General features: G+C 37.5%; 103 protein-coding genes, 1 other RNA gene, 2 pseudogenes and 1 riboswitch (2 of these 107 running past the window's edge). Of the genes and pseudogenes, 64 read left to right on the top strand and 42 right to left on the bottom strand.

What is annotated here, in order from left to right; all coding sequences use genetic code 11:
- A protein-coding gene (locus tag J3U71_RS03850) for a DNA internalization-related competence protein ComEC/Rec2 (RefSeq protein WP_267392704.1) crosses the window boundary here: on the top strand, positions 1-834 show its final stretch. 1,449 nt of this gene lie to the left of the window's left edge; only the last 834 of its 2,283 coding nucleotides appear in the window; its start codon lies beyond the left edge, outside the window; the stop codon is at positions 832-834.
- A 146-nt stretch (positions 835-980) separates the two neighbouring features.
- Positions 981-1,967, top strand: coding sequence for a DNA polymerase III subunit delta (gene holA / locus J3U71_RS03855; protein WP_267392703.1), 987 nt, complete (start codon positions 981-983; stop codon positions 1,965-1,967).
- A gap of 53 nt (positions 1,968-2,020) precedes the next feature.
- On the opposite strand, the gene rpsT is transcribed toward holA, so the two are convergent.
- A complete protein-coding gene (gene rpsT, locus J3U71_RS03860) occupies positions 2,021-2,272 on the bottom strand; it encodes a 30S ribosomal protein S20 (protein WP_103751560.1) in 252 nt (83 codons plus the stop codon).
- Between the two features lie 199 nt (positions 2,273-2,471).
- On the opposite strand from rpsT, the gene rpsO reads away from it, so the two are divergent.
- From rpsO to yihA, 7 genes are all read left to right on the top strand, one after another.
- Positions 2,472-2,741 (top strand): 30S ribosomal protein S15, encoded by a 270-nt coding sequence (gene rpsO / locus J3U71_RS03865; protein ID WP_046306781.1) that lies wholly within the window; start codon positions 2,472-2,474, stop codon positions 2,739-2,741.
- Between the two features lie 162 nt (positions 2,742-2,903).
- On the top strand, positions 2,904-4,685 hold the full coding sequence (locus tag J3U71_RS03870) for a ribonuclease J (RefSeq protein WP_220235383.1): 1,782 nt from the start codon (positions 2,904-2,906) through the stop codon (positions 4,683-4,685).
- Between the two features lie 2 nt (positions 4,686-4,687).
- Entirely contained in the window at positions 4,688-5,521 is an 834-nt protein-coding gene (locus J3U71_RS03875) for a tetratricopeptide repeat protein (RefSeq protein WP_267392702.1), read from the top strand.
- Between the two features lie 184 nt (positions 5,522-5,705).
- Positions 5,706-6,896 carry an elongation factor Tu gene (gene tuf / locus J3U71_RS03880; RefSeq protein WP_220269602.1) on the top strand — a complete coding sequence of 397 codons (1,191 nt, stop codon included), beginning with the start codon at positions 5,706-5,708 and terminating at the stop codon, positions 6,894-6,896.
- Between the two features lie 141 nt (positions 6,897-7,037).
- On the top strand, positions 7,038-8,360 hold the full coding sequence (gene tig, locus J3U71_RS03885; protein ID WP_267392701.1) for a trigger factor: 1,323 nt from the start codon (positions 7,038-7,040) through the stop codon (positions 8,358-8,360).
- A gap of 126 nt (positions 8,361-8,486) precedes the next feature.
- Positions 8,487-9,755 (top strand): ATP-dependent Clp protease ATP-binding subunit ClpX, encoded by a 1,269-nt coding sequence (gene clpX / locus J3U71_RS03890; RefSeq protein WP_267392700.1) that lies wholly within the window; start codon positions 8,487-8,489, stop codon positions 9,753-9,755.
- Positions 9,745-10,329, top strand: coding sequence for a ribosome biogenesis GTP-binding protein YihA/YsxC (gene yihA, locus J3U71_RS03895; RefSeq protein ID WP_103751566.1), 585 nt, complete (start codon positions 9,745-9,747; stop codon positions 10,327-10,329). The genes clpX and yihA overlap by 11 nt, the downstream gene beginning before the upstream one ends.
- 34 nt (positions 10,330-10,363) lie before the next feature.
- Here yihA and J3U71_RS03900 read toward each other — a convergent pair whose 3' ends face one another.
- Positions 10,364-10,483 carry an SPJ_0845 family protein gene (locus tag J3U71_RS03900; RefSeq protein WP_267392699.1) on the bottom strand — a complete coding sequence of 40 codons (120 nt, stop codon included), beginning with the start codon at positions 10,481-10,483 and terminating at the stop codon, positions 10,364-10,366.
- A gap of 181 nt (positions 10,484-10,664) precedes the next feature.
- On the opposite strand from J3U71_RS03900, the gene uvrC reads away from it, so the two are divergent.
- From uvrC to J3U71_RS03940, 8 genes are all read left to right on the top strand, one after another.
- On the top strand, positions 10,665-12,467 hold the full coding sequence (gene uvrC / locus J3U71_RS03905) for an excinuclease ABC subunit UvrC (protein ID WP_267392698.1): 1,803 nt from the start codon (positions 10,665-10,667) through the stop codon (positions 12,465-12,467).
- Positions 12,468-12,543: 76 nt separating this feature from the next.
- The gene (obgE, locus tag J3U71_RS03910; RefSeq protein ID WP_267392697.1) at positions 12,544-13,848 is read left to right on the top strand and encodes a GTPase ObgE; all 1,305 of its coding nucleotides are present in this window, start codon (positions 12,544-12,546) and stop codon (positions 13,846-13,848) included.
- 23 nt (positions 13,849-13,871) lie between these two features.
- Complete coding sequence (locus J3U71_RS03915; RefSeq protein ID WP_267392696.1) at positions 13,872-15,791, top strand: acyltransferase family protein; 1,920 nt, start codon at positions 13,872-13,874, stop codon at positions 15,789-15,791.
- Between the two features lie 12 nt (positions 15,792-15,803).
- Complete coding sequence (gene rnz / locus J3U71_RS03920; RefSeq protein WP_103751570.1) at positions 15,804-16,742, top strand: ribonuclease Z; 939 nt, start codon at positions 15,804-15,806, stop codon at positions 16,740-16,742.
- On the top strand, positions 16,739-17,533 hold the full coding sequence (locus tag J3U71_RS03925; RefSeq protein WP_103751571.1) for an SDR family NAD(P)-dependent oxidoreductase: 795 nt from the start codon (positions 16,739-16,741) through the stop codon (positions 17,531-17,533). Before rnz ends, J3U71_RS03925 begins: the two co-directional genes overlap by 4 nt.
- 9 nt (positions 17,534-17,542) lie before the next feature.
- Positions 17,543-17,764, top strand: a complete 222-nt coding sequence (locus tag J3U71_RS03930) for a lipopolysaccharide assembly protein LapA domain-containing protein (protein ID WP_267392695.1) — start codon at positions 17,543-17,545, stop codon at positions 17,762-17,764.
- A gap of 113 nt (positions 17,765-17,877) precedes the next feature.
- Positions 17,878-18,069 (top strand): 50S ribosomal protein L32, encoded by a 192-nt coding sequence (gene rpmF, locus J3U71_RS03935; protein ID WP_046306801.1) that lies wholly within the window; start codon positions 17,878-17,880, stop codon positions 18,067-18,069.
- A 73-nt stretch (positions 18,070-18,142) separates the two neighbouring features.
- Positions 18,143-19,690 carry a bifunctional metallophosphatase/5'-nucleotidase gene (locus J3U71_RS03940; RefSeq protein WP_267392694.1) on the top strand — a complete coding sequence of 516 codons (1,548 nt, stop codon included), beginning with the start codon at positions 18,143-18,145 and terminating at the stop codon, positions 19,688-19,690.
- A 49-nt stretch (positions 19,691-19,739) separates the two neighbouring features.
- On the opposite strand, the gene J3U71_RS03945 is transcribed toward J3U71_RS03940, so the two are convergent.
- Positions 19,740-19,946, bottom strand: a complete 207-nt coding sequence (locus J3U71_RS03945) for a DUF2929 family protein (RefSeq protein ID WP_103751574.1) — start codon at positions 19,944-19,946, stop codon at positions 19,740-19,742.
- Between the two features lie 105 nt (positions 19,947-20,051).
- Between J3U71_RS03945 and J3U71_RS03950 the strand changes: the two genes are divergently transcribed.
- From J3U71_RS03950 to J3U71_RS04035, 18 genes and pseudogenes are all read left to right on the top strand, one after another.
- The gene (locus tag J3U71_RS03950; RefSeq protein ID WP_267392693.1) at positions 20,052-23,177 is read left to right on the top strand and encodes a DNA polymerase III subunit alpha; all 3,126 of its coding nucleotides are present in this window, start codon (positions 20,052-20,054) and stop codon (positions 23,175-23,177) included.
- A gap of 165 nt (positions 23,178-23,342) precedes the next feature.
- Positions 23,343-24,302: a 6-phosphofructokinase gene (gene pfkA, locus J3U71_RS03955; protein ID WP_267392692.1), complete on the top strand. Its 960-nt coding sequence runs from the start codon at positions 23,343-23,345 to the stop codon at positions 24,300-24,302.
- Positions 24,303-24,332: 30 nt separating this feature from the next.
- Positions 24,333-26,102, top strand: coding sequence for a pyruvate kinase (gene pyk, locus J3U71_RS03960; protein WP_267392691.1), 1,770 nt, complete (start codon positions 24,333-24,335; stop codon positions 26,100-26,102).
- Between the two features lie 185 nt (positions 26,103-26,287).
- A complete protein-coding gene (locus J3U71_RS03965) occupies positions 26,288-27,175 on the top strand; it encodes a S1 RNA-binding domain-containing protein (RefSeq protein ID WP_267392690.1) in 888 nt (295 codons plus the stop codon).
- The gene (xerD, locus tag J3U71_RS03970) at positions 27,168-28,067 is read left to right on the top strand and encodes a site-specific tyrosine recombinase XerD (RefSeq protein ID WP_267392689.1); all 900 of its coding nucleotides are present in this window, start codon (positions 27,168-27,170) and stop codon (positions 28,065-28,067) included. The genes J3U71_RS03965 and xerD overlap by 8 nt, the downstream gene beginning before the upstream one ends.
- Positions 28,068-28,075: 8 nt before the next feature.
- Positions 28,076-28,426 (top strand): reductase, encoded by a 351-nt coding sequence (locus J3U71_RS03975; protein ID WP_103751580.1) that lies wholly within the window; start codon positions 28,076-28,078, stop codon positions 28,424-28,426.
- A 4-nt stretch (positions 28,427-28,430) separates the two neighbouring features.
- The gene (locus J3U71_RS03980; RefSeq protein WP_220269611.1) at positions 28,431-29,168 is read left to right on the top strand and encodes a segregation and condensation protein A; all 738 of its coding nucleotides are present in this window, start codon (positions 28,431-28,433) and stop codon (positions 29,166-29,168) included.
- The gene (gene scpB, locus J3U71_RS03985) at positions 29,158-29,769 is read left to right on the top strand and encodes an SMC-Scp complex subunit ScpB (protein ID WP_267392688.1); all 612 of its coding nucleotides are present in this window, start codon (positions 29,158-29,160) and stop codon (positions 29,767-29,769) included. Before J3U71_RS03980 ends, scpB begins: the two co-directional genes overlap by 11 nt.
- A complete protein-coding gene (locus tag J3U71_RS03990) occupies positions 29,766-30,485 on the top strand; it encodes a pseudouridine synthase (RefSeq protein ID WP_103751583.1) in 720 nt (239 codons plus the stop codon). Before scpB ends, J3U71_RS03990 begins: the two co-directional genes overlap by 4 nt.
- Before the next feature lie 26 nt (positions 30,486-30,511).
- A riboswitch (FMN riboswitch) is annotated at positions 30,512-30,626 on the top strand.
- A gap of 92 nt (positions 30,627-30,718) precedes the next feature.
- Positions 30,719-31,402, top strand: a complete 684-nt coding sequence (locus J3U71_RS03995; protein WP_220221112.1) for an ECF transporter S component — start codon at positions 30,719-30,721, stop codon at positions 31,400-31,402.
- A gap of 388 nt (positions 31,403-31,790) precedes the next feature.
- Positions 31,791-32,639 (top strand): annotated as a pseudogene (locus tag J3U71_RS04000) (NAD(P)H-binding protein).
- 12 nt (positions 32,640-32,651) lie between these two features.
- Positions 32,652-33,104, top strand: a pseudogene (locus tag J3U71_RS04005) (Rrf2 family transcriptional regulator).
- Between the two features lie 99 nt (positions 33,105-33,203).
- The gene (locus tag J3U71_RS04010; protein ID WP_267392687.1) at positions 33,204-33,683 is read left to right on the top strand and encodes a LysM peptidoglycan-binding domain-containing protein; all 480 of its coding nucleotides are present in this window, start codon (positions 33,204-33,206) and stop codon (positions 33,681-33,683) included.
- Between the two features lie 42 nt (positions 33,684-33,725).
- Positions 33,726-34,400 (top strand): (d)CMP kinase, encoded by a 675-nt coding sequence (gene cmk / locus J3U71_RS04015; RefSeq protein ID WP_220269615.1) that lies wholly within the window; start codon positions 33,726-33,728, stop codon positions 34,398-34,400.
- Positions 34,401-34,472: 72 nt separating this feature from the next.
- Positions 34,473-35,678 (top strand): 30S ribosomal protein S1, encoded by a 1,206-nt coding sequence (gene rpsA, locus J3U71_RS04020; protein WP_103751587.1) that lies wholly within the window; start codon positions 34,473-34,475, stop codon positions 35,676-35,678.
- Positions 35,679-35,742: 64 nt separating this feature from the next.
- The gene (gene der, locus J3U71_RS04025) at positions 35,743-37,053 is read left to right on the top strand and encodes a ribosome biogenesis GTPase Der (RefSeq protein WP_220221117.1); all 1,311 of its coding nucleotides are present in this window, start codon (positions 35,743-35,745) and stop codon (positions 37,051-37,053) included.
- 183 nt (positions 37,054-37,236) lie between these two features.
- Positions 37,237-37,512 carry an HU family DNA-binding protein gene (locus J3U71_RS04030; protein ID WP_220269617.1) on the top strand — a complete coding sequence of 92 codons (276 nt, stop codon included), beginning with the start codon at positions 37,237-37,239 and terminating at the stop codon, positions 37,510-37,512.
- Positions 37,513-37,617: 105 nt separating this feature from the next.
- Positions 37,618-38,874 carry a tetratricopeptide repeat protein gene (locus tag J3U71_RS04035; RefSeq protein WP_267392686.1) on the top strand — a complete coding sequence of 419 codons (1,257 nt, stop codon included), beginning with the start codon at positions 37,618-37,620 and terminating at the stop codon, positions 38,872-38,874.
- Positions 38,875-38,912: 38 nt separating this feature from the next.
- Here the strand turns inward: J3U71_RS04035 and J3U71_RS04040 are convergent, their stop codons facing one another.
- Positions 38,913-39,800, bottom strand: a complete 888-nt coding sequence (locus tag J3U71_RS04040) for a YitT family protein (RefSeq protein WP_267392685.1) — start codon at positions 39,798-39,800, stop codon at positions 38,913-38,915.
- 90 nt (positions 39,801-39,890) lie between these two features.
- Between J3U71_RS04040 and J3U71_RS04045 the strand changes: the two genes are divergently transcribed.
- Positions 39,891-41,090 (top strand): CCA tRNA nucleotidyltransferase, encoded by a 1,200-nt coding sequence (locus J3U71_RS04045; protein ID WP_267392684.1) that lies wholly within the window; start codon positions 39,891-39,893, stop codon positions 41,088-41,090.
- Here the strand turns inward: J3U71_RS04045 and trhA are convergent.
- Complete coding sequence (gene trhA, locus J3U71_RS04050; RefSeq protein ID WP_267392683.1) at positions 41,087-41,752, bottom strand: PAQR family membrane homeostasis protein TrhA; 666 nt, start codon at positions 41,750-41,752, stop codon at positions 41,087-41,089. The genes J3U71_RS04045 and trhA overlap by 4 nt on opposite strands.
- A gap of 110 nt (positions 41,753-41,862) precedes the next feature.
- On the opposite strand from trhA, the gene J3U71_RS04055 reads away from it, so the two are divergent.
- The 11 genes from J3U71_RS04055 (at position 41,863) to J3U71_RS04105 (ending at position 52,856) form a co-directional block, all read left to right on the top strand.
- On the top strand, positions 41,863-42,723 hold the full coding sequence (locus tag J3U71_RS04055) for a DegV family protein (RefSeq protein ID WP_267392682.1): 861 nt from the start codon (positions 41,863-41,865) through the stop codon (positions 42,721-42,723).
- Between the two features lie 4 nt (positions 42,724-42,727).
- Positions 42,728-42,958, top strand: coding sequence for a YozE family protein (locus tag J3U71_RS04060; RefSeq protein ID WP_103751595.1), 231 nt, complete (start codon positions 42,728-42,730; stop codon positions 42,956-42,958).
- Between the two features lie 47 nt (positions 42,959-43,005).
- The gene (ylqF, locus tag J3U71_RS04065; RefSeq protein ID WP_220221121.1) at positions 43,006-43,845 is read left to right on the top strand and encodes a ribosome biogenesis GTPase YlqF; all 840 of its coding nucleotides are present in this window, start codon (positions 43,006-43,008) and stop codon (positions 43,843-43,845) included.
- The gene (locus tag J3U71_RS04070) at positions 43,842-44,597 is read left to right on the top strand and encodes a ribonuclease HII (RefSeq protein ID WP_220269623.1); all 756 of its coding nucleotides are present in this window, start codon (positions 43,842-43,844) and stop codon (positions 44,595-44,597) included. Before ylqF ends, J3U71_RS04070 begins: the two co-directional genes overlap by 4 nt.
- 46 nt (positions 44,598-44,643) lie before the next feature.
- Positions 44,644-45,474: a DNA-processing protein DprA gene (dprA, locus tag J3U71_RS04075; RefSeq protein ID WP_220269624.1), complete on the top strand. Its 831-nt coding sequence runs from the start codon at positions 44,644-44,646 to the stop codon at positions 45,472-45,474.
- Between the two features lie 83 nt (positions 45,475-45,557).
- Positions 45,558-47,663 carry a type I DNA topoisomerase gene (gene topA / locus J3U71_RS04080; protein WP_267392681.1) on the top strand — a complete coding sequence of 702 codons (2,106 nt, stop codon included), beginning with the start codon at positions 45,558-45,560 and terminating at the stop codon, positions 47,661-47,663.
- Between the two features lie 90 nt (positions 47,664-47,753).
- Entirely contained in the window at positions 47,754-49,070 is a 1,317-nt protein-coding gene (trmFO, locus tag J3U71_RS04085; protein WP_267392680.1) for a methylenetetrahydrofolate--tRNA-(uracil(54)-C(5))-methyltransferase (FADH(2)-oxidizing) TrmFO, read from the top strand.
- Between the two features lie 2 nt (positions 49,071-49,072).
- Positions 49,073-49,999: a tyrosine recombinase XerC gene (xerC, locus tag J3U71_RS04090; protein WP_267392679.1), complete on the top strand. Its 927-nt coding sequence runs from the start codon at positions 49,073-49,075 to the stop codon at positions 49,997-49,999.
- A complete protein-coding gene (gene hslV / locus J3U71_RS04095; protein ID WP_103751602.1) occupies positions 49,999-50,523 on the top strand; it encodes an HslVU peptidase proteolytic subunit in 525 nt (174 codons plus the stop codon). Before xerC ends, hslV begins: the two co-directional genes overlap by 1 nt.
- An 18-nt stretch (positions 50,524-50,541) precedes the next feature.
- Positions 50,542-51,951, top strand: a complete 1,410-nt coding sequence (gene hslU / locus J3U71_RS04100; protein WP_267392678.1) for an ATP-dependent protease ATPase subunit HslU — start codon at positions 50,542-50,544, stop codon at positions 51,949-51,951.
- A 17-nt stretch (positions 51,952-51,968) separates the two neighbouring features.
- A complete protein-coding gene (locus tag J3U71_RS04105) occupies positions 51,969-52,856 on the top strand; it encodes an aldose 1-epimerase family protein (protein WP_220269629.1) in 888 nt (295 codons plus the stop codon).
- Positions 52,857-53,170: 314 nt separating this feature from the next.
- Here J3U71_RS04105 and plsY read toward each other — a convergent pair whose 3' ends face one another.
- Positions 53,171-53,806, bottom strand: a complete 636-nt coding sequence (plsY, locus tag J3U71_RS04110) for a glycerol-3-phosphate 1-O-acyltransferase PlsY (RefSeq protein ID WP_103751605.1) — start codon at positions 53,804-53,806, stop codon at positions 53,171-53,173.
- A 96-nt stretch (positions 53,807-53,902) separates the two neighbouring features.
- On the opposite strand from plsY, the gene parE reads away from it, so the two are divergent.
- The 4 genes from parE (at position 53,903) to J3U71_RS04130 (ending at position 60,396) form a co-directional block, all read left to right on the top strand.
- Complete coding sequence (gene parE, locus J3U71_RS04115) at positions 53,903-55,861, top strand: DNA topoisomerase IV subunit B (protein WP_220233032.1); 1,959 nt, start codon at positions 53,903-53,905, stop codon at positions 55,859-55,861.
- A gap of 15 nt (positions 55,862-55,876) precedes the next feature.
- Positions 55,877-58,330, top strand: a complete 2,454-nt coding sequence (parC, locus tag J3U71_RS04120; protein WP_267392677.1) for a DNA topoisomerase IV subunit A — start codon at positions 55,877-55,879, stop codon at positions 58,328-58,330.
- Between the two features lie 139 nt (positions 58,331-58,469).
- Entirely contained in the window at positions 58,470-59,405 is a 936-nt protein-coding gene (locus J3U71_RS04125) for a LysR family transcriptional regulator (RefSeq protein WP_220269633.1), read from the top strand.
- Between the two features lie 61 nt (positions 59,406-59,466).
- Positions 59,467-60,396: a manganese-dependent inorganic pyrophosphatase gene (locus J3U71_RS04130; protein ID WP_267392676.1), complete on the top strand. Its 930-nt coding sequence runs from the start codon at positions 59,467-59,469 to the stop codon at positions 60,394-60,396.
- 64 nt (positions 60,397-60,460) lie between these two features.
- On the opposite strand, the gene J3U71_RS04135 is transcribed toward J3U71_RS04130, so the two are convergent.
- Positions 60,461-60,820, bottom strand: coding sequence for a helix-turn-helix domain-containing protein (locus J3U71_RS04135; protein ID WP_103751610.1), 360 nt, complete (start codon positions 60,818-60,820; stop codon positions 60,461-60,463).
- Between the two features lie 1,681 nt (positions 60,821-62,501).
- Between J3U71_RS04135 and xerS the strand changes: the two genes are divergently transcribed.
- Positions 62,502-63,575 (top strand): tyrosine recombinase XerS, encoded by a 1,074-nt coding sequence (gene xerS / locus J3U71_RS04140; RefSeq protein ID WP_267392675.1) that lies wholly within the window; start codon positions 62,502-62,504, stop codon positions 63,573-63,575.
- A 53-nt stretch (positions 63,576-63,628) separates the two neighbouring features.
- Here xerS and J3U71_RS04145 read toward each other — a convergent pair whose 3' ends face one another.
- The 3 genes from J3U71_RS04145 to J3U71_RS04155 all read right to left on the bottom strand — a co-directional run bounded on the left by J3U71_RS04145 (position 63,629) and on the right by J3U71_RS04155 (position 65,701).
- Positions 63,629-64,264 (bottom strand): NUDIX hydrolase, encoded by a 636-nt coding sequence (locus J3U71_RS04145; protein ID WP_267392674.1) that lies wholly within the window; start codon positions 64,262-64,264, stop codon positions 63,629-63,631.
- A gap of 75 nt (positions 64,265-64,339) precedes the next feature.
- Positions 64,340-65,215 carry a DegV family protein gene (locus J3U71_RS04150; RefSeq protein WP_220233036.1) on the bottom strand — a complete coding sequence of 292 codons (876 nt, stop codon included), beginning with the start codon at positions 65,213-65,215 and terminating at the stop codon, positions 64,340-64,342.
- 72 nt (positions 65,216-65,287) lie between these two features.
- Positions 65,288-65,701, bottom strand: a complete 414-nt coding sequence (locus J3U71_RS04155) for a MarR family winged helix-turn-helix transcriptional regulator (RefSeq protein ID WP_267392673.1) — start codon at positions 65,699-65,701, stop codon at positions 65,288-65,290.
- A 369-nt stretch (positions 65,702-66,070) separates the two neighbouring features.
- Between J3U71_RS04155 and J3U71_RS04160 the strand changes: the two genes are divergently transcribed.
- Complete coding sequence (locus J3U71_RS04160) at positions 66,071-67,759, top strand: Rqc2 family fibronectin-binding protein (RefSeq protein WP_267392672.1); 1,689 nt, start codon at positions 66,071-66,073, stop codon at positions 67,757-67,759.
- 51 nt (positions 67,760-67,810) lie between these two features.
- On the opposite strand, the gene J3U71_RS04165 is transcribed toward J3U71_RS04160, so the two are convergent.
- The 11 genes from J3U71_RS04165 to J3U71_RS04215 all read right to left on the bottom strand — a co-directional run bounded on the left by J3U71_RS04165 (position 67,811) and on the right by J3U71_RS04215 (position 79,580).
- Positions 67,811-70,987 carry a carbamoyl phosphate synthase large subunit gene (locus J3U71_RS04165; RefSeq protein ID WP_267392671.1) on the bottom strand — a complete coding sequence of 1,059 codons (3,177 nt, stop codon included), beginning with the start codon at positions 70,985-70,987 and terminating at the stop codon, positions 67,811-67,813.
- Between the two features lie 2 nt (positions 70,988-70,989).
- Positions 70,990-72,045, bottom strand: coding sequence for a carbamoyl phosphate synthase small subunit (locus J3U71_RS04170; protein WP_267392670.1), 1,056 nt, complete (start codon positions 72,043-72,045; stop codon positions 70,990-70,992).
- 4 nt (positions 72,046-72,049) lie between these two features.
- Complete coding sequence (locus J3U71_RS04175) at positions 72,050-72,958, bottom strand: RluA family pseudouridine synthase (protein WP_220269640.1); 909 nt, start codon at positions 72,956-72,958, stop codon at positions 72,050-72,052.
- The gene (gene lspA / locus J3U71_RS04180) at positions 72,951-73,415 is read right to left on the bottom strand and encodes a signal peptidase II (protein WP_103751619.1); all 465 of its coding nucleotides are present in this window, start codon (positions 73,413-73,415) and stop codon (positions 72,951-72,953) included. The genes J3U71_RS04175 and lspA overlap by 8 nt, the downstream gene beginning before the upstream one ends.
- A gap of 8 nt (positions 73,416-73,423) precedes the next feature.
- The gene (locus tag J3U71_RS04185) at positions 73,424-75,100 is read right to left on the bottom strand and encodes a formate--tetrahydrofolate ligase (RefSeq protein WP_267392669.1); all 1,677 of its coding nucleotides are present in this window, start codon (positions 75,098-75,100) and stop codon (positions 73,424-73,426) included.
- A 213-nt stretch (positions 75,101-75,313) separates the two neighbouring features.
- Positions 75,314-75,652 (bottom strand): acyltransferase, encoded by a 339-nt coding sequence (locus tag J3U71_RS04190; RefSeq protein WP_220269643.1) that lies wholly within the window; start codon positions 75,650-75,652, stop codon positions 75,314-75,316.
- A gap of 13 nt (positions 75,653-75,665) precedes the next feature.
- Positions 75,666-76,895 carry a metallophosphoesterase family protein gene (locus J3U71_RS04195; RefSeq protein ID WP_267392668.1) on the bottom strand — a complete coding sequence of 410 codons (1,230 nt, stop codon included), beginning with the start codon at positions 76,893-76,895 and terminating at the stop codon, positions 75,666-75,668.
- Positions 76,892-78,016, bottom strand: coding sequence for a THUMP domain-containing class I SAM-dependent RNA methyltransferase (locus tag J3U71_RS04200; RefSeq protein WP_220221141.1), 1,125 nt, complete (start codon positions 78,014-78,016; stop codon positions 76,892-76,894). The genes J3U71_RS04195 and J3U71_RS04200 overlap by 4 nt, the downstream gene beginning before the upstream one ends.
- A 68-nt stretch (positions 78,017-78,084) precedes the next feature.
- Positions 78,085-78,454, bottom strand: an RNA gene (gene rnpB, locus J3U71_RS04205) — RNase P RNA component class B.
- 26 nt (positions 78,455-78,480) lie between these two features.
- Positions 78,481-78,915: a DivIVA domain-containing protein gene (locus tag J3U71_RS04210; RefSeq protein ID WP_103751624.1), complete on the bottom strand. Its 435-nt coding sequence runs from the start codon at positions 78,913-78,915 to the stop codon at positions 78,481-78,483.
- Positions 78,916-79,010: 95 nt separating this feature from the next.
- Complete coding sequence (locus J3U71_RS04215) at positions 79,011-79,580, bottom strand: DUF1273 domain-containing protein (protein WP_220221142.1); 570 nt, start codon at positions 79,578-79,580, stop codon at positions 79,011-79,013.
- 69 nt (positions 79,581-79,649) lie between these two features.
- Here J3U71_RS04215 and recU point away from each other — a divergent pair, with 69 nt between their 5' ends.
- Both recU and J3U71_RS04225 read left to right on the top strand, forming a co-directional pair.
- A complete protein-coding gene (gene recU / locus J3U71_RS04220) occupies positions 79,650-80,282 on the top strand; it encodes a Holliday junction resolvase RecU (RefSeq protein ID WP_220221143.1) in 633 nt (210 codons plus the stop codon).
- Positions 80,272-82,617, top strand: coding sequence for a transglycosylase domain-containing protein (locus tag J3U71_RS04225; protein ID WP_267392667.1), 2,346 nt, complete (start codon positions 80,272-80,274; stop codon positions 82,615-82,617). The genes recU and J3U71_RS04225 overlap by 11 nt, the downstream gene beginning before the upstream one ends.
- Positions 82,618-82,675: 58 nt before the next feature.
- Here J3U71_RS04225 and nth read toward each other — a convergent pair whose 3' ends face one another.
- The 7 genes from nth to J3U71_RS04260 all read right to left on the bottom strand — a co-directional run bounded on the left by nth (position 82,676) and on the right by J3U71_RS04260 (position 95,767).
- Positions 82,676-83,302, bottom strand: coding sequence for an endonuclease III (nth, locus tag J3U71_RS04230; RefSeq protein ID WP_103751627.1), 627 nt, complete (start codon positions 83,300-83,302; stop codon positions 82,676-82,678).
- On the bottom strand, positions 83,303-83,944 hold the full coding sequence (locus tag J3U71_RS04235) for a DnaD domain protein (RefSeq protein WP_267392666.1): 642 nt from the start codon (positions 83,942-83,944) through the stop codon (positions 83,303-83,305).
- A 77-nt stretch (positions 83,945-84,021) separates the two neighbouring features.
- Positions 84,022-85,320: an asparagine--tRNA ligase gene (asnS, locus tag J3U71_RS04240; protein ID WP_220221146.1), complete on the bottom strand. Its 1,299-nt coding sequence runs from the start codon at positions 85,318-85,320 to the stop codon at positions 84,022-84,024.
- Between the two features lie 66 nt (positions 85,321-85,386).
- On the bottom strand, positions 85,387-85,872 hold the full coding sequence (locus tag J3U71_RS04245) for a hypothetical protein (RefSeq protein WP_267392665.1): 486 nt from the start codon (positions 85,870-85,872) through the stop codon (positions 85,387-85,389).
- Positions 85,862-88,651 carry a helicase C-terminal domain-containing protein gene (locus J3U71_RS04250; RefSeq protein WP_267392664.1) on the bottom strand — a complete coding sequence of 930 codons (2,790 nt, stop codon included), beginning with the start codon at positions 88,649-88,651 and terminating at the stop codon, positions 85,862-85,864. Before J3U71_RS04250 ends, J3U71_RS04245 begins: the two co-directional genes overlap by 11 nt.
- Before the next feature lie 22 nt (positions 88,652-88,673).
- Entirely contained in the window at positions 88,674-92,291 is a 3,618-nt protein-coding gene (gene addA, locus J3U71_RS04255) for a helicase-exonuclease AddAB subunit AddA (RefSeq protein WP_267392663.1), read from the bottom strand.
- A 2-nt stretch (positions 92,292-92,293) separates the two neighbouring features.
- Positions 92,294-95,767, bottom strand: coding sequence for a PD-(D/E)XK nuclease family protein (locus J3U71_RS04260; protein ID WP_267392662.1), 3,474 nt, complete (start codon positions 95,765-95,767; stop codon positions 92,294-92,296).
- 78 nt (positions 95,768-95,845) lie between these two features.
- Between J3U71_RS04260 and mvk the strand changes: the two genes are divergently transcribed.
- Genes mvk through fni form a run of 4 tightly spaced genes read left to right on the top strand, consistent with a single transcriptional unit; the run spans position 95,846 to position 99,869 of the window.
- Complete coding sequence (gene mvk / locus J3U71_RS04265; protein ID WP_267392661.1) at positions 95,846-96,754, top strand: mevalonate kinase; 909 nt, start codon at positions 95,846-95,848, stop codon at positions 96,752-96,754.
- Positions 96,754-97,713 (top strand): diphosphomevalonate decarboxylase, encoded by a 960-nt coding sequence (mvaD, locus tag J3U71_RS04270; protein WP_267392660.1) that lies wholly within the window; start codon positions 96,754-96,756, stop codon positions 97,711-97,713. Before mvk ends, mvaD begins: the two co-directional genes overlap by 1 nt.
- A 36-nt stretch (positions 97,714-97,749) precedes the next feature.
- On the top strand, positions 97,750-98,832 hold the full coding sequence (locus J3U71_RS04275; protein WP_267392659.1) for a phosphomevalonate kinase: 1,083 nt from the start codon (positions 97,750-97,752) through the stop codon (positions 98,830-98,832).
- A 17-nt stretch (positions 98,833-98,849) separates the two neighbouring features.
- Positions 98,850-99,869: a type 2 isopentenyl-diphosphate Delta-isomerase gene (gene fni, locus J3U71_RS04280; RefSeq protein WP_267392658.1), complete on the top strand. Its 1,020-nt coding sequence runs from the start codon at positions 98,850-98,852 to the stop codon at positions 99,867-99,869.
- A gap of 120 nt (positions 99,870-99,989) precedes the next feature.
- Here the strand turns inward: fni and J3U71_RS04285 are convergent, their stop codons facing one another.
- Genes J3U71_RS04285 through J3U71_RS04300 form a run of 4 tightly spaced genes read right to left on the bottom strand, consistent with a single transcriptional unit; the run spans position 99,990 to position 103,887 of the window.
- A complete protein-coding gene (locus tag J3U71_RS04285; protein WP_267392657.1) occupies positions 99,990-100,781 on the bottom strand; it encodes a Cof-type HAD-IIB family hydrolase in 792 nt (263 codons plus the stop codon).
- Between the two features lie 8 nt (positions 100,782-100,789).
- Positions 100,790-102,187, bottom strand: a complete 1,398-nt coding sequence (locus J3U71_RS04290; RefSeq protein WP_267392656.1) for an RsmB/NOP family class I SAM-dependent RNA methyltransferase — start codon at positions 102,185-102,187, stop codon at positions 100,790-100,792.
- Complete coding sequence (locus J3U71_RS04295; RefSeq protein ID WP_267392655.1) at positions 102,180-103,145, bottom strand: ABC transporter permease; 966 nt, start codon at positions 103,143-103,145, stop codon at positions 102,180-102,182. The genes J3U71_RS04290 and J3U71_RS04295 overlap by 8 nt, the downstream gene beginning before the upstream one ends.
- Positions 103,135-103,887, bottom strand: a complete 753-nt coding sequence (locus tag J3U71_RS04300) for an SAM-dependent methyltransferase (RefSeq protein ID WP_220267982.1) — start codon at positions 103,885-103,887, stop codon at positions 103,135-103,137. Before J3U71_RS04300 ends, J3U71_RS04295 begins: the two co-directional genes overlap by 11 nt.
- Before the next feature lie 83 nt (positions 103,888-103,970).
- On the opposite strand from J3U71_RS04300, the gene lepB (J3U71_RS04305) reads away from it, so the two are divergent.
- The 3 genes from lepB (J3U71_RS04305) to J3U71_RS04315 all read left to right on the top strand — a co-directional run bounded on the left by lepB (J3U71_RS04305) (position 103,971) and on the right by J3U71_RS04315 (position 105,393).
- Positions 103,971-104,540 carry a signal peptidase I gene (lepB, locus tag J3U71_RS04305; RefSeq protein WP_267392654.1) on the top strand — a complete coding sequence of 190 codons (570 nt, stop codon included), beginning with the start codon at positions 103,971-103,973 and terminating at the stop codon, positions 104,538-104,540.
- A gap of 21 nt (positions 104,541-104,561) precedes the next feature.
- Positions 104,562-105,140 carry a signal peptidase I gene (gene lepB / locus J3U71_RS04310; protein WP_267392653.1) on the top strand — a complete coding sequence of 193 codons (579 nt, stop codon included), beginning with the start codon at positions 104,562-104,564 and terminating at the stop codon, positions 105,138-105,140.
- Between the two features lie 61 nt (positions 105,141-105,201).
- Entirely contained in the window at positions 105,202-105,393 is a 192-nt protein-coding gene (locus tag J3U71_RS04315) for an LBP_cg2779 family protein (protein WP_103751643.1), read from the top strand.
- 85 nt (positions 105,394-105,478) lie between these two features.
- Here the strand turns inward: J3U71_RS04315 and J3U71_RS04320 are convergent, their stop codons facing one another.
- From J3U71_RS04320 to J3U71_RS04360, 9 genes are all read right to left on the bottom strand, one after another.
- Positions 105,479-106,306 (bottom strand): hypothetical protein, encoded by an 828-nt coding sequence (locus J3U71_RS04320; RefSeq protein ID WP_267392652.1) that lies wholly within the window; start codon positions 106,304-106,306, stop codon positions 105,479-105,481.
- Positions 106,306-107,010, bottom strand: a complete 705-nt coding sequence (locus J3U71_RS04325; protein ID WP_220267986.1) for an ATP-binding cassette domain-containing protein — start codon at positions 107,008-107,010, stop codon at positions 106,306-106,308. The genes J3U71_RS04320 and J3U71_RS04325 overlap by 1 nt, the downstream gene beginning before the upstream one ends.
- A 336-nt stretch (positions 107,011-107,346) precedes the next feature.
- Positions 107,347-108,186 (bottom strand): hypothetical protein, encoded by an 840-nt coding sequence (locus tag J3U71_RS04330; protein ID WP_220267987.1) that lies wholly within the window; start codon positions 108,184-108,186, stop codon positions 107,347-107,349.
- Complete coding sequence (locus tag J3U71_RS04335) at positions 108,187-108,891, bottom strand: ATP-binding cassette domain-containing protein (protein WP_267392651.1); 705 nt, start codon at positions 108,889-108,891, stop codon at positions 108,187-108,189.
- A gap of 3 nt (positions 108,892-108,894) precedes the next feature.
- Positions 108,895-109,290, bottom strand: a complete 396-nt coding sequence (locus J3U71_RS04340; protein WP_220267989.1) for a GntR family transcriptional regulator — start codon at positions 109,288-109,290, stop codon at positions 108,895-108,897.
- Between the two features lie 2 nt (positions 109,291-109,292).
- Positions 109,293-109,655 carry a GntR family transcriptional regulator gene (locus tag J3U71_RS04345; protein WP_103751649.1) on the bottom strand — a complete coding sequence of 121 codons (363 nt, stop codon included), beginning with the start codon at positions 109,653-109,655 and terminating at the stop codon, positions 109,293-109,295.
- Positions 109,656-110,054: 399 nt separating this feature from the next.
- A complete protein-coding gene (pepT, locus tag J3U71_RS04350; RefSeq protein ID WP_220267990.1) occupies positions 110,055-111,299 on the bottom strand; it encodes a peptidase T in 1,245 nt (414 codons plus the stop codon).
- An 11-nt stretch (positions 111,300-111,310) separates the two neighbouring features.
- The gene (locus J3U71_RS04355) at positions 111,311-112,108 is read right to left on the bottom strand and encodes a Nif3-like dinuclear metal center hexameric protein (RefSeq protein ID WP_267392650.1); all 798 of its coding nucleotides are present in this window, start codon (positions 112,106-112,108) and stop codon (positions 111,311-111,313) included.
- Positions 112,101-112,784 carry a tRNA (adenine(22)-N(1))-methyltransferase gene (locus tag J3U71_RS04360; protein WP_267392649.1) on the bottom strand — a complete coding sequence of 228 codons (684 nt, stop codon included), beginning with the start codon at positions 112,782-112,784 and terminating at the stop codon, positions 112,101-112,103. The genes J3U71_RS04355 and J3U71_RS04360 overlap by 8 nt, the downstream gene beginning before the upstream one ends.
- Before the next feature lie 144 nt (positions 112,785-112,928).
- Here J3U71_RS04360 and J3U71_RS04365 point away from each other — a divergent pair, with 144 nt between their 5' ends.
- Both J3U71_RS04365 and J3U71_RS04370 read left to right on the top strand, forming a co-directional pair.
- Positions 112,929-113,408: a hypothetical protein gene (locus J3U71_RS04365; RefSeq protein WP_267392648.1), complete on the top strand. Its 480-nt coding sequence runs from the start codon at positions 112,929-112,931 to the stop codon at positions 113,406-113,408.
- Positions 113,409-113,456: 48 nt separating this feature from the next.
- Positions 113,457-113,897 carry an 8-oxo-dGTP diphosphatase gene (locus J3U71_RS04370; RefSeq protein WP_220267994.1) on the top strand — a complete coding sequence of 147 codons (441 nt, stop codon included), beginning with the start codon at positions 113,457-113,459 and terminating at the stop codon, positions 113,895-113,897.
- 418 nt (positions 113,898-114,315) lie between these two features.
- Here the strand turns inward: J3U71_RS04370 and rpoD are convergent, their stop codons facing one another.
- Positions 114,316-115,343, bottom strand: the 3' portion of a protein-coding gene (rpoD, locus tag J3U71_RS04375; protein ID WP_220219689.1) for an RNA polymerase sigma factor RpoD. Its footprint extends 94 nt past the window's final position; the window shows 1,028 of its 1,122 coding nt (coding positions 95-1,122); its start codon lies beyond the right edge, outside the window; the stop codon is at positions 114,316-114,318.

Below are 115,343 nucleotides of genomic sequence, written 5' to 3' on the forward strand. Positions count from 1 at the left end.
TATGGGTTGCTTTTTTGTACGATTCACTTTCCCTTAACGGGACAAGTAAGTTTCATTGATGTTGGGCAGGGAGACAGTATCTTAATCACCACGCCTTTTCCGCGAAAGGTCTACCTCATCGACGTCGGCGGCAAACTTAATTTTGGCAAACGAAAATTTACCCCGCAGGTCAATAAAATTACACTTCCATTATTAAAAGCATTAGGAATAAATCAAATTGATGGCATTTTTGTTACTCACCAAGATGCAGATCATGTTGGTGATTTGGGTCCGCTCTTAAGTCAAATTAAAGTAAAAAAGCTGTATATGGCTGCCGGACTCATTAAAAACCCATCATTTGCCAAAAGAATTGCGGGGCATCTTACTACTGACCAATTAGTGGAGCTTATTGCCGGTGATCAAGTAATTGAGCCCCAGATTAGTTTTAATGTTGTTTATCCTTTTAAGCCCGGTCCAGGGAAAAATGAGGATTCTTTGTCGTTAACTTTTAAATTAAAAAATAAAAGATGGCTTTTCACGGGAGATCTAGGTCAAGAAGGCGAAAAAGAGATTATGGCCAATTTTCATCTAAGAGCTAATTATTTTAAACTAGGCCATCATGGTAGTAAAACTGCTTCAAATCCCATTTTCTTAAAACAATTGCAACCGGAAATGGTCTTTATTTCTGCTGGAAGAAATAATCAATTCGGGCATCCTCATCCAGAAACAATTGCAACATTAAGAATGCAGCATATTCCTTATGCGTCTACACAAGACTGTGGAATGATTACTTGGACTTATAGCAGGTTTGCAAGTTCGAAGTTCTCTAGTTTTTTACCAGTAAAAGCAAAATAAAAAAGCCCAATGCACAAAGCAATAGGCTTTAATAGCTAGAAGGTAGGTCGGATAAAGTGAGGTATCTGGGAAACTAAAGTTAGTTCTTGGAATGTGATATGATTATTACTGTTTATAAAACTAATAGCTTTAAGGTGAAGAAACAAATGACACTACTTTCCTTATTTAAAAATACCGCCAGCAATAATCCGCAGACGATACTGGTTGGGGAAGATAGCTTTTTAAATGACTATCTTTCCCGTTCGTTGATGCATGAAGAGCGCTTTTCTTCCTATGAAAAAGTGATAATAGATTGTGAAACTGATGGTTTGGATAATCTAATTGCCGATATCACGGAATCTAGTTTATTTAGTCAAAAAAAGATGATAATCGTGAAGAATCCTTTTTTCCTGACTGCCAAGGTTCCCAAAAAGTACCAAAAGCAAGTAAATCAATTGCAACAGATTTTTACTAATATGGATCAATTGGATGATGTTCTGGTATTAGTAGCCTCGTACGAAAAATTAGACCGCCGAAAGAAATTAACGAAAACAGTTTTAAAACAGTTTAATGTCATAGAGACAAAAGTTAAGACCTATGAAATTAGTAAAATAACTAAATCATTAATTACGGCCGAAGGTTATCAAATTTCAAAGTCTGCTTTACAGTTGTTGCTTGAACGAAGCGACCAAATTTTAGATACGATTTTAAGCAACTTTAATAAATTGAAAGTTGCTGCGGTCGATCAAAAAATTACTGAAACACTAATTAAGCAGAATGTTGATCTATCTTTTGCCCAGAATGTTTTTGCAATACTAGAAACGGCATTAAAACATCATTATCGTGAAGCGTTAGATCGGCTAGATAATCAGTTGCGTGAAGGTAGCAGTCCCGTTCAATTATTAGCCGTTTTTGAAAATCAATTAGAATTGATTTTAGTAGCTAAGATTTTGAAAAGTCGGGGTAGGAGTGAGCCAGAAATAGTTCGGGAACTTGCTGTTCATCCATACCGGATTAAATTGGCGTTAAACAATAATTTGGAAATAACGCAACTGGCTAGTTTACTAAAAGAGGCAATAAGGTTAGATTATAATTACAAAAATGGTCAATATCGTGAAGATAATTTTTTAAAGCTATTTATTTTAAGCGTCTAAAAAAGGCAGGGATGATTATCCCTGCCTTTTTAAAATTGATAGTTTAGTCAAATTTATTTAGCTAACTTAGCTAAGCGACTCTTGTCACGGCTAGCCTTGTTTTTATGAATAAGACCTTTTGAAGCAGCCTTGTCCAAAGCACGAGCAGCAGCAACATGTAATTCGGAGGCGTTTTCAGCACCAGCGGCTTGAGCAGTCTTGAACTTCTTAACAGCAGTTCTTAATTCTGACATTTGAGCAGCATTGCGCTTTCTAGCAGCGTCTTGAGTTTTAACACGCTTAATAGCTGATTTGATTTGTGGCATAAAATTCACCTCCATTGACCGTAATTTTACTTAATAGATTATACTGAAGAATAAATGCAGATGCAAGACAAATTATGCTTGCTTTTTAAAAAAATAATCTGTATTATACTATTGTTGTGAACCGTTAACGCTGTTTGCTCGCTCACACCTGACGGTTAACGTTGTTAACGGCAATTTATTTTATTGAAAGGTGAAAATTATGGCAATTTCTAAAGCAGAAAAAGATGAAATTATTAAGCAATTTGCTACTCACGAAGGTGACACTGGTTCAACCGAAGTACAAGTTGCTATCCTAACTAAAGATATTAACAATTTAACTGAACACATGAGACAACACTCTCATGACCACCACTCATACGTTGGTTTGCTCAAGAAGATTGGTCACCGTCGTAATTTACTTCGTTATTTACAAGACAACGATATTAATCGTTACCGTGAATTAATCAAGAAGTTAGGTTTGCGTCGTTAATCGCAAAAATAATTATTAAGAAGTCAGTTCTATAAAAGAACTGGCTTTTTATTTTTGTCATAAATGCATTTTATGCTAGAATAAAAAAAGATACTTTTTACGTTGTGATCACGCTGATCCATAAATTAACAACTGAATAGCAAAAAAAGAGAAGGAAATAAAATGACTGATCAAGTTAAGATAATGATTTTGAGCGGTGTTCGTGAGCAAGGAAAAGACATGTTCGCCGTTCAAGTTAATGACGAAATTTTTGTTCTTGATGCCGGCCTAAAATACCCTGATAGTTCATTATTTGGAATAGATTTGGTAATTCCAGATCTTGATTTCTTTGAACAATATGGTGATCAGGTTGTCGGCATTTTTTTAACTCATGGACACGCAGATTCAATTGGTGCGTTGCCATATATTTTACGCAAATATGATATACCTGTTTTTGGTTCGCAATTAACAATTGAGCTCGCAAAGATTACGGTTAAGCGGGAAAATAAACGGCTGAAAAATAGTCTGTTTCATGTTATTGATGCTGAAACTGAAATCGAGTTTAAAAATGCTAATATTTCATTTTTTCATACAACTCATTCAATTCCAGATTCACTCGGTATTGATGTTCATACGCCAGCTGGCGAGGTTGTATATACCGGCGACTTTAAATTTGATCCATCTGCGACACCGAAATATCGAACAGATTTGGATCGTTTAGCTGAGATTTCACAAAAGAAGGTTTTGGCACTACTCAGTGATTCTTCTAACGCAGAAGCATCATTTCCTAATGTTTCCGAGCAAGAAATTGGCGATTATGTCACTAATGTTTTTCGTAATGCTAAGGGACGCGTCATTGTTGCAGCTAAGGCTTCTAATTTAATCAGAATACAAGAAGTTTTAAATGGCGCTCATAAAACTGGTAGACATGTTCTTTTAACAGGACGTGATGTTGCCAAAATAGTTAGAACTGCCATGGACTTAGGGTATCTAAAAGTACCGAAGAATCTCTTAATTCGGGTAAAAGATTTAAAGACTACGCCGGATGATAAAGTTGTCATTCTTGAAACTGGTCAAATGGGTGAACCGCTAAACTCATTACAGAAGATGGCTAAAAAGCGGCATAGCATGATTACGATTCATGAAGGCGACTTAGTCTTTATTGCTACGACGCCTTCACATTCTGTCGAAACAGTTGTAGCTCAAACTAGTGATTTGGTTTATCGCGCTGGCGGAACAGTCATTGAACTTGGAAGAGCTAAGCATACCAGTGGACATGCAACTGGACGCGACTTGCAAATGCTAATTGATATTTTGAAGCCGCAATTCTTGATCCCAGTTATAGGTGAATACCGCTTAATGGAAGTTCATAAAAACTTGGCAGTCAGAGCTGGAATTGCCAAAGAAAATATTTTGATTACTAAAAATGGCGATTGTTTAGACTATGACTTTAAGCAGCACAAATTCCATCTAACAAACCCAGTGCCTGGAGAAGACATCATGATTGATGGCTCGGGAATTGGTGATGTTGGCAATATTGTTTTGCGTGACCGTGAAGTGTTATCTGACGATGGCATCTTTATTGCCGTAGTTACAATTGATCGGCGTAAAAAGAAAATTATTGCGCAGCCACAAGTCACTAGCAGGGGATTTGTTTACATTAAAGCAAATCATAAGCTAATGCATGACAGTATTGAACTGATTAAGACCACTATCAAAAATAATTTTGAACACAAAAAGTTTGACTGGACGGAAATTAAGCAAGATGTTAGGAACGATCTTGAAAAGTTCTTATACAAAAAGACTAATCGTCGTCCGGTAGTTTTACCAGTTGTTATGGAGGTTAACCAAAATCGCCATCGAGCTATGCAAAAGCGTGGCAATAAAAACGAGAATGGTAAAACCAAGGAACATCATCCCGTTGATGTCAATAAAACTGGTCAAAGAATAGTTAAGAAAGATTAACGATGACGACGTTAAGCCAAAAAAATTTGCTAAAGTTAGCGAAAAAGAATGAAGCTGAAGGTAATTTTTCATTAGCTATCCAAAATTGTGAAGAAGCTTTACGAGCTGGCGATAGCCAAGAAGTAATTCTGCAGCTGTGTGACTTATATTTGAAGGACAAACAAGAATATTCTGCTTACACGCTCATCAAAGAAGAAAAGGATTTATTTTCAAATCAGGCGATCTTTGATGAGTACAGCAAAATTTTGCGGGCCAATCATTTTCTAATTGAAGCTCTCCAAGTCCAAAAATTAAGTCAGGACGAGTGGATTATTGAAGTAGAGCCCATTTCTGAAACTGAGCAGCAACAAGTAATGCAGCAATTCAGACAAAAGAACCAGCCAACTAAATTTGATTATGAACAATTATTTAAGCTGAATCTTGAGCATTTTACGACTTTCGCGCAAAGCTTATTGCTTGATCCGAGTTTAAACTTCGCCGTTCGTTTAATTTTGTGCGAAGATTTAGCCCGGCTGCAGCTTAAAACGGAATTTACGGTTTTAGTGCTAGGTCAACAAGAAAAATTTGTTCCCGCTAAAATCAATTTATTGGAAAAAGATCCGATATACCGTGAAGTTGTTTCGGGGATTGGCTCACGGTATTATCATCGTCCTAGCCAATTGCCAGCCGTTTTAGGCGAGGTCAATCTAATTTTAGGTAGCTTATATCCGGTATTGCCGAAATATATTACAGAGCCTGACAGTTTCGCTAGTGACTTAGCTTCTTATATTGATCATCATGATGGGCGCGCAAACCAGGACCTGTTCGTGCGAATCGATAATAGTCTGCCGAAATAATTTAGATAAAAAGTCTTTACTTTTTTTTCGTATTTAGTATAATATCAAAGGACGTTTTCATTAGGCATGGCTCTATGCATTAAAATACTAGGCATTTGCCAATGAAAGTAGTACAATATTCAACAGAGAACTATCCGTTACTTACTCAACGGACTTCTTGCAAATTTACAGGAGGGTCATTTTAATGGCAGAAAAAGAACATTACGTTAGAACAAAGCCACACGTAAACATTGGTACCATCGGTCACGTTGACCATGGTAAGACCACTTTAACAGCGGCTATTACTAAAGTTTTATCAGAAAAGGGCTTGGCAAAGGCTGAAGATTATTCAGAAATCGATGCAGCTCCAGAAGAAAAAGAACGTGGTATTACTATCAATACCGCTCACGTAGAGTACGAAACTGAAAAACGTCACTACGCTCACATGGATGCTCCAGGTCACGCTGACTACATCAAGAACATGATTACTGGTGCCGCACAAATGGATGGTGCTATCTTGGTTGTTGCTGCAACTGATGGTCCTATGCCTCAAACTCGTGAACACATTTTGCTTGCTCGTCAAGTTGGTGTTAACTACATCGTTGTCTTCTTAAACAAGACCGATTTAGTTGACGATCCAGAATTGATCGACTTAGTTGAAATGGAAGTTCGTGACTTGTTGACTGAATACGATTATCCAGGTGATGATGTTCCTGTTATCCGTGGTTCAGCATTGAAAGCTTTACAAGGCGACAAGGAACAACAAGAAGTTATCATGAAGTTAATGGACACAGTTGATGAATACATTCCAACTCCAGAACGTCAAACTGATAAGCCATTCTTAATGCCAGTTGAAGATGTTTTCACTATTACTGGTCGTGGTACTGTTGCCTCAGGTCGTATTGACCGTGGTACTGTTAAAGTCGGCGACGAAGTTGAAATTGTTGGTTTAGTTGACAAAGTTCTTAAGTCAGTTGTTACCGGTTTGGAAATGTTCCACAAGACTTTAGATTTAGGTGAAGCCGGCGATAACGTTGGTGTATTGCTTCGTGGTATTGACCGTGATCAAGTTGTTCGTGGTCAAGTTTTGGCAGCACCTGGTTCGATTCAAACTCACCGCGAGTTTAAGGGTCAAGTTTATGTCTTGAAGAAGGAAGAAGGCGGACGTCACACTCCATTCTTCTCAGACTACCGTCCACAATTCTATTTCCACACTACTGATATTACTGGTGAAATTGAATTGCCAGAAGGTACTGAAATGGTTATGCCTGGTGATAACACAGAATTTACTGTTAAGTTAATCAAGCCAGCAGCCATTGAAAAGGGTACTAAATTCACTATCCGTGAAGGTGGTCGTACTGTTGGTGCTGGTCAAGTTACTGAAATTCTTGACTAGTTCGAAGAAACAGTTTAAAAAGATGTACTTCTTCATAGAAGTACATTTTTTTTGTCTAAATTTGTTTTTTACGAGCGTTTAATGTAAGATAATTTAGTATGTAACGATGCAGTTTAACTTGACATTGGAGGTATTTAATTAATGTCTGTAAAATGGAATAAAACCGGTAAAACTACTGGCGAACTTACTTTTGATATTTCCCAAGCTGAGGTGAAGCTTGGATTAGATCAAGCATTCAAAAGAGTAAAGAAGAATCTGCGTGTTCCTGGCTTTAGAAAGGGTCACGTGTCCCGTGTTATTTTTGATCAATACTATGGTGAAGAAGCTCTATACGAAGACGCTTTAAACCTTGTTTTGCCCAACGCATATGCAGCTGCTATCAAAGAAGCTGGAATTTCTGCTGTTGGTCAACCTCAAATTATTCCGGATTCAATGGAAAAGGGCAAAAACTGGACGATGAAAGCCACGGTTACCGTTGAACCAGAAGTTGAATTAGGCGATTACAAGGGAATAGAAGTACCCAAGCAAAACACACGTGTTTATGCTAAAGACATTGATGCTGAGCTTAACAAAGAGCGTGAAAAGAATGCTGAACTCGTCCTTAAGAAGAGTGCAGCTGCTAAGGGTGATACTCTAACTATTGATTACAAGGGTACTATTGATGATAAGGCCTTTGATGGCGGCTCTGCAGAAGACTATGCTCTCGAACTTGGTTCAAATACCTTTATCCCCGGCTTTGAAGATCAATTAATTGGTCATAAGGCTGGCGATGAAGTAGATGTTGTTGTTACCTTCCCGGAAGATTATAGTGCAAAGGATTTAGCTGGGAAAGAAGCTCATTTTGCTACCAAGATTCATGAAGTTAAATCAAAGCAATTGCCTAAACTTGATGATGAGTTTGCTAAAGATGTTGATGATTCGGTTGACACTCTTGATGACTTGAAGGAAAAGATCAAGAAAGACTTGAAGTCTAAGAAAGAAGAAGCTGCTAAAGACGCAATTGAACAAGTAGCAGTTGAAGGTGCAGTAAAGAATGCCAAAATTGATGAAATTCCTGATGCAATGATTCAAGAAGATGTTAATACACAAATGAATCAATATTTGGGTAATATGCAACGTCAAGGTATTGATCCACAGACATACTACAAGCTTACTAATACTACTGAGGACCAATTACGTGCTCAATTTAGTAAGGATGCAGCTGAAAGAGTTAAGACCAACTTGGTTCTTGAAGCAATTGTTAAGAAAGAGGATATCAAGGCTTCTAAAGAAGAGATTAATAATGAAATCAAAGATCTTGCTGGCGAATACAATATGGATGAAAAGACTGTTCGCAACACCTTAACTGATGAGATGCTATCTCATGACATCAACGTTCGTAAAGCCATCGATCTTGTAGCTGATAACGCAAAACAAGTTGCTAAATCCAAAAGCAAAAAAGATGATAAAAAATCTAAAAAATGATAGGATTTAAATTCTAGGTAAAAAGGTGGTTATTGAACTGCCTTTTTATTTTTCTACAAGCAAATTATTCAAGCAATACGCTCGATGTATGATACTCTTATTCTTGTAGATATGAGGAGGAATATAATGGCATCACAGTTTACTGATCAGGAAGAAATTAAATGTTCTTTTTGTGATAAAACACAGGATCAAGTTAAAAAAATGATTGCTGGTAACGGAGTTTATATTTGTAATGAATGTGTCGACTTGTCAAAGAAAATTATTGATGATGAGTTAAAGTCAGATTCATTAAAAAAGGCTAGAGACCTTCCGAAACCAATGGAAATAAAAAAGCAGCTTGATCAATATGTAATTGGACAAGAAAGCGCAAAAAAAGTTTTATCAGTAGCCGTTTATAATCATTATAAACGGATTAGTCAAATGGATGTTGATTCTTCAACCGAATTGCAAAAATCAAATATTGCACTCATTGGTCCAACTGGCTCAGGTAAAACTTATCTGGCACAAACTTTAGCCCGAATTTTGGATGTTCCGTTTGCCATTGCTGACGCTACTACCTTGACTGAAGCTGGTTATGTCGGTGAAGATGTCGAAAACATTCTGCTGAAATTGTTGCAAAATGCAGATTATGATATTGAACGTGCTGAACGTGGAATCGTTTATATCGATGAAATTGATAAAATTTCAAAAAAATCAGAAAATGTCTCGATTACACGTGATGTTTCTGGTGAAGGGGTTCAGCAATCACTTCTAAAGATTTTAGAAGGCACTGTTGCTTCAGTTCCACCACAAGGTGGTCGTAAACACCCACAACAAGAATTAATTCAAATTGATACCACCAATATTTTGTTTATCGTTGGTGGGGCTTTTGATGGTATTGAACAAATTGTCAAAGGACGTATGGGCAAAAAGATTATTGGTTTTAGTACCGAAAACAAGTTAAACAAAACTAAAGATGATTCATGGACGAAGCATTTAACTACCGGTGATTTAGTTAAATTTGGAATGATTCCAGAATTTGTTGGCCGAATTCCAATTATTACCACCTTAGATAAATTAAATCAAAAAGACTTAGTTAGAATATTGACTGAGCCTAAGAATGCGTTGGTAAAACAATACAAGAAGTTATTGTCGCTTGACCAAGTTGAACTCGACTTTTCTGACAGCGCACTGAGTGCTATTGCCGATTTAGCAATCGAAAGAAATATGGGTGCGCGTGGACTGAGAACAATAATTGAAAATGCAATGATGAGCATTATGTATCAGACACCTAGTGATCCAGATATTGAAAAAGTCGAAGTGACTAAGGATGTAATTACTAAAAACGCAGAACCACGAGTAACTCGGAGAGCTAGCGAGGACACCCAAGAAGTTAAGGCAGCAAATGATCATTAAAAGTAGCGATTATGCAATTAGTGCGGTAAAAGAAGAACAATACCCTAAAGATAATTTGCCTGAGATTGCCTTGGCAGGAAGGTCAAATGTGGGTAAGTCTAGCTTGATTAATTCACTATTAGGTCGCAAAAATTTGGCAAGAACATCATCACAGCCAGGTAAAACCCAGACACTAAACTTTTACGTTGTCAATCAGGATTTTTATTTGGTTGATGTGCCGGGGTATGGCTATGCGAAAGTTTCGCAGGTGCAACGACAAAAGTTTGGTGAGATGATTCAGGACTACTTGGAAACAAGGGAAAACCTTCAAGGGTTAATTCTTTTAACTGATTCACGTCATGAACCAACAAAAGATGATGTTGCAATGTATAATTATGCTTTATACTTGAATTTACCAATTTTAGTTATTTGTACCAAAATTGATAAAGTTAAAAAGAGCCAGGAAAACAAGGTAATAGCTAATTTGAACAAGAAGCTAGATTTAGCTTATGACAATGTTAGTGTACTTACTTATAGTGCAGTTAAAAAGACCCATGTAAAAGAAGTATGGGATTGGATCGAGCAAAATTTATAAAATAAAAATGACTCTCCTTCTTAGAGAGTCATTTTTATTTACTCTTTTCTTTGCTGTTTTTCTTACTAAGCTTTTTCTTTTTATCCTTAGGAACAGTAGCAAATTTATCGAATAACTTTTCTAATTCATCTTGTTTTTTAAATGTTAAGCCCATATTTTCGTTCCTTTCATTAATTATCATCATTATAATAAATAAGCGGTTAACAAGCCAGTAATATTCTGGTTCGATTTAACCGTCATTTTATTATCCAGTCTTAGATTGTGGTCATTAAAAAATCATTAGTTCGCATTTTGTGGTAAAATTGATAGAGCAAATTTTGGGAAGGAGTGATTTTTTGGCATCAGAATTAATTGAAAATAAATTGAAACTTCTCCCAGCAAAACCCGGCTGTTATTTAATGAAAGATATTAATGGTAAGGTCATCTATGTTGGCAAGTCAAAAAATCTAAAAAACCGGGTACGGTCTTATTTTAAAAGTAAGCAAGTAGGTAGACGAGCTGATCTGGTTAGAGAAATTCGTGACTATGATATAATCACGGTTTCAACTGACAAGGAATCTTTTCTGCTTGAAGTTACTTTAATTAAAAAATACCAACCATATTATAATGTGCAATTAAAACAGGGAACAGGCTATCCTTACATTGAAATTACCAATGAACGTGATCCACAGACTAAGCTGACAAGTATTGTCAGAAAAGATGGCGGTTATTATTTTGGACCATACCCAAATGTATACGCGGCGCAAGCAACATTGAAGTTTATTCAGAAGGTTTATCCTTTAAGACGCTGCAATGGGCGGCAGAAAAGACCGTGCCTTTATTATCATATGGGTCAATGCTTAGGTGCGTGTTTTAAGACCGTCCCTAAGTCAGTTTATAGCGCCCAAATTAAAAAAATTAAGAGCTTTTTAAATGGTGATATCGGGCGTGTTAAACAAGAATTGAATCAAAGAATGGTTGCAGCATCACAGAATCTTGAATTTGAGCGTGCTGCGGAAATTCGTGATCAATTGAAATACATTGAAGAAACAGTTGAAAAACAAAAAATCATCTCCAATGATAATACACAGCGTGATATCTTTAATTTTTATGTCGATAAATCTTGGATTTCAATTCAGATCTTTTTCCTCCGGCAAGCAAAGCTGCTTCGAAGAGAAACTAGAATGTATCCTTTGACGGATACTGGGGATCCGGAAGACACATTTACTTCATTTATTGTTCAATTCTATGGCCAAAAGAATCGTGTTCTTCCCAAAGAGGTTTTAGTTCCTGCTGGAATTGATAATGAGGCACTCAGCGAAGTGCTTAAGGTTCCTGTTAGGACACCCAAAAGGGGACAAAAGCGGTCTTTATTATCAATGGCAAAAGAAAATGCCAAGTTGAAATTAGACGACAAGTTCCGTCTGCTAGAATTAGGTAATCGTAAAACTAAGGGAGCACAAAAAGAGATTTTTGCTGCTCTAGGGTTGCCATATGGACATGTGATTGAAAGTTTTGACCACTCACATATTCAAGGAACCGATCCAGTTTCAGCGTTAGTTGTATTCAAAGACGGCGAGCCCGATAAGAATTCATACCGTAAGTATAAGTTAAAGGGTGAAGTTGAACACCAAAATGGGGGCGACGAAGTTCGCAATACGCGTGAAGTTGTGCGAAGACGCTATAGTCGGCTTTTACGTGAGCATAAACCAATGCCTGATTTGATCCTAATGGATGGTGGGCAAATTCAAGTTGATGCGTGTGAAGATATTTTACGTAACGAACTTAATCTTAATATTCCCGTTGCGGGGATGGTAAAGGATGACAAGCACCGCACCAACCACTTGCTTTATGGGGATCCTATTAATGGGGTACCGATGAAATTAATTCCAATGGATCCAAAGTCACAGGGATTTTATTTGATGACCCGGATTCAGGATGAAGTTCACCGCTTTGCGATTACGTTTCATCGCCGAACACATGCTAAAAACGCACTATCAAGTAAACTTGATTCAATTAAGGGAATCGGACCTAAGAGTCGTAATAAATTATTGCGCACTTTCGGTTCATTGAAAAAAATTAAAGAGGCATCGGTTGAACAATTATGTGATGCTGGTTTAACTCTGCCCCAAGCACAGACGGTTAAATTGACATTATAACCGGTAATTTTCCCACGAAAAATAAGCCTTTTGTGGTATAGTATTTAAAGTTAGAGCAGACGGAAGGAGAATTTGCATGCCTACATTTGTCGATCAAACCAAGATTGAAGTCCAAGCCGGTAAAGGCGGGGATGGCATGGTTGCTTTCCGCCATGAAAAGTACGTTCCAAATGGCGGACCCGCTGGTGGAGACGGTGGCCGTGGCGGTAGTATCATTTTTGTAGCTGATAGTGGCTTAAGAACCCTAATGGATTTTCGCTATCGGCGTAAGTTTAAAGCTGAGAGCGGTGAAAATGGCCGTATTAAGTCACAATATGGTCGCGGTGCCAAAGATTTATATCTTCGTGTTCCTGTCGGAACTACCGTATATGATTTTAATACCAATGAAGAAATTGGCGATTTGACTAAAAATAAGCAAGAGCTTGTTGTTGCCCGCGGTGGTCGTGGTGGTCGTGGCAATATTCATTTTGCTACGAGTGTAAATACTGCACCAGAAATTGCTGAAAATGGTGAACCAGGTGAAGACCGAGTTTTGCGGTTAGAACTAAAGGTTTTAGCTGATGTTGGTCTTGTCGGTTTTCCTTCAGTTGGGAAGTCAACGCTGCTTTCAGTAGTTACTAAGGCAAAGCCTAAGATTGCAGCTTATTCGTTCACTACTTTAACTCCTAATTTGGGTATGGTGATTTTGCCAGATGGCCTTGATTTTTCAATGGCTGATTTGCCAGGATTAATTGAGGGTGCTAGTCAGGGAGTTGGCCTTGGAATTCAATTCTTACGTCACATTGAAAGAACCAAAGTAATTTTACACTTGGTTTCAATGGATCCTGAAAATGGCCGAGATCCTTTAGAGGATTACCAAAAGATCCGTAAAGAATTATTGCTTTACGACCAAAGCCTAAAGGAAAAGCGTGAGTTAATTGTTGCAACTCAACTGGATTTGCCTAATTCGGTTGAAAAATTGGCGGAGTTTAAAAAAGAACTTAGCCAAGCTGGAATTGACCAGCCTGTTTATGCAATTTCAAGCGTAACTCATCAGGGCGTTAGCCAATTAATGCAAGATACTGCAACGGTAGTGGCGGAAGTAGAAAGCAAGCAGGCTGAAAAGGAAGTCAAGCCGGCAGCTGGCGTAAAGGAATACAAATACCAGGCGCCTAAGAAAAACGAATTTACGATTACTAAACTTGAAGATCATGTTTTTGAAATTAAAGGTGAGAGTTTAGAACGACTAGTTGAACGAACGAACCTTGATTACCAAGATGGTGTCTTACGTTTAGCACGCAAATTGAAGAACCTGGGTGTGGATGAAGCATTGCGTGAAAAAGGAGCCATTGACGGCGACGATGTAATAATTGGCACGTTCAATTTTGAATTTGTCCAATAATAATTAAATAGAAAAGTAGAAATATGGCAAAAAATCGGTTTATTACAGGATATTCTGGACTCAGGACGTTAGCAGTTATTGGGGTGATTTTATATCATCTTGATCCTAATACTTTTGTTGGTGGTTATCTTGGGGTACCGATTTTTTTTGTATTATCAGGATACTTAGTTACCTGCCAAATGCTTAAGGCATATGATGATCACGGCTTTTTTAATAACAAGAATTTTTATTTAAAAAGGCTGAAAAAGCTTTATCCGCCTTTAATTGCGCTATTATGGCTTTGTGCCGCTTATATTTTTGTCTTTCAGCGAAATTTATTGGCTAAGTTGAGTCAGATTGTGATAACGAATCTGTTAAATGTTTATAATTTTTGGCAGATTTTAAATGGTCAAAGTTATTTTGAGCGTTTTGCCGCCAATGAATCGCCTTTCGTGCATTTATGGACAATGTCGATTAACGGACAATTCTATTTTTTGTGGCCATTAGTGATCTTTTTGCTGGTTAAATTTAGTAAAAAACGGGAAAACACTTTTTGGATTCTATTTAGCGTCTCAATGTTATCGGCACTAGAAATGGCAATCATGTATAAAACCGGTGTCGATTTAAACCGGATCTATTATGGCACTGATACAAGATTCTTTTCACTGGGACTTGGTGCCAGTTTAGCTGTAATCTGGCCAATGGATAAATTAAAGGCTAAAATCGAGCGAATTGATGCTAATTTGCTCGACATTAGTGGACTAATCTCGCTTCTTGCTATGGTCTTTTTATTTTTTAGTCCGTTGATGAATCCGGAAAATGCTTTTCCTTATTATGGTGGGATGCTCTTATTTACTATTTTTACGGTTTTATTGGTTGGAATTATCGCACATCCTTGTAGCCATTGGAATAACTGGCTAACTAACCCACTTTTTAACTGGATTGGCTCTAGAAGTTATGGTATTTATCTTTACCAATTTCCCGTAATGATCTTTTTTGAAGATAAAGTAACTAATATGGCAGATCATGTTTTGCTGTACCATCTAATTGAAATTTGCTTAATTTTGATTTTGAGTGAAATGTCCTACCGTGTGATTGAAAAGCCATTGGGTAAGGTGACGTGGGCAAAAACTAAGAATTACTTAGATAGTCTTTTTGATAAAACAAGAGAAAGTAATGCCCCTCAAATTAAGGCCGTTATTGCCTGCTTAATTTTTGTAATTGGTAGTGTCGCAATTCTTGTTTCGCCAACAGCAAGAGCCGAAGATTATAATAAATCACAGTTAGCACAGCGAATTAGTGCTAATCAACAACGGCAAAGCAGGGAAAATAAGACCTTAATTGCTAAGCTGAAGAAATCAAATACTAAGGGACCGAGGGCTGCTAAGCTGATTGCTCAGGCTAAACGTTCAGCTAAGAAACACCCGGTAAATAAATCATTCAAAAAATTCGGCATTAGTCAGGTTGATTTACAATTGGCTCATCAGGTGCCATTGACTGCAATTGGTGATTCAGTGATGGCAGGCTCAAGTAATGATTTAGCTAAATTAATGCCTAAAGCCGTCATTGATGCGGCCGTTTCCAGGCAATTATCGGTGGCGTTTGGGCTAATTAACCAATATAAATTGCAAAAAGTTTTAGCTAATAATGTCTTAATTGCCTTAGGGACAAATGGCCCATTTCCAATGTCAGATTTAGATCATTTGATGACTGAAATTGGTCCAAAAAGACAAGTATTTTGGGTGAATACTCATGTTCCAAATAAGCCTTGGCAAAATCAGGTAAACAAAACTTTGCAAACTGCAGCTAAGCGCTACCACAATTTAACAGTTATTAACTGGTATAATCATTCGCAAGCGCATTCTAACTGGTTTTATGAAGATCAAACCCACCCAACGCCAGTAGGGTCGAAGTATTACAGTGCTTTCATTGTCAAAACAATTGTTGAGCACGCTAAATTTTAGAATAGGAATTATATGGAATTACAATTTTTAGGTACTGGGGCAGGCCAACCATCAAAACAGCGTAACGTCTCAAGCATTGCGCTTAAAATGTTAGATGAAATTAATGAAATTTGGTTATTTGATGTTGGTGAGGCAACACAACACCAAATTTTACGGACTAATATTCGTTTACGGAAGGTCACTAAAATTTTCATCTCCCATAATCATGGTGATCATATTTTTGGCTTGCCAGGGTTACTCGCAACTAGATCATTTCAGGGTGATGTCGGTCCGATAACAATCTATGGTCCTCCCGGTTTAGAGCAATTTGTAAGAACTGCTTTAAAAATTTCGCGGACAAAGGTTTCATACCCCATAAAGTTTGTTGCCTTGGAAGAGGGCGGTTTAATCTATCAAGGACAAGGGTTTAAGGTTTATGCCGAAAAATTAGCCCATCGCGTCCCCAGTTTTGGTTACCGGGTTGTCGAGGATGCACATCAAGGTGAACTTTTAATGGACAAATTAACGCAATATAATATACCTAATGGGCCATTACTTGGTAAACTAAAGAATGGCGAGACTATTACCTTGGATGATGGGACAATATTAGATGGAAATGACTTTTTAGGTCCAAATAAAGCTGGTAGAATAGTTACTATAATCTATGATACGCGTTCAACTCCTGTGATTGCCCAACTCGCCAAAAATGCTGATGTACTGGTCCATGAATCGACTTTTGCTGGCCATGAAGCTGATTTAGCTCGTTCTTATTATCATTCAACAGCAGTTGAAGCTGCAAAGATTGCGCGCGATAATGGAGTAAAGCGGTTGTATTTGGACCATATCTCTGCTAGATATCTAGGTGCTAAAGCCAAAAAACTAGAGAATCAGGCTGTAAAAATATTTCCTAATACCAAGCTAGCAAATGATTTTGATCGAGTTATAATTCCGATGAAAGGTGAGAAGAAATGAGTGATTCATTAAGAAATAAAGTTGTTGTTGTTACCGGTGCTTCTAGTGGAATTGGACATTCAATTGCTTTAGAAAGTGCCGGTCGCGGCGCTACTGTTATCTTAATTGCCAGAAATAAAAATAAACTGGAGAAAGTAGCCGCTGAGGCACATGAATTATCAGGTGCTCCTACCTATATTTTTGCTACTGATATGGGTGAAAGTGAGCAAATCGATGCCGCTTTTAATAATATCGTTAAGGTAACAAAACATGTTGATTACTTGGTAAATTGCGCTGGTTTTGGCAAGTTCGAGAATTTCGTCGAAATGGATCGGCGTGAAGTAACTGCGATGTTCCAGGTCAATGTATTAGGTTTAATGTACTTCACTAGACTGATTGGCAGGCTAATGATGGATCAAAAAACTGGTCAAATAATCAACTTTGGCTCAATGGCTGGTAAGATGCCAACCGTTAAATCTGCTGCTTATAGTGCATCAAAAGCTGCCGTTATTCAGTTTTCTAATGTTTTACGGCTTGAACTAAAGCCTTTTGGCGTTAAAGTAATGACGGTTAACCCGGGACCGGTTTACACCAATTTCTTTAATATTGCTGATAAGAGTGGTAATTACGTTAAAAATGTTGAGCGCTATATGCTTGATCCCGATGATGTGGCCTGGCAGGTTGTCCATTTCTTTGGTAGCAATAAACGCGAATTGAATTTGCCGCTAAGTCTTGCATTTTTAGCTAAACTTTATAATCTGTTTCCAGCAATTGGAGATGAATTATCGCTTAAGTTTGCATCAAGAAAGTAGTGCAGAACGATGAAAGATAAAACTCGACAAATTAAAATGGTATTGATTTTAATCCTTTGCCTTTTGGCAGTGACCTTTGTTGTTCTCAATACCAACAATGTGGCCATCAATTTTGGCTTATTTAATGTGAAAGTGCCATTGATAATTATTTTGGTTATCATGATTATTATTGGTGTCCTCATTGGTTGGTTTTGTGGTTCAAACGGACATAATCAAGATAAGAATAACTAATATATCTTGATTTATTTAAGATACAATAGTATCATTAACAAACGTGAAGTGTTTTAGGCACTCTTTTATTAGTGACCTAAAAACGTAATTCTACAATAAAGGAGATCAAATAAATGGCAGTTCCTAAGAGACATACTTCTAAGCAAAAGAAACGTTCACGTCGTGGCCATATCAAGTTAGCTGTTCCAGCAATGCACTATGATGCAACTACTGGTGAATATCGTTTAAGCCACCGCGTTTCACCTAAAGGTTATTACAAGGGTCGTCAAGTTGTTAGTGAAACTAACGCAAGCGACAACAACTAATTAAAAAGGGCACCTATTATGTGGTGTCTTTTTTTTACCTAAAATTATTTAATTGCCACGGGAAAGGTAAATAATGAAACTAGTATTTTTGAGTTCAAGCGATATTCATGGTTATATTTTGCCAACTGATTATCAAAACCAGCATGACACTGATGCACCAATTGGGTTAGCTAGGGTGAGTGCAATCTTTAAAGCCGAGCAAGCTCGTTATGGGAAAGAAAATGTCATTCTAACGGATGCGGGTGATTACTTACAAGGATCACCACTTGCCTCTTATGTTCATTCGGTTAAGAATTACCGTGCTTTGTCTAAGTACGTAGCTTTTGACCAAGCAATTGGCTATGATGCCCGTTGTCTAGGGAATCACGATTTTAACTATGGGCTTGATTATCTCAAATATTTTCTTAGTCATAATTCCAGTCCGATCGTGAATAGTAACATCTTGAATCAGACGACTAACCAACCGGCTTTTGGCAATGATTATTTGATTATTGAAAAAAATGGGCTAAAAATCGGACTGATTGGTTTGACAACGCAAAAGGTCCCTAGCTGGGAACCGGCAGCGCATGTCGCTGGCTTACGGTTTGCTTCTGCCTATGAGCAAGCAAGTTATTATGCGCAATTATTGCGGCCTCAAGTTGATGTCTTAACAGTTTTATATCATGGCGGTTTTGAAAAGGATCCAGAATCAGGTCAGATAACTGAACCAGCAACAGGGGAGAATGAAGGTTACCAAATATTAACGCAAATTCCAGAAATCGATATCATGCTAACTGGGCACCAGCATCGCCGAATGAGCCTAGTAGCCCATGATACCGCGATTGTACAACCGGGTTATCGCGGAGAAGCGGTGGGAAAAGTTGTTCTTGAAATTGATGAGCAAACAAGAAAAATTAAGACAAAAACGGCTTCGTTGATTGATGCTAAAGACTTTGCTCCTGACCCAGAAATAATCAAACTAGCGGCGACCTTGAATAAAGAAACGCAAATTTGGCTAGATCAACCTGTTGCTAAGCTTGTTCAACCGGCACCAATTAATAATGCCGAGCAAGCTCGCATCAAAGGAGCACCATTTGTCAACCTTCTGCAGCAAATGCAACTATATTTTACTCACGCTGATGTTTCTGCGACTGCTGTTATGAGTGATACAGCCAAGGGCTTTGGCAAAAGTGTCACCATGCGTGATATTTTATTAAATTACCCGTACGCAAACCAGTTATGCAAAGTTAAGCTTACTGGCCAAGAACTACGTGAGATTATTGAATATAGCTTATCTTTTTTAACAAAAGACGCTAAGGGACAAGTGACTTTTCTACCTGCTAAGCGTGATCAATTATTTAATTTTGATATCTTTTATCCTATTAATTATCAGGCAGACATTAAGAAAAAACCGGGCCACCGATTGACTAAGCTTGAATTAAATGGTCAACCAATTGAAGATAGAAAAACGTATTATTTAGCTGTTAATAATTACCGCGCAATGGGAGGAGGATTTTATCCGGGTTATGCTCCCGAAAAAATCACATCAATTCTTGCTAAAGATTATGTTCAAATGTTTCAAGAATTTTTGACTAAAGCTAAACCTCAAGTCGATTGCAAACCAAACTTTTTATTGCAATAAGAAAAGCCATTAACGCAAATGCGTTAATGGCTTTTACTATTTATCTATTTTATTTAAGCTTAGAATACTTGCTCTTATCTTTACTTGAGTGGGCGGTAATAGTTGGAATAATGGCAGCGAATAACACTCCAAAAATTAAACCAACAATCGCAGCTTCGCCCAAGTTAAAAACATTTTGTGTTAAAGGTGCGGCAATAAAACCGACGATTAACATATAAACAATGCTCCAGCAAATTGTTACGATATAACGACTCATAGCAGTTCCCTCTTTCATAGAAGAATTTTAGCAAAGTTTGTGCAGGTTTTCAAACTAAAAGAGAGGTTTTTGGTATACTAAATTTAAAATAAAGGAGGAGTCCAGATGAAAGTTGCGGCACTGCAAAATATTAGTTCATTTACATTGTTAGAAAGCCCAATTAAAATTAGGGACTTATTGAGTGCGGCCAAAAAGGCTGACTATGAAGCAGTTGCGTTAACCGATATTAACGTTACTTATGGTCTGGTCAACTTTTATGAAATTGCGCAAGAACTTGGTATTAAGCCACTGCTAGGGATGCAGCTTAGGCTAAACGGATTGATTGATAGCGCACACCACTATGATTTGATTGCTCTAGCTAAGACGGATGAAGGCTACCGCAATATTTTACGAATTTCGAGCAGAATTAATCTGTTAACTGAAAATGGGACAAAAAAGGCAGTTTTAACTTTAAAAGAAGTCCAAAAAGATTTGCATGATATCGTACTTATTGTTCCAGCTAACACGCATAGCGAGCTTTTACAGCTGCAAAAGCAAGATGAACAACTCGGCAATGATTTATTACGTCAATTATTGGCATTAGTGGACGATAGTGACTCAGTTTATTTAGGGGTTTATGGCTCAGAAAAGCAGCAGACTTATATCAATTATGTTAGAGCATTGTCTAAACAATTTAAGATACCACTTGTTAGTGTTGAAGATACGCAATATTTGCAACCTCACGATCAATTTCTGGCTAAAACATTACGAGCAGTAAAAAAAGGCGAGGTGCTACAAGACATTGATGAACTAGCAAAACAAAAGGGTTCACACTATTTGCCTTCTGCCCAAGAACTTAGCAACAGGTATCATGAATTGGATTTGGATGATGCCTTAAAGAATACGCACAATCTTGCCCAAGAATGTAATGCTAAAGTTATTTTTCAAGCCCCTGTCTTACCCAAATACAAGCAAACTAAGTTTAAAACGTCGAAAGAATATCTTTACTACTTAGCACAAAAAGGATTACAAGAGCGCTTTAATGGTGGGCAAGCACCGGAAAAATACCAAAAGCAGCTTGATTACGAACTCCAAGTAATCGATCAGATGGGATTTAATGATTACTTTTTAATTGTGTGGGATGTAATCAATTATTGCCATCGAGCCGGAATTGTCACGGGACCGGGACGAGGTTCTGCTTGTGGTTCGTTAGTTTCATATTCTTTGCGAATTACGAAAGTTGATCCGATCGAATATCAGCTGCTCTTTGAACGCTTTTTAAATCCTGCTCGACATGAAATGCCGGATATTGATTTAGATATTCCTGATAATCGCAGAGATGACGTAATTAAATACATGTTTGAAAAATACGGAATGGATCATGCAGCGCAAATCTTGACTTTTGGAACATTGGCCGCAAAGCAAGTATTGCGTGATACGGGACGCGCTTTTGGCTTAAAAGAACCGGAAATGGCAAAATGGTCGCAGAGTGTGCCTTATTCTAAGACTAAAATTTCACTACCAGAAGCTTACGAGAATTCGTCTAAGATGCGGTTACTTGTTGGAGCTAATACTAAAAACAAATTATTGTTTGAAACAGCTAAGAAGCTTGAGGGCTTACCGCGGCATTATTCAATTCATGCTGCTGGCTTAGTCCTCAGTGATAATTCAATCGCAGCTATTTCTGGCTTGCAGGCAGGGCAGCTTGGCATCCCGATTACCCAGCAAACCAAAAAATATGTTGAAGCGCTTGGACTTTTAAAAATCGACTTTTTGGGATTACGAAATCTAACCATTTTAGGCGATACCGTTGACATGATTCACAGTCAAGGAAAAAGAATTGATGTCAATCAGATTCCGTTAGATGATCCAGCGACGATGAAAATGTTTCAAGAAGGAAAGACTGATCTTGTTTTCCAATTTGAATCAGGCGGGATTAGAGGAGTTTTGCGCGAATTGCACCCCGATAACTTTGAAGATTTAGTAGCCGTCAATGCCCTTTATCGTCCAGGTCCGATGCAAAATATCCATTCTTTTATTGCCAGAAAAAGGGGAAAGGAAAAAGTTACTTACCCCGATCCTAGTTTGAAGCAGATTCTGGCGCCCACGTATGGTATCTTGGTTTATCAAGAGCAAGTTATGCAAACGGCCCAGATTTTAGCTGGCTTTTCGTTAGGAGAAGCTGATATCTTGCGGCGGGCAATGTCAAAAAAGAATCAGAAAGTGATTGAGCAAAAGCGGGCCGAATTTATTAATGGCACGGTCAAAAATGGTCGTTCACGTGAGGTAGGACAAAAGGTTTATAGCTACATTGAGCAATTTGCCAATTATGGCTTTAACCGATCACATGCAGTCGCGTACACCAAAATAGCCTTTTGGCTTGCCTACCTTAAGGTGCATTTCCCTGCAGAATTCTACGGTGCCATGTTAAATTCTAATAGTGGCAATCATTTCAAAGTTAGTGATTACATCATGCGGGCACAAGGCGCTGGGGTTAAAATCTTACCACCGGATATTAATAAAAGCGCACTAAGCTATCAAATTGTTAATGGCCAAATTTTAGTTGGTTTGCGGGCAGTTAAAGGTCTGAGAAATGACTTTCTGACTCAAATTATTAAGCAGCGTAACAATAAGCTTTTTGATTCGTTTGATGATTTTTTACGGCGGATCAATTCAAATTACTTGAAGATTAAAATGATTCAACCTATGATCAAAGCTGGTTGCTTTGATAACCTGAATGCCAACCGAAATGAATTACTGGAAAATAGTCCAGAAATTATTGAAAATATTCAGTTAACTGGTAATAATCAGGCACTATCTGAAAGTCTCGGTGGGGTACCAATTAAGCAGGCTCCTGAACCAACTAGCGCGGAAAAAGCTGATATGGAGCAAGAAGCTTTAGGCTTTTCCACGATGACTTCGCCTCTTGTTGCTGTTCAAAAGTATGCTGAAAAATTTAAGGCTAGGCCACTAGAGCAATATGAAATTAATGATTCGGGAGTTGCCGTGGGAAAACTGATGTCACTAAAACTGATCAAAACCAAAAAAAATACCACGATGGCTTTTGGTAATTTTGTTGATTCGACTGGTCGCCAAGATATTGTAATTTTTCCTAATATATATGAAAAAAATCAATCTATTTTAAAAGAAGGTAACATCTATTTATTGGGAATAAAAGTTCAAAATGACCGTTTTGATTCAAGTAAAAAGCAGTATGTTTTGACTAATTTACGGGTGGTTAATTACAAATAAGCATTTTTTGCGCATACTTGAGCAATTTCAGACTGATAGCGCTAACAAGCAAAAAGACTGGTAAATCAAGAAAATATCTCATTTTTTGTGAGATTTTTTTGGCAAAGAATGTTAAAATTTAGTGGATGTGAGAAATTACACAATAAATCTTAATGAGGTGAATTCATGAAACGAATTGGTATTTTAACGAGCGGCGGCGATGCTCCTGGTATGAATGCAGCCGTTAGAGCTGTTACCAAGACTGCTATTCATAACGGGCTTGGTGTCGTTGGTATTCGTTATGGCTTTGCCGGGTTAGTTGCGGGTGACTTTGTTACGCTAACTGCTGAAAAAGTTGACCACATGATAAGTTTAGGCGGCACTTTTCTTTACAGTGCACGTTTCCCAGAATTTGCACAAGAAGAAGTGCAAAAAAAGGGCGTCGAACAGTTAAAGAAACATGACATTGATACTGTTATCGTTATTGGTGGTGACGGTTCTTATCACGGTGCTTTGGCATTAACCCGTCTAGGCATTAACTCGATTGGTCTGCCAGGAACCATTGATAACGATATTCCTTGCACTGATTACACCATTGGCCTTGATACAGCCTGCAATACAGCTTTAGAAGCAATCGATAAGATTCGTGATACTGCTAGCAGCCATCACCGCGTTTTCATTGTTAACGTAATGGGACGTGGCTGTGGTGATATTGCAATGCGCGTAGGTCTAGCTAGTGGTGCAGACGCAATTGTTGTTCCTGAACGTCCTTATGATATTAAGGAAATTGCTCAGACACTAACACGTGGCTTTGCAGAAGGCAAGGATCATGGTATTATCGTATTGGCTGAAGGCGTAATGGATGCTGATGAATTTAGAACTGAACTTCTAAAACACGGCGATTTTGACGCCAGAGCTAATATCTTAGGTCACATGCAACGTGGTGGTTCACCAACTGTTTTGGATAGAATCAATGCGACAAAAATGGGTAATTATGCTGTTAAGTTACTTCTCGATGGTAAAGGCGGTTTAGCTGTCGGCATGGAGAATGGCCAATTAGAAACACATGATATTCTCGATTTGTTTGATGATACCCACCGCAGTGATGAGACGTTATTAGATATAAATGATGAAATGACTAAATAATTTAGTCGATTTTGGGGAGATTTTTACATAATGAAGAAAACTAAAATTGTTAGTACCTTAGGGCCAGCATCGAATGATATTGAAACTATTACTGCTCTAGCAAAATCTGGAGTAAATGTATTTCGTTTCAACTTTTCACACGGTGACCATGCTGAACACCTTTCACGGATGAAGATGGTTCGCCAAGTTGAACAAGAAACTGGTTTAGTTCTTGGTATTGCTTTAGATACTAAAGGTGCTGAAATTAGAACCACTGATCAAGAAGGTGGCAAGTTCACTCTCAACACTGGTGATAAGATCCGCGTTTCAATGGATGCAACTAAGCCAGGTAACAAGGACATGATTCATGTTACTTACGACGGACTTTATGATGATACTCATGTTGGTGGTCACGTTCTAATTGATGATGGTTTAGTTGATTTATTAATTAAAGAAAAAGACGATGCTAACAGAGAATTAGTCTGTGAAGCACAAAATACTGGTGTAATCGGTTCTAAGAAGGGTGTTAATGCACCTGGCGTTGAAATTCGCCTTCCAGGAATCACTGAAAAAGATACTGATGACATTAAATTTGGTTTAGAGCACGGAATTAACTTTATTTTTGCTTCATTTGCTCGTAAAGCTCAAGATATTCTTGACATCCGTAAGCTTTGTGAAGAAGCTGGTTGTGATTACGTTAAGATTTATCCTAAGATTGAATCACAAGAAGGTATTGACAATGCCGATGAAATCTTACAAGTTTCTGATGGTTTGATGGTTGCTCGTGGAGATATGGGTGTTGAAATTCCGTTCATCGATGTTCCATTTGTTCAAAAAGATTTAATCAAAAGAGCTAATGCCCTTGGCAAACCAGTTATTACTGCTACACAAATGCTTGATTCAATGCAAGAAAACCCACGTCCAACCCGTGCGGAAGTTTCTGACGTTGCTAATGCTGTTCTTGATGGAACCGATGCAACAATGCTTTCTGGTGAATCAGCAAATGGTTTGTACCCAGTTAAAGCTGTTAGTGCAATGGCTGAAATTGACGAAAGAACTGAGCAAGAACTTCTTAAGCGCAATACTTTAGCTTTACAAAGATTTGAAGAATACAAGGGTTCAAACGTAACCGAAGCAATCGGTGAATCTGTTGTTCGGACTGCTCAAGAATTAGGTGTCAAGACTATTATTACTGCAACTAATTCTGGTTACACTGCAAGAATGATTTCTAAGTACCGTCCAAATGCTAACATCTTGGCTTTGACATTTGATGAAAAGATTCAACACTCACTTGGCATTTGCTGGGGCGTTCAACCAATGCTCACTGAAAAGCCTGAATCAACTGACGACATGTTTGAAGTAGCTGCTAAAGTTGCTAAGGAACAAGGTTATGTTAAAGATGGTGATTTAGTAATTATCGTTGCCGGTGTTCCTGTTGGTGATTCTGGTACAACTAACTTGATGAAATTACAAATCATTGGTAGCAAGTTAGCTCAAGGCTTAGGTGTTGGTAATGGTTCAGTTGTTGGCAAGACTGTTGTTGTTAACAGTGCTGGAGAAGCTATTAGCAAGACTAAGGAAGGCGACATCTTAGTTGCTAAGACTACAGACCCTGACTACCTGCCTGCTATTAAGAAGGCTTCTGGCTTGGTTGTAGAAGCTTCTGGTTTAACTTCACATGCTGCTGTTGTTGGACTTTCACTTGGTATTCCAGTTGTGGTTGGTGTAACCGAAGCAACTGCGAAGATTGCTGGTGACACAACTATTACAGTTGATGCACGTCGTGGTGCAATTTACCAAGGCGAAGTTTCAAACCTTTAATTTTGTGAACCAATATTAATGAAAAAGTTAGCAGGGATGCTAGCTTTTTTGTTTTTTCAAGAATCTAATACTCATTTTACTGGTGCTACTGCTCGCTAATTAAATAAGATTAGCGATTGTCAAATTCTTTCGGTAAAATGGTATACTTGGTAAAGATGAAATATGTAAAATTAGGGGAGAAGTTTATGCTCGGCACGATTGCAAAAGGAAAAATTATTGACCAAAATGATGAAGCTTATTATGTTCAAATTGAGGGACTGACTTACGAATTAAAGCGCAAGGAGATTACTCAGGAACAGCAGCCTAAGCTTGGCGATGAAATAAAGGGCTTTTTATATGACGACAAGCAGCATAACCGGGAGATGACACAATTTCTACCTTTTGCGCAACAAGACCAGTACGGTTGGGGTAAAGTAACCGATGTAAAATTCGATTTGGGCGTTTTTGTTGATATTGGCTTACCGGATAAGGATGTCGTTTTATCAGTTGATGATTTGCCCTTTGCCAAAGAGAGGTGGCCCCGTAAAGATGATCAATTGTTAGTTCACCTTGAAACAGATGATAAAGAGCGAATTTGGGCCAAATTGGCTGATGAAAATATTTTTGAGCAATTGGCAGCCCATTTTCCTAACGATATGAAAAATAAGGATGCTTTTGGAACAGTCTATTCTAGTCGAGAAATTGGCGCTTTTGTGATTACTACTGATTATTATTTAGCTTTTGTTCATGCCTCCCAAATGAGTCGTCCGCTACGTTTAGGTGAGCAGTTTAAAGGTCGCGTAATCGGCATTAGTCAATATGGCAGGTTGAATTTGAGTAGCTTGCCACGTGCTTTTGAAGAAATAGATGATGATGCCCAAATGATTTTAATGAGTTTGCGGCGAAAGAATACTAAAACATTACCGTTTTACGACAAATCTGATGCGCAAGAAATTAAGAATTATTTTGGCATTTCAAAAGCGGCCTTTAAACGGGCTCTGGGCCATTTGCTTAAAGCACGTTATATTTCGGAAGATAAAACTGCCGGTACAATTAGTTTGATTAATGATCCAGAAGACGAGCAAGATGCATAAACTGCGAGAAGATGTTGAAGATTATTTAAGATACAGCCAAATTGAGCGCGGACTCAGTGACAATACCATCACTGCATATCGGCAAGACTTAATGGATTTCTTGACTTTTTTAAAAAACGAGGGTTTTACGTCTTGGCCAACAAAAGCAGTTGATATCGATGCCTTTTTAGCTGGTCAAAAAGACTTAAATAAGGCAACTAGTTCAATTAGCCGCATGATTTCGAGTTTGCGGAAATTTTATCAATGGCTTGTTCGTCAGAATATCCAAAAACTTAATCCGATGCTTGAAGTTGACTCACCAAAAAAAGAGCATAGATTGCCGGTAGCGTTAAGTGTCGCTGAAGTTAATAATTTATTGCAGCAGCCTGATTTAAAGAAAAAACTTGGTTTACGTGATCGAGCTTTGCTCGAAACCCTATATGCAACGGGAATTCGTGTGAGTGAGTTAATTAACCTTAAATTTAATGATTTGCATGAAGAATTAAAATTATTGAAAGTATTCGGTAAAGGTTCGAAGGAGCGCTTGATTCCGATTAGTGACGTGGCAATTTCTTGGATTAACAGCTATCAGGAAAAAGTCCGTGATCCTTTATTACTAAAAGTAGGTAAGAATACTGACTTTATTTTTCTCAATAATCGTGGCGGTGCTTTAACTAGACAGGCAGTTTGGCAAATAATTAAACGTTATTGCCAGATGGCAGGGATAACCAAAAACGTTACACCGCATACCTTGCGTCATACTTTTGCGACCCATTTACTAGAAAATGGTGCAGATTTACGCGTAGTGCAGGAAATTTTGGGCCATTCTGACATTAGTACAACGCAGATTTATACCAATCTATCCCAAAAGCATATTTTAGAAGTTTATGCAAAAACACATCCGCGATTTTAGGTGAACATATGTTAATTGAATGCAAAAATGATAAAGAAAAAGTAGCGATGGGCTTATTGTCCTACCTCCCAGACTTTAAAAATTTAGCTAATCTAAAAGATGAAATCCGGCTTAATAAAAACAGTAAGGAATTTCGGTTATTTTTGTATCGCGACCATAATCCCAACTTTGTTGGCGTAATTGGCACTCAGTGGGATGAACAATTTATTGTCATACGCTATATTTCCCTTGCTCCAGATTACCGTAAGAAAAAATATGAAGAGCAGGCAATTTGTGAATTAGCGGCTGGCAATCCCCAGAAAAAAATAACCACTGTCCCAGAATACGTTTATTTGATGAAATATTTAAAACAGAAATAGAACTATGACCAGTAACTTAACTTTAGAATTGCCCAATTTTGAGGGGCCGCTTGATTTACTTCTTCACTTAATCAAATCACAAAAAATTGATATCTATGATATTCCAATTGCTCAGATCACCAGCCAATATTTGTCTTATTTGCATGAGATGCAGAAACTAAACTTGCAAATTGCTGGCGAGTATTTTGTCATGTCGTCAATGCTGTTGAGGATCAAGTCCCAATCACTTTTGCCTCAAAATGATTTTACCGAAAATGATGAACCCGAAGAAGATCCTAGAGATGAGTTGGTACAACAGCTAGTTCAGTATTCCGTTTTCAAAAAAGTATCGGCTTATTTTAAGCAGCGAAATAATGAAGTACCCATTACAGCTGCTAAAGAAGAAAGTATACCAGCTACCAAAAGGGTGCAACCGTTGCCTTTAGGTCAAATTACCTCTTCAGAATTAGCAAATACTTTCATCGTTGTACTTCAAAGATTAAGACTACGCCAGCCTGATATTGTTTCGGTTAATGTGAAAGAAACGCCAATTAATGATATGATTGACTTCTTACGCACCAAATTGGCTAAGCAGAAAAAAATTAGCTTTTTCTCCTGTAGCGACAAGATGACTAGCTTATCAGATGTAATTGGCTTGTTTTTAGCATTATTAGAATTATGTAAAAAACAGGAAATTAAGGTCAAGCAGTCGCGAATTTTCGGTGATCTGGAATTAGAAAGAATTGAAAAAGATGGTAAGTAAAATTGCACAATTGGAGGCATTGCTATATATAGCAGGCGATAATGGTATTCCAAGTGAAAATTTGTGTGAGTTAATGCAAGTTGAGCATTCCGCATTGCGCGAATTAGCCCAAAATCTGGCAGCTAAGCTTAAGCAAAATCAAGATTCTGGTCTCCAGGTGATACACATCAACCATAATTATAAATTGACTACTAGACCAGAAGTTAGTGAAGTAGTGGCTAATTTTTTTCAAAAAGATTTGTCAAAGTCGTTAAGTCAATCGGCACTAGAAATTTTATCAATTATTGCTTATCGTCAGCCCATTACGCGCATTGAAATAGATGAAATTCGTGGAGTGAATTCATCTGGGGCGCTCCAAACTTTAATTTGGCGTGGACTTATTAAAGCAGATGGTAAAAAGGATGCACCAGGACACCCCAATTTGTATGTCACCAGTGATTATTTCTTACAGTATTTTGGCTATCAAAGTCTAGCTGATTTACCTCTGATAGAAGACTTTGAAGATGAAAGTATTAACTCTGAGGGTGAAATCGACTTATTCTCAGCTAATGGAAAAGCAGATAAAAATATTGCTGAAGCACAAAAAGGAGATAAAGAATGAGTTTACAACGTTTACAAAAGGTAATCGCAGAGGCGGGAATTGCCTCTCGTCGTAAGGCTGAAAAAATGATTGAAGAAGGCAGAGTAACCGTTGACGGCGAGATTATTACCAAACTTGGAACCAAGGTAGATACTTTTAGCAATATTACGGTTGATGGGGAACCAATTGAGCGTGAAAGTCTGCATACTTATCTTTTTTATAAACCACGCGGCGTCGTTTCAACAGCAAATGATGACAAGGGAAGAAAGACCGTAGTAGATTATTTTTCCGATTTACCTTATCGGCTATACCCAATTGGCCGGCTTGATTATGATACTTCAGGTTTGTTATTAATGACTAATGATGGTGAACTAGCTAATTTAATGATGCATCCTCGCAATAAGGTTGCTAAGGTCTATGTAGCAAAGATTGAGGGTCAACTGACACCAGAGGAAATTCATCGTTTATCTCATGGAGTCAGAATTGATCGTCATCGAAGTGCACCAGCTAAAGTAAAAATTATCCGGAGCGATAAAAAGAAGAATAGCCAAATTGTGCAGTTAACGATTCATGAAGGACATTACCATCAAGTCAAAAGAATGTTTAAAGCCGTAGGCCATCAGGTAAAGAAATTATCCCGTGAACGATACTCCTTTTTGACTTTGGGTAATCTTGTTTCTGGCAAATACAGGGAACTTACCCACAGTGAAGTTGACAGATTAAAACAGGTAGACTAGTATTTACTTGTAGTTAAATATCAGTTTGTTGTCTTCATGGCAGGGTGAAAATCCCGACCGGTGGTGAAAGTCCACGACCCACTTTTGTGGTGGAACCAATTATGGTACCGATAGTTAAAGTCTAGATGAAAGAAGACAGGCTAAACTAAAAGTTAAGACTTATTTTTGAATACTTACTTTTATTAGGTCTGTTGCTAGGAGCAACAGACCTATTCTTTTTGGAGGTAAGTATTGTGAAAAGAAGAAATATCACAAATCTAACTAATATAATTGCTTATGTACTAATTGGAACCATTTCATTTATCTTAATGGAATTGGCTTTTCCTCTCCCAGTAGCTAGCTTTTTAAAATTCGACTTTTCTGATGTTATTGTTACGATTGGGACCTTTTTATTCGGTCCAGTACCTGGTCTTATTATTGCCGCTGTTCGAATGTTAATTGACCTGATTTATAAAGGATTTGCATTGCCAAGTGTCATTGGCCAATTAGCTGCTTTAGCCGCCTCTATGTCATTTGCACTGCCATTTTATTACATTGCTAAGGATGTTTCGGCTGGCGAAAAAAATGCCAAAAAACTTTATGTTAAACCAATTATCGGAATTATTTTGGGCATAATAGCGATGACAATTGTTTTATCCTTGTTAAATGCCTTAATCTTGACGCCAATATATGCAGTGACTACGGTTACGAATTTACCAGCAATTCACGGCTATACTGGACTGCTTAACTTTACGGAGAAAGTTTATCTTGGTCAACTTCTCCATATTCCGTCAATGTCTACGTATATTTTTGGCATAATCGTCCCATTTAACTTATTAAAAGGAGCAATAAATGGGGTAGTGGTTTATTTCCTATTTGAAGTTGTTTTACGCAGCTTAAAGCCATTCGTAAGAAAGCATTTTAATTTAAAGAATTAACTTAATTTTGGGATATTATTTTTTAAAATATGATTAGGAAAACAGTTCTCGTTCAAGAACTGTTTTTTATTTGCCACTTTTTGCCCAATCATTTTAAAGTTGAAAAAACCAGTAAAAATTGATTTTATTTTTGGTAAAATATCGCAAATCATATTTTTAGGCATTAAGCTACAAGGTAACTTGATGCTTTTTCGTGACTAAAATTTAGCGGCCTTATAGCCAATTAAATTAGTAAAATTGCAGTGACCATAAATTTTACATTCAGTTAACCGCCCCAAAAGAATCAAAAATCCAAGTATTTCTTGTTGTTTTATTATTTACATGTAGTGCAATTAAACTTGTCGAAAATAAAACAACAAATTATGAATTCTGAAAGGTAAGACTAAAAATGAAATACGCTGTTACAGCTGCAACCGGAAATTTTGGCCAACTGGCTGTGAAATACTTAAGTCAATTAACTGGTTCAAAAAATATTGTCGTCATTGCCAGAAATCGGGAGAAAGCCGAGAAGCTTTTTCCCAATTTTGAAATAAGAATTGGTGACTATGATAAGCAAACTTCAATTACCGAAGCATTGCAGGGAATTGATCGGGTCTTATTTATTTCCTCTCAACCTGGCGGAAAAGTTGACCGCAAAGTGCAGCACCAAAATGTAGTTAACGCGATTCAGGCAAATCCTGTTAGCTTTGTGGCCTATACTAGTTTTGCTCATGCTCAAAGTTCACCTACACCGCTAGCTCAAGATCACAAGCTAACTGAAGTCATGATTACTAAAACCAATATTGCGCACTCGTTTTTGCGTAACAACTGGTATTTAGAAAATGAAGCAGGATTTTTTGCAAGTGCTAAAGAAGCACAAAAAGCTGTTTACTGGGCAGACAATTGTGCCGGCTGGGCTTTAGAAAGTGAATATGCACAGGCAGCTGCTAATGTTTTAACTTCTTCAGAGCCACGTGAAGTTTACGAATTTACGGGCAAGCCAACTACTTATCAAGAGCTAGGACAAGCTACAAGCGAAGCATTGGGCAAAAAGTGTTCAATTTTGCAGGTCTCTCGTGAAGATTATATTGCTGACCTGGAAAATAAGGGGTTGGATCACTCAACGGCAACTCTTTATGCCTCTTTCTAAGAGCCAATTGCTAGCGGTTCCTTAAACGAAACTAGTTCAGATTTACCATTAGTGTTAGGACACCCATTGACCGATTTAAGTACAGCAATTAAGAAAATTGTTTTATAAAAGGAGAACAAAATTAAATACTCTTATAAATTAAGTGATGCTATTCATGTTTTAGCTTATTTATTACTTTGCCCAGATTCTGACCATTTGAGCAAAGCAATTGCGGCAAGCGTAGAAGCTAATCCTAGTGTAATTAGAAGCCTAATGAGTGACTTACGCAAAGCTAATTTACTTTCTAGTCATCAAGGTTCAGTTAAACCAACTTTAGTTAAGCCGCCTTCCGAAATCAGTTTATTCGATATCCATTAAGCTCTTAATGTTAATCACCATCTTTTCCATGTCGATCCTGATACCAATCAAAATTGTATTGTGGGTAGAAATATTCAACCAGTTCTTCAAAATATTTATGGTGAAATTGAAAAAGATGCAGAAAAGAAAATGATGGAAATATCTTTGGAAGATATCGTTAAGCAAATTAACCAACAAATTGCGGACCATGCTTCTTCAAACGAAAATACTAACTAAAAACAGTTTCTAAATTCAACTTGATTCAATATTATTTTTATCCATTTTACCTATTAAATATGCTAAAATTAAGCAAGTTAGGTGAAGGAGGTTTTCAAATTGAATCAGAACCCGCAAGGACCGTTTAAGCATTATGAACGCCCTCATAATTCTAGGACGATGATTAATAAGTCAGGCTCAAAATACTGGATGATCTTAATGGTTCTTATAGTTATTATTATTGTTGCTCTTGTACCGGTTGTGCATCATTTAGCTGCAAATAGTGAAACCAGCAACCGGGTAGTTGAATTGCAAAAAGCGACTAAGAAGCGCAAACGGGTAACAGAAAAGAAGACTTCCAAGACTCAAATTAATGCGAAGGTTAAAGACAGGGCAAAGAAAAAAACATTATCCAAGCCTAAAGTTCAGGCACAGGATAAGCCAGCTGAAACAAAAGTTAAACAATATACAGTTCAAAGCGGCGATTCTTTAACTAGTATTGCAGATAAATTTAACCTAACGGTTAATGATTTGGCACAACTTAATCAACTTAATCCAGAAGATCAAGTAAATGCCGGTCAGAAGCTGAGAGTAAAGTAGTTAATAGAAAGGGCAGGGACTTCAAGTCCCTTTTTTAATGGCATGCAGATAGCAATTGATGGACCAGCTTCAGCTGGTAAAAGTACAGTCGCAAAAATTATTGCGCAAAAATTGGGTTTTACTTACATTGATACTGGGGCAATGTATCGTGCCTGCACGGTAATAGCAAAAGAAAATCAGCTTGATTATGGTGACGAAGAGGCGATCCTAGCCGCAGTTGATCAAAATCAAATTGAATTAAAAGTAGTTGATGGTGAACAAAAAGTTTTTGCAGGTAAAAATGATGTTACACAGGCAATTCGGATGCCTGAAGTTTCAGCAAATGTTTCCCAGGTTTCAGCACTTTCTGGCGTTAGGCAAAAAATGGTCAGTCTTCAGCGGCAAATGGCAGGTAAGATGAATGTCGTAATGGATGGGCGTGATATTGGCACTACAGTCTTACCCCATGCGGAAGTGAAAATTTTTTTGGTAGCTTCAGCACAATCTCGTGCCCAAAGAAGAATGTTAGATTTGAAGCAACGCGGAATAAAAAGCAGTCAAACATTGACAGAGATTGAGGAAAGCATTAAGCAACGTGATTACAAAGATTCTCATCGCAAAATTTCACCGTTAAAAAAGGCGCCAGATGCGGTTGAAGTTGATACGACTAAGATGAGTATTGAACAAGTTGTTGACGCAATTTTGGCTGAAATTGCTAAAAGTCAAAAAAATATTTAAAAAAGGTGCTAAAACAGTAGAAAAATATCTCACTTTCATTTAAAATTAGATTATGATATTGGGAGGTAAATAATGTCAGAAAACAGTAATCAATTTTTAGATGCATTAAAGCAAATGCAAGGAGTTGAGGTCGGCGATATTGTAGATGTTGAAGTATTAGACGTTGAAGAAGGTCAAATCGATGTTGGTGTTGAAAATGCTGGTGTCGAAGGTGTGATTCCACGTCGTGAATTCACTTCAGATCGCAACGTTGATCTACGCGAAGCCGTTAAGCCAGGAGACAAGTTTAAAGCTTTAGTCTTGAGAAAAGCTGGTGGAGACAAGGAGAACGGTGAGTTCTTCTTCTCAGTAACTCGTCTTAAGGAAAGAGAAGCTTACGACGAATTGCAAAAAGACTTTGAGGCAGGTAAAACAATCGAAGGTACTGTTACTTCATCAGTACGTGGTGGTTTATTAGTTGATGTTGGTACAAGAGGATTCTTACCAGCTTCACTTATTTCCAACCGCTATGTATCTGATCTTAAACCATACATTGGCAAGACAATGAAGCTTAAGATTACAGAAATTGATCCAAGCAAGAACCGTTTGATTCTTTCTCACAAGGATTTAATTGAAGAAGAACGTGAAGAAGCCTTTGATAAAGTTGCATCACAATTAGTTGTAGGTGATGTAGTAGAAGGCAAAGTTTCTCGTTTGACTAACTTTGGTGCTTTTGTTGATGTTGGTGGTGTAGACGGTTTAGTTCACATCTCTGAAATTTCTTACAAGCACGTTGATAAGCCTAGTGATGTATTAAAGGCTGGTCAAGATGTTAAAGTTAAAGTTATTGGTATCGATGATGACAGACACCGCATCTCCCTTTCAATCAAGCAAACTGAACCTTCCCCATTTGAACAAGCTACCGCTGAATTACACGAAGGCGACATTTTTGAAGGTGAAGTTAAGTCTTTAACTAACTTTGGTGCCTTTGTAGAAGTTGCTGATGGCATTCAAGGCTTGGTCCACGTTTCTGAAATATCATATAAACACGTAGACAAACCTAGTGATGTTCTTGAAGTTGGACAAACAGTTAAGGTTAAAGTTTTGAACATTGACCCTAATGAACGTAGAATTTCACTTTCAATGAAGGCTGCTGATTCTAAAGGTTCTGAAAATGAAGGATCTCATTCACACAGTTCATACAACAGAAACTCTGTTAACAAGAAATACATGAACAACGATGACAGTGGCTTTGCTTTAGGTGACATTATTGGTGACCAATTGAAAGATCGTCGTTAGTTGTAAATTTAATGAGCCGACTTTTTAAGTCGGCTTTTTTTATAATTAAAAGGAGGCTGAAAATATGGTTTTACCTGTAGTTGCAATTGTAGGACAACCAAATGTTGGTAAATCTACTCTTTTCAACCGGATTATTAATGAGCGTTTGGCAATTGTAGAAGATAAGCCCGGCGTTACCCGTGACCGCAATTATGCCCAAGCTGAATGGATGGGACATAAATTTGACTTAATTGATACTGGCGGTATTACTTGGGAAAATGGCCGAATCGAAGATGAGATTCGTGCCCAAGCCGAAATAGCTATTGAAGAGGCAGATGTGATTGTAATTTTAACTAGTGTTACTAATCACTTAACCGATTTAGATGAGCGAATTTCGCAAATGCTTTATCAAACAAAAAAGCCGGTTATATTAGCGGTTAATAAAGCAGATAATCCTGAACAAAGAATGGATATTTATGATTTTTACAGTTTAGGTTTCGGAGATCCAATTCCCATTTCTAGTGTTCACGGAACGGGAATTGGTGATTTGCTTGACCGAATTGTTAGTGAACTACCAAAAGATCTAGCTAAAGATGATGATGACCAGATTTCGTTCAGTGTAATCGGGCGACCAAACGTTGGTAAATCATCGATTGTCAATAGTTTACTCGGACAAAAGCGGGTAATTGTCAATAATGAAGAGGGAACAACTCGTGATGCTGTAGATACCCCTTTTATTAGCGAAGATGGTACAAAATACCGAATTGTTGATACAGCTGGAATCAGACGACGAGGCAAAGTCTATGAAAAGACTGAGAAGTATTCGGTAATGCGTGCAATGAGTGCGATCGAGCATTCCAATATTGTCTGCTTGGTTCTTGATGCTAGTACCGGTATTAGGGAACAAGATAAACATGTTGCTGGGTACGCACATGAGGCTGGACGCGGCATTATTATTGTCGTCAACAAATGGGATTTACCGAAGAAGAACAGTAATAGTGGTAAAGATTTTGAACGAGTTATTCGTGAAGAATTCCAGTATCTAGACTATGCGCCTATTTTATTCGTTTCAGCAAAAACGGGCCAAAACTTGGAGCAAATTCCGAAGATGGTTAAGCAGGTTCACCAAAACCAGACTCAAAGAATTAAATCCAGTGTTTTAAACGATCTCCTGCTCGAAGCTAGCAAGTTGGTACCAACACCAATGGTACGAGGAAAACGCCTTAGAGTTTATTATATGACTCAGGTGTCTACAAATCCGCCCACTTTTGTGGTGTTTGTAAATGATCCAGAATTAATGCATTTTTCCTATGAGCGATTTTTAATAAATCAATTACGTGATAACTTTGATTTTACTGGCACACCAATTAAGGTTATTGCACGTAAAAGAAAATAGTTTGTATCTAGCAAATAGATAAAAATGACAATTTTCGGCTAAATTGCTTGTTGTACTATGGCTTTTGTGCTATTTTGAAACAAGGAAGGAATGATTAGTCATGATCATTGTTCCTTGTTTCTCTGATGAGGAATAAGTAAAGAATCTCTATTATGAGATTCATTTTTGGGAGGTGAATTTTCCATGGCAAATAAGGCAGAATTAGTAACTGAAGTTGCTTCAAAAACTAAGTTAACCAAAAAGGATGCAGCTACAGCTGTTGATGCAATTTTCAGTTCGATCCAAGAGGATCTTTCAAAAGGTAAAAAAGTTCAATTGATTGGCTTTGGTACTTTTGAAGTGCGTAAGCGTGCAGCTAGAAAAGGACGTAACCCACAAACTGGTGATGAAATAAAAATTCCAGCTAGTGTTGTTCCTGCATTTAGACCAGGTAAAGCTCTTAAAGAAGCTGTTAAATAGGCTGATTAGTTTTATCGAAAAGGTGGTGGCCAAAAATGCCATCATCTTTTTGTTTGTATTTTTATCTAAAATGAACACGATGAATCTGAGACAGGAAGGGAAATTATGAGCTATTCAGAAGAGTTGCTAGATTCAATTCAAAAACAAGATTTTTCCAAAGAAAAAATTTTATTAAAAAAGGCTCTAGATGAAGATGAACCAGAAATTTTGGCTTCATTAGCCGAAAATTTAACTGGCTTAGGTTTTACTGATATAGCCAAAGAAGTTTACCGCAGTTTAATTGCGCGTTTTCCAAAAGAAGACCTTTTCAAAATTTACCTCGCTGAAATTCTATTGAATGATGGTAAAGACGATGATGGACTGTCACTTCTTTATGCAATTCCAAAAGATTCATCCGCTTATTTGGATAGCCTATTAGTCCAAGCTGATTACTATCAAACTAATGGCTTGCTTGAGACGGCGTATAGCAAGCTCATAAAGGCTGCTAAAGTCGCACCTGAAGAAGATGTCGTAAAGTTTGGATTAGCGGAACTAGACTATCTTAGTGGCCGTTATGAGCAAGCCTTAGATTTGTATCAGGATTTATTAAAAAGACATAAAAACTTTAGTGAGATTAACCTAAATGACCGTCTGTTTCAGACTCTAGCTAAGTTGGGCCGCTATGAAGAAGCAAGTGAAGTAATTGAAAAACACGCGAGTGAACTGTTAGACATTGACAGTAAGTACCAAGCAGCCTTAGTTATGTTAGCGGTCAATAAAGACGATCAGGCAATCAAATACCTAGATGAAGTGATTGACCAAAGTCCTGATTACGTGAATGCATATCGGCTGTTGACGTCTGCTTATGAACACAAAAATGATAATGACCAAGTTTTACGGTCAGCACAAGCCGGAATCGCATATAACGAGCTTGATGCATCTTTATACGCAATTGGGGCAAAAGCCGCTGTTAAGCTTAATGAACTTGACACCGCTGAGAAATTGCTCAAAAAAGGCTTGAAATTTTTACCTGAAAACGTTGATTTACGTTTGCAACTATCAGATTTATATTTAAAGGAAAATAAGCACCAAGAAAACTTAGAATTATTTAGTGAAATACCTGATAATGAATTAGAGCCACAAGCACATTGGAACATGGCTCTTTCTTATGAGGCTCTTGGGCAGACTGAAAAGGCTAAAAGTGAGTTTTTACTTGTTTATCCCGAATTTCAGGATAACACCGCTTTTTTACGGCAAATGATTCTCTTTTTTAATGCTGAACCTAATTCAACTACCATTGTTCAAGAATTATTAAATCGTTATTTGAAACTTGAACCAGAGGATACAGAAATGCAGGATTTAGCTAATAATTTACTTGATTAGCAGAACTAAAAAAGATCGCATATCAGAATGCGATCTTTTTATTTGCGGATAATAAAGTGACGTTGCTTTTGTTTGTAAGTAAAGCCTTCTCCCAGTGCTTCGTGAACTTCAATTACGCTCACAAATGCTTTGGGGTCTTCGGCGCTAATTAATTCTTTCACGGCGGGAATTTCACGTGGCGAAACGACTAAATAGATTACTGGACGATTAACTTTACTATAGCCGCCCCGAGCTTCGAAATAGGTAAAACCGCGATCAAGTTTTAAATCAATCATCTGCGCGATTTGCTGGTACTTATCTGATATTATTAGTAAACCACGAGCGGAGTAGGCTCCTTGTTGGACAGCATCCATTACGCGTGAAAGGATAAATGATGCCACCAGCGTATACATAATGTGCTTTAGGTCTAAATAAGTTAGCGACGCAAACAAGACCAGCGCATCGCAGAATAAAAGCACCTTGCCTGAGGACATGCCGTATTTTAGTTGACAAATTCGGGCAATGATATCGGTCCCGCCCGAAGTGCCATTATACCTAAACACTAATCCCAGACCTATTCCAGATAGGGTTCCCGCTAAAATCGCTGACAAGAAGAGGTCGTGTTCCAAGTTTAATTGATATATAATAGGTATCAAGCGCCAAAACCATAGGAAAAAAGAGAGCCAAAGAGTTCCCCAAATTGTGTAAATCAAGAGTCGCTTACCCATAAATCGATATCCCAAAAATATTAGTGGGATATTTAAAATAAGCGAGGAAAGCCCCATATTAATGCCCCAAAAGTGTCTAAGAAGCAAAGTAATACCACTGATGCCACCATCTGTTAACTGATTAGGTGCGGAAATCATGTCTAAACTTAAGCCATAAATGGCGCAACCTAGCATGATCATAAATAGTTCTAGAATGTTTCTTCTAGTAATTTTTTGCATGATGATTATTATCTTTCTATTCAACCTTTGACGCTATAAACTTACCACATTTTCTAATGAAAAACACTATACAAATGAGTTGATTATCTGATGAAAAAAATAAATGATTTACCCCAAATTTTTGTTGCTGCGTTTCCCGTACTTGAAAAGCTTGAAGAAGCGGGTTTTGAAGCATACTTTGTTGGTGGTTCAATTCGTGATTTGCTATTAAAACGACATATTCATGATATTGATATTGCCAGCAGTGCATATCCTGAAGAAGTTAAACGATTATTTCCCAAAACAATCGACACAGGTATTAAGCATGGTACTGTAACTGTCTTGTACAATGGTAGTAGTTATGAAATAACAACGTTTCGAACCGAATCAGGTTACCAGGATTTTCGCCGCCCTGATCATGTTACCTTTGTTAGAAGTCTTAAAGAGGACTTAAAGCGACGTGATTTTACCATCAATGCGTTAGCAATGAATACTAAAGGTGAAATTGTTGATTTATTCAATGGTTTAGATGATTTGCATCATCATTTAATTAAAGCCGTTGGTGATCCCTTAGAACGTTTTCATGAGGACGCATTGCGCATGATGCGTGCAGTCCGCTTTATGAGTCAATTACAATTCGACTTGGAAGGGCAAACCGAAGAGGCTATTCGACAACTTCACTATTTGTTACCTAAAATTTCGATTGAACGAATCCGTGACGAGTTTGTCAAAATGGGGACGGGACCAAATTCAAGAAAAGCATTTGCAGTCTTCTTAGATACTAAATTAAGCGAAGGAGCTCCCGATTTTGCCGGCAAGAAAGATTTACTAGCAATTTACCCAAGCTTGAAATTTGATCCTATTTTAGAATCAAGTCTTTGGGCCGTGATTATCATTTTACTGAAAATAGCTAATAATGAAATTGGCCAATTTATGCGCGATTGGAAAAATTCCAATGCAATGACCAGCAAAGTAGAAAAAATTGTTGATTTGTTTGACCTGCTTTCAGAACGTGCACCAACGGATTATGAACTTTTTGAAGCAGGCAAAGAAACTTTATTGAATACAATTGATGTTGCGCAAATTTTGGGGCAGCCAATTAATTCTGAGGCTCTAGTTGACCGCTATATGGCATTACCAATTAAGTCTTCTTCTGAACTAGTAATTGATGGTCGCTTTTTAATCGCTGCTGGTGTTAATCCTGGACCTAAACTAGGTGAACTACTTACTGACATTAAGAAAAAAGTGATTGCCGGTGAATTGGAAAATTCACGTGAGGCAATCACCGCATTTTTAGGTAATGATTTTTAAACATAAAATAAAACAGCAAAATACATCAAAGCTGAACCGAGAAGAACAAACAGATGCCAGACAACATGAATAAAGGGAACGTTTTTCATGGTATAAAGCAGTGCCCCAACGGTATAAGCAATTCCGCCGCCAACGAGGAGCCAAAAGCCGTTAGGACTCAAGCGGACATACAGGTATTTGCCAGCTAAAATAACCAGCCACCCCATACCAACATATAAAACCGTATCCAAAATGACATGCTTGCCCCGGTTAAAAATATAGTAGATGACTCCAAAAATTGCGATTAGCCAAATGAGGCTAAACAGCAGCCAGCCCCATTTGCCACCGATAGCTACTAATGCAAAGGGCGTATACGAGCCACCAATTAAAAGGTAGATAGAGGAATGGTCAAAAATTTGGAAAACATTTCGTGCTTTGGTAAAAATTAAGCTATGAAATAACGTCGAAAATAAATATAAAATCAATAAGCAGCTGCCATAAATGGCAAAGGTAAAAAGCCTTATGGTGCTATGCATTGATACTGCCTTTAAAATTAATAAAATTAGGCCAACAATTGCTAAGCAAAAACCGATTCCGTGGGTAACCGCACTAAGCGTGTTATCTAATACGTAATAGTTTTTGCTTTTTTTAGTTGGCTCCTGCCAAAGTTCTTTTAATTTCATTATGAAAAAAGATATTCACTTTCTTTTTTTTGTTATAATAATTTATAATTGATACAATTCACATTCTATCATACAATGTGAACAGCAATTCAGAATTGAGGTCGAGTAGGTTGTCAGAAATAAAAATTTTGACCGATTCTTCTGCACAGTTAACGCCAGAAGAAATTGAAAAATATCATATAACAGTTGTACCATTATCCGTAACAGTTGGTGGAAAGACATATCTTGATGGCGTTGAAATCACCAGGCAAGAATTTGTTGAAAAAATGAGTCAGGCAGAAGATCTGCCTAAAACAAGTCAACCACCAATCGGCAGATTAGTAGATACAATTAAGGACTTAACGGCTGATGGGAGTGAAGTCGTTGGCATCTTTTTGGCTAAGGCACTTAGCGGAACGGTTGATGCTGCCAGACAAGCAGTCGAATTAAGTGGCAAGTTGGATCTAGTTCATGTTGTTGACTCTGAACTGACTGATCGGGCTGAAGGCTTGCAAGTTTTGGCTGCCGCACGCGATGTTGCAGCTGGAAAGCAAGTTCCAGAAATTTTAACTCACCTTGAAAATATCAAGAAAACTCAGCGTTTGCGAATGATGATTGTCAACCTGGAAAATGTAATCAAAGGTGGACGGTTAGGACCAATCTCAGGTAAGATTGCTAATTTGTTGAACGTTAGAATCGAATTGCAAATGCCGCATGGTGAATTAAAAGTAGCTAAAAAAGGGCGCGGTAAAAGATTTACAATGGCTTTTGATCAACGTGTCTTAGATGATATTGAAGCTAATAAAGAAAAAATTAAAGAAGTTGGTATTTCCTACGTATCACTCAATGGTGTACCACAGCGTTTGCTTGATTTTGCCCAAAAAATTAAGGACATTAATTCTAAAATTGACGTGTTGGTACGCGAAACTAGCCCAATAATTGCTACACACGCGGGCATGGATGCATACGCAATTTTATATTATACGGAGTAATTAATTGGCATATCGAGAAAGTTTTTACCGTTACTTAATGACGTTACGGGATGCAGATTCCACCGATCCTGTCGTGCAATTTGCAAATAATGCACAAAATGATCAAACTTTTCCTAAGCAAGAGCAAAATTATGAAAAGCTATCGGAGTATCTTGAGCTAAATGCGGGCTATTTACCGAGCATGAGCATTTTTGATCAAGCTTATCAGATGTATCACGATAAAATGATGTATTAACAAAGGCTCCTTCTTGGGGCCTTTTTAGTGTAAAGAAGGCAAAAACAATGGCTAAAATTCAATGGTATCCTGGTCACATGAACAAGGCTCGCAATCAACTTGAGGACAAAATGGGATTAATTGATGTTCTGGTTGAAGTACTTGATGCGAGAATTCCTGAGTCATCTAGAAATCCGATGATTGAAGACTTAGTTGGCGATAAACCGCACTTAATTATTCTAAATAAAGCTGACTTGGCCGACCCGGTAATGACTAAAATCTGGCAGAAAAAATTGAGTGGCAAAGGCAAGGTGGTAATGGCACTGGACTCTTTGCATAATACTAATATGCAGGTTTTAGTTCGGATGGTGAAAAAAGCAGCAAGCGCTAAAATTGCTAAATTGGAAGCAAAAGGTGCAGCCAATCCGGTTATTCGCATTGCTCTGGCAGGCATCCCTAACTGTGGTAAGTCGACCATTATTAATCGTTTGGTTGGCCGCAATGTAGCGGCCGTGGGTAATAAGCCTGGTGTAACCAAGGGCCAAACTTGGTTAAAGACGCAATCTAACATTCAGATTTTAGATACTCCCGGAATTTTATGGCCTAAATTCGAAGATCAGGACGTTGGCTATAAGCTTGCCGCTTTTGGCGCAATTAAAGATAGTATTTTTAGTGCTGATGATGTTGCGCTATTTTTACTTGCCAGGTTGCGTGAACATTATTTGGGCGATGTGGCGAAGTTTGCGCGGACAACTAAGGAACAAGTAGGCCGAATCAATGATACAGATTTGCTTTTGGCCCTTACCGAAGAATACGGGATGCGTGACGACTATGATCGCTTTTCTTTGTATCTTCTCCAACGCCTGCGTAAAGGCAAAGTAGGAAGGATTACATTAGATCGACCATGACAATCAATGAAATAAAAACTTTATTAGCCCAGGAAAAACTTCCCGCAGAAACAATCACCCAGTTGGCGCAAGATCCAAGAGCAGGCGTTCAAAAATTACTGGTTAGCTATCAAAAGCGTCAGGCTAAATTAGCAAGTAAAAAAGCAGCGTTTGAAAAGCGGTTTGATTATGAGCGCCAATTTTGGGCTAAAAAGCAAGTAGTGGCCGGTGTCGATGAAGTTGGTCGTGGGCCCTTGGCTGGTCCGGTGGTGACAGCTGCCGTCGTTATTGACCAGGATTTTGATCTGATCGATGTGAATGATTCGAAAAAACTGAGTGCTAAAAAAAGATGCGAACTTTATCCTAAAATTTTTGAAGAAGCAGTCAGTGTCGCTGTCGGCCTCAAAGACGCTGAGGTAATAGACAAAGTAAATATTTATGAAGCAGACCGATTGGCTATGGCACAGGCCGTCAATAATTTAGATTGTTCCGTTGATGCTTTGCTTGTTGATGCGATGGATGTGCCGGTAGCTCTTCCGCAAGTGAAGTTAATTAAAGGGGATGCAAAGTCTAATTCGATTGCTGCCGCTTCAATTGTTGCCAAGGTTTTTCGTGATAAGCTAATGGCAGATTATGCTAAAATCTATCCCGAATATCACTTTGAAGTCAATGCCGGCTATGGTACTAAAGAGCATTTGGCCGCTATCAGGCAGTATGGCCCATCACCAATTCACCGTAAAACATTTGCACCTGTCAGTGAGTTTTATCAATAAAAAATTTCCCTCCTTTTTTACGTATATGTAGATAGGGAGGTTTTTTATGAAAACAACAAATTTTCTTTTGCGTTTAAAATTACAAAAAGGAATTGGTTATGTTAAGATGTTAAAAATTGCTAGTCAACTAGATACAGCTGATGTCAATCTTAAAACGCTGATGAAAATGGACTTGCCTAGCAATTTAAAAAGAGCGAGCCTAGCTGCTTATAATGATGATCAGGCGGAAATTTACGTAAAACGAATCAAGAAGCAGTGTCAGGTTATTAGCTTTTTTGACGATGTGTATCCAGAACAATTGCGCCAAATTTACCGGCCGCCGTTAGTTTTGTTTGCTCAGGGAGATGTTAATCTCTTACAGCAAAAAATTGTGACAATAGTTGGTTCACGCATGGCAACGTCATATAGTCGTTCAGTTATGACCAAATTGGTTCCCCGTCTTGTTAAAAAAGGCTGGGTGATTGCTAGTGGCTTGGCTAAGGGCGTTGACGTGATGGCTCATCAAGCTGCACTAACTATTGAAGGTAAAACAATCGCGGTAGTTGGTAATGGCTTAAATCATTTTTATCCGCTCAGTAATTATCACGTTCAAGAACAAATTATCCGCCGTGGCCTAATTCTTAGCGAGTATTTGCCTGACACGCCGCCAAGACCCTTTCGTTTTCCGCAAAGAAATCGGATATTAGCTGGTATTGCTCAAAAAGTAATTGTTACCGAGGCGCAGGAAAAATCCGGTTCACTGATTACAGCGAACCTGGCATTACAAGAAAATCGAGATATTTATGCGGTTCCGGGGCCAATTGACAATGAGCTTTCTGCTGGGCCAAACAAGCTGATTGCCGCGGGGGCGATTCCGATAACTGATTATCAGTTATAACTTGAAAGATTTGACAATTTGCGGGTAAATATACTATTGTCAGACTAGTATTTTAAAAAAAGAATTTAATGAGGAGGCTTTTGATGCCAACAAAATCAAAGCCAAAAAAACGTAAAAAAACATTAGTGATTGTTGAGTCGCCAGCTAAGGCGAAGACTATTGAAAAATATCTCGGACGTAATTATCGGGTCATTGCATCGAAAGGCCATATTCGTGATTTACCTAAGTCACAAATGGGAATTGATTTTGATCATGATTACAAACCGAAATATATTTCGATTCGGGGTAAAGGCGATACGATTAAAGAATTAAAATCTGAAGCTAAGAAAGCTAAAGATGTTTACCTAGCATCTGACCCCGATCGTGAAGGAGAAGCAATTGCGTGGCATGTGGCTCATGCCTTAAATCTGGATGATACGGCTAAGAACCGGGTTACTTTTAACGAAGTTACCAAGGATGCTGTTAAAAATAGTTTTAAAAATCCCCGTGCCATTGATATGGATACGGTAAATGCTCAGCAGGCCAGAAGAATCCTAGATCGGATTGTAGGTTATTCTTTATCGCCAATCCTTTGGGATAAGGTGAAAAAAGGACTTAGTGCAGGACGTGTTCAGTCTGTTGCTCTTAAGTTGGTAATTGACCGTGAAAAGGAAATTAAAAACTTTAAGCCAGATGAATACTGGACAATTGATGCCGAGTTCAAAAAGAAAACTAAGGCATTTAAGGCACAATTCTGGGGCGTCGATGGCAAAAAGCAAGACTTGCCGAATAATGAAGCTGTACAAAAGGTTCTAGCAAAAATTGATAAAAAGCAGGCTTTTCAAGTTAATAATGTCGTCAAGCGTGAACGTCGGCGGCAACCTGCTGCACCGTTTACGACTTCAACTATGCAGCAAGAAGCTAATAAGCGCCTGAATTATCGGACGCGCAGAACTATGAGTATTGCTCAGCAGTTATATGAAGGTATTAGTCTGGGCAAACAGGGTACAGTTGGTCTAATCACTTATATGAGAACGGACTCTAAAAGGACATCCCCAATCGCTCAAGCTGAAGCATCTAAGTTCCTAAATGAAAAATTCGGCAAAGAATATGCTGCCAAAGGTGCAAGACACTTTAAAAATCAGGAAGATGCGCAGGATGCCCATGAAGCAATTCGGCCTACAAGTGTTTACCGGACACCCGAGTCTTTAAAGGATGTTTTAACTACCGAGCAATATCGTCTTTACAAGCTGATTTGGTCCCGCTTTTTAGCCAGTGAAATGACGCCTGCTGTTTACGATACCGTAAGAGCTGACATTGAACAAAATGGGGTAATTTTCCGGACAACTGGTTCGAAAATGAAGTTTGCTGGTTTCACCAAGGTTTATGATAATTTGCAGGAAAAAAATGTTGAATTACCTGAACTAGATGATGGTGATCAAGTTAAGTTAGCAAAATCCGATAACAAGCAGCATTTTACGTTGCCACCTGCGCGCTACACGGAAGCCAGTTTAGTTCATACACTGGAAGAAAATGGTGTCGGGCGTCCGTCAACCTACGCGCCAACGATCGATACGATTCAGCGTCGCTATTATGTCAAGCTTGAGGGTAAAGCAATAGTACCTACTGAATTAGGAGAAATTGTCGATAACTTAATCGAAAAATTCTTCCCGGATATTGTTAACATTGATTTTACCGCCCAATTAGAAAGCGACCTCGATAGCATTGAGGCAGGGAAGAAAAATTGGGTCAAGGTAATTGACGAATATTATCACCCGTTTAAAAAGGAATTAGATAAAGCCGAGTCAGGCATTCAAAAAGTTCAGATTAAGGATGAACCTGCTGGTTTTAACTGCGATATCTGTGGTGCTCCGATGGTGATCAAGATGGGACGCTATGGTAAGTTCTATGCCTGCTCACGTTTTCCTGATTGCCGCAATACTAAGGCAATTGTGAAAAAGGTCGGTGTAATCTGTCCGAAATGCGGTAAAGGTGATGTAGTTGAGAAGAAGTCAAAGCGCAACCGCAAATTTTATGGCTGCTCACGCTACCCTGACTGTGATTTTGTTTCCTGGGACAAGCCGATTAACCGTGTCTGTCCTAATGACGGTCATTTCTTAGTGGAAAAGAAAAACAAAAAAGGTCTGGTTATTTTATGTCCAAATGGCGACTATAAAGAAGAGCCTAAGGAAGAACAGACCGCAAAATAACATTAAATTTAATTAAATATCATCAAATCACTTAGATTTGATGATATTCTTTTTATATAAGTAAATAAAAATTAGTAAAGGAATATAAATATGCCAAAAACTGTAACTGTTGTCGGTGGAGGCTTGGCGGGTAGTGAAGCCGCTTGGCAATTAGCCAAACGAGGGATTTCGGTTGATCTATATGAAATGAGACCAACTAAAATGACGCCAGCTCATAAAACCGGCGAATTAGCAGAGCTTGTTTGTACCAATTCAATGCGGTCTAATCAGCTGTCCAATGCTGTCGGATTACTGAAAGAAGAGATGCGTCAATTGGATTCGCTTGTTTTAAAAGCGGCTGATAAAACTCAGGTTCCAGCTGGCGGAGCTCTTGCTGTTGACCGGGATGAATTTAGTACTTATATCACCAAGACACTCCATGCACTGCCCAATATTACGTTTCATGATGAAGAAATTACTGAATTGCCCCAGGATGGCATTACCATTATTGCAACTGGTCCCTTAACCAGTGATAAGTTGGCTGCTAAAATTCAGGAATTCTCGGGAACTGAAAGTCTGCACTTTTTTGATGCAGCAGCGCCAATTGTTGCCGCCGATTCGATTGATTTAGATATTGTTTATAAAAAATCACGCTATGATCGCGGGGATGCGGCTTACCTTAACTGTCCGATGACGCAGGAAGAATACGAAAAATTCACTCAAGAATTGGTTAATGCGGAAACAGCACAAATGCATGATTTTGAAAAAGATGATGTTTTTGAGGGATGCATGCCAATTGAAGTAATGGCTTCGCGGGGAGAAAAGACGATGTTGTTTGGCCCTCTTAAACCCGTTGGTTTAGAAGATCCTCATACTGGTAAAACGCCATACGCGGTAGTTCAATTACGCCAAGATAACGCCGCCGCTTCAATGTACAACATTGTTGGCTTTCAAACGCACTTGAAATATGGTGAACAAAAACGAGTCTTTTCAATGATTCCTGGTTTAGCCAATGCGCGTTTCATCCGTTACGGGAAAATGCACCGTAATACTTATATGGCTTCGCCCGAAGTTTTGACTGCCAGTTATGAAGCGAAAAAACAACCGGGGTTATTTTTCGCAGGTCAAATGACGGGTGTTGAAGGTTACGTTGAAAGTGCTGGTAGCGGCTTAGTTGCCGGTATTAATGCTGCCAAGGAAGCTCTTGATGAGCCTACTGTAATTTTTCCTAAAATGACCGCTCTTGGCTCGATGGCAAATTATGTGACCACAACCAGCGTTAAACACTTTCAACCAATGAATGCCAGTTTTGCTTTGATCCCTGGTCTTGAAGGGAAAAAGATTCGGAACAAACGGGAACGGCATGAAAAAATTAGTGAGCGTAGTTTAGAAAAACTTCAAGAATTTAAGCAAAAAGAGTTGGATTAACAATGGCTGCTTTAGAAAATAGTGATGAACTAGATCTGTTTCTGTCTTATCTAAAAAACGAACGACATTATAGTCAGAAGACCATTAAGTCTTACCAAACGGATTTGCTCGAGGCAAAGTCTTTTTGGAAAAGTAATGGTGGATTTGCTGGCTGGAAAAAGATTGAACGCCGTGATGTTGAGATTTTTTTACAAAATCTGGCAGAACGTAAGTTAGCTCGTTCAACTCAATCCCGTAAAATGTCTAGTTTAAGATCTTTTTATCGCTTTTTAACTAAGCGTAAAATTGTTAAAATAGACCCGACGCAGGCAATTGCTCTGCGGGCAAAAGAGCACAAACTGCCGCAGTTTTTTTATGCACCAGAGATGAAACAGGTTTTTGCATCGCTCAATGGCAGTGAACCGTTAACTAGGCGGAACTTAGCCATGTTTGAGTTGTTTTATACAACCGGCATGCGTGTTAGCGAAGTTAGCAATTTAACGCTTGAGCAAGTTGATTTAGATTTAAAAATTATTCTCGTGCACGGAAAGGGAAACAAAGATCGTTATGTTGCCTTTGATAAGCAAGCTAAAGAGACCTTGGCAAATTATCTGACTGATGCCCGGCCCGAGCTCATCAAAGATCACGATTGTCCTTTTGTTTTTGTCAATCATCAAGGTAAACAATTGACAACCCGGGGCATAGAATATGTTATGCAAAAAGTATTTAATGGTGCGGGGATTAACGGTAAAGTTCATCCCCATGAATTGCGACACAGCTTTGCGACAGCAATGCTGAATAATGGTGCAGATTTGCGTAGCGTACAGGAGTTATTGGGGCACATTAATTTATCAACTACCCAAATATATACGCATGTAACAATGAGTCATTTACAGGAAAATTATGAGCAATTTTTTACCCGTAATGATAAGAAAGATGAGGCAAAATAATGACAACGATTTGTTCAGTTAAATATAACGGAAAAACAGCAATTGCTGGTGACGGCCAAGTAACCTTAGGCGAAAAGGTCATTGCTAAGGCAACGGCTAAAAAAATAAGACGCATATACCATGATCGCGTCGTCATCGGCTTTGCTGGTGGTGTGGCCGATGCAGTTAGCTTGCAGGAAATGCTTGAAGGAAAGTTAGAAGCATTTGGTGGTGATTTACGGCGTGCGGCGGTTGAAATGGCCCAAGCTTGGCGTAAGGATGCTACCTTACAAAAATTAGATGCAATGCTGATTGCCTTTAACGAAAAGGATTTATTGCTTATTTCAGGTAATGGTGAAGTGCTTGAGCCTGATGAAAATGTTGTAGCAATCGGTTCAGGTGGTAATTTTGCCCAGGCTGCTGCTATCGCGATGACGCGGCATTCTTCGGGGATGTCTGCTAGTGAAATTGCTCATGAAGCAGTTGAGATTGCTTCCGGTATCGATATTTTTACTGATGATCAGATTCATACAGATGAACTTTAAAAGTAGGTGAAATTAGTTATGGAAACAAAAACGCCAAAACAAATAGTTAGTTTATTAGACGAATATATTATCGGTCAAGACGAGGCCAAGAAGGCAGTGGCTGTTGCTTTGTACAACCGTTATCGAAGAATGCAGCTACCTAAAAAGATGCAGGAAGACATCACTCCGAAAAACTTGCTTATGGCAGGTCCAACCGGGGTAGGTAAAACCGAAATAGCTAGAAGACTTGCTCTAATTGTCAATGCTCCGTTTGTTAAGGTGGAAGCAACCAAATTTACGGAAGTCGGTTATGTTGGACGGGACGTTGAATCGATGGTACGCGACCTAGTAACTGAAGCAGTTCGAATGGAAGAAAAGGAGCAGTTTGATCGTGTACGTGTGCAGGCGGCTAAAGAAGCCAATAAGACATTGGTTCGGTTGTTAGTTCCTGGCATTAAGCACGAAAAACGGCAAAATCAAATGCAAGAATTCCAAGACATGATGTCAATGCTGATGACCAATGGTCAAAATACTGATCAAGCAGCTGATACTGACCAAGATGAAGTAACTGACGAAATTAGAAATGAACGTTTGTCAGTTGCTGAACAGCTAAATAAGGGATTGTTAGAAGATCGGGACGTCACGATTGAAGTAGAACAAGCTCCTAAAGTTAATCCTATGAATGATATGATGAGTCAAATGGGAATGGACATGAGTTCCGTACTTAATGGCTTAGTCCCTAAAAAGCGGGTTAAACGGACGCTACCGGTCAAAGATGCCCGTGAAGTCTTGATTCAAGAAGAATCTAGAAAAATGGTTGACTACGATACAATTTACCAAAAAGCAATTGAACGAACAGCCAACAACGGAATTATTTTTATTGATGAAATTGATAAAATTACTGCTGGCAACAAAAAGACTTCGGGTGAGGTATCTCGCGAAGGTGTACAGCGTGATATTTTGCCAATCGTTGAAGGATCGACTGTTCAGACAAAGTACGGTCCGGTTTCAACTGATCATATTTTGTTCATTGCTGCAGGGGCTTTTTCTGAGTCAAAACCAAGCGATTTGATTCCAGAACTACAAGGACGTTTTCCAATTCGGGTTGAACTTAATGCTCTTTCAAAAGATGATTTTGTAAAAATTCTGAAGGATCCAGCTGATTCCCTACTTGAGCAATATGTTGCTTTGATGAAAGCAGATGGCATCAAGCTAATCTTTACTAAAGAAGCAGTTGACCGCATTGCACAAATTGCTTATGACGTTAACCAGGGAACAGATAATATTGGGGCTAGAAGACTGTCAACTATTCTCGAAAAGCTGCTTGAAGATGTCCTTTATGAAGGGCCTGATATGACCATGGGTGAAATAACTGTAACCCAAGCATATGTTGATGAAAAACTTAGTGATATAATAACTAATAAGGATTTAACTAAGTTTATTCTGTAAAAAGGCGATGTATTATCATGGATTACACTATCAAAAACAGTATTTTACAAGTCGTCATATCAAGTAGTGGCGCTGAAATTCAAAGCGTGAAGAGCCAACACAGCGGATATGAGTATATATGGCAAGCTGACCCTAATGTTTGGCAGCGCCATGCACCGGTTTTATTTCCCATTGTTGGCAAATTGCAAAATGATGAGTATACCTATCAAGGTAAAACCTATCATATGACCCAGCATGGTTTTGCCCGGGATATGGAGTTTACTGTTGAACAGCAGACCGCTGAAAGTATCACTTTTTTGTTAACTGATACGCCAGAGACATTAGCGATTTACCCGTTCAAGTTTGAACTACGGGTAAATTACAATTTGCTTAATAACTTGTTGGAAGAAAATTTCAGTGTGACCAACCGGTCTGATGGCGAAATGATTTTTGGTATTGGCGGTCATCCAGGATTTAATATTCCAACAGATGAAAAGGTAGCAAAAGAAGATTTTTACTTTAGTACCAAACCTTCGCGGGCCCGGGTTCAAATTCCGCTAAAAGGAGCATATTTGGACTGGGATAACCGCTCACTAGCATCAACTAACAGCTTGATAACTTTAAGTGATCATTTATTTAAAAATGATGCTTTAATTTTTCAATTGCGTGGTCATGATAATCGCGTTTCGCTAAAAACAGATACTAGTAATTTCCATGTAAATGTTTGGTTGCGTGATGCTCCATTTGTTGGTATTTGGTCGCAATATCCTAAAACAGCTGATTATGTTTGTATTGAGCCGTGGTGGGGGATTGCCGATCGGGCAGATACGAACCAAAAGTTAGAAGAAAAGTATGGCATGAATCATATAGATGCTAATGCAACCTTTACCGCTGGTTTTAGTATGGCTTTTCATGATCAAGACTAGCTAGCAAATTTAGACTAAAGTTTAATAATTAACTAAAGGCGTCAAGTTAAAACTCGACGCCTTTTAATTGCCGCTAAGAATAGATTGCTGGCCCAAAAATTATTTGGTTTTAGTTTTGAAGAACATTTTTAAAGGGACTAAGCGTAAAGCTTGCCGGTGGCCTTATTACACCGCGGTCAAAAGTTGGTAGTAAGTAAGATCCGGCTCTTTACATAAATAATCCAATTTGTTTATTTTTCGCTTGCGAACTATTGTTCCCAAAAGTTATAATATAAAAGCCAGTAACTTAATTATTGGCTGTATTTATTTTAGCTTTATAACTTGTGGTGGCTTTTTTTATACCAGTACCACAACCCGAAAGGGATGATATTTTCTTGGTGGTGAATGAGCCGCTTGATGTTACTGCGGTGACGAACAAATAAAATGATCATGATGCAGCCAACAATTACCTCAAGGAAAATGTCATGAAAGAAAAAGGTAGCAATAAAAATTAATACGACTGCGATTAGACTGGATAAACTAACATACGATGTAATGAATACCAGTGGCAAGAAAATCACTGCACAGACGGCAAAGAATTTTAGGTTATAACCCAAAAACAGGCCTGCACTTGTTGCAACTGCTTTTCCACCCTTAAATTTAAGAAAAATTGAACAAGTATGTCCCAAAATAGCTAATCCACCAGAAATTAGCAATAAATATTTTGGCCCTGGAAGGTGAAACAGTCGTGGCAAGCTTGTTGCAAGTGTTCCCTTGAGAACATCAACTATCAAAACGAAACTTCCAGCAACCGGTCCAAAGACGCGAAAGGAATTTGTTGTACCGATATTACCAGAGCCATAATCACGGATATCTTCTGCGAAAAATATTTTACCGACGATTACACCTGTTGGGAAGGATCCGAGCAAGTATGCTAGAATAAATACCAGTATTAATTTAAGATTTATCATTTATATCCTACTTCCTTAATAACTAAAGCTATTTTATCAAAAATTGCTTAGTATGAGGATTAAAATAAATAAATGATTTAAACTGGAGGAGTTTATTTGGTTAAAGCAAATAAAAAAACGAATTCTTATGATGACTCATCAATCCAGATTCTTCATGGTTTAGAAGCTGTTCGTAAGCGCCCAGGAATGTACATTGGATCGACAGATATCCATGGATTAAATCAGCTCGTTTACGAAATAGTTGATAATTCAGTTGATGAGGCAATGGCCGGGTTTGGTCAAGAAATTGATGTAACCATCCATCAAGACAATAGCGTGACCGTCCGCGATTTTGGTCGTGGAATGCCCACAGGGATGCATAAATCAGGCAGACCGACAATTGAAGTCATTCTGACCGTTTTGCATGCCGGAGGTAAGTTCACGGAGCAAAACTATAAAACTTCAGGTGGATTACATGGTGTTGGTTCTTCGGTAGTTAACGCTCTTTCCAGTTATATGGATGTTAAGGTTGTTCGCGATGGCGTTGCCTATGAAGAAGAGTTTAAGGATGGCGGTCATCCTGTTGGTACTTTGAAGCGTTTAGGCAAGACAAAGGAAAAAACAGGAACGACAATCACCTTTAAACCGGATGAGAAGATTTTTTCAACAACTAAGTATAAGTATGAGACGATTCAGGAAAGAATTAGAGAATCTGCCTTCTTATTAAAAGGCGTTCGCTTTGTTTTGACTGATGAACGTGAGCCTGAGCATCATGATGATTTTAAGTATGACAATGGGATTGAGTCCTTTGTGTCCTACTTAAATGAAGGCAAAGATACGTTAAATGATGTTTTTTACTTTTCAGGTAAACAAGACGAAATCGAAGTCGAATTCAGTGGTCAATACAGCGACAGTTACTCTGAAAGTCTAGTTTCGTTTGTTAATAATGTGCGAACTGCTGATGGCGGTACACACGAAGTTGGTGCACGAAGCGGTTTTACGCGGGCATTTAACGATTATGCTAAAAAGCAAGGCTTATTAGGTAAAAAAGATAAAAATATTGATGGCTCCGACTACCGTGAAGGTCTAAGTGCTGTGCTATCCGTCAAGATACCAGAAGAACAACTGGAATTTGAAGGACAGACGAAGGGCAAATTAGGCACGCCGCAAGCAAGATCAGTCGTAGACGCAATTGTTTACGAAAAGATGTCTTATTACTTAATGGAAAACGGCGAATTGGCCCAGGAATTAGTGAAAAAAGCTCAGCGTGCAAGGGATGCACGTGAGGCAGCTAAAAAGGCTCGAAATGAGAGTCGAAATGGTAAAAAACGTCGGAAAAAAGAAGTACTCTCGGGTAAACTGACACCAGCACAATCACGTAATCCTAAAAAGAACGAATTGTTCCTAGTTGAGGGGGATTCAGCTGGTGGTTCAGCAAAGCAGGGACGTGATCGTCGTTTCCAAGCTATTCTGCCATTGCGTGGTAAGGTGTTAAATACGCAAAAAGCTAAATTGCAGGATATTTTTAAAAATGAAGAAATCAATACGATGATCTATACCATCGGTGCGGGAGTTGGCGCTGAATTTAATGTTGCTGATTCTAATTACGACAAAGTCATCATTATGACGGATGCCGATGACGATGGTGCGCACATTCAGATCTTGCTGTTGACTTTCTTTTACCGTTACATGCGACCAATGATTGAAAACGGCAAAGTATATATTGCTTTACCGCCTTTATACCGGTTGCAAAAGGGTCGTGGCAAGAATACTCAAGTTAAATATTCCTGGACTGATGAAGAATTGCGGGCTGACGAAGATAAGATGGGCCGCGGTTACGCTTTGCAGCGATTTAAAGGTTTGGGGGAAATGAATGCCGAGCAGTTGTGGCAGACAACAATGAACCCAGAATCTAGAATGCTTATCAGAGTTAAAATCGATGATGCAGCTTTAGCTGAACGCCGAGTTACCACGCTAATGGGCGACAAGGTCGATGCCAGAAGAAGATGGATTGAAGAAAATGTTAAGTTCAGAATGGGCGAAAATGCTTCAATCTTGGAAGAAGAAAATGAGTAAAGAGGTTTTTAATTAATGGCAACAAAAGAACGAATTCGTGAAATGCCGCTTGAGCAGGTCATGGGTGAACGTTTTGGAAGATACTCCAAGTACATTATTCAAGAACGGGCTTTGCCGGATATTCGTGATGGTTTGAAACCCGTTCAAAGAAGAATCTTGTATGCTATGTACCGGGACGGGAATACCTATGACAAACCTTTTAAAAAGGCTGCCAAGGCGGTTGGTAATATCATGGGTAACTTCCATCCCCATGGTGACAGTTCAATCTATGGTGCTTTAGTTCACTTGTCACAAGATTGGAAGATGCGTGAGACCTTAATTGAAATGCACGGTAACAACGGTTCAATGGATGGTGACGGTCCTGCGGCGATGCGTTACACGGAATCTCGCTTAAGCAAAATATCAAATATGCTTTTACAGGATATTGATAAAGATACGGTTAATATGGTGCTTAATTTCGATGACACGGAATATGAACCAACCGTTTTACCTGTCCGTTTTCCTAATCTGCTAGTTAATGGTTCAACGGGAATTTCAGCTGGTTATGCAACAGAAATTCCGCCACACAACTTAACGGAAGTAATTGATGCGACCATCTATTTATTAAAGCACCCGGATGCAACCTTAGATGACCTGATGAAGTTTGTTAAAGGTCCCGATTTTCCTACCGGTGCAATCGTGATGGGACAAAAAGGGCTAAAAGAAGCGTATGAAACTGGCCGTGGTCGTGTGCAAGTGCGGGCCAAGTCATCTATTCAGGAAATTCGTGGTCACCGTGAAGAAATTGTCATTACGGAAATACCATATGCAGTCAATAAAGCTCTTTTAGTCAAAAAGATGGATGAAATCCGTTTGAATAAAGAAATTGACGGCATTGCGGAAGTACGTGATGAAACTGATCGTCATGGTTTGTCAATTGTTGTCGAACTTAAAAAGGGTGCAGATGCACAAAATATTTTAAATTATCTTTTTAAGAACACGGAATTACAAGTTTCCTACAACTTCAACATGGTCGCAATTGATCATATGACGCCAATGCAAGTTGGTTTAAAGCATATCCTAGCGTCTTATTTGGAGCATGAGAAAGATGTAGTTACTAAGAGAACTAAGTACGACCTTAATAAAGCAGAGAATCGCCTAGAAATTATACAAGGTTTGATTCACGCGATGGATATCCTTGATGAAGTAATTAAGGTGATTCGAGCTTCAAAGAATAAAACTGAAGCGAAGGTTAATTTGGCTAAAAAGTTTGGTTTTACTGAACGGCAAGCAGAGGCAATCGTTTCTTTGCAGCTTTACCGGTTAACTAATACTGATGTTGATGCATTAGTTGATGAGCAGACTGATTTAAACCAAAAGATTGATCGGTATCAAACTTTGTTATCTGATTCAAAGGTTTTAGATAAAGAAGTCATTAAAGAGCTGTCGATTGTTAAGCGTGAATTTGGTAATCCAAGGCGAACAGAAATTTCGGCTGAAACGGCCAAGATTCAGATTGATGAAAAAGCGTTGGTTGCTGATGAGCAAGTTAGAGTCCTAATAAGTAGGGATGGCTATTTAAAGCGTTCCTCTTTGCGTTCTTGGCAATCTAGTGATGATGAAGATAATGGTTTGCCGGATGGCGATGAAGTTGTTTTTGAAAAAACACTATCAACTCTGACCAATCTTTATCTCTTTACTAATCGCGGGAATTTGATTTACCGGCCAGTTAATGAATTAGTTGAAACTAAGTGGAAGGATACTGGTCAGCACCTTTCACAGGAAATTGGCTTAAACAGTGAAGAGCAAATCATCCGGGTCTTTGAATTTGATCAGCTTGATCAAGATGTCAACTTCCTGCTTGCAACTGATGATGGTTATATTAAGCAATTGCAATTGCAGAACCTGCAACCGACTAGAACCTACCGTTCCCGGGCAATTACTGCGATTAAAATGAAGAAAGATGATAGCCAGGTTGTACGCGTTGATTTAATTAAGCCGGATACTAAAGCAGAAATAATTTTATTTACCCATAAGGCATACGCTGTACGCTATGATGTCAGTGAAGTTCCTGAATCTGGTGCTAAAGCAGCCGGGGTAAAATCAGTTAACTTAAAAGATGATGATTTTGTTGTTTCTTATATTTTAGTTGATCCGCAATATCTCAATTTGGTACGAGTTGGCTTGGTAACGCAGCGAGGTGCATTTAAACAATTTAAAGTAAAACTAATTAATAAAGTTTCGCGTGCTAAACGCGGCGTTCTCGTATTGCGAGAACTCAAAAATAATCCTCATCGCATAGTAGCAGTGGTATCATATGGCCAAGACCACGAATTAACAATTACTACTAGCAGCAAGCGACGGATTAAACTGGAAACAAATGATTATCCACTTGGTGATCGCTATTCAAATGGTTCATTCGTAGTGGATACGACAAGTGACGGCATACCTGTTAATTTACAAATTGGGAAACCACTTAGTTCGAGATAAATTTTATTTACTTATACACTGTAAATAGGCTAAAAAAGGCTTAATTGACTTTGAATTATACTTTGACATGTAATATTTTTTGACAGATAATAGCATATAAATAGGGTTATATTATTGTTAAGATAGAAGGATAAATTTTATGCCTAAAACAGATACAATACTCTCAACTAAGTCTTTACATTATTTTTTACAGCTGATTGATACTATGAACTATACTCAAGCGGCCCAAATCTTAGGAATTACACAACCAGCTTTGACTCAACAAATTAAAAAAATCGAGCACGCGATTGGTACTCCTTTGTTTGGACAGATGGGTAAGAAGCTTTATCTGACTGAAGCAGGCAAGCAGCTGCAAACGGGTGCAATCAAGCTTTTGGGGACAATCAATTCAGTTGTCAATGATATTCAGGAGTTTACTCAAGCAGATAAGGGTAATATCTCAATCGGAGTCTTAGATAGTGTAGACTCTGAAGTATTACGAAAGTTTTTGGTCAAATTTAACCAAAAAAGTCCTGATATAACCGTAAACGTATGCTATTTTAATCGGAAGGATCTTTGGTATAATCTGGACAATAATTTAATTGATTTGGCACTTATTTATGTGCCGGATAATATGAAGAAGAGTCAGGTTAATCTCCAGAATCAGTACGATTACATGAAAGTTTGTGAAGATCGCTTGACGATCTTAACGCATGATAAAAAAGTAAAATCCGGAAATTCTTACTCAATTTCTAAATTTATTGACAGACAGTGGGTAGCCTATCCAGATAATTTTTATCTAACCCAATTAATGAAAGAAAAATTTGGTAGCAAAATTAATGCTAAGAATGGCATGAAGGTGCCACTGAGCTTTTCTTCGACAAAGCAATTGATCGATACTGCTGAGGAAACTGAGTATGACACTTTTATCAATAATTCATACTATCAAATACATAAAAATGAGATTAAATTAATGCCAGTTTATTTAAAAGATGATACGAAGTTCTCGACCTCAGTGATTTATCGTAAGGGTAAAAAAGATGTTCCCCGAATTGAACATTTTTTAGACGAATTCAAAAAATTCTTGGATGAATAGCCATTATTAGGTAAAATTAATAATATTGAATAATATTTTTGAAAGAAAAAGAGGAAGATTAATGGAGAAAGAGTTGATTTTTGGTCATCAAAATCCTGATACAGACGCAATTGGAACGGCTATTGCTTACTCATATTTGCAAAACAAGTTGGGTTACAATACTGAACCTGTTGCATTGGGTGAGGCTAATGACGAGACAACATTTGCTTTAAATAAGTTTGGTTTTGAAGCTCCTAGAGTTGTTAAAACTGCTGCAAATGAGGTAAACAAGGTAATGCTTGTTGATCACAACGAACCGCAGCAAAGTGTTTCAGATATTGATAAGGTAACTGTTACTCATGTGGTTGATCACCATCGAATTATGAATTTTAATACTAGCTCACCATTATTCTACCTAGCTGCTCCTGTTGGCTGTACAAGTACGATTATGTGGCAATTATATAAGCACTACAATGTTGAAATTCCACAAAATATCGCTGGAATTATGCTCTCCGCAATTATTTCCGATACTTTGCTTTTGAAATCACCGACAACTACAGATGAAGATAAGAAAGCAGTTAAAGCTTTAGCAGAAATCGCTGACGTGGACTATGAGAAATATGGTCTTGAAGAATTAAAGGCTGGAACTAATATTGCCAGCAAGTCTGAAGAAGACTTAATTGACTTAGATGCTAAGAGCTTTGATTTAAACGGCAAAAGTGTCCGTGTAGCGCAAATAAATGTGGTTGACTTACCAGAGGCGATGGAACGTAAAAATGCCTTCTTGAAGGCAATGAACGCCGCTTCAGCAAGTGAAAATTATGATTTGTTCATGTTGCTAATTACTAATGTACTTGATTCTGATTCAACGGCATTGGTAACCGGCTCAGATGAAGCTATAGCAGCATTTGAAAAGGCTTTTGGCAAGGTTGCTGATTCAGAAATTAGTTTACCAGGAGTAGTGTCACGAAAAAAACAAGTGGTTCCGCCATTGACTGAAGCATTTAACTAAAAAATAAAAAAGCACAAGGTAGGTGAGAAACCTAACTTGTGCTTTTTAGATTCAGGATTAATTCTTAATCTTTATTAATCTCTTTGGCCAAAATAATGAAAGACTTGCATACTCTTTCAGCTTTTTCTGGATCCATCTTTCTTAATTCATTAAGAACTTTCTTGATAAATACCGGTGTATTATCATGATGATTTTCAACTTTAACTTCTTTAAAGCGATAGGCATTCATAATAATATCTGGCGTAGTAGTATTCAAAGCTCTAGCAATCGAGTCCAACTTTTGAATACTAATATTTTGATTTTTAGTTCTTTCAAGACGTGAAATAAAGTTAACTGACAAATCGCTTAATTCAGCGAGGTCCTCCTGCGTCAGCTTCTGCTCACGTCTACGACGACATATCTCTTTTCCTAAATTTATACTCATGGAATAAATTCAACCCTTTCAAAAATATAATTCCATATTCCATAATAACAGATTAATTATGGAATTAAAAACAAAAATAATAAAAATTTTTGAATAAAACGTTTTAATTCGGCTAAAACTTAAATAAAAACAGCCAAATGAAATACTTTAAACTATACCCTAGATAGTATTGTAGGACAAATCAAAAAAAAATCAAATAAAATTTACTAAAAAAATCAACCTAAAATGAAAACTTAAAAAGTGGCAAATACTATTTTGACTATTAAAAAGCATAATTATCAGCAAAGTCCAAAATATGTCTAGGAACAGCATTACCAAAAAGGGTAATAATATATAACATTAAGATGAAAAGCGCTTATCAATTTATTTTGAGAAAATTTAAATGATTAGCAGTTTTGCTAAAAGCTCAAAAATAATAGCTTTAAATCAAGTAAATTTAGCGCAAATAAAAAATGTTTACAATTCTAAGAAAAATTTATAATTACATCGAAATTAGCAAAGTAAATTAGCTAATAATTACATTAAATGAATCAAATTAAAAAAGATATTTTGCCAGCTGCTACAAACCTAAATAAATATTGGTCTTAGGAAAGTAAATAAAGGGTATAGCAATTGAAAGTGATTCAATTCTGGAGATAACTTCGTATAATATATATTATGTAAAGTTATCTCAATTTTATCAATGACTGTCAGTTGTTTTAGTAGAAGTGCGTTTTGCCAAAATCTGTTAATAATCAACGACAATCGACCTAATATTACTATTTAAGTTTTAAGCAGTAGTTAGTTTAATTCCTCTTAGCTTATTCGACAAATCTTACACTACTGACTTTAGAGAGTCTTAATAATTTTCAATAAAGGCAGTTTTATTGCTGAAATAAAACTATTGTCGTCAAGAAAACTAGTGGAAGTTAATTAAATGACACATTTGATAACTTGATGCTTTCACAATTAGTTTGAGCAAGAAAAAGCGTTCTGTTGCTGTTTAACTATAAGGTATCTTGGTGAGAAATTTGAACAAGTAAATGAAGATCACCGCTAGCATGTATGAACTAAACGCAAAAACTATTCTCTGCCAGGATGCATTTGCTAGTAGAGTACTAATTTTACCTGGTATGGTTTGCTGCTTAAAATGCTTTAGTTATCGGGCTAAATAATCAAAATTTTATTTTGGTATCATTAAAACTATAATTTTAATGATAAGCAAAAGTAGCTATCTGACAGGCTTTTGCTGAATTTGCTTAAATCTAACACAAAAATATTATAAAAATGATTACATAACTTTTGTTAAAGCCATTTGCAAAATATTCTAGTAATTAAAGTTTTAACTATCACCTTGCAACTTGGGATTTGGGCTGTTCAAGATTTTAAGTTGACAGTTTTGGCTGGATTTATTCAAAATATCTGTTTTTTACCGGCCTTTTTACCCTCCTGCGTGTTTCTTTAATAAAAGGTTTCCCACACAAGGCTAAAGAACACAATTTATCCTGCTTAGTTACCTAAAATGGTGCTGACCAAGTATTCTTTAACGTGGTCAACTCCACTTATTATTGCAGTTAAATTAGGCTTATTAAGCCTCTTCTTCCCCACTTCCCACTCCTTCACTATAAAAAAGACAAACATACATTCAGATTTTGCTATATATTTGCTATATAATAGTTAGTAAAAAAGCTAGGAGAACTACGTGGAAACAAAAAAGTATTTGGATCTCATTCAAGAAGAATTAAATAAGATGCCGGATTTTGTTAAAGAGTACAATTTTGGTACCAGTCATTCTTTAGCAACATCGTACCAGTATCTTACAGAAATTAGACGTTTTTTTGATTGGCTTCGTCATGAAGGTATTTCCCCCACTGATACCAATCAAAAAATTAGTATTGAAACTTTGGCGACTTTGCACCGAAACGATATTATGCTCTATATCAATTATTTGGGCCATGTTCGAAACAAGCAAGGTAATTTAAATTCACCGACAACGATTAACCGGTCAATTAATGCGTTGCGTTCCTTATTTAAATTTTTAACTATTACCGCTGATAATAATGATGGAAAACCATATTTTGAGCGAAATGTAATGCTGAAAATTGACTCACTTAACAATACTGAGACGTTAAATTATCGTGCACATGTTTTGGAATCGCATATGTACACCGGAAAATTAAAATATCAGTTTTTAGATTTTATAGCTAATGAATTTGAAAAGCAGTGTAATGTTCATGCGCTACCTAGTTTTAAGGTCAATAAGGAGCGTGATATGGCTATTATTGCTTTAATTCTTGGAACCGGCATTCGCGTTTCAGAATGTGCCGGAATTGACCTTACCGATTTGAATTTAAAAAAGGCTACCTTAGATGTCACCCGTAAAGGCGGACAGCGCGATAGCGTGCCGATTGCTCAATGGACACTAAACTATATATCCGACTATAAAAAAGTCCGCAGACAGCGTTATATGGCCTCAAGAAAGGAAACAGCTTTCTTCCTCACGAGGTGGCATCATCAAACAAAAAGAATTACGACTAATGCCATTGAAAAAATGGTTAATAAATATTCTGCTGCTTTTGGGCACCCACTAACTCCACATAAATTGCGGCATACACTCGCTTCCGAATTATATGATGTGACTAAAGACCAGGTGTTAGTAGCACAGCAACTTGGACAAAAAGGTACCTCGGCTACCGATTTGTACACACACGTTGACCAAAAAAAGCAACGAGCAGCTTTAGATAGAATTGCTACAGCTAAAGACAAAAAAGAATAGCTAAGAAAAAAAGAACTCCAATAATGATATGTGGAGTTCTTTTTAGTTTTGTTTTAATCAAATAAAACTTGCCAGTTTGCGGCCTTATGAGCATCAAAACAAATTTTAATTTCTTCCGGTGTATTTCTAATAAGTGAAAGCGGCGGCAAATTGTCTAAGGAAAAATAGTCGCATTCAGTTGTTTCAGTATTTTTTACAAAATCTCCACCTAGTTCATGACATAAAAAGATTACATTACAGACATTAATTGCTCGCTCAGTTCGGTCATGGCCATGAACGTTAGTTTTGCTGTTTCTGATTGCAATTACTTGATCAATTGCAATCTTTCGGCCAGATTCTTCCCGAGCTTCTTTAATACAGTTTTGCGCAACTGATAAATTTGGCTCGCACCAACCACCAGGCATTGACCAATGATCATCTGTAGTTTCGTGTACCAGCAATAGCTTATCATTCTTAAAAATTGCTGCACGTGTAGACAATTTGGGTGTTTGGTAGCCATCATCGCTGCTGAATAAGTCCTTTACTTGCTTTAACGGCAAACCAGTTTTAGCTGCCATCATTTCAGTTGCAATTTCTCTAATTCGAGCATATCGTTCCAAATCAAAGCGATCATGACCATATTCCAGTCCATTTTGTGCGATACTTTGTAATTCAATTGCCCATTTTGAAAATTGATCCTTTTTTTCCATTATTGTTTCCTTTCAGCTGCAAGCAGCCCGATTTGTTTTTACAAAAAAAGCAACTGGAACAGTTGCATACATAAATTATGTTAAATCGATTTTGTCAATATCAATCATCCAACCAATTGCAAATGACTTTTCACCTAAATGTGTAGCAATTACCGGACTAAATTTAGTGACGGATACATTCTGCTCAGGAAATTCCTGCTTGATCCATTCTTTTGCTTCTTCAACCTGGCTGCTATCATTGGAATCAATAATAAAGAGTTTGATTTTATCCTTATACGGCAATTTAGCAATATCTTTAACCGTGAGTTTCTTGATTTTGGCAAATGCCCGCTTCATGGAACGAATTTTATCAAAGGCAACAATATTGCCCTCTTTAAACGTTAAGAGCGGCTTAATATTGAGCATGGAGCCAATAAAAGCCCCGGCATTACTTAGCCGTCCGCCACGACTAAGGTTGTTCAAATCATTAACAACAAAAATCTCGTTAATAGTTGAGCGGATATTTTCAAGGCGCTCAAGAATAACGTTCAATTCTACCCCATTCTTAATCATTTTAGCAGCTGCTAAAACTAAGTTTCCCTGTAAGCGTACCGTCATCTTTGTGTCAATTGGATGTAAATTATACTTTGGATTGCTTTCCGCAATGTTACATAAAGTATGATAAAATCCAGAAATTCCGCTTGATAAAGTAATCGCTATAATTGCTTCATAACCATCATCATGGAGTTTATCAAATAGACTAATCAAATAGCCCAGACTTGGTTGTGAAGTTTTAGGAAAATCAGTTCCCTGCTTTTGCATTTCGAACAGTTGATCAGAAGTAATGTCGATATCTTCTAAGTACTCTTTGTTACCGATGATAATCGGAATAGGAACGACAACAATGTTGTTTTCCTTGGCTTCTTCTTTAGTAATAACGCTAGTACTATCAGTAACTAATGCAATCTTCATCTAATTAACCTTTCGCTTCTTGTATGTACAATATAGGGAAATTATAGCATAAAAAAAGAAGTGGTTCGACAGCTAGTTTAATGAATTTGCTTGCGCTTGCTCTACTAATGAATTAAAGATTTTAGTAAAAACTGCCACGTCTTGATCTGTAAAATCTTTAAACATTGCTTTTTCAATCTGAGTCAAGGCCTGTTTTAGCTCAATAATTTTTTGCAGCCCATTTTCGTTTAAAACAACGGTCTTGCTAGAATCATTTTCTGAACGTGTGATGGTAACAAAACTTAATGTTTTTTTCTGCTGTAGCTGTCTACTCAAAGTTGAGAGTGAGATTTGCAAATTAACGGCTAAATCCCCCATTTTTAAAGCCATATTATTATTTTGATCAAAATATAGCAAAATTCGTGTTTGTGAGAGGTTTAATCCACACCTTTTGCTAATCTCTTTTTTGATATTTCCCGCTATTGTACTAAAAGATAAAATATCCATCTAACTACCTTTTCTTTGTTAAAGTAAACAATAAAAATATTTTATAAGTGAAAACTATTCCTAGAAAAGCCGGTCACCATAAGAAGACGCGGCTTTTACCTTTAAAAATCCGTGAAACATCACCACGGACACAAAATAATTTTTGCTGTGAAACAAACTATATTATTTTTAACTTATGATATTTCATAGCAATAATCATAAATCTATATTACCAGTATATCGACTTTTTGCAATGATTTATTTGCAAAAGTGTCTAAAAGTTAATATATGAACAAAAGTAACTTATTTTAAGATTGATTATTCTTATTCTTCTTTTATACTTATGCCAAAATAATTGGTATAATAGATATCGTATTTTGAGGTGATATTATGGCATTCGATGGATTATTCATTCATAGCCTATTAAACAGTATTAAGCCAACTCTCGTTAACGGTCGTCTTTCAAAAATATATCAGCCGTTTGAACAAGACCTGGTTTTAACATTTAGAAATGAACGTAAAAATTATCAGTTACTTATTTCTGCTAATGCGCAATATCCGCGGTTTTATTTAACTAAGAAAGCAATTGCGAACCCAGATAAGGCTCCGACCTTTGTGATGGTACTTAGAAAGTATTTAGAGGGTTCAATATTACAGGAGATTGAACAAGTAGGTGTAGACCGCATAGTTAATTTTCGCTTTAGTAATCGTAACGAATTGGGCGATCAGGTTCAGCTAGTTTTATCAGTTGAATTAATGGGCCGGCATAGTAATGTTATTCTTTACGATAATAGCAATGGTCATATCATTGATTTACTGAAGCGGATTAACCCTGATGAAAATCGGGCGCGTATTCTTTTACCGAAAGCTAAGTATGAGCTCCCTCCTCTTAACCCAGGAATTAATGGTTTTGATTTGAGCGAGCAAGAATTCAAGCAAAAAGCTGCTGCAAATGATCCTAGCGAATTTGCTGGTCAGATAAATGGTCTTGATCGTGATGATCGCTCCGAGTTAATAGGTTATCTTGAGGATGACTTTTCTTATTCTTCATTTAGGACTTTTATAAATCAATTTGATAAAAAAGGTGCTTTTGTACTATTAACACCTAGAAATAAACGTAAAATTTTTCCTTACCTTCCCTACCATTTGGATTTAGTTAAGGAAAGTTCTGATCCTGATTTAAATCATGCCTTAGATGAGTTTTATCTTTACCAAGCAAATCATGACTGGGTAAAACAAAAATCTAGCAAAATTGAACGTTTGGTTAAAAACGAACAAAAAAAGCTGACTAAAAAAATTGTTAAACTCAAGAAGCAGCTAGAGCAAGCTGAAAACTCTGAAGGATATCGCATTCGCGGTGAAATATTAAACGCTAATTTGGCGCAGGTCAAACCAGGTATGACCAAAATTTCGTTGCCTAATTATTATGATAATAATCGGCCAATTGAGATTAAACTTGACGCTGCCCTCTCGCCTGCTCGAAATGGGCAGAAATATTTCACACGCTACAAAAAATTGCGTGATTCAATTAAGCATGTTAAAGAACAAATTGAGATTGCTAATGACAACTTACGTTATTTTGACTCAATTCAAACTGCTATTGATAATGCTGAACCAGAAGACATTGATCAAATAACTGATGAATTAATAAATCAGGGTTACCTTAAGCGACCACAAAAGCAAAAACGGAAAAAGAAGGTAACTGAACATAATTTGAACAAATTCAGGTTATCATCGGGTAAAACCGTTTTGGTAGGAAAAAATAATTATCAGAATGACTGGCTAACTTTAAAAAAGGCTAATAAAACCGATATTTGGTTTCATGTAAAAAATATCCCTGGTTCTCATGTTATCTTACAAGATGCTAATCCGTCTGATGATGATATTTTAGAAGCGGCAGAAATAGCAGCTTACTTTTCGAAAGCCAAAAATTCTGCGCATGTTCAAGTAGATTACGTGCAAGATAAGCGCGTAAAGAAACCAAACGGTGCAAGACCTGGCTTTGTCATTTACACAGGACAGAATTCAATTGAAGTTACGCCTGAAAAAGAACGTGTTTTGGCCAAAAGAATAGACTAAAAAAGTGATGACAATTTGTCATCACTTTTCTGTTGTAAAAATATTTAATTGTTAAATTGGTTGTGTAGTTAAAGAAAGAGATTCTAAAACTTTTAAAATCAATTCGGTAGTTTCGATACTCGAGAAAACCGGTACGTGAATATTTAGTGCTTCATCTCTAATCCGAATTGCGTCTTCGCTAGCAGTATCAGATAAATCCGTGATATTGATTACCATAACAATCTTATGCTGGCGTATCTTAGCTAACAAATTATTTGGATCAGAATGTACCTTAGTAACGAGTCCTGTTGTAATGCCAGCTTCAGCAAAATTATTAGCTGTTCCCTCAGTGGCAACGATTTTGAAACCTAAGCGATAAAATCGTTGCGCTAGTTCGGTCATTTTCGTTTTATCTTCATCACGAACAGAAATAAAAATTGTTCCATAGCTTGGGATACGCAGACCACTTGCTTCGTAGCCCTTAAACAGAGCCTTAGCTAATTCAGTATCTCGTCCCATAACAGAACCCGAAGATTTCATTTTAGAATCAAAGGTATTATCGCTATTATAATTGATGTAAGAAAATACGGGCATTTTAACGTAAATAAAATCATTAGATGGCCAAAGCCCATTTGGATAGCCTAAATCACTTAAATTTTGGCCGCTTAGAACTTCAGTGGCACATTGCGTAATGTCTTTACCTAAAGCCTGCGATAAAAATGCCACATTATGGCCAGCATAAGGCTTAATTTGTAAGAGATAAATATCATGATTAACGGTTAAAAAGTGTAAGGTAAAGATTCCCCGCATTTTGACTTTTTTAATCAGTTCAATTGCATAATAAGTTAGTCTCTTTCTACCACTGTCTGATAAATTTTGCGGTTTAAAGACGGCAATTGAATCAGAAGCATGAGAGCCTGTTTGCTCTAAGTGTTCAATTATTCCCGGGACAGTTACATTTTTTCCATCAGAAATAGCAGTAATCTCGTATTTATTGCCTTCGATGAAATGAGATAACGTAATTTTGGCTAATAAGTTTTCCTCTAAGTACTTGAGTAAAGCTGGCATATCATAGACAACCGCAGATTTTTGCTTAACGCCCTGATCATTAAACCCACCAATTAAGATTGGAAAGCCATTATCATGAATGAATTCTTTAGCCTGCAGTCGATCCACGGTAGTAACTAATTGATTTTGTTTAAGAGTCTTCATCGGTAACTCAAGAACTTGCCTGATTCGTTTCTTAGGGTTAAGATCCCCTGTTCCCAAAACGTTTAAACCATTTTCAATTAGTCTTTTACTTAAAGAATTAATCTCTTTACCAGAAAATTGCAGCAAAACGTCTTTAATTTGTTCTTTTTCAGCTACATGAATAATACTTTCAACGGTAATTGGTTCGAAGTAAATTTTATCGGCTTTTTTGAAACGTGTTGCAACGGATTCATCATTATTAGAAATCAATACAGTGGCATAATTATTATTATGTAAAGTATAAATTGCATGGCTAATCATGTAGTCAAATTCGCTGGTTACGGAAACCTGAGATGGCAACATACCAATAACTAAAACCTTTTTTTGCGCAGTTAAACGAGCAGATTCATCTTGAACCCCAAAAGCACTGTAGTAAGCATGAACCAGAGGCTCATGTAGGCCAGCCGACCCATCAATTTGTAAATATGAAGGTTTAAGATGTAATTTTGCGATTCGCTTTTTTAAAGCCGTAATTGGAATGCCAGTTAAATCAGAAATTAGTACGTTGCGAAAGCCCCGTTTTTTTGCTTCAAGTAACAATTCATCTGTGAGTTTCCCTGCAGCCAAAGACTGACCAATTTTGACAATATGTTCAAATTTTTGGTAATAAATTGGATGAATGTTAATAATCTTTTGTAAATCCTGATAAGAAAAGCCGACAGCAATTGCTGCTAAAAGCTTAACTAGATGAAGCTCGTCTGGATGAACTAAATCGTAAATAATTTGTTCTCTATCTTTCGTGGTTTCATCATGAAAAACTTTAATTGCCGTTTTGACATTGACTGTTGAAGCTAGTCCTTTTAGAAAAGCAGATTCAAAATTTTGACCAATGCCGATCGCTTCCCCACTGGCCTGCATTTTATTACCTAAGGCATAATGATTACTACCAGATTGGGTTAATGACCAAAATGGCATTCTAATCGCAACCTTATCTTGAGCAGGCTCGATTGCCGCATTTAGACCAGACATTGGGTCAAAGATCTCGTTAAGGCGATAGCCAATGGCAACTTTGCATACAATGTAGCCCATGCTGTAAAGCCCAATTCTCTGCGACCAGATTGCACTTCTTGTAAGTCGCGGCTTAATTGTTAGTACTTTAACGGTAAATTTTGTTCCGTGGTGCTTGACAGCAAAGTGAATATTTAAGATACCGACTATTTTGAGTCCTTCAGCAATTTTTTTCGCAATTGCTCGTAGTTTTTGGACCTGATCATTATTTAGGGTCAAAGCTGGCATAACTGCCGCTGAGTCACCTGAATCAATCGCTACTGATTCAATCGTGTCGGCTAAACTGGTAAAAAGAACGTTTCCGTCACTATCGCGAATGATATTAAGGATTACTTCTTCCCATGAAGACAAGTCCTCAGTTAAGCGGTATTGATTATAAGAAAAATCATCATTTTGTCGTTCATTTTTGAGGTAATCAACCACATCTTGCGCATTGTCAAAAACAAGTTGCTTGTTATGGAAAAACTGCTCTTCTTTAATAAGCATTGCTGGAAAAACGATTCGTTCTGTCAACTGTTTTTCTAAATGCGTTGAGTCAAAGTCAGTTAATTTCCAATATTGGTTAACATCAATCTGATTTTGTTCAAGAAATGATGTCATCTTTTGCTGGTTGTTAATCATGAGAGCTTGCTCGTTAATAGTAAGTAAGCGAATTCTCATTTTTCCCAGAATACCGTCTTTAACTAAATCACGTGTAACTTTGATTCCCATCGTTGAGCCATAAGCAGAAATAACTGCATTAGGCTCTTCCATGCGAATTATTCTCTTTAGAAAGTCTAATGACATTGGCTCTAAATATACAGTTACGTGTGGTCTTTTGTCAGTTGAGACGGTTGCGGGGTTAGGATTAACCAAGACAACCTGAATATCTTCCTCTAAAAGAGCCTTAATCGCATCTGTAATTAAGATATCCGTTTCCGAAACATTACCGATCAAAGTTGGCCCAGAACCGATAATTAATACTTTATTTAAGTCGTTTTCTAAAGGCATAATTACACCATCATCTTTACAAAATCATCGAAAATTTCGAGTGCATCTAAGCTTCCTGGTGCCCCTTCAGCATTAAAAGCTGTTGCAATTACTTTGCTTTTTTTATTACTGAAACCAGCCAAAAGTTCACTGTGCAAGTCATAATATTCTTGCTCCATTTCCATTTGGACACTGTTAGGTAAAACAAGCTGGTCAATATTCATGGCCGTCTGCCAAATACGATTGGAATTCTGCTCAATAACCGGATAATTGGTCCCGTTAAATGCCTCTGGCAATTTTATTAATTCAAAGTTTAAATATGAACTAAGAGCCAAAAAGCCTAGTCCAATGCCCCATATGGGATAATTGCCAAAAAAGTTATCAAAGATAGGTTTGAGATTAGCGGCAACTTCTTCAACTTTGCCGGGGCCACCAGAAATAATGATTCCTTCAGGACGAAGATTTTTAATATCCGGGACGGAAACATCATACGGTAAAACGGTGGCGTTAATTTTTCTAAGAGATAATTCTCGCAGCATCGAGTGTTTGAGCCCAAGATCAATAACGGCCACTGTTTTGCCGACATTTGGAACTGCATAGGCATTCTTCGTTGACACATTTGCGGACCGATTCTTTGGTAAAACAAGAGCCTTAATCTGATCAAAAGCATGCTCATCATTAGTATCCATGATGGAAGCCTTAATCGTTTTCTCTTTATTAAGCCGGTGCACCAAAGCTCGGGTATCGATGTTATAAATAGCAGGAATATTTTTTTCTTTTAAAAAAGAATCTAAATCCTGGAAATTCTCACTATCAGAAATATTCCGCGCAACATCATTGGCAATAATTCCTTTAACGGTTGGATTAATGCTTTCATAATCAATAGCATTAATTCCGTTACCACCAATCATTGGTGCAGTAAAAACTAAAATTCTACCCGCATTTGTAGGATCAGTTAGAACTTCTTGATAACCAAAATTACCGGTTTGAATTGCTAATTCACCGGTTGAAATAATTGATGAGCCTAACCCCTCTCCTAGAAATGAACTACCGTCTTCGAGAATCAAATATCTTTTCATATCATCACTTAGTTTCTCTTAGTTCGGATAATCGCTGTTCAAAAATTTGTGGTGGATCAATCGAAAATTCAAGCCATTTTTGCGATACCGGTTGCGTAAAGCCTAAAACCTGTGCATGTAAAAATTGCCCGTGCCCCTTCAACGTGTGCTGTGGTCCGTACAATGGATCGCCAGCGACGGGATGCCCAATGTAAGCTAAATGGACTCTAATTTGATGCGTTCGACCTGTTTCAAGCTGACATTGAATTAAGCTGTAGCCTTTAAACTGTTCTAAAACCTTGAAATGGGTTATAGCGTCTTTGCCGTTTTCAACTACTGCCATTTTCTTACGGTTATAATGGTCTCGCCCAATCGGGGCATCAATTAGACCGGAATCTTCGGTAAAATTACCATGAACAATTGCAAGATATAGGCGTTTATTACTTTTATTTGCCAATTGTTGCTCCAAACTTGTACGTGCATTGGCATTTTTAGCAATCATTAACAAGCCAGAAGTATCCTTATCAATGCGGTGAACAATCCCCGGACGAAAACCCTCGGGGCTAGCTGCTAAATCCTTGGTATGATATAAAAGCGCGTTGACTAGTGTATGGTCGGGATGACCTACTGAAGGGTGAACGACCATTCCTTGAGGCTTATTAACCACAATTACGTCATCATCTTCATAGACAATTGCAAGTGGAATATTTTCTGGTTCAACAGAAAGTGGCTTCAGTGCTGGAACAGTGACTTTGATTTCATCGCCCTCATGAACCTGATAAGAAGTTTTCTCTTTTTTGTCATTAACCAAAACGTGCTTTTCCTTAATCAGTTCTTTAATTCGTGTACGTGATAAAGAACTGATTTTCTCTGCAATAAATTTATCCAGCCTCGTGTTCTCATTTTTTACCTGTAAAAGATAATTTTCAGTCATGTTCTTCATCACTTTCATCGAAAAAGATTAGGTAGATAAATACTAGGATAATTCCGATAGTAATTGCAGAATCAGCCACGTTAAAAATATTAAAATGAATAAAATCAACTTGGATCATATCGATCACATATTTTAAATGGATCCGATCAATCAAGTTACCGAGAATACCCCCTAAAACCATGCTAATACCAACATCAAAAAGCTTACCCTGCTTTTGGTGTCTAAAAAGGTAATAGAGACAAACCAAAATAGCTACTACACTAATAATGTAAAATAGCCACATTTGTCCAGGCAAAATATTCCAAGCGGCACCCTCATTTTGAAGATAATTAAAAGATAAGATACCCGGAATAATCTGGTGAACCTCTCCAAGGGCATAGTTATTGGCAATGAAAAATTTTAAGCCTTGATCTAAACAAACAACAATTATAGGAATAATTAAGTATAAAAATTGCATAAATATTTTTAGAATAAACCACTTATTTTTCCGTTATTATCAACGTCAATATCAAGAGCAGCGGGATGTTTTGGTAAACCCGGCATGTCTAAAACATGACCAGTCGTAATTACAATGAACCCAGCACCGTTCTTTAAACTTGCACCCTTAACATGCAAGGTGAAATCAGTTGGTGCACCTAAAAGCTTTTGATTGTCAGTAAATGAATATTGCGTTTTGGCAATAATAACAGGTAATTTATCTTTACCAATTTTCTCTAGTTCTTGAATATCTTTTTCGGCCTTATCGCTATATTCAACGTTTTTAGCGTGATAGATCTTTTTAGCGACTTTCTCAATCTTAGTCTTAACCGGATCACTTTCGCTGTATGTTGTTTCTAACTGAGCTTGACCAGAATTAGCAAGATCGACTACTGCTTTGGCAGCCTCAACGCCACCCTTTGAACCTTGCTCATGGTAATCAACGACAATTGCATCAATTCCCTGCTCTTTGACCAGTTTCTGCAGCAAAGCTAATTCCGCTGGTGTATCGGTGGTGAAGTGGTTGATCAAAACAATTACAGGTACATGATAATTGCGCATATTATTCATATGCTGTTCAAGATTTTTAAATCCAGTACGTAAAGCAGCAAGATTTTCTTCATCTAAATGATCAGTTGTACCTTCAGCTTGATACTTCAAGGCACGGACAGTAGCGACTACTACACTCGCATCAAGCTTTCGTTCTAAGTGCTTAGAGACAAAATCCATAAATTTTTGACCGCCTAAATCGCTACCAAAACCGGCTTCTGTCAACGTGTAATCACTAAGATGCAATGCTAAGTTGGTAGCCATAACTGTATTGGCACCGTGAGCAATATTGGCAAAAGGACCACCATGAACTAAGGCTGGTGTGTGTTCAATTGTTTGAACTAAGTTAGGCTTCAAAGCATTTGATAATAATGCTGCAATCGCGCCTTCGAATTTCAAGTCCTTAACGAAAACTGGTTGATCATCTTTAGTGTAGCCAACTAACATTAAGCCAATTCGTTTTTTAAGATCATCAATATCAGTGGCTAAACATAAAATAGCCATTAATTCATTTGCTACTGTAATTGCAAAGCTTGATTGGTGTTCAACACCGTTAAACTTTGATCCTTGGCCAACAGTAATATTGCGCAAACTGCGGTCGTTAACATCAATTCCGCGCTTTAGCACAATTCGATTTGGATCAAGTCCGATTTCATTACCCTGGTAAATATAGTTATCAACCAAAGCTGCTAAAGTATCAATAGCGGCAGTCAGTGCATGCATGTCACCTGTAAAATGTAAATTGATATCTTCCATTGGAATTACTTGCGCTTGGCCTCCGCCAGTAGCGCCGCCTTTAAGTCCAAATACAGGTCCCATTGAGGGCTCGCGCAAAGCAATCATAGTTTTTTGATGCAATTGATTATTGATAGCGTCCCCCAGACCAATAGTCATGGTGGATTTGCCCTCACCTGCTGGTGTTGGGGAAATAGATGTCACTAAAATCAGCTTGCCCAAATGACCGTTAGCCATTGTCTTGTTAATAGCTTGCCAATTGATTTTGGCCTTATCAAAACCGTAAGGTTCAAGGTCATTTTCGCTTAAACCAACTTTTGCTGCAATTTCTTTGATAGGTAATGCGTGAGCTTCTTGTGCAATTTGAATATCTGTTTTCATTGCGCATGCCTCTTTCTATTTAATTTAGTTAATGAATAATTTTATATTGTCATTTTAGTTATTTGCCTTTTCATATTAGAATTTAGGTCCCACCTTTTTATTAATCAGGTTCAATTATACCAAATTTTTCCCCATAAATACTTTTTAATAGATATCTGGTGACAAATTTTAGTTTCAATATAGAATTAATCGACACTAATAAATAATTGTTGTTTAATTTTGTTTTTCGATGCGCAATAATAGGTATTTTTCTAATTCAGTTACCTTAACTTGATAAATTGTTAACCAGTTGAAACGGCTAATCAGTTGAGGTTGCTTGTTTTCATTAATTTTTCGCTTAAATGGTAACTTTAAGCAATTATTTTGCCAATAAGAATTGAAGTAGGTGTATAACACCAGTAAAAAGAAAAGTATTCCTGCGATAATTGCGGGCCAATTAATAGCTTTTGTACTCTCATAAGCGAAAATTAAGCAGAGAAAAAGCACCACTAATAGCCAACTGTAATAAATTAAGCCTACTCTACCTAAGATCATAAAATGCTTTTTTTTCATAAAACCTTCTCAATTAATAATTAAGTGTGACAGATAGATTACTGTGATCGGTCGTATCATAAAGAGTTTTTAAATATTTACTAAAACGGGGATGATCAGCCACCAATGCTTTAAATTCAGGCGAAGCATATAAATCATGTAGCTGCTTTTCACTAAGATGGTTGTGTCCGGTAAAGTAGTTATAATTCATTTCAATAAACAATTGATTTATTTTGTTCAGTCTAGATGATTTTTGATTAGCCAAAGAATCTTTCTGCTTTGAATTCGTACTGAGATTACGTAGCTGAATATTTTTTAAATATTGGTGAAAATTAGTTAGTAACGGATTCTGGCGCTGTTTAGCGCTTAAATACGGCGTCATTTCAAATGTCTGTCGCTGATAAGTTAAAGAAGTTGGGTCCAGCTTAACAATGCCATATGCTTGGTCGTAAGAGCAAAAGCTTGAAGTTACGATTTCAGTCGTTGGTGTTCTGTCTTGCGGACCAACGATATTTTGTGCATGAATATGCCCAGAAAAGGCTGCTTTAATGTCATAATCTTTACATAGTTGTCGCAGTAAAGGTGCATTATTTAACACAAAGCCACGATTAACTGCTGGATTATGAACATAAAGATTGTGATGCATAAAAAGTAGCGGTCGCAAATGATGCTTTTTTGCATAAGTTAGCTGTTTTTCTAACCAAACAATTTGCTCTTCGCTAATTTGTCCTTCGGTCGGAGGAGCACCGATTGCTTCACGCTTGCCGTAAATATTGGAATCTAAAAGTAACAATAAGTATTGCGGATTAAGCTGGACACTATAGCCAAGAGAATAATGGTCTTGACTGAGAGCACATTCATAAGATGAACTAAAAATCCTTTTCCAATCGGTTGGACTAATCTGCTCGGTATAAAGCTGCTGTTCTTCTTTGAAAATCCGTGCCCATCCATCATAAATATCATGATTGCCCGGAATGACAAGTAATTTCGTTGCAGTTAAAGCACTGAATATTTCTTGGAATTTTTTGGCTGACAATAATTCACCGTTAAAAGTGACGTCACCCGTCACAATGATTGCGGCTGGCTTTTTATCATTAACCAATTGGCAAAAGGCACTAAGCGCTATTTCTTGGTAGGCCAGGTCTTTACCTTGACTGGTTTTTTGAATTTCTTGAAAGGCCGTTTTATCATCATGGATACAATCTGCAATCAAATGAGTGTCAGTAATAATCCAAAATTCAGTGTTTAGCTTGTCAGTAATCATTTTTTCTTTGCCCAATATTGATAGAAATCAACCCGCAAATTGCCGTTAAACAGCTTCCTTTTTTTGGTCGCTTTTTTACCAAAAAATTCTTCAAAAAGGGGATCACCGACTAAATAATATTGACTAAAGTCATCATATTTGAGCAAGGCCTCGCCCATCTGCTGGTATAACTCTTCAGCGGATTTCTTTTCTTTTAATCGCTTACCATAAGGTGGATTTGCAATAATCACACCATTTTTCAAATCAGTAGCAAAATCTTTTACAGCGACCTGTTTAAAATAAATGTCTTGCAAAACGCCAGCATTATTGGCATTTAATTTAGCAATTTCTAAAATTGACTGATCAATATCACAAGCCCAAATTGGTTGCTCAAGTGGTTTTACTTGCGTGCGCGCTTCTTCTACAGCTTCCTCATGCAAAGATTGATCAAACCAATCAAAGCCATCAAAAGCAAATTTACGCCAAGAACCTGGCGCAATATTTCTGCCAATTAATGCGGCTTCAATTGCCAAAGTTCCGGAACCAGTCATTGGATCAATTAACGGATGACTACCATCATAAGGTGTCAGTTTAATTAAGGAAGCACCAAAATTTTCTTTTAGCGGTGCACCACCATGCTCAATTCGGTATCCCCGTTTAAATAAACTGGCACCGGTAGTGTCAAGAGAAATTCGCGCAACATCTTTATAAATATGAATATCTAGCGGATACTCATTACCACTTTCCGGTAAAAATCCACGGCGATGGTATTGATCTGACATCTTATTGACAATTGCTTTTTTGACAATTGACTGTATGCCTGGTTCTGAATGTAATTTAGATCGAACTGCCCTTCCCTGAACTGGGAATTTGGCATCAACAGGTAAAAGTTCTGCCCAATCAATATCATATACTTGATTGTAAAGAGTATCGAAATCTAATGCTCGGAATTCTTTAAGTAAAATTTTTACCCGATCAGCAGTTCTAAGCCAGAGATTGGTTTTAACAATATCTGCCTGATCGCCTTTAAAAAAGACCCGACCGTTTTCTGTCTGTGTTTGGTAACCTAACGATTGTAATTCTTTGGCAACAACGCTCTCAAAGCCTGCTCCCATTGTCGTATATAGTTGATATTGCTTCATTATTACTTCTTTCATTCTTTAAAAAAAGCGTTGAGCCCTTTGAAAAGCTCAACGCTGCCAGTGCAAATTTTTATAAGCCACGTTCTGTTCCAGTAATTTTGGCAAAATTACCTTTAGCAGCCATCTATCTTTGCTATTAATAGCAATCCAACCTTTAGTTCAATTCCCTAGGTTGAGACGCCCCCACCAAATTTGGGTTGCACGCTCGCAGGGTTTACCTCGTTCCACCAAGAGCGTTTCCGCTCAAGCTTCGTCACTGTGGCACTTTTCAGAATAATCATGCATATCAAAAATGACTTAGCACTTTTTTCGCCGTAATTGTAACCAATTCTTTAGCTTATTGGGCTAAATACGAACACTACAAGCTTCGCAGCCTGTGCGTGCGTGGACTTTCCTCAGCTCAGTCAATAATAGACCAAACCGCGACTGCTCAAAATTTGCACCATTAAAAATTATACCAGAGCTTAGTCCTTTTGTAACCCATAAACTCGTTGTTCTAGATTATAGACTTTGCGTTCCAGAGTTGAAATGCGTTGAATTATTGCCATGTTCGTTGAACTTTCAGTTTGTGAATCACTGTTTAGTGAGCTGAATGTGTTGTCGCGGCCTTGGCTAGGAGTGTATGTCTTTACTGTTTCTTCAGTATTAACTGGGGTTATTCTCCTAGTCTTTTGCAATTGAACAGCGCTTTGCTTGTGTTGATCGTCCATTAATTGGCCTTGTAATTTGCCAATTTGGCCGTATAAATCCTCAATAATTTGTTCAAAAGTATCATAATCGGCAATCACCTGGTCCAAAAAAGCATCAACTTCGTCTGGATCAATGCCTTTAACCTTGGTTCTGAATTGTTTTTTTAATATATCCTGCGTGGATAGTTTAATGTCTTTTAAATCTGCCATAATGATGACAACTCCTTTATAATTCCCTAATTTATTCTAGCAAAAAGCACCGGTTCTTAAAACAGAAAAGATAAGTTTAGAAAAAGCTTTAGAAATTATTCGTCAAAGGTATTTCCTTCCTGTTCAGACTGGTATTCCTCAGCAGCATCTTGAAGATCATAAAAATCAATTAATTCTAGTGGATAATTATTGGCTTCCTGGTATTTTTTGATTAAATTATAATCAAACTTAGGTTTGCCAGGACTTTCTAAATCATAAACCATTAATGCGCTGTCAGTATGCATCAACATAAAATTTTGATAATTCCTTAATTGCACAGGGCTTTGATAAGGCTTATTTGAAGTTGCAGCAAAAAAGTCGACCTGATTTTTGAGGCTTAAAAATTTAGCTTGGTTATTTTCGTTCCACCTAGATGCAAATTCCTCATAAGGAATAATCATTGAAACTCTTAAGGGGTATTTTTGCCTTAATTCAACGGCAACCTCACTAGCCCACTGTTCAACGCCAAGATTTGCCCCGGTGATTACCCAATCGAGTTGTCCATCCTCTAACATTTCTGTTAAACGTTTTTCTATTACAAACTTGATGATTTTTATTTTAGGATCTTTTTCACCAAAAGTGTTCAGTTCATAATTGCGGTACCCAGTAACCCATAGTCGTTGCATATTGAAAGAGATAGCTCCTTGTTCAAAAACTTTTCCTTTATTGCTATAATGCTAGCAGGAGTGAGATTGATGGTCAAATATCCAAGCGGTAGTTCTGCCGCATATCGTAAAGCTGCTGAAGAACCAAAAATCAGGAAAAAGTACACGCATCGTGAAAATGTTAATTTTTCTGATCGGGGAATGAATCTTGAGCAGATGATTAACGAATCAAATAAATTTTATCGCATTAAAGAGATTGCGGTAGTACATAAAAAACCAACACCAATCCAAATTGTTAAGGTAGATTACCCGAAAAGATCACGAGCAGTTATTAAAGAAGCTTATTTTCGCCAAGAATCGACAACGGACTATAATGGAGTGTATCAGGGTTATTATTTAGACTTTGAGGCTAAAGAAACTAAAAATAAAACAAATTTTCCGTTAAAAAATTTTCATGAGCACCAGATTATTCACTTAGAACAGTGCTTGAAACAAAAAGGAATTTGTTTTACCATTATTGGTTTCACGGTTTTAAATAGGTACTTCGTTACGCCAGCAAGTAAAATTATTGAGGCTTGGTGGGACAAGGACAAAAGCTCGGTCACGTTAAAAGAAGTTGAAAAATGGTCAATTGAAATTAAAAGCGGCTTTCAACCTACCTTACCTTATTTAAAAGCTGTAGATCATTTTATCGCAGATAGGAAATTGAATAATGGCAAATAGAAATTATAATTCAAACAATGGACGCGAATCACGAAAAGATTACCGCGAAAATTTACCTAAACCAAGGTGGCACCGTGTAGTTAAATTGCTCTTGATGGCTATTTTTCTATTATTGCTTTCCGGTGTTGGTCTTTTTGCATATTATGCTAAGGATGCGCCTAACATTAGTAGGGCTAGTCTTGAAAGTGGTGGTTCTACCGCCTTTTATACCCCAAACGGCAAGTTTTTATTATCTCTTGGTTCAGAAAAAAGAATCTATGCTAAAGATAGTCCAGACATGCAACTGTTAAAAGATGCAATCGTCTCTGTCGAAGACAAGCGCTTTTACAAGGATAAATTAGGAATTGACCCAATCAGAATTGTCGGTTCCATGTTAAGCAATGCTAAAAGTCAAAGTATTTCTGCGGGTGGTTCAACGATTACGCAGCAACTCGTTAAACTTAGTGTGTTCTCCACTGATGCATCACAGAGAACCTTAAGGAGAAAAGCACAAGAAGCTTGGCTAGCAATGCGGGTTCAACGTGAATATACCCATGATGAAATTCTGGAATTTTATATTAATAAGGTTTACATGAATTACGGTAATTATGGTATCGGCACGGCTGCTAACTATTATTATGGTAAGAAAATTGGCGAATTAGATCTATCACAAACTGCACTGTTGGCTGGGATGCCTAACAGACCAACGATTTATAACCCATACGTTTATCCTAAATATGCCAAATATCGGCGTGACATTGTTTTGCAGGCTATGCTTGATAATAAAAAAATTACTAAAGCCCAGTACAATCAAGCACGAAAAGAAAGCATCAAAAAGGGCCTAAAGCCACATCAACAAAAGAACCAGTCAAATATTCGAAAAATTGATGATCCTTATATCAAGGAAGCAGTCCAAGAAGTTAAAAATAAGGGCTTTGACCCCTACCGTGACAATTTAAAGATTACATTGAACATTAATCAAAAAGCCCAAAGAAAGCTTTATGAATTAGCAAATAATGGTCAAGTACCATTTACCAGCGATACTATGCAGGTGGGTGCTACGGTAGTTGATCCAAGTAATGGCCATGTTGTAGCAATAATTGGTGGCCGGCATATTCCGTCAACGGTTCAATTAGGTCTTGATCGAGCAGTTCAAACTAGTCGATCTACCGGTTCTTCAATAAAACCCGTGCTTGATTATGGTCCAGCTATTGAATATTTAAACTGGTCAACTGCTAAAGTACTGGATGACAGTAAATATTACTACCCTGGAACTAGTATCCAGCTTTATGATTGGGATAATAAGTATGAAGGCCAAATGACTATGCGGCACGCATTAGAGCAGTCTAGAAATGTTCCGGCTGTTAAAACTTTAAAAGAGGTCGGTATTAGACGTGCTTCTAGGTTTGCCCGGCAAATGGATATTAATGTGCCAAAGACTGCAGGTCTATCCGTAGGTATTGGCGCAGACGCATCGAGCCTACAAATGGCAGGTGCATATGGTGCCTTTGCTACAATGGGGATTTACCACAAACCACAATTTGTTTCCAAAATTGAAACACCTGACGGTTTAGTAAGAAACTATGATTCCGAAGGAATTCGGGTGATGAGTAAAGCTACCGCTTATATGATCACTGATATGTTAAAGGGTGTTATCAAGCATGGTTCTGGAACCAATGCGCAAATCAGAGGTTTATACCACGCCGGTAAAACCGGTTCCGTTAAATACTCTAACCAAGAATTAACTCGTTATCCTGGTTATGGCGCAACACCTAAAGATTCTTGGTTTGTAGGTTATACACAGAGCTATTCAATGGGAGTTTGGACAGGCTATGATAATTTGAAGGATGGAACTATTTCTGGTATTGGCCAGCAATCTGCTCAATTGCTTTATAAAAATATGATGTCCTATCTTATGAGCAATAAAGAAAATGTTGATTGGCAAAAACCAGATTCAGTCATTAGAGCTAGAATAATTAAAAATTCTAATCCTCCTGTTGTTTCTTCAACTGGTGAATGGCAACTGTTTGTTCGTGGGCATGCTCCAGCGGGAATTGTTGATGACAGTAGTGATTATAATAGTTCTGAGGAACAGACTGGCAGCAATTCAACTCAGAGTAATTATAACGAGCAAAACAGAACTATTACCCGTAAAAAGAGACCAACTGAATCACAGTCTGATGAAAATAAAAATGATGCTGGCCATGATCGTGATCAGACAAATAATGGTAATAATTCACCGGAAAATAAACCAAATAATCATGATAATGACAGCTCTCATTCAAATTCAAACGAAAATGCTGATAATCATGAAGGCAATAACAATCCGGCTAATGACGGCGAACATGATCATTAATAATTAAAAATAAAAATGCCATAGCTAATTTACAGCTATGGCATTTTTGTATGCGGTGTTATTGTTTTTTCAAATATGAATATGGATCTTCTTTATCTCTTGCTGTCATAGAATAACGACCAAATAAAATCATTGCGTGATGAGTGTGGATCCACTCGCTTTTTGGTAATATTTCTTCTAGTCGTTTTTCAATTTCCAGTGGCTTGGCATTTTGCGGTACGATATGAAATCTTTTTGAGATTCGGGAAACATGTGTATCAACAGCAATAGCCGGTACACCAAAACCGTCAGCTAAAACTACATTTGCAGTCTTCTCGCCCACTCCGGGCAATGTCACTAACGTTTTCTTATCTTCAGGAATCTGACCAGCAAATTTGTCCACCAAAATTTGGGCGGTTTCTTTTAAGTGCTTGGCCTTAGAATGATAGAGGCCAATTTTTGAAATATGGTGCTCAATATCGGTAATTGATGCTTGCGCTAAAGAGCTTGGATCTGGATAATCCGCAATAAATTTCGGCATGATTCTGTTAACCATTTTATCAGTCGTTTGAGCACTCATTAACACGGCGCAAAGTAAATGAAATTTATTATCCCAAATCAATTCACTTTTTGCATCAGGGTACATCTCGTTTATGGCACGCAAGACTTTTCTTGCTTCTGCTGTACTTAATAATTTTTCAGGCATTTACCGGTTCCTTTGTAAAAATTTTTGCACTTCACTTGTTGTTTTTAGGTTGTGCCGCTGCCAGTTAAGAAGCACGCGGTCAACATACTTTAAACTATATGCTTGCGACAGTACAGCCTCTCTCAACGCCAACTTGATAATTTCCGGATCATAATGATCAACCTTCAACCAGGCGGCAACTTCTTCTCGTTCGATTGGACTAAGATAACGTCCAAATTCAATTTCAAATTGCCGCATTAACTGGTTTAATGGACTATTATCAACAGTTGAAGAGCTGCTTTCAGTTACTCCTTTTTTACCATTAGGCAAAACATTCTTGGCTAACAACTCATCGAGTTTTATATATAATTGGTCCAGATTAAATTGATTGCCAATCCGGCCCTTCTTATCAGTGACTTGGTCAATTGCCAAGTAATTTTTTTCAATTAGGCGCTGAATAATATCAGCGATTTCGGCTGAAGAAAAATTAGTGTTAGCAGCGATCTGTTCGTTAGAGGGAAAATTCTCACCTTTTTGAGCAAATAATTCAAGTTGCATAATTAAGATTATTTCAGAGTCACTAATTTTAAGTTGCGGATAATAAGCTAATAAACCATTGGAAAAAGTTGTAAATCCAAGAGTTCGGTAATCATTGTAATGCATGATAATTTTCTCTCCTTTAAAAAAGTTGAACTAAAATATTTTAGTTCAACTTTTTTAATTATTTAGTTAATGCAAATTTATGGCTTAACCCGGTTAATCATTCTTGGGAATGGAATAGCTTCGCGAACATGATCTAATTTGCAAATCCAAGCAATTACACGCTCAAAGCCCATACCAAAGCCTGAGTGAGGAACACTACCATATTTACGTAAGTCAAGATACCAATCATAATTTTCTTCTTTAAGACCGGCTTCTTTAATTTGCTCTTTCAGAGTGTCGTAGTCACTTTCACGTTCAGAACCACCCATAATTTCGCCATAGCCCTCTGGAGCCAAAACATCGGCACATAAATATTCCTTAGGGTTATCTGGATTTTTCTTCATGTAGAATGGCTTAATTGCCGTTGGGTAATTAACAATAAAAAATGGCCGGTCAAATTTTTCAGAAATGAATGCTTCGTCTGGGGCACCAAAATCATCGCCCCACTTGAAATCTCTGCCATCTTCTTGAAGCATTTTAACCGCATCATCATAAGATAAACGGGTATAGTTGCCTTCTGCAGCAGGCCGCAGTTTTTCCTTATCACGGCCGAGTAATTCTAATTCGTAATCGCAGTTTTCCAAGACTTGTTTAACAACGTATGATAAAAAGCGTTCTTGAATATCCAAAGACTCATCTTGGTGCATCCAGGCCATTTCAGGTTCCATCATCCAAAATTCAGTAAGATGACGTCTTGTCTTAGATTCTTCTGCTCTAAAAGTAGGACCGAAAGTGAAAATCTTACCAAAGGCTTCAGCGCCTACTTCACCATAAAGCTGACCAGATTGTGATAAATAAGCATCGCCACCAAAGTATTCGGTATGGAATAGCTCCGTGGTACCTTCAGGAGCTGAATGCATAAAAATTGGAGCATCAAATTTAACGAAGCCCTCGTTTTCAAAGAAATCAACCGTTGCCTTAAAGATGGTGTTTCTAATGCGCATGATTGCAAATGGTCTTCTGCTACGCAACCATAAGTGCCGGTGATCAAGCAAGAATTCAATTCCGTGTTCTTTATTCCCGATTGGGTAGCCTTCATTATTAGTGACAACCTTTAAATCAGAAATTTGAATTTCATAGCCGAAGTGAGAACGATCATCTTGGTGAACAGTTCCTGTGATGTAAAAGCTAGCTTCTTGGTGCAATGATTTTGCTGCTTCAAAAACTTCATCTGTAACATCATTTTTTCTAACTATTCCTTGGAAAAATGCAGTTCCATCACGTAACTGTAAAAATACGATTTTTCCACTTGACCGTTTATCAGTCAGCCAAACATGCATTTGAACTTCTTCATCAACATGCTTTGAACAATCTCTAATTGAAATTAATTTTGTCATAAACTTTTATTCCACTTTCCTTATCATATCAACTTAATAATACCAAAGTTTTGTTAAATAAGCGACTTAACCTAGTAAATTTCCGTTTTTAAATTCATAGAGTTTGTAATGGTAATCACCTGAGCTATTTTTACCCGCTACTTCCCAAACCGCTTTGTTACGATACCAACCCAAGTTAACCGCAGTAATTTTATCATCTGGATACTTAGTTCCATATTTATTTCTAACTGCTGTCTCACTAACGCCCTTTTTACTAGATAAAAGGTAGGCTTTCTTCGAGGCGGGTAAATAAATGAAGTAATAGGTTTGGCTGTTTTTAGCAATGCCTTTAGCGGAGTAACTATTAACACCGCGATCTAAATGATAGTTTCGCACAATTCTTTTAATCGGTGATTTTTGCAAGACTATTTGATTAAGCTCACGTGTTTCATTTCGTACGGGACTGCTTGCTTTATAAAAAATAAGCAGTAATGAAAAATAGAGCACAACAATAATGGCAATTAGCCAAGCAATAAATTTAAGCGTTTGTTTTGTGTCGTCTTCAATTATCATAATTATCCAACTTATTCCGTAAATCTTTTATCAAAATTTTTCTTGTTGTTACAGGTATTGCGTTTAAAAATACTTTACCATAATCTTTGCTCCAAATCCGTGAATCCAAAATTAAGAACTGACCATGATCTTTTTCGCCACGAATTAGGCGTCCCATGCCCTGCTTAAACCGAATAATTGCCCGTGGCATCGTATCATTTTGGAAAACATTAATGCCCTTTTTTTGCAATTGGCGTTGACGTAAACGGACTTCCGGCTGGTCGGGGGATTCAAATGGTAGTTTAGCGGCAATAACTAAATCAATCCCACATTCATGAAAATCAATTCCTTCCCAGAAACTATCTGCTCCGATTAAAATAGCCTTTTGCGCAATTGCAAACCTTTTGGTAATGCGGTTATTAGAGCCAGATACACCTTGGGCTAAAATTTCAAAGTCACGTAGATTAGGCGAATTTAAAATGGCACTAAAGACTTCTTTTATTTTATCCAAATTAGTCATTAAAACTAGAATATGGCTTTTCTGACTCAAGTCATTTTCTAGAATGTTAGCCAGCTGCTGATCATATTGCGGCGTGTCGATAGCAGGAAAGTCTTTCACGGCTAAAACCTGCAAATGCTGATCAAGTTTAAATGTGCTGCTACCAATAAATTTTTCCGGATGTAAATCAGTTAAAGCTAACTGTTTAATTGTAAAGGAAAAATCATTATCATTTGTCAAAGTAGCACTAACAAAGCAAAGATGGTCAAAACGAGCGTAAATTTGTTTTAATTCACTAGAAGCGTCTAATGTCATCCAGCTCAGATTAACACTTAACGGATCCTGGAGATTGGTTAAAGTCAGTAAAAATCCTTCCTGAGTTAAAACTTCCTTGGTATGAAGAATGTCTGATAGCTGGTAGCTTTTAGTAATATAAAAATCAAGACGATCAATTTGATCAGTTAACTCACTTAAAACAGCATCCCTCTGCAATTCCGAATTATCAGTTTCATTATACAGCTTAAATAAAATGGCATTAGTCTGCTGCCGGACATCTTCTAATTTGCGTTGAAACTCTCCAAGTTTCGGTAAAAATGGACTCTCACTAGCGAATAAATCCGTGCCCTCAAAACTTAAGAGCAGATTACCATTTGGCAAGATATTTTTATTTACCGCTTGCTCGTTTTGGGCAAATAATATTCTCTGTAACTGATTGATGACGTGAATCAAGTCCAATATCGATGGATCTAATTTTTCTAGTAAAAAGTTGACTGAAACATCATTACCATACTGGTTAAATACGCTATCTTCGGCATAAAACAAAAGATTGCGCAAATGATTGAGTACGCCCCAAAGTGATTCAAACTGAAATGAATCATTCCGCGAATTGATTACGTTATCGACAAAGCGGTGAGCTTCATCAATCACCAAATAAGGATTTTGCCCCCAGATTGTGTCGTTGTAATGATTGGCCAAATAGGCGTGATTAGTAATTAAAATATCGGCTTCTTCTTGTTTTTGTCGCGCTAAATTCCAAAAATCGACTTTAGCAAAACTACTACCTACCCGGGCATCCCCCGGATGAGCTATTTGAACAAACAACGGTGCCTTATAGTTAGTCAGCTGTAATTCATCTAGATCTCCCGTTTTAGTCTCCGTTAACCACACCAAGATTCGCATTTGCAAGACTAGCGTCATTTTATTAGGAGTTCCCTGGTACAGACTCTGGTAAAAGCCATCTAAATCGAGATAATGACTACTTGATTTCACCACTTCTGCAGTCAAATCAAGGTCAGTGACCTTAAGCAATTGGGGAATTTCCTGCGTGATAATCTGATCCTGCAAAACTTTAGTTGGCGTCGCCACCACAAGCTTTCGACTCGTATATAAATGATAGGAATAAGCAAACAAATAGGAAAAAGTTTTACCAGTACCATTGGGTGCTTCAACCAATAACGCCCTTTGATCAGGATTCTTGATGAACTGATTAATTTGGTTGATTAAATCAACTTGTGGCTGCCGGTAATTGATTTTTCCTTTAAATAGCTGATGCTTGGCTTTATTACTGAGAGGAAAAGATGCATTTGAGCCATTACTGTGCTCTGGAATTTTAGTCTGTTGTTTTTGCAAAATAATATTGCGGACCTGCACGTAGTTTTTACCTAGTGGTCTTTTAGTTAGCCGCAACTCATCTGCAATTGTGGTAAAAATCCAGGAAGTATCTCGAATAAGACCGTGCGCAAGAGAACTTAACGTATTCAGTGTGGCTTGCGGCAATGTTTCCAATTTGTTGATAATCTTAAGCAGTAACACAGCCGTCCCGTATGCATCAGAATCAGCTTTATGCGGATTTAGGTGTGGGATGTTTAGCTGATTAGTTAGATCTGTCAACTTATATGATGGTAAAGTCGGAAATGCAATCTTAGCCAGTTCAACTGTATCGATTGCTCTATTGGTTAAAGCCTCATAGCCATGCTGCACTAGTTCATAATTAAGAAACGGCAAATCAAAATTTACATTATGCGCCACAAAAACCGCATCCTTTAAGATAGCAATAATCTTTGGAGCATAATAAGAAAAGTCCTTTTGCTGAGCTACATCTGAATTATGAATATGCGTAAGGTTCTGAATTGCTAAAGGGATGTCACGGTGGGGATTAATCATAAAAGAGTAGGTTTTAACAACCTTCATGTTTTTGATGATGGCACAGCCAAACTGGATGATATGATTGTCCTCTTCGCGCTGGGTTCCGGTTGTTTCCAGATCAACGACTGCAAATGTCTCCTTAGCAAATAATGTCATTAAATTCGACCTCCTTTCTTTTCTACTTAATTTCGACGATTTTTTGCGCTGCCAGTAAAACTAGGTATTTGTGCGTTACCTTTTTGTTAGCAAACGAATTTAAAGCCTGCTCATAAAGTCGTAACTGCCCCGTGTATTTTTGCTTAAGATGATTAATTGCTAAATCCAAATGATTAGGATCGAGATAATCAGTTTTATAGTCAAATAGTATTATGCCATCATTTTGGATGAAGTAACCATCAATTGTACCGTGAATTAAAATTTTAGCATTTGGATCACTAAAATGGTCAAATAAGCTACTTGCCGAAAGTAAACTGGAAAATTCAATTTCACGTTTTAAGTTCTCCGGCTTTTGCCAAAATTCATGGCTAAAGTCGCTATGAACAAACCAGTTAATCTGTTCTTTATTTAAATCCGGTACAATAGCGGGATTTAGTTTATCTTGCTTAACCAGAGAAGCAATTTCATCATCTAACTGCTGGTCGTCACCCTTGCCGTGATAATCATAATATTGTAACAGCAGGTGTGTCGCGGTTCCGATTTCGGCTCCGGTAAACTTGGTTGCAAACAAAAAATTAGGCTTAGTATCAATCGGTTGTAAATACCTATTGGTTGATGAGAGCAAATGAGCATTCTCTAGTTCACTGTCCAGCGGATCATTAAAGGCCTTTTTAATTTCTGAAACAGATTGGTAAGCGGTCGTCTGACTAGCATCTTTAAACGGATAAGCAAAATCATAGAGCTTTTTGGCTGTTTGATTTAAAAGCGTGAAATCCTCTGCAGCGGCCGTTTTTGCTTGTACGGTTTTTGGCCGTGCAATTGTTTCATCCTGGTAGTGAATTAAGAGTAAATCTTCTTGCTTATCTAGTTCCGGGGTGATCTCACTCATCGGCAAAGCTACCTGATGCGTAAAGTTAATGGCTGGACCAATAAAGCTCATTGCGCTGGTAGCATCAATCTTATCGCTTAAGGGTAACTTATTCTCATGATTGAGCTGCTGACTCCAGGTCTGGGTAAGTTTGGGAAAATTCTTTAAGTCAGTCACTAAAATTAACTTCTGCCGTGCTCTAGTCATACCAACGTAAAGTATTCTAGCCTCTTCTTCGAGTAATTGTTTTTTCTTGGCAACATTGTCATATGATTTAAGCAGTGAATCAGCGCGATAATGCTCTTGGCGTAAAGTCAATCCGACATTATCTGCGTTAATAATATAATTTCCACTAAGATCACGCAATTGAAACCGGTGCTGCAACCCAAGATAAAAAACAATGGGAAATTCCAGGCCCTTAGACCCGTGAACAGTCATTAGCCGCACTGAATTACCTGCTTCTTTAGCCAGTAATGGCTGTGCCAGATCTTTTTGGCTGCGGCGCATTCTTTCGATAAAGTTAATAAACTGGTAAAGTCCCTTAAAACCGGCACTTTCATATGAGCTTGCCCGTTCATACAGTGCTTCTAAGTTGACCCGACGCTGTTTGCCGTTGGGCAATGCCGTCATGATTTCTAGCAAATTGGTTCGCTCATAAATGCTCCAGACTAATTCGGAAATCCGGTGATTTGTAGCAAATTGTCTTAATTCAGCTAATTGGTTTAAAAAATCCTTTATTTTTTGACTGAGGCCATCGTTAATTGCCACGTAAGAGGTCAAAGCATCATAAAAATTAGTATTTTTGCTATGAATCCGAATTTGGGCTAAATCTTGTTCGCTAAAGTTAAACAGCGGTGAGCGCAGAACAGTTACCAAGGGGATATCTTGATCAGGGTTATCAATAATGCGCAAGTAATTCATAACAATGGTCAATTCAATTGTTTGAAAATAGTTTTTGGCATCCGTCACCATTAACGGCAGATCGTTTTTCGCAAATTCCTGCATGATAGCAAGGTTCTCACTCCGGCTACGGGTCAAGATGGCAATATCACTATATTTAAAAGGCCGCTTTTGACCTGTCTGTGGGTCATATACTTCTAAGTGTTCATTCTGAAATTGCTTGATGCGATTAATAACCATGGCTATTTCTGCCGAGTCAATATCTTGCTCCTGCTCCTCATTTAGTGAACCATCTTTTTCATCTTGGTTATGGTAAATGATTTCGCATGCAGCGGGAAGTGCAGCCGGATAATATTTAGCCCCTAAAACCAACTGCCCGTCTTTTTGGTAGTCAATGCCGCCAAAATCGGGTGTTAAGATGGTTTTAAACACTTGGTTAACAATTTTGAGAACGGGATTAGTCGAACGAAAGTTTTCGGAAAGCAAAATTCGCTCTTGATCGGTATTTTCTTTCTTAGCCGCCTCTTGGTATTTATGCAAGAAAAGCGTGGGTTCGGCTTGCCTAAAACCGTAAATCGATTGTTTGACGTCACCTACCATAAATAAGTTATTTTGACCGGTTTTCTTAATTAGTTGTAAGATCTTTTCTTGCAACGGATTAATATCCTGGTATTCATCAACTAAAATTTCAGTGAACTTATTTTGGTAAAAGGAGCGTGCCATTTCAGCGTTAGATGTGTCTTGACTTAGGATCTGGTAGGCAAACTGTTCCATATCACTGAAGTCGACCAAATTTTCTGCCCGCTTTAATTCTCCAAAACGTTTGATTAGGGCATTTTCTGCTTTTACAACTGCGGTCATAATTTTTTGGCCACGTTTTAGGATCTCAATTTGCTCGTGCTCATCTGTAGCGTAAAAAGAAGTGAAGGCTGTAAACACTTGCTCAGCGGCTTCGGTTTTGCGGTCATAACAATTTTGGTAAAAAGCTAGTAGATCCTCATCCCATTTTTTTGACTTACGAAAGGTTCCGGTAAAAAGACAACTACGCAATAACTGCCTTTGGTCGTCGTAATTAGCGTCATTAACTAATCCTTCAAGATACCGGTTTAAGCATTTGTGGAAAATAGTAAAGCTTTCCTTAACCTTCGCTAGTTCCCTGGTTTCAATCAATGGGTCGTTAACAATTTGCTCAATTTTATTGCTGAGCTCAGTAAAAGTATTTGTTAAATAAGGTTTAATTTGCTTTTGCCACAGTTTAGTTGTAATTACGCTTTCCCCTACTTCATATTTAGCAGCTAAGCCTTTTAACCAACTGGAATAATCAGGTTTAGCCATTGCGTAAGAGTATAAATCTAAAAGAAGATTTTGCGCTGATTCTGCATCCCTGTCGCCAGCAAAATTATTATAAAAGCTAATGAAGTCCTCGTCATTTGCCTCTAAAAACTCGCTTTCAATTTCGTGTAGTGCTCGTTCACGCATCAATTCGGCTTGCGTTTCATCGGTCAAGACGCTAAAGCTTGGATCAAGATCGATGACGTAGTAAAAGCGATGAATGACGTCTAGGCAAAAGGCATCAATTGTGGAAATATTGGCAGAGTCAACCGCGTTAAGCTGCTGCCTGAGATAGGTTTTGGCAGTCGTCTTGGCTAGCTCAGTTTGCAAAACTTGTTTAATTCGCCCCTTCATTTCTTGGGCTGCTGCCTTAGTAAACGTCACTACTAATAGTTGGTCTACCCTAGTTCCGGCAAGAATTTCTTGCAGCAAACGCTGCACTAAAACAGTTGTTTTGCCACTTCCAGCGGAAGCAGAAACTAAGATATCGTGTCCGCGATCGCTAATCGCCTTATTTTGGGCTTGAGTAAAATCTGCCATGACTATTCCTCCTCTCCCAGTTTCTCTTTAATTTTGCTTAATAACTCTTTTTTACTTAAACTGCCTACCTGGTGATACTTGTTTTCCTTAAGCATTGCGTCAAAAAAGAAAATATCACGGTAGTCGGAATAAGTTAAGGCGTTAATACCTTTGCCATACTTATATGGATTGAGCTTAATTTCACCGGATAAAATTTGACTTGCGGCGTCCTTAATGAGCTCTTCATCATATTGCAGCAAAAGCTCAATTTCATCGTCTTTAAAAGCATTACCCCGAAAGCTGAGACTGCCATCTTTTTTACTATTAACACCGGTATACAAATCCGAGGTGGTACTGTTTTTTTCAAGCTCAGGGTCAGCGTCAAGAACTAGTGCTTGGTCATAATTAATTAATCCAGTGTATTTTAACCTGGTTTTGCCATCCAGATTATCTTGTTTTAACTCTAAATGACTATTGTACAAATCTTTACCGTTTAACCGCTCAGTTTGCCTCGTAATTGTTTGGTAAAATGCACCAAGCAAATAAAGTGGTGTTTTGCCCGTAAAGAAGGGTTGGTTTTTCAGTAAAACATCGAGATAGGAAACCATTTGTAGTGAAATACCTTGGTAAAAGAGGCCCAAATTAAATTTCTTTGCGGAAGACTTGTAATCAATCACCTGCGCTAAGTATTCATTCTTGTCACTAATTTGGGCCAAATCAACCCGGTCCATCTTACCGCGTAAATTAACATAATGCTTGCCAGCCAAGTTAGGAACAACCAGGTCAAGGCCGTGGACTTTTTCGCCAAAGCCAAAACTAAGTTCAGAGTATTTTGCTCGTAAAGGCGTTTTTTGTACTGCTTTTTGCCAGTTAAAAGCAACCTTGGTGGTAGTTTGATCAAGACACTTAAATAAAAATTGGTTAAAAGGATCATTGGCAAGCTGCTTATACTTAGCTTCGGCCATCATTTTCGCTCTAGCAATAGCCAGTAATTGACTTAAAGTAGTTTCGTCAACATCGGCTAAATCTAAGTGCTTTTGGTTAAGTTCTTTTACCAAACGGTCGAAAGTTTCGTGAAAATAATTACCAGCTTGAATAATATCAAACTCATTTTCAAAGCGTTTATGCAAATGCAAACCGTAATTTAAAAAGTATTCGTAAGAATTTTCATAAAAAGTTTCCAGTTGTGAAACGGATGAATTTAAATTCTGGCCGTACAATTCCTGGGCTAACTCAGCACCAATATCTTCCGGCTGGTTGTCAAATTGACTGGCTTCTAGAACCATTGCCGTCTTAGTTGGGATTTTTGCTGCTGTTAATTTTAATAATTGATCAACATCAATTTCGCTATTTGCCTGCTTTAAGTAAGTCAAGTAACCTAAACTTGCCTGGGGATTGGTCAGGAAACTTAAAAGGTCCTGGAATTTTTCCGGTAAATTGCGTTGCTGGAATTCGATTGCACCAGCGCGTTTGAGCCGGTCATAATAAATTGAAGGCTCAACTGCTTCGTTGTCAGAATTGGCCACCGAATAAGATAGGTAAACCTTGTCACTGGCCAAGGCTAAACAAATACCAAACTGATAGTTCTGATCAAGATTGCTTAATTGCTGGTGATCTTCCAAATAAGAATCTTCGCCAAAGGCAGTACTTAAATTCTCTAGATTTTCAGTGCTTAAAAAACCTGGGGTGGTTTGAATTGCTGGCAAACCAGTGCTAGTAGCGCCCATGATGAAAACTTGCTTATAGCCGCTAACTTGGACAATACCTGTTTCAGAAAGATTAACTGCGTCCAAAGTAGAAGGAATTTGGGAGAAAGTAGCCTCTTTAAAGCCGTTGGTTAAAACATTGAAAAAACTGGCTACATCAAATTCAGTCGGATTAATCAGTAAGTAATCATGTAATAACGTAATGAGCAAGTCCCATACTTGTTCAGATTGGCGTGCTTGCTGCAAGTCACCAGCGGTTTGCGCATCTTCGCGCCATTTTTCAAGCACTTGATTAACTTTATTATTGGTTAAAAAATTAAAGAAAGTGGTAATCGCTTTTTGCGTGTCCTCTTCCTGCTTAAGTTTAGTTAATAACCGCTCGAACTTTTTCACAAAAAAGTCTTTTAATTTGCTTATTTTAGCCACTTCATCAGGAACTTTGTCTAGTCTGATCACTTCAGAAGCAACATAGTCCGTAAAATCACGTTTCCATAAATTATGGTTAATTCCGTGCGCTAAAACAAAATTTTCCAGCTCATCGACGTCATGAATATAAGCTGATTCTTCTTGGTACCAGTCCGGAATAATTAGATGGGTTTTCATAATTGCCAGCATATTTTGGGTTTGAAACGGCCGTGCCAAAAGCTGAGCAATATTTTCAATTAAAATAACCAACGAATGATATTTCATTTCTTGCTGTAAGTCATCAAAAAATGGGACATGATTCTGCCGTAAAATCGGAATCAGGTATGTTTCGTATTCATGTAGATTGGGTGCTAAGACCAAGAAATCGCGGTAACGGTAGTTTTTTAGGGCCACTTGTTGGTAAATTGCATGGGCAACATAATAGGCTTCGGCATAACGGTTATCTGCTCGAACTAATTGCACCTGGTCAAGTTTACCCACATCATAAGCAGTACCCGTCCAGAACTCATTGAGCAATTCCCGCTTAGTGGGCTGGGGCGAAATAGGAGTTTTTTCTACTTCATAAGACAGATCGTGCTGTTTCAAATAATTCAGTAATTGATTAATTGTTCTCTGAATTACATAATCGTAATCACCTTGCGCAAAATCAAGGTTAATGTCGCCAATTTTGGTTTTAAAAGCTAAGGTAACGCTATGAGCATGCATCATTAACAATTTGACCGTCAGACATTCCTGCAGTGAAAAATGAGAAAAATCACTAAAATAAAAATCGGTCTTGCTTAAATCAATTCCGCCAGCAAGATACTCATTTAGCTGCAATTGTACCTCATTTGAAGTCGAAAACTTAGTAGCAATTGTACTAGTAAATGCCTCGTAAATGATTTTAAGGTCTGCAATCTTATTTTTCGTTTCTAAGTCAAGAGAATCTTCGTCGATTTCATCAAGATCAAGGTTCCCTTCCCTAACCTGCAAAATCGTATCATAAAGCTGTTTAACTAAACCGGGACTGACGCTAACCGTTTTAAAAAGATGAAGCTGGTCACGTTTTTGCTCAATAATCTTGGCTAAAATCATGGCAGCCGCGGCATTATCAAGTTGCGTTGGCAAACCCTGTTCGGCATCTTTGAGGAAAAACCAGGCAAGTCGCGAAAATGATAAAACCTGCAAATTTTTAACCGATTGTTCAACGTTGCCCTTGCTAACGGCTAATCTGTTTATTGCTCTGACTTCTGTGGTAAACTTAATATGATTAGGAACGATAATAAAAGTTTCGTGTTCTGGAAAGCGTTGGTAGTTATCAACTGCAGCTTGCAGGACTTTTTCTTGTAAAGAATCTGTCTGCCGACCGACTAAAATCTTGATCATCTGTTCTCTTCTCCTTTGCTATTTATTTTAGCATAAGGAGTAAAAAAATTTTCACAAACAGTAAGGATCTTAAGCAAAATGAAATCTAGTTATTTGGCCCATGGCAAAGTAATTTTAATCGGGGAACATTCCGTTGTATATGGCTATGATGCGTTAGCAATGCCAATTAATTCGCTTCATATCAAAACAACTGTTGAACCGGCCCCCGAGATGTGGATGGACACTGAGCGTTATCAAGGGCCTTTTTTTATGGCTCCAAATGAATATAACGGCTTAAAATATGTTGTTAAAAAAATGTTGGAGTTAGCTGCCAGTACAGAGCAACTGAAAATCTCATATACTGGGCAAATTCCAATTGAACGCGGATTGGGTTCTAGTGCCACCGTTGCCCTGGCAACCACTCGGGCAATGGACGACTATTTCAAGCTTAATCTGACCGAAGAGCAAATTTTGGCTATTACCAATCATGCGGAAATGATTAATCATGGTAAAGCCTCAGGTTTAGATGCGGCTACAGTTAATTCCAACTACCTCGTTTTTTTTAATCAAAAAGATGGTCCAAGCGTTTTAAAAGCAAAACTGGGGGCTACTTTATTAATTATGGATACGGGAGAATTAGGCAGTACGAAAGAAGCTGTTATGCAAGTTCATGATCAAATAAAAGCTTCACCACAAGCAGCAGATAAGTTAAAGCGACTGGGAAAATTGGCCGATAGGACTAAGACGTCTTGGCTTAATCATGATGCTGGTCAAATTGGTACTTACTTTAATGAAGCACAAGAAATTCTGTGTTCTTTTGGCTTATCAACGGCTAAAATTGACCAATTACAAAAAATTGCACTTGCGCACCAAGCGCTCGGCTTTAAGCTTTCAGGCAGCGGTCTTGGCGGCATTGTAATTGCTCTTTGCAAGAATCAAGCGGTAGCGCAAGCAATAGCAGATCATAGTCAAAAAATTGCTGTTAATAGTTGGATTGAGGAGATTTAATGGGAAAAACTGTACGAGCACACGCCAATATTGCACTAATTAAATATTGGGGGAAAAAAGACGAACGTTTGCGACTTCCTTTAATGTCAAGCCTTTCTATGACGTTGGATCGTTTTTATACTGATACTAAAATTACCGAAAGCGATTTTAATCATTTTTACTTAAACGGGATTGAACAAATCGGTCAAAGTTCGCAGCGTGTTTTCACTTATCTTAAATTTTTGCAGGATAAGTTTGGTGTTAGTGGCAATTTAGCCGTTAGATCAACCAATCATGTTCCAACGGCTGCTGGCCTGGCATCGTCTTCGTCAGCTTTTGCTGCTTTAGCCGGAGCTTTCTGCTCTCATTATGGCTTTGAAATAGAAATCAAAGAATTATCCCGGCTTGCTAGAATGGGTTCAGGCTCTGCGTGTCGGTCAGTTTTTGGTGGCTTTGTCTTGTGGCAGAAAGGTGAAGATGATACTTCATCTTACGCCTACGCCTTAAACGAAAAGCCCGAGATGGACTTACAGCTTTTGGCAATTGAACTAAATCCGAAACCTAAGAAACTTTCATCAACGGAAGGGATGAAGCAAGCGACCAGTTCCCCCTTCTTTAAGCCTTGGCTACAGCGAAATCAGACCGAGCTAGACCAAATGATAACGGCCATTCAAAATAATGATTTTACTGCGCTGGGACAACTAGCAGAATTAAACGCTAACGAAATGCACGCAATTAACTTAACCGCCCAGCCTGGTTTTACATATTTTGAGCCACAAACAATTGCAGCGATTAACTTGGTAAGGCATTTACGTGAAACTGGGATTGAGTGTTATTACACGATTGATGCTGGTCCCAACGTAAAAGTTATTACTCGTTTAAAAAATGTAAAAGAAATTACTAATCAGTTTGTATCGCAATTTGACAATGTTAAGATAGTAAATGCAAGTTTTGGTCCAGGTCTATCATATTTGGACTAATTAATGTAATTTAATTGATTAGGAGATTAAATTCTTTTGATAACAGAACAAGCGCCCGGAAAGTTATATATTGCTGGCGAATATGCGGTACTTGAACAAGATTGTCCCGCAATTTTAGTCGCAGTTAATCAATTTATCCGGGTTTCAATTACTAAAACAAAGTCATCTACTGGGTTAATCCATTCTAAACAATATTCACAAGATTCAATTCACTGGGTTAGGCATGGGGCCGAAATGGTTATTGACAATCGTGATAACCCTTTTGAATATATTTTGGCGGCTATTTCGTTTACTGAACGATTTTGCCTTGAAAAGCACATTGAGATGCAGGTCTATGATCTTTATATCAATTCGGATCTTGATTCGGCTGATGGTAAAAAGTATGGCTTGGGCTCCAGCGCGGCAGTTACGGTAGCAACTGTAAAAGCAATCTTACGCTTTTATAACGTACCCTTCAGTAACGAACTTGTTTATAAATTGTCAGCCATCTCTCATTATTCAGTTCAGGGTAATGGTTCGGCTGGTGATATTGCTGCCAGTGTTTATGGTGGCTGGCTTGCCTACCAGACTTTTGATAAAAGTTGGCTAAAACAAGAACTAGCACATAAGTCGCTGTCTGAAGTTGTCGATGAAGCATGGCCAGGACTAAAAATTCAGTTGTTAACGCCGCCAACCGGCATGAATTTAATGATTGGTTGGAGTCAAAAGCCTGCTTCCACTTCCCGCTTAGTTGATGAAACTAATGCCAACAAAGAGGCACTGAACGGAAAGTACCGGGAATTTATTAGGCTTTCACGAAAATGTGTCTTAAAAATGATTGTTGGGTTTGAAAGAAACGATATCGACCTAATTAAAAAGCAGATCCGCGAAAACCGTAAATTGTTGCAACACTTTGCTGCTATCAATCGAATTGCGATTGAAATTCCCCGCTTATCCAAATTAATTAACATTGCTGAATCATTTGGTGGTGCTGCTAAAACTTCTGGTGCCGGTAACGGTGATTGCGGGATCGTCATTACAGATGAGCAAACCAACATAGCGGCCCTTGAAGAAGAATGGCGTCAAAACGGGATTATGCCCCTTGATTTTCACGTTCATTCCGTCAAGTTAGCCCGGTAAATGAGTAAGAGGAAAAAATGTCCATTAGATCTACGCGTAAAGAAGAACACTTGGCTTTAGCCCAAAAGTTCTATGAGAATGAGAAGTCGAATAGTTTTGATCAGATGCATTTAGTTCGGCCGGCTTTACCCGAAACTAATGTTAACTTGCAGGCGATTAGCACAAAAATGTTTGGCAAAACTGTGAGTGCCCCATTTTTCATCAATGCAATGACGGGCGGCTCTAAAAAATCTTTTGCAATTAACCAAGCTTTAGGTAAAATTGCCCAGCAAACGCACATTGCGCTTGCTTTAGGCTCGGCTAGCATTCTTGTCAAAGAAGCAGATCGGCTGGATAGTTTTATCATTGCTCGTCAAGAAAACCCCAACGGTGTATTGCTTGCTAACATAAATGCTAAGACCTCTGTAAGAGATGCTGAAAAAATTATTGCTGAGCTGCAAGCAGATGCCTTGCAAGTCCATTTAAACGTCGTGCAGGAAATAGCAATGCCGGAAGGTGATCGCGACTTTCACTGGCTAGCTAACCTTCAAGAACTACGCCAACAAATAACTGTACCAATCATTATTAAAGAAGTTGGTTGTGGTCTGGATCAAGCAACAATTCACCTTTTAAAAAAAGAAGGTATCACCTTCTTCGATATCGCTGGTAGTGGTGGAACCAATTTTGCACAAATCGAAAATGCCCGAAACCCGCAGCCTCTTTCTTACCTTGAAAATATCGGCTTACCTACTGTTATTGCTGCGGTGCTAGCTGCAAACGAAGATGTTGATTTGATTGTTTCAGGGGGAATTCGCAATCCGTTAGATGTCTTCAAGGGACTTTGCTTAGGTGGAAAATATGTTGGTATTTCTAACACCTTCTTACAAGTCTTGCTTCAAGACAATGGCTTTGAAAATTTACTTCAACTGATTAAAGAATGGCAAAAGCAACTTGCTTATTTAATGGCGATTTATGGTCAAACCAATTTAACCGATTTACCTAAAATTAAGCGGTACTTTGATTTACCATTAAAAGCGCAAATTGACCAATTACTTTAAAAATAAGTCAAAAACATAAGTATTGAAAAATCCTGTTAAATCTTGGTATTGTAAACCTTGATTTAACAGGATTTTTGTTTGGATTAAAAGATAAAGTATATTTAACTGACTTGCTTATTATTAGTCATTTAAAAGCCGCCAAATTTCTTTTTGAACTGCACTACTATTGCTAGAGCCAATTACGCGGTTAGCTGCACTTTTAGCGATTGGCAAGGCGGTAGCAGTTACATAACTTTGACCAACATATTTAAGCATTCCCACATCATTGCCACTATCACCGAAAGCAACCATTTCGCGGGGATTGATATGATACTTTTTGCTTAAGTATTCTAACCCAATCGCCTTGTTCATTTTCTTGGTCGAAATATCAATTGAAGTAGCTGACCCCGACACAAAACCGATCTGAGGATAATTATTTTGCAATTCGCTAATAATTCGTGGCCGCTCATTTGCTGGAACATCGACCGTAACTTTAAAAATCTGATCTTGCAAATCGGTAAAACTTGGCACAATTGTCAATTTAGCATAATATTTTTTTAACTCAGTAGCATATTCTGGTCCGTCACTTGCGCGTACGTATGCACTTGCAAGACCGGAAACGGTTATCTTTTCATGAGCATACTTAGCGATAATCTCAAAAATGACTTGCAGATCCTCATCGGAAATACAATCGGTATGAATAACCTGCCTGCCCTGGGCTACCAATGCTCCATTCTCAGCAATAAAGTACATTTTAGCTGCCGTTTTAGGAAAACGGGCATAAATATTTTCATATTGGTTACCGCTAGCAATGACAAATTTAATTCCGCACTCCTGCATAATTGCAAATTCACGTAAAAATAGTTCTTCATCGTAGGTTTTTTGATCGGTCAACCATGTTCCGTCCATATCGGTAGCAATTAATTTAAGCATGTTAATCTCTAATCTTTCTTCAAAATTCGTAAACCCTTAGGGTAAAAATTCTTCAAAACGCCATCTTTCATATTTTTACCAAAGCTAAAGATTAAGTGCTGGTAACTAAGTAAAATAAAGCCCTGCATCTTATTATCTTGGCCACGTAATGTTTCTCCATGTAAAAAAGCGGCGAAATCTGGTTGGCTAAGTTCAAGCACCTGCGTTTGTTCAACTTGACTTAAAACCATTGCCAATTGATGGCTCGGTTCAAACCGGTTTTTCTTGAGCAAACCTAGTTCAAAACCATTATTTAAAATTTTCAAATGAGCAATGTTTGTCGTTAAAGCTGGTAAAAAAACGTGATCGTGGCTTACTAAGCAGCGCTTGGGCCATTCACTTAAAGCCGAAGGCAGATTGAATGGTTTTAAGACTAGTGCAATCAATTCCACCTCTTGATTAGTTAGGTGCCTAGTACTGGCTTTTTCACGTTTACGTTTTTGTCGTTGAGACTTGGCTTTAGTGATTACTGAGCTGGCAGGCTTTTGCAATCTTGCCACAAATTGGCCTTCTCCTAGCTCATCAAAAGGCCAGAAACGTACTGTGTTAGTTAACGCCGGATTTTGATCAGCCCAATCAGGGTTTCCAGCAGCGCAGTTAGTATTGCTTAAAGTGATAGGTAAAATCTCAAAGCTATAAGTTTGGGCGAGCCAAGATACAATTTGTTCATCTTCTTCAGGCGCAAAAGTACACGTCGAGTAAATAAGCTCGCCACCCGGTCGCAACATTTCTGTCGCAGCTGCTAAGATTTCTTTTTGACGACTTTGGCAGGTTAAGACATAATTCTGGGACCAATAAGAAACGGCATCTGGATTTTTGCGAAACATCCCTTCCCCACTACATGGTGCATCAACGACAATTTTATCAAAGAAACTGTTAAAGTGCTGCGCTAATCTTGCTGGACTTTCATTAGTAATTAATGCATTGGTGACTCCCCAGCGCTCCAGATTTTCACGTAGGACTTTTGCTCGGGAAGATGAGATATCGTTAGCAACTAGCAGACCATCACCTCTTAACTGTTCAGCCAAAGCGGTACTTTTTCCGCCAGGCGCAGCGCAAAGATCAAGCACTTTCTCTCCGGGTTTTACCTGAGCAATCTGCGCAGGAAACATTGCAGCTGGCTCTTGTGAATAGACCATCCCACTTACCCATTCAGGATCTGAACCACTAACTTGACCATAATACGCGTTATTAATCCTTAAAACAGGTTTAGTTAGCGCGTAGCCAATATCTTGTTTTTGCTTGAGTGCGTTAATGCGAAATGCTTTCTTTGGTTTTTCATCGTTCATTGCAGCAAATAGCTGATCAGCTTTTGGACCCAATAATTTGCGGTACTTAGCAGTAAATTCATTAGGTAATTTAAGCATCTAGTTTTTCCTTTCGTACGCGATAAAAAATGCCGTAACTATAAATAATGGAAATAATTATCCAGCTAGCTAGTAACAATAACAAGAGATGCTGCGGCTTTGAGAAGAAAGCCCGCCAGCATAAGAAGAAATAGGCACCAAACACCAGTAAAATTTCGGTTAAAATGGTTCTAATTCCGTGGTTTAACAGCCAATTACGCAGTAATCCGCCACTTAAGTGAGTTTGCTTAACAGTTTGCCAATCTAAAAAGGCTAAAATAAGATTGCTGATTCCGGCAATCAAAATAAACACGACAATTAATAAAATTTCTTTGATCACTGAAAATTGATGGCTCTGGTGACTTTTGACAAATGATGGTGTTTTAACCTTTACACCATAATGAGCAGCAATCTGTCTGATTACCCTAGTCGAACTATCAATGATAATTACGTAATTGCGCAATTTAAATTGACCAGTCGGCTGCATTGAACCCGTAGTTAAGTAATACCCATTCTGTTTCATTTGCCGATAATGCTTTAATGTCCCAATTACGGTGTAATATTTATTGTTTAAAACAATGTACTGGTTTCCCTGCGTTTTATACTGTTTAATATTGGCATTTAAGCCTAAGACACCAAAAGAGACCCTACCCTTAAAGTCGTCAGAAGTAAAGTAACGACCCGCTTCTGTTGGCAGAGTTAAGACATCTTTGTTAGACCAAATTAAAGTTTGCTTATCTTTTCTGTTATTTGCTAGGTGAAGCTGGATCTTGTTTTTTGGGAACTTTTGCTCTAAATAACGCACAAAAGTGCTAATGCTTTGGTCATTTTTAATTTTAATATAACGAGTATTATTGCTTAATCCGTATGCTTCAAGTAATTGATTGGCTTCATCGGATTGAATATTAGATAGCATTGAGCCCACACCGAGCATTGCTAAAAAAATAATAAATAATAAAAAAATCTTTTTAAATTTCATGTTCTATCTCAAATATTTGTTCATCAATAAAATCGTAACTGGTAAAAGTTTGCTTAATTTGTCTAAGAGCTGGTGAATGACGAAATTTTTCATGATGCCAAAAATCTGGTGAGTTTGTGGCACCATTTTTTTCGCCAATAAACAAGAAGTGACTTTTGGGATTGTACTTTTGCCAAGCATTAACTGCTGCTAAATCACTGCGGTTAAAATTGGGCGCCCAAGAACAAAGAATTAAGTCTACTGCCGAATACTGGGCAATAGCTGAACTAGCATTTAGATTAACCACAGAAGCAAACGGTTGCTGGCCAGTTCGCGAAGTCTTCGCCCACTGTAATGAATCTGTTGCAACTGTTTGAACCCCAACCTGTTGTAATGCCCGAGTCCAATAAGCGTTACCCGCCATTATTTCCAGTGCTGAATTTACATGTAAGTTCTCTTTGATTGCTTGAGCCGTTTCCAAGTTCGGTAAAGACCATAAACCATAGTGAATCGATAAAAACTGCCTTGTACTGTTAAAAAGCTGGTTAATTATCTTAAGTGCCGCTGCTTTTTGCGGTCCGACTTCTGTCATTATCTCCTCTAGTTTATCAGGATAAAAGCCGAGTAAGCTCGGTGCTTTAGCTAAAACTTGCTTTTTTTCAATTGTTTGAATGATGCACATGATTTCTTTAGCTTGCTGATCAACCTGTTGGTTGTCAATCTCAATTGCTAAGTGCTTAATTTTCTCTAAAAATTCTGTCATATCAAATACCTATAATGATTTTACCATTCAAATGAAATGATTTCAGTTATAATAAAGAGTAATAGAATAAAGGAGAATATTTGATGGAAAATGATATAAAAAAAGACGATGAGGAAGAAAGTTTAGGGAAATTCCTTTTAGATCTTGTCGTAATGGTAGTCGTTATTTTCGGAATCTTTTATCTGCTGTTTCACTTTGTATTAGTTAACGTGCGTGTTTCTGGCAATTCGATGCAGCCGACTTTTGAAAATAACGAGCGAATGATCTCAGTTCGTCACTTTACACCCAAAAGATACGAAGTTGTAGCCTTGATTCCCCCTAAAAAGGCAAATGATCCGCATGCACTCTACGTTAAGCGTGTGATTGGATTGCCGGGTGATAAGGTTACAGCAAAAAATGATAAAATGTATGTTAATGGTAAACAAATACCTGAACCTTATTTGAATAACAAATTCAAGAAAGCAGATAATGCTGCGGGCTATACCTATACCAACAATTTTACCTATCGCGTACCTAGTGGCCATTATTGGGTTATGGGTGATCATCGGGATATCTCAAAAGATTCACGCAAATTTGGTCCCGTTAGCCGTGGTAATTTAGTTGGTAAAGTTGTCTTTCGTTATTGGCCGTTTAACCGGGTTCAAAGTTTTTAATCTAAAATAGGGAGAATTTTTATGGCAAAAAATGTTACAAAAAAGCAGGATCAAGAGGAAGAAAGCCTTGTCAAATTTATTTTAGATATCGTCGTTATGATGGCGGTTATCTTAGGCGCTTTTTATCTCATTTTCCATTTCGTATTGTCTAATGATCGGGTTTCGGGTCCATCAATGCAACCCACTTTTGAAGATAATGATCGGTTGATTTCCGTCAGAAATTTCACACCTAAAAGAAATGATGTCGTCGTTTTATTGGCTCCTAAGGCTGCTAACGATGTTCCTGGCGCTCTATATATTAAGCGTGTTATCGGCTTACCTGGCGATAAACTGGTGTCTAAAAACGATAAAATGTATGTTAACGGGAAATTGCTTCCTGAGTCTTATTTAAATAATAGCTTTAAAAAAGCAGCTAATGACACTGGCCATACTTATACTAATAATTTTACTTATAAGGTACCGAAAGGTTACTACTGGGTAATGGGTGATCACCGCGATATTTCGAGGGATTCACATATTTTTGGCCCGGTAAAACGTAAGAACTTAATTGGTAAGGTGGTATTGCGGTATTGGCCTTTTAACAAAGTACAAGGTTTTTAATATGACTTTTCTTTAAAATTACCGGTTTTTTCGCTAAAATAAACTGTAAAGGAGAATTATTATGAATCAGCAACTAGAAGAATTATCCAGTTCAATTATTAATTATCAAATTAAGCATCATATCACGGACACTGACTTGGCTTTTGCCAGTCACCTTTCGGTTGAAAAAATTCATGCAATGAAAACCGGTGAGGGTGAGTTCACTCCTGAAGAAATTAACCAACTCTATGATTACCTTGCCGCTAACCATTAGGAGTTACGATTTTAATAATTAAAGGGCACTAAGCAGATACTTAGTGCCCTTTTTGCTTAAGATAAAATGTGTTTTACTAGTAACTTTACTTACTTTCACTTGCTTCAAAGAATTTGTTGTAAGAGAATAAATTAATAATAGCTAATACAACATTAAACGTGATCAATATAATAATTATGTTTGACAAAGTATGATTGTCGGAAAACAGGTCCCCGCGCAAAAATGAAAGTGGATATAATATAATTGAAGCGATAAAGTTATTTGTATTAATAATGGTCCAAGCAATCAAAATAATCAACAAGATAATAATAACTCTGATATACGCTTGACCGTTAGAACCGGGAAGAAAATCAGCAATTGAGCGGCTGCTAAAGTTTAAGAAATCAACTATGAAGTAAAATAAGAAACCCAGTAAGATTAAGATAAAGACTAAACTCAATATACTAGAAACAATTTGAAAATCGATCTTAGATACATCGGCATTAGCATATTGAAAGCTTTTAATAACTTCTTTGGCAAATTGGCGATCGACCAGCATTGTAATTAAAAGAAAAATTATATTACTAATGATTTCCAATACGCAAAAGAATGCTACGGAAACAAATGAACTTAACATGTTGTCTGCGTATAGTCCCGAACTACTCATTGGAATTAAACGCCAAGTTTGATTGCGGTTGACTTTTTCATGAGTGATACAGGTTATACAATAATAAATTCCAATAAATAAAAAAGTTAAATATAAGAAATTAGTCAGCCACGTTGCGATGAAACTGGCATTCTGAAGAGATTTATCGTGAATGTAAATAAAGAAGGTCAGGGCAAATGAGCCAATTAGCTGGCAAATAAACCATAGATGAGTATTTTTGATTTTTAGCTTGAACAGCTCAGTAAAACTACGGTAAAAAATTGACATTACTCTTCCTCCTTCTCGTAAAGACCTTCATAATAGTCTTCGAGACTTTCGTTTTTAGCCCTGATTTCTTCAGTAGACTTGTGGCAATAAATTGTTTTGTCTTTGATAATGACCACTTCATCTAAAAGTGATGCAATTTCATTAACAAAGTGGTCAGAAATCAAAATGGTAGCTTTTTCTGCTTTCCACAAGATAATAGAACTAATTATTTTTTTGCGGGCCATCGCATCAATGCCAGAAAAAGGCTCATCAAGCAAATAAAGGTCAGTTTTACGCGAAAAAGTTAAAGCAATAACTAGTTTTTCCCGCATCCCCTTTGATAGTTCTGCCAATCGTGAACTTGCATCTAGCCTCATAAACTGGCGTAACTGGTCAAATTCTTCAAGATCAAAATCTTGATAAATCACTTCGTAGAATTTTTCAATTTCACTAATTCTGGTTGAATCAGTAAAACCTGTCAGGCCGTCAGTAAAGGACAGGTGTGCCTTTCTTTCGGCTTCTTTTTCACGTCCAGCTACATAGACACTGCCATGGTAATTCTTGGCTGTGCTGCTGATGATACGCATCAGGGTGGTTTTCCCTGCCCCATTTTCACCTAGTAGGGCTACAATTTTACCAGGTTGCAAGGTTAAGTTAATATTTTTTAAAATTGACTTTTGATTTTTCCGGTAGGTCAAATCCTTGATTTGTAAAAGATTTTCCATTGTACTACTCCTGTTTTGAATTACCAGATAAGATTGTACTGGTTTTTGGTGTCCTCCGCTTTATTGTCTAAAGTGTTGGCAAGCATTAAGCTATTTTTTAACTGTTTAGTGTGGTTAGACGTTGATGGTATTTTATCATTCACGAGAGAAATTTTTTTAAAAAATCCCTTGCAAGATAATAAGATTAAGCTCAAAGCATCAGATTTTTCTTTTTACTGTATTATTTTTCTAATACAGTATCATGTTAAACTAAATAATAAGAATTTGCAATAACTTTAAGAAAAAGACCAGCCCTGACATGATTTCAGTAGTTGGTCTTTTGAATTGGATATTTGCTCAATCTTTTGGCTCAAAATAGCGGTTGAATAAAAATAAATCCGCTAATAAGAATACAAGAAAGATAATCACAAAAATGAGGCTAGAGCTATAAAAGAAGCCCGTCAAGTCCGGGTCATTGTAGAATAAAGAACCTGGAACATTGGAAGCAAGGAGCCAATTGATGGGTTCCATTACTTTAATTATTAGCCAAGAAATTACTAAAATTAGTAATCCGCGAACAAAAAATAAGGCTGGACGATTTGAAAGTCCAGGTAAAAAATTAAGAATGGCCTTGCTAGAGAAATTTAAAAAGCTAATTAAGACATAAGTTACAAATATTAGTAGCATCAACCAAACTACTATTTGTAACATCGTAAGATAAAAGTCGGCCCCTAGTTTGAAAGCATCATGACAAATATCTTGCCAGATACTGATGGTATTTATTCGAAAATCTTGATCTGTCACAAAGGCTAATATGGAAAAAAGGACGACAAATAACAGATTAATAATATTCATCACGATCAGGGCAACAAATGAACTTAAAATATTAGCTAAAAAATATTTAGTATCGCTAATCGCCAATAATCGGTAGCTTTGGTTGCTATTATAGCTTTCGTTGTTAAAGCAAGTAATACCAAAAAATACTATCAGAGCAATCACAGCCAGACTAGCGAAAACTCCAATCAAGATGAGGAAAAAGCCAACATTGCCATTATCGTATAAGTAAAAATGGCCGTTTCTAAAACCAATTACACTAATAATTGAAATAACTATTGCCGCAATCGTTTGGATTGCTAGCAGAATGTAGCCTTGCTTCATTTTATTCTTGAAAAAGACTGAAAATAACCGCTGAAACATCTAATCCTCCTCATCTTCATAAATATTTTCGTAAAAGTCTTCGATACTTTCATTGCTTTCCCTGATTTTCTCGGTAGACTTATGCGCATAAATTGTCTTGTCTTTAATAACAACGACCTCATCAAGGATAGAAGCAATTTCATTTACAAAGTGGTCGGAGATTAACATTGTTGACTTCTCATCTTTCCACAGAATAATAGATTTAATTATCTTCTTACGCGCCATCGCGTCAATACCAGAGAATGGTTCATCCAAAAGGTAAAGATCAGTCTTACGTGAAAAAGATAAAGCAATGATTAGCTTTTCGCGCATCCCTTTAGACATTTGCGCTAAGCGAAGATCAGGATCCAATTTCATAAATTTTACTAGTTGCTCAAATTGTTTATTATCAAAATCAGCATAAAGCTCCTGGTAAAACTCACCTAGTTGCTTTATTTTGCTTGATTCCCGAAAGCCAGAAAGACGATCACTAAAAGATAAATGAGCTTTACGCTGAGTGAGGTCTGAAAAATCACTGACGGTCACAATACCAGTATAATTTTTGGCAATTCCTGCGATTATCCGCATTAAAGTGGTCTTCCCTGCACCGTTTTTTCCTAAAAGAGCAACGATTTTTCCTGACTGCAAGGTTAAATTCACATCTTGCAAAATTTTTTTCTGATTTTTCTTATAACTTAGATTTTTAATTTCTAAAAGGTTAGCCATTACTTAAACTCCTAGCTTTAGAATCCGCCTAAAGGCTGAATTGATTTGATTATTATCAACGCCTTGCTTATTTAGACCCCCAATGAAGTCCTTTACTGCATTATTAAGCAAATCTTGTTTAAGCTCCGAGATTTTTTCGTTATTGTCCGTTACAAAATAGTCATCAGCCTTGTTAACTAAGATTTGCTCGTGCAATAATTCGGTTAACACCCGCTGAACGATATGCGAATTAACCGTCAACTCAGCTGCCAGATTACGACTTCCAGGTAGTTTCTGGCCAGCAGCCAATTTACCGTAATAAATTTGCCACTCAATGTATTGTTTGACCTGTAAATAAAGCGGCCAGTCATCTACTAGACGAAATCTTCTTACTTTTTTGTCGTGCAAGCTAATGCTCATAGTTATTGCTCCTTTTTTAAATATTCGGTTAAAAAAGTACTAATTTGATCATCAGAAACGCCTAAAGCATGCATGCTTTGAACAAATTTATCTAGTTCTTCATTAATTAAATCCTGCTTGGTCTTATCAAGCAAATTGGTATCTTCCGTAACGAAGTTTCCTTCACCACGTTTCGTATATAAAATACCTTCTACATTCATTTGTTGCAGTGCCCGTTGAACTGTGTTGACGTTTACAGTTAGTTGGACAGCTAATTCTCTTACAGAAGGTATTTTTTCTCCTGATTTTAATTTTCCCGTAACGATTTGCCGATAAAGGTACTGCTTAATTTGCAAATAAATGGGAATGTTATCCTTGAATTCCACAAGTCCACCATCCTTTTGAGCTGTATTACATTTCTAATACACCGTAATATTATCGCAGTTTCGCTTATTGTGCAATCTTTTTTATTTTATTATGATAAATATTTCATTGTTACTATTCTGACCTCTTCACTACTAATTGTTTTAGCAGGAAGAGGTTAGACTGCAAGTAAATTTTTAGACATTTTTAACTGTTCCACGACTTATCACTTTTAGTCCTGAGAAAGAAAAAAAGCCCATAAAACCATCTATAGCAATGATTTTATGAGCTATTTTTTTACTTTATACTAGATGTGCATAATTTTTCAATTATAGTAGAAATACGCTTTTCTTTAGTATAACAAGCTTTTTAATGTTTAAGCTGATTTTTAACAAAGCAACTTTAATGTCATTTTTGTTTCACTAATTATTGTTTGTAGCATTCATTTCAGCCATTTTTACCATAACATCCACTGCTTGATACATTGATTCAAGTACAGTGTATTCAAAACGACCATGCATGTTTTCCTGTCCTGAGAATAAGTTTGGACAAGGAAGACCCATGTATGTCAATTGGCAACCATCTGTACCACCTCTAATGGGATCTTCGTCAATTTGATTCAAACCTACAGCACGATATGCATCACGCGCCAAGTTAACAACATCCATGTGTTTTTCTAATTCGTCAGCCATGTTGTAGTATTGATCTCTCATGGTCAGCTTGATGCGTTCTTTACCAAATTTTTCATTCATCTCATTTACGATTTTTTTGACTAAGTTCTTGCGCTTTTCAAGCCCATCACGTTCAAAGTCACGAATAATATACTCTAAGTGAGCATTGTCAACCGTTCCTTGGAAGTCGGTTAGATGATAGAAACCTTGTCTTTTATCTGTTTTTTCTGGTACTTCGTCACTAGGCAATTGATTTTGAAAATCAATTGCAACTTGAATTGCGCTAATCATTTGGTTTTTAGCAACTGATGGATGAACATTCACTCCTTGAATATCAAGCGTAAATGTGGCAGCTGAAAATGTTCCCCAATCTAATTTACCAGGTGCGGCACCATCAAGCGTATAACCAAAATCAGTACCAAATTCTTTGACGTCAAAATGAGGTGCACCGGTTCCAATTTCTTCATCTGGTGTAAAGGCTAACCGAATTTTTCCGTGCTTAATTTCAGGATGGTTAAGCAAATATTCAGCCAGAGTAACAACTTCAGCTACCCCACATTTATCGTCTCCACCAAGCAACGTGTCACCCGAAGTTGTGATTAAGGTTTTGCCACGGTATTTTTTAAGGTTTGGAAAAACTGCTGGATCCAAGTAAAATTCAGAATCCCCTAGTTGAATTTTTGACTTACCATCATAGTTTTCATGAATTTGAGGTTTAACGTTTTCAGCATTAAAATCAGCTGTATCACAGTGTGCCAAAAAGCCCATAACTGGGACATCATAATCAACATTTGCTGGAATTTCAGCAATAACACAACCGGAGTCTTGGTTGTAATGAACATCTGATAAACCTAATTCTTCGAGGTCCTTTTGCACAACTTCCTTTTGGAACTTTTCCTCACGTTCAGTTGAGGGAAAACGATCTGAGTGTTCATCTGAGCGTGAATTCACTTTGACATACTTTAAAAATCGCGGTAATAAATTTGGGTATTCCATAAAATCTCCTTTTAAAACAAATCCTGAAATGGGTTAGTGGAAACAATAGATTTTTTAAGCTTAATTTGCCACTGATTTACATCATTCCATTTAATTAACTTTTCATACATTCTATCTTTAAATAATTTTTCTGTATAGTGCCCAGGGTCAACAACTGTCAATCCGGAAGAAATAATATCATGGCCAGTATGGTAATAAACATCACCAGTAATAAAGGCATCAATATTCTCTTCTACCGCCAGGTGCCAGTATTTGCCACCATCACCACAAATAAAACTGACGCTAGAAATTGTTTGTTCATTATTAGCACAAATCAAGCGGGCCATTTTAGTTTTCATCTTATCTTTGACATAGTAAGCAAAATCAAAAGCGCTCATTGGCTCAGGCAGATTACCCTTTCGGCCAATCGCGATGCCATCGTCATCAAGACAGAAAGGTTCGACATTTTGTAAACCCAATTCTTCAGCCTGCCAGTCGCTTGAACCATTCTCAGCTTTATCAGAATTAGTGTGAATAGAATAAACAGTTATGTTATTGGCGATAATTTTGGCATACATTTCATTTTGGGGATTAGCATAATTTAAGTTGGGTGCGGGACGAAACATTACGGGATGATGACTGATAATCAAGTCAACTTTGTTAGCAATCGCTTCATCAACTACTTGCGGGCGCACATCCAATGTAGTCATGACGCAATTAACTTCTTGATTTAATGAACCGATCTGAATTCCTACTGGATCACCTTTACTGGCAATTTTCTCAGGAAAATACTGTTGTAAAACTGCCACGATATCTGCAACTTTAGTCATTTAATACTCCTTCAATCATTTTTATTTCATGTTCAACTTGCTTGATATGGACTAAATCTTTATTTTTAGCCTTATTAAGGTTAGTTAATAAGGACCGGTGATACTTTAGTTGTCCGAGCCATTTTTGCTTAAAAATATCATTTTTTTCCCGTAATAGGAATGGCCCAAAATACAATTCCGCCGCAGACAAATTACTTTTTATTTGCGACTTAACTGCCTTAATTAACTCGTAAGTGTGACCAGCTTCTGCCACAATTTGTTCAGCTTTAATTTCATATGAATGCTCAGTCAACCATTTACGCACGCCACATTCACCAACATTTGGTTCAAGTATCAATGTCTTAAACTGCAACTTATTCTGCCAGGCATCATTTAAGATTTGTGTGATTAATTTTCCACCCATACCAGCAATAATCACCGTATCAATTTGATCTTGTTCAGATACCGTTGACAATCCCGCGCCTAAGCGAGTATCTATTTGATCTGCTAGTCCTGCTTCTTGAACATCTTTTTTAGCGTTATCCAGCGGTCCCTTTGCTATATCGCTGGCAATTGCATAGGATATTTTACCACTTTTAATGAGTTCAATTGGTAAATAAGCGTGATCAGTTCCAATATCAGCAACTCGAACGTCATTATCCACCATTGCTGCCAAACTATTCAATCGTAAATTCACTTTTCTTCCTACTTTCTTTGTATAAAAATTTTAACATAATCTTTTCTGGCATTGAGTAAAATAACCAGAAATCTCTATATTTTTGGGGCGTAAAAGTTTTATAATTAAAATAACATACTAAGAAGAGTGAGAGGATATTTTCAGATGAATAAAACTGACCCTGATGTTTTAAATTCACAGCTGAAAGCAAATGAAAATGAAAAGAAGAAAGAAATTAATGATAATAACGAACCTGCAAAAGACCCTCCAAATCGTTCTGATAAAGCAATTCGGGTAGCCAACGCTAGCAATATTTCTTTCAGGGAAATTAAAGATTTAACTGAACTAAATAAAGTTCTTAAACGGCTTGCTGAAGCTTTTTCAGATAATTCTACAAAAGAGTCTACCTCAGTAGACGTTAAAGTCGCTAAAGAAATAACTAATCCAGATTTATTTAAGACTGATTATCGAGTTGTCAGTAATTTTAGTGAATTTTCCAGAAATTGGGAAAACACTACACAGCCTAATAATAGTAGTTCAGTAAAAAAATCTGCTAAACCAAAAATTGAAATCAATATAACTAAGCAAGAATTTAACATTAAGCTAAACGGAAGAGCATTTCCGTTCCATCCCTTTAATAAATAATAATGTATTAATAAATAATAATGTAGGACAAATTTGAAAGGAAAATTAATGGACAGAACCGAACCAGTCACTTTGACTAATATGTGCATGATTGTAAAAGATAAGAAGATTTTGGTTTTAAATCGAAATGACCTTAACTGGCCCGGACTAACTTTTCCTGGCGGACATGTTGAAAATCATGAATCGTTCTATGACTCCGTTGTGCGGGAAGTTAAAGAAGAGACAAATTTGGCAATCGAAAATCCACGGCTTTGTGGCTTAAAGCAATTTTATGATGACAATGACCATCGCTATATTGTCTTTTTTTATACTGCAACCAAGTTTAAAGGACAGGTGAAAGCATCAAACGAAGGTGATTTAGCCTGGATGACAAAACAAGAATTACTTAATACGCAATTGGCCTATAATTTTGATCGCGATTTACTCGTTTATTTTAATGATAAAATCGACGAACATCTTTTAGATGGAAAACGTGATGAACTCTTTTAAATTTATTCCAAACCTAAAAAGATAGTTAATCATCTTTTTATTAAAGATTAAAAACACTAGCTGGTATTTAATAGCAGTTTCTTCCTTAAAACTTAATTTTTTATGATGAAATTTGGACCGAAACCTTAAGGGTTTTATGTAAGCGACAAACAGGCTATTTTGTGCAAATTACTAACTACCTTTTCAGCAAGGTGTCCATCATGAGTAGCAATGGTCTTTAATAGTCAGTTAAATACTCCTATATTATGAACTGGTGAAATTAATTCTAATTTCACATTTTTTATACAGTCCCTCCCCTTATTTTTACTTGATAAAATTTTTTATTTAAATCAAGGAGAATCAAATATTCTGGTAAACAAAAAAGTGATATTTCCTTGTTAAGAGAAAATATCACTTTAACACATTAATTTAATCAGTTTTAGTCCAAGAAGTCGCGTAGTTGGTTAGAACGACTTGGATGACGTAATTTCCGCAAAGCTTTTGCTTCAATCTGCCTAATTCGTTCCCTGGTTACACCAAAGACTTTACCAACTTCTTCTAAAGTTCTAGTCCGACCATCATCAAGGCCAAAACGTAATCGTAAAACATTTTCTTCACGATCAGTCAAAGTGTCCAAGACCTCTTCAAGTTGTTCTTTCAGCATTTCATACGAAGCATGCTGCTCAGGACTAGTGGCATCTTTATCCTTGATGAAATCACCTAAATGAGAATCGTCTTCTTCACCAATAGGAGTTTCAAGAGAAACTGGTTCTTGGGCAATCTTTAGGATGTCACGCACTTTACTCGTCGGCATATCCATTTCTGCACCAATTTCTTCAGGAGTCGGTTCACGTCCTAAGTCTTGAAGTAATTGTCTTTGAATTCTAATCAGTTTATTGATGGTTTCAACCATATGAACAGGAATTCTGATAGTTCTAGCTTGATCAGCAATCGCACGAGTAATTGCCTGCCTAATCCACCAAGTAGCATAGGTTGAAAATTTGAAACCAAGGCTATAATCAAACTTATCGACGGCCTTCATCAACCCCATGTTACCTTCTTGAATTAAGTCAAGAAACGACATTCCTCGACCAACATAACGCTTAGCGATTGAAACAACTAAACGAAGGTTAGCTTCAGCTAATTCTTGTTTTGCCTCTTCATCGCCTTTTTCAATTCTTTTGGCCAAAGCAATTTCTTGATCGGCATTTAAAAGCGGAACACGACCGATTTCCTTTAAATACATCCGAACCGGATCATTCATTCTAACACTAGATGGTGCAGACATATCCTTCAGTTCAGCTTTTTCAACATCCTTTTGCTTTTTCAGAGCTAGTTTAGATGGTTCACCTTTATCGTCTACAATGCTAATGCCGTTATCTTCGAATTCTTGAACTAATTGATCCACTGCTTTGCCCTGCAGTTTATAGGGCTTAACTAGACGATCAACAAACTCATTTTCTGTAA

The sequence above is a fragment of the Lactobacillus sp. B4015 genome (assembly GCF_026536055.1).
Classification (GTDB): Bacteria; Bacillota; Bacilli; order Lactobacillales; family Lactobacillaceae; genus Lactobacillus; species Lactobacillus panisapium.

What these genes read in the sequence shown, in the direction of transcription:
- nth (WP_103751627.1), bottom strand. Translation starts at nt 83,302, where the DNA reads ATGCCTGAAAAATTATTAAGTACAGCAGAAGCAAGAAAAGTCTTGCGT.
- J3U71_RS04210 (WP_103751624.1), bottom strand. Translation starts at nt 78,915, where the DNA reads ATGGCAGATTTAAAAGACATTAAACTATCCACGCAGGATATATTAAAA.
- J3U71_RS03930 (WP_267392695.1), top strand. Translation starts at nt 17,543, where the DNA reads ATGAAAGATAAAACTCGACAAATTAAAATGGTATTGATTTTAATCCTT.
- clpX (WP_267392700.1), top strand. Translation starts at nt 8,487, where the DNA reads ATGGCATCACAGTTTACTGATCAGGAAGAAATTAAATGTTCTTTTTGT.
- J3U71_RS03875 (WP_267392702.1), top strand. Translation starts at nt 4,688, where the DNA reads ATGACGACGTTAAGCCAAAAAAATTTGCTAAAGTTAGCGAAAAAGAAT.
- pfkA (WP_267392692.1), top strand. Translation starts at nt 23,343, where the DNA reads ATGAAACGAATTGGTATTTTAACGAGCGGCGGCGATGCTCCTGGTATG.
- J3U71_RS03870 (WP_220235383.1), top strand. Translation starts at nt 2,904, where the DNA reads ATGACTGATCAAGTTAAGATAATGATTTTGAGCGGTGTTCGTGAGCAA.
- J3U71_RS04160 (WP_267392672.1), top strand. Translation starts at nt 66,071, where the DNA reads ATGGCATTCGATGGATTATTCATTCATAGCCTATTAAACAGTATTAAG.
- mvk (WP_267392661.1), top strand. Translation starts at nt 95,846, where the DNA reads ATGAAATCTAGTTATTTGGCCCATGGCAAAGTAATTTTAATCGGGGAA.
- ylqF (WP_220221121.1), top strand. Translation starts at nt 43,006, where the DNA reads ATGGCTAAAATTCAATGGTATCCTGGTCACATGAACAAGGCTCGCAAT.
- lepB (WP_267392653.1), top strand. Translation starts at nt 104,562, where the DNA reads ATGGCAAAAAATGTTACAAAAAAGCAGGATCAAGAGGAAGAAAGCCTT.
- tig (WP_267392701.1), top strand. Translation starts at nt 7,038, where the DNA reads ATGTCTGTAAAATGGAATAAAACCGGTAAAACTACTGGCGAACTTACT.
- rnz (WP_103751570.1), top strand. Translation starts at nt 15,804, where the DNA reads ATGGAATTACAATTTTTAGGTACTGGGGCAGGCCAACCATCAAAACAG.
- J3U71_RS03950 (WP_267392693.1), top strand. Translation starts at nt 20,052, where the DNA reads ATGAAAGTTGCGGCACTGCAAAATATTAGTTCATTTACATTGTTAGAA.
- J3U71_RS04070 (WP_220269623.1), top strand. Translation starts at nt 43,842, where the DNA reads ATGACAATCAATGAAATAAAAACTTTATTAGCCCAGGAAAAACTTCCC.
- recU (WP_220221143.1), top strand. Translation starts at nt 79,650, where the DNA reads ATGGTCAAATATCCAAGCGGTAGTTCTGCCGCATATCGTAAAGCTGCT.
- J3U71_RS04335 (WP_267392651.1), bottom strand. Translation starts at nt 108,891, where the DNA reads ATGGCTAACCTTTTAGAAATTAAAAATCTAAGTTATAAGAAAAATCAG.
- rpsO (WP_046306781.1), top strand. Translation starts at nt 2,472, where the DNA reads ATGGCAATTTCTAAAGCAGAAAAAGATGAAATTATTAAGCAATTTGCT.
- J3U71_RS03945 (WP_103751574.1), bottom strand. Translation starts at nt 19,946, where the DNA reads ATGAGTCGTTATATCGTAACAATTTGCTGGAGCATTGTTTATATGTTA.
- parC (WP_267392677.1), top strand. Translation starts at nt 55,877, where the DNA reads ATGGCAACAAAAGAACGAATTCGTGAAATGCCGCTTGAGCAGGTCATG.
- J3U71_RS04250 (WP_267392664.1), bottom strand. Translation starts at nt 88,651, where the DNA reads ATGACATTATTTGCTAAGGAGACATTTGCAGTCGTTGATCTGGAAACA.
- rpsT (WP_103751560.1), bottom strand. Translation starts at nt 2,272, where the DNA reads ATGCCACAAATCAAATCAGCTATTAAGCGTGTTAAAACTCAAGACGCT.
- J3U71_RS04330 (WP_220267987.1), bottom strand. Translation starts at nt 108,186, where the DNA reads ATGTTTCAGCGGTTATTTTCAGTCTTTTTCAAGAATAAAATGAAGCAA.
- J3U71_RS04235 (WP_267392666.1), bottom strand. Translation starts at nt 83,944, where the DNA reads ATGCATTACAATGATTACCGAACTCTTGGATTTACAACTTTTTCCAAT.
- xerC (WP_267392679.1), top strand. Translation starts at nt 49,073, where the DNA reads ATGGCTGCTTTAGAAAATAGTGATGAACTAGATCTGTTTCTGTCTTAT.
- holA (WP_267392703.1), top strand. Translation starts at nt 981, where the DNA reads ATGACACTACTTTCCTTATTTAAAAATACCGCCAGCAATAATCCGCAG.
- rpsA (WP_103751587.1), top strand. Translation starts at nt 34,473, where the DNA reads ATGTCAGAAAACAGTAATCAATTTTTAGATGCATTAAAGCAAATGCAA.
- J3U71_RS03990 (WP_103751583.1), top strand. Translation starts at nt 29,766, where the DNA reads ATGAGTTTACAACGTTTACAAAAGGTAATCGCAGAGGCGGGAATTGCC.
- J3U71_RS04370 (WP_220267994.1), top strand. Translation starts at nt 113,457, where the DNA reads ATGGACAGAACCGAACCAGTCACTTTGACTAATATGTGCATGATTGTA.
- J3U71_RS04145 (WP_267392674.1), bottom strand. Translation starts at nt 64,264, where the DNA reads ATGGAAAAAAAGGATCAATTTTCAAAATGGGCAATTGAATTACAAAGT.
- J3U71_RS04045 (WP_267392684.1), top strand. Translation starts at nt 39,891, where the DNA reads ATGAAAAAAATAAATGATTTACCCCAAATTTTTGTTGCTGCGTTTCCC.
- J3U71_RS04105 (WP_220269629.1), top strand. Translation starts at nt 51,969, where the DNA reads ATGGATTACACTATCAAAAACAGTATTTTACAAGTCGTCATATCAAGT.
- J3U71_RS04185 (WP_267392669.1), bottom strand. Translation starts at nt 75,100, where the DNA reads ATGAAAACAGATATTCAAATTGCACAAGAAGCTCACGCATTACCTATC.
- J3U71_RS04325 (WP_220267986.1), bottom strand. Translation starts at nt 107,010, where the DNA reads ATGGAAAATCTTTTACAAATCAAGGATTTGACCTACCGGAAAAATCAA.
- yihA (WP_103751566.1), top strand. Translation starts at nt 9,745, where the DNA reads ATGATCATTAAAAGTAGCGATTATGCAATTAGTGCGGTAAAAGAAGAA.
- cmk (WP_220269615.1), top strand. Translation starts at nt 33,726, where the DNA reads ATGCAGATAGCAATTGATGGACCAGCTTCAGCTGGTAAAAGTACAGTC.
- fni (WP_267392658.1), top strand. Translation starts at nt 98,850, where the DNA reads ATGTCCATTAGATCTACGCGTAAAGAAGAACACTTGGCTTTAGCCCAA.
- J3U71_RS04130 (WP_267392676.1), top strand. Translation starts at nt 59,467, where the DNA reads ATGGAGAAAGAGTTGATTTTTGGTCATCAAAATCCTGATACAGACGCA.
- hslV (WP_103751602.1), top strand. Translation starts at nt 49,999, where the DNA reads ATGACAACGATTTGTTCAGTTAAATATAACGGAAAAACAGCAATTGCT.
- J3U71_RS04315 (WP_103751643.1), top strand. Translation starts at nt 105,202, where the DNA reads ATGAATCAGCAACTAGAAGAATTATCCAGTTCAATTATTAATTATCAA.
- J3U71_RS04225 (WP_267392667.1), top strand. Translation starts at nt 80,272, where the DNA reads ATGGCAAATAGAAATTATAATTCAAACAATGGACGCGAATCACGAAAA.
- addA (WP_267392663.1), bottom strand. Translation starts at nt 92,291, where the DNA reads ATGGCAGATTTTACTCAAGCCCAAAATAAGGCGATTAGCGATCGCGGA.
- pepT (WP_220267990.1), bottom strand. Translation starts at nt 111,299, where the DNA reads ATGGAATACCCAAATTTATTACCGCGATTTTTAAAGTATGTCAAAGTG.
- J3U71_RS03940 (WP_267392694.1), top strand. Translation starts at nt 18,143, where the DNA reads ATGAAACTAGTATTTTTGAGTTCAAGCGATATTCATGGTTATATTTTG.
- J3U71_RS04150 (WP_220233036.1), bottom strand. Translation starts at nt 65,215, where the DNA reads ATGAAGATTGCATTAGTTACTGATAGTACTAGCGTTATTACTAAAGAA.
- J3U71_RS04300 (WP_220267982.1), bottom strand. Translation starts at nt 103,887, where the DNA reads ATGACAGAATTTTTAGAGAAAATTAAGCACTTAGCAATTGAGATTGAC.
- J3U71_RS04355 (WP_267392650.1), bottom strand. Translation starts at nt 112,108, where the DNA reads ATGACTAAAGTTGCAGATATCGTGGCAGTTTTACAACAGTATTTTCCT.
- J3U71_RS04340 (WP_220267989.1), bottom strand. Translation starts at nt 109,290, where the DNA reads ATGAGCATTAGCTTGCACGACAAAAAAGTAAGAAGATTTCGTCTAGTA.
- J3U71_RS04155 (WP_267392673.1), bottom strand. Translation starts at nt 65,701, where the DNA reads ATGGATATTTTATCTTTTAGTACAATAGCGGGAAATATCAAAAAAGAG.
- hslU (WP_267392678.1), top strand. Translation starts at nt 50,542, where the DNA reads ATGGAAACAAAAACGCCAAAACAAATAGTTAGTTTATTAGACGAATAT.
- J3U71_RS04320 (WP_267392652.1), bottom strand. Translation starts at nt 106,306, where the DNA reads ATGTCAATTTTTTACCGTAGTTTTACTGAGCTGTTCAAGCTAAAAATC.
- der (WP_220221117.1), top strand. Translation starts at nt 35,743, where the DNA reads ATGGTTTTACCTGTAGTTGCAATTGTAGGACAACCAAATGTTGGTAAA.
- J3U71_RS04030 (WP_220269617.1), top strand. Translation starts at nt 37,237, where the DNA reads ATGGCAAATAAGGCAGAATTAGTAACTGAAGTTGCTTCAAAAACTAAG.
- rpmF (WP_046306801.1), top strand. Translation starts at nt 17,878, where the DNA reads ATGGCAGTTCCTAAGAGACATACTTCTAAGCAAAAGAAACGTTCACGT.
- J3U71_RS04245 (WP_267392665.1), bottom strand. Translation starts at nt 85,872, where the DNA reads ATGATAATTGAAGACGACACAAAACAAACGCTTAAATTTATTGCTTGG.
- J3U71_RS04365 (WP_267392648.1), top strand. Translation starts at nt 112,929, where the DNA reads ATGAATAAAACTGACCCTGATGTTTTAAATTCACAGCTGAAAGCAAAT.
- trmFO (WP_267392680.1), top strand. Translation starts at nt 47,754, where the DNA reads ATGCCAAAAACTGTAACTGTTGTCGGTGGAGGCTTGGCGGGTAGTGAA.
- scpB (WP_267392688.1), top strand. Translation starts at nt 29,158, where the DNA reads ATGGTAAGTAAAATTGCACAATTGGAGGCATTGCTATATATAGCAGGC.
- J3U71_RS03975 (WP_103751580.1), top strand. Translation starts at nt 28,076, where the DNA reads ATGTTAATTGAATGCAAAAATGATAAAGAAAAAGTAGCGATGGGCTTA.
- mvaD (WP_267392660.1), top strand. Translation starts at nt 96,754, where the DNA reads ATGGGAAAAACTGTACGAGCACACGCCAATATTGCACTAATTAAATAT.
- J3U71_RS04040 (WP_267392685.1), bottom strand. Translation starts at nt 39,800, where the DNA reads ATGCAAAAAATTACTAGAAGAAACATTCTAGAACTATTTATGATCATG.
- J3U71_RS04295 (WP_267392655.1), bottom strand. Translation starts at nt 103,145, where the DNA reads ATGAAATTTAAAAAGATTTTTTTATTATTTATTATTTTTTTAGCAATG.
- obgE (WP_267392697.1), top strand. Translation starts at nt 12,544, where the DNA reads ATGCCTACATTTGTCGATCAAACCAAGATTGAAGTCCAAGCCGGTAAA.
- J3U71_RS04285 (WP_267392657.1), bottom strand. Translation starts at nt 100,781, where the DNA reads ATGCTTAAATTAATTGCTACCGATATGGACGGAACATGGTTGACCGAT.
- trhA (WP_267392683.1), bottom strand. Translation starts at nt 41,752, where the DNA reads ATGAAATTAAAAGAACTTTGGCAGGAGCCAACTAAAAAAAGCAAAAAC.
- J3U71_RS03965 (WP_267392690.1), top strand. Translation starts at nt 26,288, where the DNA reads ATGCTCGGCACGATTGCAAAAGGAAAAATTATTGACCAAAATGATGAA.
- J3U71_RS04215 (WP_220221142.1), bottom strand. Translation starts at nt 79,580, where the DNA reads ATGCAACGACTATGGGTTACTGGGTACCGCAATTATGAACTGAACACT.
- asnS (WP_220221146.1), bottom strand. Translation starts at nt 85,320, where the DNA reads ATGACAAAATTAATTTCAATTAGAGATTGTTCAAAGCATGTTGATGAA.
- J3U71_RS03915 (WP_267392696.1), top strand. Translation starts at nt 13,872, where the DNA reads ATGGCAAAAAATCGGTTTATTACAGGATATTCTGGACTCAGGACGTTA.
- J3U71_RS04035 (WP_267392686.1), top strand. Translation starts at nt 37,618, where the DNA reads ATGAGCTATTCAGAAGAGTTGCTAGATTCAATTCAAAAACAAGATTTT.
- topA (WP_267392681.1), top strand. Translation starts at nt 45,558, where the DNA reads ATGCCAACAAAATCAAAGCCAAAAAAACGTAAAAAAACATTAGTGATT.
- xerD (WP_267392689.1), top strand. Translation starts at nt 27,168, where the DNA reads ATGCATAAACTGCGAGAAGATGTTGAAGATTATTTAAGATACAGCCAA.
- J3U71_RS04165 (WP_267392671.1), bottom strand. Translation starts at nt 70,987, where the DNA reads ATGCCTTTAGAAAACGACTTAAATAAAGTATTAATTATCGGTTCTGGG.
- J3U71_RS04200 (WP_220221141.1), bottom strand. Translation starts at nt 78,016, where the DNA reads ATGAAGCAATATCAACTATATACGACAATGGGAGCAGGCTTTGAGAGC.
- pyk (WP_267392691.1), top strand. Translation starts at nt 24,333, where the DNA reads ATGAAGAAAACTAAAATTGTTAGTACCTTAGGGCCAGCATCGAATGAT.
- J3U71_RS04260 (WP_267392662.1), bottom strand. Translation starts at nt 95,767, where the DNA reads ATGATCAAGATTTTAGTCGGTCGGCAGACAGATTCTTTACAAGAAAAA.
- plsY (WP_103751605.1), bottom strand. Translation starts at nt 53,806, where the DNA reads ATGATAAATCTTAAATTAATACTGGTATTTATTCTAGCATACTTGCTC.
- J3U71_RS04170 (WP_267392670.1), bottom strand. Translation starts at nt 72,045, where the DNA reads ATGAAAAGATATTTGATTCTCGAAGACGGTAGTTCATTTCTAGGAGAG.
- lspA (WP_103751619.1), bottom strand. Translation starts at nt 73,415, where the DNA reads ATGCAATTTTTATACTTAATTATTCCTATAATTGTTGTTTGTTTAGAT.
- dprA (WP_220269624.1), top strand. Translation starts at nt 44,644, where the DNA reads ATGAAAACAACAAATTTTCTTTTGCGTTTAAAATTACAAAAAGGAATT.
- J3U71_RS03925 (WP_103751571.1), top strand. Translation starts at nt 16,739, where the DNA reads ATGAGTGATTCATTAAGAAATAAAGTTGTTGTTGTTACCGGTGCTTCT.
- J3U71_RS04125 (WP_220269633.1), top strand. Translation starts at nt 58,470, where the DNA reads ATGCCTAAAACAGATACAATACTCTCAACTAAGTCTTTACATTATTTT.
- J3U71_RS03980 (WP_220269611.1), top strand. Translation starts at nt 28,431, where the DNA reads ATGACCAGTAACTTAACTTTAGAATTGCCCAATTTTGAGGGGCCGCTT.
- J3U71_RS04195 (WP_267392668.1), bottom strand. Translation starts at nt 76,895, where the DNA reads ATGATTACTGACAAGCTAAACACTGAATTTTGGATTATTACTGACACT.
- J3U71_RS04175 (WP_220269640.1), bottom strand. Translation starts at nt 72,958, where the DNA reads ATGACTGAAAATTATCTTTTACAGGTAAAAAATGAGAACACGAGGCTG.
- lepB (WP_267392654.1), top strand. Translation starts at nt 103,971, where the DNA reads ATGGAAAATGATATAAAAAAAGACGATGAGGAAGAAAGTTTAGGGAAA.
- J3U71_RS04135 (WP_103751610.1), bottom strand. Translation starts at nt 60,820, where the DNA reads ATGAGTATAAATTTAGGAAAAGAGATATGTCGTCGTAGACGTGAGCAG.
- J3U71_RS03900 (WP_267392699.1), bottom strand. Translation starts at nt 10,483, where the DNA reads ATGGGCTTAACATTTAAAAAACAAGATGAATTAGAAAAGTTATTCGAT.
- tuf (WP_220269602.1), top strand. Translation starts at nt 5,706, where the DNA reads ATGGCAGAAAAAGAACATTACGTTAGAACAAAGCCACACGTAAACATT.
- J3U71_RS04190 (WP_220269643.1), bottom strand. Translation starts at nt 75,652, where the DNA reads ATGAAAAAAAAGCATTTTATGATCTTAGGTAGAGTAGGCTTAATTTAT.
- J3U71_RS04290 (WP_267392656.1), bottom strand. Translation starts at nt 102,187, where the DNA reads ATGCTTAAATTACCTAATGAATTTACTGCTAAGTACCGCAAATTATTG.